The sequence below is a fragment of the Dyadobacter sp. CY261 genome (genome assembly GCF_021440085.1).
Lineage (GTDB): Bacteria > Bacteroidota > Bacteroidia > Cytophagales > Spirosomataceae > Dyadobacter.
The window spans coordinates 115,344-230,686 of record NZ_JAKCPW010000010.1 but is presented as its reverse complement, the minus strand read 5'-3'; the positions used below and the strand labels follow the sequence as shown (position 1 = coordinate 230,686).

General features: G+C 50.2%; 88 protein-coding genes, 1 pseudogene and 1 riboswitch (2 of these 90 cut by a window edge). Of the genes and pseudogenes, 64 read left to right on the top strand and 25 right to left on the bottom strand.

All coding sequences use genetic code 11. The features are described 5' to 3' along the window. Positions 1 to 5: the 5' end (the start) of a homogentisate 1,2-dioxygenase gene (locus LZD49_RS25820; RefSeq protein WP_234670584.1), read on the bottom strand. 1,159 nt of this gene lie to the left of the window's left edge; only the first 5 of its 1,164 coding nucleotides appear in the window; its start codon is at positions 3 to 5; the stop codon falls past the left edge of the window. A gap of 294 nt (positions 6 to 299) precedes the next feature. On the opposite strand from LZD49_RS25820, the gene LZD49_RS25815 reads away from it, so the two are divergent. Then, a complete protein-coding gene (locus LZD49_RS25815) occupies positions 300 to 2,711 on the top strand; it encodes a glycoside hydrolase family 9 protein (protein ID WP_234670583.1) in 2,412 nt (803 codons plus the stop codon). 52 nt (positions 2,712 to 2,763) lie between these two features. Here the strand turns inward: LZD49_RS25815 and LZD49_RS25810 are convergent, their stop codons facing one another. Next, positions 2,764 to 3,660 carry an AraC family transcriptional regulator gene (locus LZD49_RS25810; protein ID WP_234670582.1) on the bottom strand — a complete coding sequence of 299 codons (897 nt, stop codon included), beginning with the start codon at positions 3,658 to 3,660 and terminating at the stop codon, positions 2,764 to 2,766. A gap of 150 nt (positions 3,661 to 3,810) precedes the next feature. On the opposite strand from LZD49_RS25810, the gene LZD49_RS25805 reads away from it, so the two are divergent. The 14 genes from LZD49_RS25805 (at position 3,811) to LZD49_RS25740 (ending at position 21,932) form a co-directional block, all read left to right on the top strand. Next, on the top strand, positions 3,811 to 4,707 hold the full coding sequence (locus tag LZD49_RS25805) for a phytanoyl-CoA dioxygenase family protein (RefSeq protein ID WP_234670581.1): 897 nt from the start codon (positions 3,811 to 3,813) through the stop codon (positions 4,705 to 4,707). A gap of 10 nt (positions 4,708 to 4,717) precedes the next feature. Beyond that, positions 4,718 to 6,115, top strand: coding sequence for a sugar porter family MFS transporter (locus LZD49_RS25800; RefSeq protein WP_234670580.1), 1,398 nt, complete (start codon positions 4,718 to 4,720; stop codon positions 6,113 to 6,115). Positions 6,116 to 6,126: 11 nt separating this feature from the next. Then, positions 6,127 to 6,939, top strand: coding sequence for a sugar phosphate isomerase/epimerase (locus tag LZD49_RS25795; protein WP_234670579.1), 813 nt, complete (start codon positions 6,127 to 6,129; stop codon positions 6,937 to 6,939). 370 nt (positions 6,940 to 7,309) lie between these two features. Beyond that, the gene (locus LZD49_RS25790; protein WP_234670578.1) at positions 7,310 to 7,663 is read left to right on the top strand and encodes a response regulator; all 354 of its coding nucleotides are present in this window, start codon (positions 7,310 to 7,312) and stop codon (positions 7,661 to 7,663) included. 175 nt (positions 7,664 to 7,838) lie between these two features. Further along, positions 7,839 to 9,482: a TldD/PmbA family protein gene (locus LZD49_RS25785; protein ID WP_234670577.1), complete on the top strand. Its 1,644-nt coding sequence runs from the start codon at positions 7,839 to 7,841 to the stop codon at positions 9,480 to 9,482. 142 nt (positions 9,483 to 9,624) lie between these two features. Further along, a complete protein-coding gene (locus LZD49_RS25780) occupies positions 9,625 to 10,941 on the top strand; it encodes a TldD/PmbA family protein (protein ID WP_234670576.1) in 1,317 nt (438 codons plus the stop codon). Positions 10,942 to 11,078: 137 nt separating this feature from the next. After that, positions 11,079 to 12,716, top strand: a complete 1,638-nt coding sequence (locus LZD49_RS25775) for a TldD/PmbA family protein (RefSeq protein WP_234670575.1) — start codon at positions 11,079 to 11,081, stop codon at positions 12,714 to 12,716. A 187-nt stretch (positions 12,717 to 12,903) separates the two neighbouring features. Continuing rightward, complete coding sequence (locus tag LZD49_RS25770) at positions 12,904 to 14,241, top strand: TldD/PmbA family protein (RefSeq protein ID WP_234670574.1); 1,338 nt, start codon at positions 12,904 to 12,906, stop codon at positions 14,239 to 14,241. A 2-nt stretch (positions 14,242 to 14,243) separates the two neighbouring features. Continuing rightward, positions 14,244 to 14,861, top strand: coding sequence for a DUF4159 domain-containing protein (locus LZD49_RS25765; RefSeq protein WP_234670573.1), 618 nt, complete (start codon positions 14,244 to 14,246; stop codon positions 14,859 to 14,861). Between the two features lie 159 nt (positions 14,862 to 15,020). Next, positions 15,021 to 16,007 (top strand): MoxR family ATPase, encoded by a 987-nt coding sequence (locus tag LZD49_RS25760; RefSeq protein WP_234670572.1) that lies wholly within the window; start codon positions 15,021 to 15,023, stop codon positions 16,005 to 16,007. 34 nt (positions 16,008 to 16,041) lie between these two features. Beyond that, positions 16,042 to 16,935, top strand: coding sequence for a DUF58 domain-containing protein (locus tag LZD49_RS25755; RefSeq protein ID WP_234670571.1), 894 nt, complete (start codon positions 16,042 to 16,044; stop codon positions 16,933 to 16,935). Further along, complete coding sequence (locus tag LZD49_RS25750) at positions 16,935 to 18,050, top strand: BatA domain-containing protein (RefSeq protein WP_234670570.1); 1,116 nt, start codon at positions 16,935 to 16,937, stop codon at positions 18,048 to 18,050. The genes LZD49_RS25755 and LZD49_RS25750 overlap by 1 nt, the downstream gene beginning before the upstream one ends. Further along, entirely contained in the window at positions 18,043 to 20,250 is a 2,208-nt protein-coding gene (locus tag LZD49_RS25745; protein WP_234670569.1) for an AtpZ/AtpI family protein, read from the top strand. The genes LZD49_RS25750 and LZD49_RS25745 overlap by 8 nt, the downstream gene beginning before the upstream one ends. Before the next feature lie 35 nt (positions 20,251 to 20,285). Continuing rightward, positions 20,286 to 21,932, top strand: coding sequence for a hypothetical protein (locus tag LZD49_RS25740; RefSeq protein WP_234670568.1), 1,647 nt, complete (start codon positions 20,286 to 20,288; stop codon positions 21,930 to 21,932). A 3-nt stretch (positions 21,933 to 21,935) separates the two neighbouring features. Here the strand turns inward: LZD49_RS25740 and LZD49_RS25735 are convergent, their stop codons facing one another. Genes LZD49_RS25735 through LZD49_RS25720 form a run of 4 tightly spaced genes read right to left on the bottom strand, consistent with a single transcriptional unit; the run spans position 21,936 to position 28,413 of the window. Then, positions 21,936 to 22,751: a tetratricopeptide repeat protein gene (locus LZD49_RS25735; RefSeq protein WP_234670567.1), complete on the bottom strand. Its 816-nt coding sequence runs from the start codon at positions 22,749 to 22,751 to the stop codon at positions 21,936 to 21,938. Between the two features lie 16 nt (positions 22,752 to 22,767). After that, positions 22,768 to 25,380 (bottom strand): FtsX-like permease family protein, encoded by a 2,613-nt coding sequence (locus tag LZD49_RS25730; RefSeq protein ID WP_234670566.1) that lies wholly within the window; start codon positions 25,378 to 25,380, stop codon positions 22,768 to 22,770. 51 nt (positions 25,381 to 25,431) lie between these two features. Further along, positions 25,432 to 28,065: an ABC transporter permease gene (locus LZD49_RS25725; RefSeq protein WP_234670565.1), complete on the bottom strand. Its 2,634-nt coding sequence runs from the start codon at positions 28,063 to 28,065 to the stop codon at positions 25,432 to 25,434. 3 nt (positions 28,066 to 28,068) lie between these two features. Next, positions 28,069 to 28,413 (bottom strand): PadR family transcriptional regulator, encoded by a 345-nt coding sequence (locus LZD49_RS25720; RefSeq protein WP_234670564.1) that lies wholly within the window; start codon positions 28,411 to 28,413, stop codon positions 28,069 to 28,071. Positions 28,414 to 28,604: 191 nt separating this feature from the next. Here LZD49_RS25720 and LZD49_RS25715 point away from each other — a divergent pair, with 191 nt between their 5' ends. The 12 genes from LZD49_RS25715 (at position 28,605) to LZD49_RS25660 (ending at position 41,956) form a co-directional block, all read left to right on the top strand. Continuing rightward, positions 28,605 to 29,123 carry an RNA polymerase sigma factor gene (locus LZD49_RS25715; RefSeq protein WP_234670563.1) on the top strand — a complete coding sequence of 173 codons (519 nt, stop codon included), beginning with the start codon at positions 28,605 to 28,607 and terminating at the stop codon, positions 29,121 to 29,123. Then, a complete protein-coding gene (locus LZD49_RS25710; protein ID WP_234670562.1) occupies positions 29,107 to 29,883 on the top strand; it encodes a HEAT repeat domain-containing protein in 777 nt (258 codons plus the stop codon). The genes LZD49_RS25715 and LZD49_RS25710 overlap by 17 nt, the downstream gene beginning before the upstream one ends. An 85-nt stretch (positions 29,884 to 29,968) precedes the next feature. Further along, positions 29,969 to 30,757 (top strand): DUF4097 family beta strand repeat-containing protein, encoded by a 789-nt coding sequence (locus LZD49_RS25705; protein WP_234670561.1) that lies wholly within the window; start codon positions 29,969 to 29,971, stop codon positions 30,755 to 30,757. A gap of 22 nt (positions 30,758 to 30,779) precedes the next feature. Continuing rightward, complete coding sequence (locus LZD49_RS25700; protein WP_234670560.1) at positions 30,780 to 31,478, top strand: hypothetical protein; 699 nt, start codon at positions 30,780 to 30,782, stop codon at positions 31,476 to 31,478. Between the two features lie 207 nt (positions 31,479 to 31,685). Further along, positions 31,686 to 32,075 (top strand): hypothetical protein, encoded by a 390-nt coding sequence (locus LZD49_RS25695; RefSeq protein WP_234670559.1) that lies wholly within the window; start codon positions 31,686 to 31,688, stop codon positions 32,073 to 32,075. Between the two features lie 361 nt (positions 32,076 to 32,436). Then, on the top strand, positions 32,437 to 32,649 hold the full coding sequence (locus LZD49_RS25690) for a hypothetical protein (RefSeq protein WP_234670558.1): 213 nt from the start codon (positions 32,437 to 32,439) through the stop codon (positions 32,647 to 32,649). A 436-nt stretch (positions 32,650 to 33,085) separates the two neighbouring features. Beyond that, positions 33,086 to 34,399, top strand: a complete 1,314-nt coding sequence (locus LZD49_RS25685) for a HAMP domain-containing sensor histidine kinase (protein WP_234670557.1) — start codon at positions 33,086 to 33,088, stop codon at positions 34,397 to 34,399. A gap of 82 nt (positions 34,400 to 34,481) precedes the next feature. Then, positions 34,482 to 35,132, top strand: a complete 651-nt coding sequence (locus LZD49_RS25680) for a response regulator transcription factor (RefSeq protein WP_234670556.1) — start codon at positions 34,482 to 34,484, stop codon at positions 35,130 to 35,132. Positions 35,133 to 35,603: 471 nt separating this feature from the next. Then, on the top strand, positions 35,604 to 38,573 hold the full coding sequence (locus LZD49_RS25675; protein WP_234670555.1) for a DUF2723 domain-containing protein: 2,970 nt from the start codon (positions 35,604 to 35,606) through the stop codon (positions 38,571 to 38,573). Between the two features lie 55 nt (positions 38,574 to 38,628). Further along, complete coding sequence (locus tag LZD49_RS25670) at positions 38,629 to 38,808, top strand: hypothetical protein (protein ID WP_234670554.1); 180 nt, start codon at positions 38,629 to 38,631, stop codon at positions 38,806 to 38,808. A gap of 172 nt (positions 38,809 to 38,980) precedes the next feature. Next, complete coding sequence (locus LZD49_RS25665) at positions 38,981 to 40,609, top strand: alpha-amylase family protein (protein WP_234670553.1); 1,629 nt, start codon at positions 38,981 to 38,983, stop codon at positions 40,607 to 40,609. 90 nt (positions 40,610 to 40,699) lie between these two features. Further along, positions 40,700 to 41,956 (top strand): ankyrin repeat domain-containing protein, encoded by a 1,257-nt coding sequence (locus LZD49_RS25660; RefSeq protein WP_234670552.1) that lies wholly within the window; start codon positions 40,700 to 40,702, stop codon positions 41,954 to 41,956. Positions 41,957 to 42,024: 68 nt separating this feature from the next. Here LZD49_RS25660 and LZD49_RS25655 read toward each other — a convergent pair whose 3' ends face one another. Beyond that, entirely contained in the window at positions 42,025 to 43,617 is a 1,593-nt protein-coding gene (locus LZD49_RS25655; protein ID WP_234670551.1) for a DUF4394 domain-containing protein, read from the bottom strand. A gap of 411 nt (positions 43,618 to 44,028) precedes the next feature. Here LZD49_RS25655 and LZD49_RS25650 point away from each other — a divergent pair, with 411 nt between their 5' ends. Continuing rightward, entirely contained in the window at positions 44,029 to 44,973 is a 945-nt protein-coding gene (locus tag LZD49_RS25650; protein ID WP_234670550.1) for a hypothetical protein, read from the top strand. On the opposite strand, the gene LZD49_RS25645 is transcribed toward LZD49_RS25650, so the two are convergent. Continuing rightward, positions 44,948 to 45,361, bottom strand: a complete 414-nt coding sequence (locus LZD49_RS25645; protein ID WP_234670549.1) for a helix-turn-helix domain-containing protein — start codon at positions 45,359 to 45,361, stop codon at positions 44,948 to 44,950. The two genes, LZD49_RS25650 and LZD49_RS25645, sit on opposite strands and share 26 nt — an antisense overlap. Before the next feature lie 99 nt (positions 45,362 to 45,460). Here LZD49_RS25645 and LZD49_RS25640 point away from each other — a divergent pair, with 99 nt between their 5' ends. Next, a complete protein-coding gene (locus LZD49_RS25640) occupies positions 45,461 to 45,826 on the top strand; it encodes a DoxX family protein (RefSeq protein WP_234670548.1) in 366 nt (121 codons plus the stop codon). 211 nt (positions 45,827 to 46,037) lie between these two features. On the opposite strand, the gene LZD49_RS25635 is transcribed toward LZD49_RS25640, so the two are convergent. Further along, on the bottom strand, positions 46,038 to 46,814 hold the full coding sequence (locus LZD49_RS25635; RefSeq protein ID WP_234670547.1) for a thioredoxin family protein: 777 nt from the start codon (positions 46,812 to 46,814) through the stop codon (positions 46,038 to 46,040). Between the two features lie 216 nt (positions 46,815 to 47,030). Here LZD49_RS25635 and LZD49_RS25630 point away from each other — a divergent pair, with 216 nt between their 5' ends. Continuing rightward, a complete protein-coding gene (locus LZD49_RS25630) occupies positions 47,031 to 47,717 on the top strand; it encodes a hypothetical protein (RefSeq protein ID WP_234670546.1) in 687 nt (228 codons plus the stop codon). A gap of 257 nt (positions 47,718 to 47,974) precedes the next feature. Next, complete coding sequence (locus tag LZD49_RS25625; RefSeq protein WP_234670545.1) at positions 47,975 to 48,169, top strand: hypothetical protein; 195 nt, start codon at positions 47,975 to 47,977, stop codon at positions 48,167 to 48,169. 36 nt (positions 48,170 to 48,205) lie between these two features. Here LZD49_RS25625 and LZD49_RS25620 read toward each other — a convergent pair whose 3' ends face one another. Next, entirely contained in the window at positions 48,206 to 48,586 is a 381-nt protein-coding gene (locus LZD49_RS25620; protein ID WP_234670544.1) for a hypothetical protein, read from the bottom strand. A gap of 340 nt (positions 48,587 to 48,926) precedes the next feature. On the opposite strand from LZD49_RS25620, the gene LZD49_RS25615 reads away from it, so the two are divergent. The 3 genes from LZD49_RS25615 to LZD49_RS25605 all read left to right on the top strand — a co-directional run bounded on the left by LZD49_RS25615 (position 48,927) and on the right by LZD49_RS25605 (position 53,512). Further along, a complete protein-coding gene (locus tag LZD49_RS25615) occupies positions 48,927 to 49,640 on the top strand; it encodes a hypothetical protein (RefSeq protein ID WP_234670543.1) in 714 nt (237 codons plus the stop codon). Positions 49,641 to 49,743: 103 nt separating this feature from the next. Next, the gene (locus tag LZD49_RS25610) at positions 49,744 to 51,984 is read left to right on the top strand and encodes a M1 family aminopeptidase (protein ID WP_234670542.1); all 2,241 of its coding nucleotides are present in this window, start codon (positions 49,744 to 49,746) and stop codon (positions 51,982 to 51,984) included. A 73-nt stretch (positions 51,985 to 52,057) separates the two neighbouring features. Beyond that, complete coding sequence (locus tag LZD49_RS25605; RefSeq protein WP_234670541.1) at positions 52,058 to 53,512, top strand: TlpA disulfide reductase family protein; 1,455 nt, start codon at positions 52,058 to 52,060, stop codon at positions 53,510 to 53,512. A 2-nt stretch (positions 53,513 to 53,514) separates the two neighbouring features. Here the strand turns inward: LZD49_RS25605 and LZD49_RS25600 are convergent, their stop codons facing one another. The 6 genes from LZD49_RS25600 to cobA form a co-directional block, all read right to left on the bottom strand. Then, the gene (locus LZD49_RS25600) at positions 53,515 to 53,994 is read right to left on the bottom strand and encodes a nitrate reductase associated protein (protein WP_234670540.1); all 480 of its coding nucleotides are present in this window, start codon (positions 53,992 to 53,994) and stop codon (positions 53,515 to 53,517) included. A gap of 2 nt (positions 53,995 to 53,996) precedes the next feature. Next, positions 53,997 to 55,478: a rubredoxin gene (locus tag LZD49_RS25595; protein ID WP_234670539.1), complete on the bottom strand. Its 1,482-nt coding sequence runs from the start codon at positions 55,476 to 55,478 to the stop codon at positions 53,997 to 53,999. A gap of 3 nt (positions 55,479 to 55,481) precedes the next feature. Then, positions 55,482 to 59,024 (bottom strand): nitrate reductase, encoded by a 3,543-nt coding sequence (locus LZD49_RS25590; RefSeq protein WP_234670538.1) that lies wholly within the window; start codon positions 59,022 to 59,024, stop codon positions 55,482 to 55,484. A 100-nt stretch (positions 59,025 to 59,124) separates the two neighbouring features. Next, entirely contained in the window at positions 59,125 to 60,435 is a 1,311-nt protein-coding gene (locus tag LZD49_RS25585) for an MFS transporter (RefSeq protein WP_234670537.1), read from the bottom strand. A 40-nt stretch (positions 60,436 to 60,475) separates the two neighbouring features. Further along, on the bottom strand, positions 60,476 to 61,834 hold the full coding sequence (locus LZD49_RS25580; protein WP_234670536.1) for an alginate export family protein: 1,359 nt from the start codon (positions 61,832 to 61,834) through the stop codon (positions 60,476 to 60,478). Positions 61,835 to 61,866: 32 nt separating this feature from the next. Continuing rightward, positions 61,867 to 62,625 carry a uroporphyrinogen-III C-methyltransferase gene (gene cobA / locus LZD49_RS25575; RefSeq protein WP_234670535.1) on the bottom strand — a complete coding sequence of 253 codons (759 nt, stop codon included), beginning with the start codon at positions 62,623 to 62,625 and terminating at the stop codon, positions 61,867 to 61,869. Between the two features lie 275 nt (positions 62,626 to 62,900). On the opposite strand from cobA, the gene nirB reads away from it, so the two are divergent. The 21 genes from nirB to LZD49_RS25470 all read left to right on the top strand — a co-directional run bounded on the left by nirB (position 62,901) and on the right by LZD49_RS25470 (position 93,698). After that, positions 62,901 to 65,417, top strand: a complete 2,517-nt coding sequence (gene nirB, locus LZD49_RS25570) for a nitrite reductase large subunit NirB (protein WP_234670534.1) — start codon at positions 62,901 to 62,903, stop codon at positions 65,415 to 65,417. Between the two features lie 152 nt (positions 65,418 to 65,569). Next, the gene (nirD, locus tag LZD49_RS25565) at positions 65,570 to 65,911 is read left to right on the top strand and encodes a nitrite reductase small subunit NirD (RefSeq protein WP_234670533.1); all 342 of its coding nucleotides are present in this window, start codon (positions 65,570 to 65,572) and stop codon (positions 65,909 to 65,911) included. An 81-nt stretch (positions 65,912 to 65,992) separates the two neighbouring features. Then, positions 65,993 to 67,423 carry an ATP-binding protein gene (locus LZD49_RS25560; protein WP_234670532.1) on the top strand — a complete coding sequence of 477 codons (1,431 nt, stop codon included), beginning with the start codon at positions 65,993 to 65,995 and terminating at the stop codon, positions 67,421 to 67,423. A gap of 28 nt (positions 67,424 to 67,451) precedes the next feature. Continuing rightward, entirely contained in the window at positions 67,452 to 68,114 is a 663-nt protein-coding gene (locus LZD49_RS25555; protein WP_234670531.1) for a response regulator transcription factor, read from the top strand. A 74-nt stretch (positions 68,115 to 68,188) separates the two neighbouring features. Then, positions 68,189 to 69,097, top strand: a complete 909-nt coding sequence (locus LZD49_RS25550; RefSeq protein WP_234670530.1) for a ThuA domain-containing protein — start codon at positions 68,189 to 68,191, stop codon at positions 69,095 to 69,097. 124 nt (positions 69,098 to 69,221) lie between these two features. After that, entirely contained in the window at positions 69,222 to 69,968 is a 747-nt protein-coding gene (locus tag LZD49_RS25545; protein WP_234670529.1) for a hypothetical protein, read from the top strand. Positions 69,969 to 70,036: 68 nt separating this feature from the next. Continuing rightward, a complete protein-coding gene (locus tag LZD49_RS25540; protein WP_234670528.1) occupies positions 70,037 to 70,279 on the top strand; it encodes a type II toxin-antitoxin system Phd/YefM family antitoxin in 243 nt (80 codons plus the stop codon). Beyond that, positions 70,276 to 70,674, top strand: a complete 399-nt coding sequence (locus LZD49_RS25535) for a type II toxin-antitoxin system VapC family toxin (RefSeq protein ID WP_234670527.1) — start codon at positions 70,276 to 70,278, stop codon at positions 70,672 to 70,674. The genes LZD49_RS25540 and LZD49_RS25535 overlap by 4 nt, the downstream gene beginning before the upstream one ends. A 348-nt stretch (positions 70,675 to 71,022) precedes the next feature. Then, on the top strand, positions 71,023 to 71,955 hold the full coding sequence (locus tag LZD49_RS25530; RefSeq protein WP_234670526.1) for a substrate-binding domain-containing protein: 933 nt from the start codon (positions 71,023 to 71,025) through the stop codon (positions 71,953 to 71,955). Positions 71,956 to 72,016: 61 nt separating this feature from the next. Then, complete coding sequence (locus tag LZD49_RS25525; protein WP_234670525.1) at positions 72,017 to 74,338, top strand: arylsulfatase; 2,322 nt, start codon at positions 72,017 to 72,019, stop codon at positions 74,336 to 74,338. Positions 74,339 to 74,354: 16 nt separating this feature from the next. Then, entirely contained in the window at positions 74,355 to 75,734 is a 1,380-nt protein-coding gene (locus LZD49_RS25520; RefSeq protein WP_234670524.1) for a sulfatase, read from the top strand. 57 nt (positions 75,735 to 75,791) lie between these two features. Beyond that, positions 75,792 to 76,472 carry a hypothetical protein gene (locus tag LZD49_RS25515; protein WP_234670523.1) on the top strand — a complete coding sequence of 227 codons (681 nt, stop codon included), beginning with the start codon at positions 75,792 to 75,794 and terminating at the stop codon, positions 76,470 to 76,472. A 345-nt stretch (positions 76,473 to 76,817) separates the two neighbouring features. After that, the gene (locus LZD49_RS25510) at positions 76,818 to 79,847 is read left to right on the top strand and encodes a TonB-dependent receptor (protein ID WP_234670522.1); all 3,030 of its coding nucleotides are present in this window, start codon (positions 76,818 to 76,820) and stop codon (positions 79,845 to 79,847) included. An 11-nt stretch (positions 79,848 to 79,858) separates the two neighbouring features. Then, positions 79,859 to 81,286 (top strand): RagB/SusD family nutrient uptake outer membrane protein, encoded by a 1,428-nt coding sequence (locus LZD49_RS25505; RefSeq protein WP_234670521.1) that lies wholly within the window; start codon positions 79,859 to 79,861, stop codon positions 81,284 to 81,286. Positions 81,287 to 82,358: 1,072 nt separating this feature from the next. After that, a complete protein-coding gene (locus LZD49_RS25500; protein ID WP_234670520.1) occupies positions 82,359 to 83,834 on the top strand; it encodes a sulfatase in 1,476 nt (491 codons plus the stop codon). 22 nt (positions 83,835 to 83,856) lie between these two features. Beyond that, the gene (locus LZD49_RS25495) at positions 83,857 to 86,196 is read left to right on the top strand and encodes an arylsulfatase (protein ID WP_234670519.1); all 2,340 of its coding nucleotides are present in this window, start codon (positions 83,857 to 83,859) and stop codon (positions 86,194 to 86,196) included. 123 nt (positions 86,197 to 86,319) lie between these two features. Then, complete coding sequence (locus LZD49_RS25490) at positions 86,320 to 87,948, top strand: arylsulfatase (RefSeq protein ID WP_234670518.1); 1,629 nt, start codon at positions 86,320 to 86,322, stop codon at positions 87,946 to 87,948. A gap of 63 nt (positions 87,949 to 88,011) precedes the next feature. Then, the gene (locus tag LZD49_RS25485; RefSeq protein WP_234670517.1) at positions 88,012 to 89,376 is read left to right on the top strand and encodes a sulfatase-like hydrolase/transferase; all 1,365 of its coding nucleotides are present in this window, start codon (positions 88,012 to 88,014) and stop codon (positions 89,374 to 89,376) included. 18 nt (positions 89,377 to 89,394) lie between these two features. Continuing rightward, the gene (locus tag LZD49_RS25480) at positions 89,395 to 90,774 is read left to right on the top strand and encodes a sulfatase (RefSeq protein WP_234670516.1); all 1,380 of its coding nucleotides are present in this window, start codon (positions 89,395 to 89,397) and stop codon (positions 90,772 to 90,774) included. Positions 90,775 to 90,789: 15 nt separating this feature from the next. Continuing rightward, complete coding sequence (locus tag LZD49_RS25475; protein WP_234670515.1) at positions 90,790 to 92,226, top strand: sulfatase; 1,437 nt, start codon at positions 90,790 to 90,792, stop codon at positions 92,224 to 92,226. Further along, positions 92,223 to 93,698 (top strand): sulfatase, encoded by a 1,476-nt coding sequence (locus LZD49_RS25470; protein WP_234670514.1) that lies wholly within the window; start codon positions 92,223 to 92,225, stop codon positions 93,696 to 93,698. The genes LZD49_RS25475 and LZD49_RS25470 overlap by 4 nt, the downstream gene beginning before the upstream one ends. Positions 93,699 to 93,744: 46 nt before the next feature. On the opposite strand, the gene LZD49_RS25465 is transcribed toward LZD49_RS25470, so the two are convergent. Beyond that, positions 93,745 to 98,055, bottom strand: coding sequence for an FG-GAP-like repeat-containing protein (locus tag LZD49_RS25465; protein ID WP_234670513.1), 4,311 nt, complete (start codon positions 98,053 to 98,055; stop codon positions 93,745 to 93,747). A gap of 181 nt (positions 98,056 to 98,236) precedes the next feature. Between LZD49_RS25465 and LZD49_RS25460 the strand changes: the two genes are divergently transcribed. Next, positions 98,237 to 99,643 carry a sulfatase gene (locus LZD49_RS25460; protein ID WP_234670512.1) on the top strand — a complete coding sequence of 469 codons (1,407 nt, stop codon included), beginning with the start codon at positions 98,237 to 98,239 and terminating at the stop codon, positions 99,641 to 99,643. A 72-nt stretch (positions 99,644 to 99,715) separates the two neighbouring features. On the opposite strand, the gene LZD49_RS25455 is transcribed toward LZD49_RS25460, so the two are convergent. The 3 genes from LZD49_RS25455 to LZD49_RS25445 form a co-directional block, all read right to left on the bottom strand. Continuing rightward, positions 99,716 to 100,078 (bottom strand): hypothetical protein, encoded by a 363-nt coding sequence (locus LZD49_RS25455; protein WP_234670511.1) that lies wholly within the window; start codon positions 100,076 to 100,078, stop codon positions 99,716 to 99,718. Next, complete coding sequence (locus tag LZD49_RS25450) at positions 100,057 to 100,476, bottom strand: hypothetical protein (protein WP_234670510.1); 420 nt, start codon at positions 100,474 to 100,476, stop codon at positions 100,057 to 100,059. Before LZD49_RS25450 ends, LZD49_RS25455 begins: the two co-directional genes overlap by 22 nt. Positions 100,477 to 100,613: 137 nt before the next feature. After that, entirely contained in the window at positions 100,614 to 101,696 is a 1,083-nt protein-coding gene (locus tag LZD49_RS25445; RefSeq protein ID WP_234670509.1) for a Fic family protein, read from the bottom strand. A 148-nt stretch (positions 101,697 to 101,844) separates the two neighbouring features. Then, positions 101,845 to 101,938, top strand: a riboswitch (SAM riboswitch). Positions 101,939 to 102,052: 114 nt separating this feature from the next. Here LZD49_RS25445 and LZD49_RS25440 point away from each other — a divergent pair. The 4 genes from LZD49_RS25440 to LZD49_RS25425 all read left to right on the top strand — a co-directional run bounded on the left by LZD49_RS25440 (position 102,053) and on the right by LZD49_RS25425 (position 108,403). Beyond that, positions 102,053 to 103,231, top strand: coding sequence for a cysteine desulfurase family protein (locus LZD49_RS25440; RefSeq protein WP_234670508.1), 1,179 nt, complete (start codon positions 102,053 to 102,055; stop codon positions 103,229 to 103,231). 131 nt (positions 103,232 to 103,362) lie between these two features. Continuing rightward, positions 103,363 to 106,557: a SusC/RagA family TonB-linked outer membrane protein gene (locus tag LZD49_RS25435; RefSeq protein WP_234670507.1), complete on the top strand. Its 3,195-nt coding sequence runs from the start codon at positions 103,363 to 103,365 to the stop codon at positions 106,555 to 106,557. Positions 106,558 to 106,570: 13 nt separating this feature from the next. Next, entirely contained in the window at positions 106,571 to 108,016 is a 1,446-nt protein-coding gene (locus LZD49_RS25430; protein WP_234670506.1) for a SusD/RagB family nutrient-binding outer membrane lipoprotein, read from the top strand. A 132-nt stretch (positions 108,017 to 108,148) separates the two neighbouring features. Beyond that, positions 108,149 to 108,403, top strand: a complete 255-nt coding sequence (locus LZD49_RS25425; RefSeq protein ID WP_234670505.1) for a hypothetical protein — start codon at positions 108,149 to 108,151, stop codon at positions 108,401 to 108,403. 5 nt (positions 108,404 to 108,408) lie between these two features. Here LZD49_RS25425 and LZD49_RS25420 read toward each other — a convergent pair whose 3' ends face one another. From LZD49_RS25420 to LZD49_RS25405, 4 genes are all read right to left on the bottom strand, one after another. Next, entirely contained in the window at positions 108,409 to 108,975 is a 567-nt protein-coding gene (locus tag LZD49_RS25420) for a hypothetical protein (protein ID WP_234670504.1), read from the bottom strand. Positions 108,976 to 109,055: 80 nt separating this feature from the next. Continuing rightward, positions 109,056 to 109,919, bottom strand: a complete 864-nt coding sequence (locus LZD49_RS25415; protein WP_234670503.1) for a chromate resistance protein ChrB domain-containing protein — start codon at positions 109,917 to 109,919, stop codon at positions 109,056 to 109,058. A 91-nt stretch (positions 109,920 to 110,010) separates the two neighbouring features. After that, positions 110,011 to 110,958 (bottom strand): EamA family transporter, encoded by a 948-nt coding sequence (locus tag LZD49_RS25410; RefSeq protein ID WP_234670502.1) that lies wholly within the window; start codon positions 110,956 to 110,958, stop codon positions 110,011 to 110,013. Positions 110,959 to 110,965: 7 nt separating this feature from the next. Continuing rightward, positions 110,966 to 111,445 (bottom strand): Lrp/AsnC family transcriptional regulator, encoded by a 480-nt coding sequence (locus tag LZD49_RS25405; protein ID WP_234670501.1) that lies wholly within the window; start codon positions 111,443 to 111,445, stop codon positions 110,966 to 110,968. Positions 111,446 to 111,656: 211 nt separating this feature from the next. Here LZD49_RS25405 and LZD49_RS25400 point away from each other — a divergent pair, with 211 nt between their 5' ends. Together LZD49_RS25400 and LZD49_RS25395 are read left to right on the top strand one after the other, a co-directional pair. Next, complete coding sequence (locus LZD49_RS25400) at positions 111,657 to 112,766, top strand: glycoside hydrolase family 26 protein (protein WP_234670500.1); 1,110 nt, start codon at positions 111,657 to 111,659, stop codon at positions 112,764 to 112,766. An 89-nt stretch (positions 112,767 to 112,855) separates the two neighbouring features. Further along, the gene (locus LZD49_RS25395) at positions 112,856 to 113,314 is read left to right on the top strand and encodes a hypothetical protein (protein WP_234670499.1); all 459 of its coding nucleotides are present in this window, start codon (positions 112,856 to 112,858) and stop codon (positions 113,312 to 113,314) included. 232 nt (positions 113,315 to 113,546) lie between these two features. Here LZD49_RS25395 and LZD49_RS36145 read toward each other — a convergent pair. Next, positions 113,547 to 113,760: pseudogene (locus tag LZD49_RS36145) on the bottom strand (transposase); the annotation flags it as partial. 398 nt (positions 113,761 to 114,158) lie between these two features. On the opposite strand from LZD49_RS36145, the gene LZD49_RS25385 reads away from it, so the two are divergent. Together LZD49_RS25385 and LZD49_RS25380 are read left to right on the top strand one after the other, a co-directional pair. Next, positions 114,159 to 115,079: a family 2A encapsulin nanocompartment shell protein gene (locus LZD49_RS25385; protein WP_234670497.1), complete on the top strand. Its 921-nt coding sequence runs from the start codon at positions 114,159 to 114,161 to the stop codon at positions 115,077 to 115,079. Then, positions 115,063 to 115,343, top strand: the start of a protein-coding gene (locus LZD49_RS25380) for a family 2A encapsulin nanocompartment cargo protein cysteine desulfurase (protein ID WP_234670496.1). It continues 1,591 nt past the right edge of the window; the window shows 281 of its 1,872 coding nt (coding positions 1-281); it begins with the start codon at positions 115,063 to 115,065; its stop codon lies off the right edge, out of view. Before LZD49_RS25385 ends, LZD49_RS25380 begins: the two co-directional genes overlap by 17 nt.

Genomic DNA, 115,343 nt, shown 5'->3' with positions numbered 1-115,343 from the left:
GGCATATCCTTTTGATAGTAAGTTAGCCAATAGTTGTCAATACAATTATATGAAAAACAAATCAATATTTAAATATATTTTTGCATTATTTTTAAGACAAAAAATGTGTTACGCTTAATAAATTCTAGCAATGATGATTATTTGTTCTAAAAAATATTTAGAATAAATTTGAATCACTTTTCAGTCCCGGCGAGATGCTGCGCCTGAAATCAGACTCCCATCCTATTTAGAAGGCCTTCCTGCCACTCTGTTGTTGCTCGTCGACACAGTAATTTCATTTCACTCAAACACATGCAGCCATGAGGAAACATTACCTCCACTTGTCCGGAAGGGGCATTCTTACATTTATGCTGGCTATTTTGCTGTCGGTGCGGGGAGTCGCACAGATCAGCCAGTTTATCCACGTCGATCAATTTGGCTATGCACCCACGGCTGAGAAGGTCGCAGTTTTGAGCAATCCCGTCCAGGGTTACAATGCGGCATTGAGCTATGCGCCACCTGCGACGCTAGAAGTGCGTAACAGCGTTACCGATGCTGTCGCATTCTCGGGCCCGATTTCGGTTTGGAATAACGGAAACACCCAGGACAACTCGGGCGACCGGGGCTGGTGGTTCGATTTCTCAGTGCTCACGGCCACGGGTAGCTATTATGTATTTGATCCCGTCAATGGCCAGCGGTCTGCGGTTTTTGAAATCACAGCCAATCCGTACGGAAATGTGATGTTGGCGGCTATGAAAATGTTCTATTACAACCGCTGTAATATGGCCAAAGCCATCCCCTATGCCCAGAGCAAATGGACCGACGGCAACAACTTTATGAATCCTTTGCAGGATGCCAATGCCCGGTACGTCTACGAGCAAGGCAATGCCGCGCTCGAAAAGAACCTTACAGGCGGCTGGTTCGATGCCGGGGATTATAACAAATATGTATCCTTCACGCACAGCCCCCTGCACGATCTCCTGTACGCATATGAGGAAAATCCGTCGGTTTTTACGGATAATTTCAATATACCCGAAAGCAAAAACGGCATTCCCGACATTCTGGACGAGGTGAAATGGGAGCTCGACTGGCTTTTTAAAATGACCAATGCCGACGGCAGTACCCACAACAAAATGGGCAGCCGCAATTACAGCGAAAACATTTCCTCCCCACCCAGTGCTAATGTGGACGGCCGCTACTATGGCCCCACCTGCACGTCGGCCTCGGCTACGATCGCCTCGGTATTCTCTCATGCCGCGCTCGTTTATGCAGGCAATCCGCTGCTCGCTGCATACGCCAGCCAGCTGGAAGCCAAAGCGATCAGTTGTTTCAATTATGTGTTGCCGTTTTATAATGGAAACACGCTCCAAACGAATTGTGACGACGGTAGCATTGTTTCCGGCGATGCGGATGTGGGCGTTGGGCCGCAGCGTAATATGATGGTGATCGCCGCGATCTATCTTTTCGAAAAGACGGGTAATGCGGTATATAACCAGTTTGTGGTAAACAACTATGCCGGTACCGATGTCATGAGCTCCGGCTACTGGGGCGTGGACGCCACCGAATTGCAGGATGCATTGCTACGTTATGCGAAATTACCCGGTGCAACGACGGCGGTAGCTACTGCGATCACAAACTCCGCAGGAACAGCTGTAAATGGTAACTGGAACGACTTCTTCGGCTGGACAACCGCCGATTTGTACCGCGCATTTATGCCTGACTGGTCGTACCACTGGGGTAGCAATATGCCGAAGGCAGATTATGCTAATGTAAACCGCACGATGCTTAAAGCCGGGCTGGGGGATGCCAACAGCCTGAGACGTAAGGCGGCCGAGCAAATCCATTACTTTCACGGAGTTAACCCACAGGGAATCGTGTATTTGTCTAATATGTACTCCGCGGGCGGCGACCGTTGCGCGAATGAAATTTACCACACCTGGTTCAATGACGGCACCATATACGACAATGCGCTGACCTCGCCGAACGGGCCGGCGCCGGGTTACGTAGTGGGCGGCCCGAATGCCGACTATACGATCTCCTCGCAGTCACCGCCGTATGGCCAACCCCGCCAGAAGAGCTACCTCGATTTCAATACCGGTTGGCCTACCAACAGTTGGGAGATTACCGAGCCGGCCATTTATTACCAGGCAGCGTACGTCAGGTTGCTTGCCCATTTGACCTTGCCGATCGAAGATCCGTTGCCGGTGGAACTGGCCGATTTTTATCTCAAAGAACTTGATGGCGGGAATGCACAGCTTTATTGGAAAACAGTGTCCGAAATCGATAACGAGCGTTTCGAAATCGAGCGCTCGGTCGATGGGGTTGATTTTCGGATGATAGGAGAAGTAAAAGGTAATCATAACTCGCAGCAGGCCCGTTTTTACACATTTACCGATAATGAGGTCCCGGATGCGACTACTTATTACCGGCTCAAACAGGTGGATATCGACGGCCAGTTCGAATATTCTAAAATCATTGCATTGTACCGCAATGGTGAAGCAGCTTTCCGCCTCGGTCCTAATCCGCTGACTGAGTTTGTCGACCTGCAAATGCCGGCGCACGTCGGTTCCGCAACCGTGAAATTGACCAGCATGTCGGGTGTGGAACTCATGCGGAGCCAGGTAAACCGCAACGGAAGGGTATCCATTTCAAATCTGCCAAAAGGCATTTACATTTTGCAGGTTGAGAAGGGCAAAGAGCGACTTTTTACGCAAAGGATCTTCAAAAACTGATAAACCGGTATTTAATCTGACGACAGCGGCCCTTCGTGCGCCACTGTCGTTTTTATTGTCGTTTCACACCTTGGTCACGCTTGTAATGCGCGGGTGAAATGCCCATTTGCTGTTTAAAAAGTCTCGAAAAATAGAAGGGGTCATCGATCCCGATCGCCGAAGCTACTTCGTTGACGCGCATGGTGCCGAAATGCAGCAGGTGGCAAGCTTTCTGGATTCTCAGATAATTAAAATACTCAATCGGGGCATAACCTGTGTCTTTTTTAAATTTCCTGGAAAAAAATGAAGCTGAAAGATTTACCGAACGGGCAATATTATCCAGCGTAAGGGAATTGGAAAGATTTTCCTGCATATGCCGGATCGCCTTTTCGGTGGGGCCTGCCATCGCTTCGGCCTGCGCCTGCGAGCCAAAATGCTCCGGCGCAATAAACGACGAAAGGTAATGCGGAAGGGCCAGGTTTGCATGCAGCAGGTTCGATGCGCTATACCCTTTCAGCAACGTGTTGGCCATATGCGTAAAAAGGGCATTGCGTTCCTCGGAAAAACCCACCCGAACGGCCCCGGCCGGTTCACCGTCACGATTCATGACGGCAGCTACGGCCTCATCACAATGGCTTCCAGCAAGGTGCATCCAATAAATGCTCCACGGATTTTTCGGGTCGGCACCGTAAGAATGAGGCACATCTGTTGGCAGGATCACGATCTCACCCGTATGTACCTGTGCGATGTTGCCCGTCAGCTCGACCCACCCCTGGCCATCGCTACAATAGAGCAGGATAGCCTGCGAAGTGCCGCTAGGACGTTGGTAGTAATGATGCAGTGCCTTCGGATAGTAGCCCAGCCGGGCAATGAACAGTTGGCTGATCAGCGGCAACTGCTCGCAGTGCGTTGCGGCCACTTTGGGGATTTCGATAATGAGCTCGCCGTCGAAGCCCCTGCTTTTGCGCATATGTGTGTTTTAAGTGATGAATGATAAAGATAAAATAATCCATGTTTTAGACAAAATAGTTCATTCGTTTGTGTCTTGAAATAAATGAATTTTGTAATGTTAAAATACAAATTGCTGCATACGGCATTGACTATCCCTAATCCCACTTTTATGGCAAAGCAACTTTTGACACCCGCTCAGATTCAGCAGTACAACGAGGACGGTTACCTGATCGTCCGCAGATTTTATAATCCGGAAGAGGTGTCGCGCCTCTACCGGATCGCATTGGACGACGCTACAATCAGCAAGCATGCGATCAATGTCAACGACAGCACGGGCAAGCGGAGCAAACTTTCGCTTTGGTACAAGCCTGGCGATGACGTGTATGGGTTGTTAACAAGAGGAAAGACACTAGTTGGCGCCGTAGACCAGTTGCTGGATCGCCAGCCGCTGGACCGCCAGCCGCTGGATCGCCAGCCGCTGGACCGCCAGCCCGGCGATGAGGGACATTCGGTTTGCCATTATCATTCCAAACTCATGCAAAAAGAGCCGCGTGTTGGCGGTGCGTGGGAATGGCATCAGGACTATGGTTATTGGTATAAAAATGAATTCTTGTATCCTGATCAGATGATGTCGGTCATGATCGCGGTAACAGATGCGAACGTCGAGAACGGCTGTTTGCAGGTCATCAAAGGTTCTCACAAAATGGGCCGGGTAGAACATGGCTTTTCCGGTGAGCAAGTGGGTGCTTCGCAGAAATATGTGGATCTGGCTTTGAAAACAATGGAACATGTATTTGTGGAGCTGGAAGCGGGCGATGTACTGTTCTTCCATAGCAACATATTGCACCGGTCGGAAGCCAACGTGTCGGATCGTGCGCGCTGGTCGCTCATTTCCTGCTATAACCGTTCTACCAACATTGGTCATAACGAATCATCATCTTCCTCCGCCAGCATTACGCCCATCGATATCGTTCCCGACGAAGCACTACTGACCTGGGACACTGCAGGGCTAGCCGAAGCGAAAGCGGATTTTTTGAGTAAAGAGGCGGACGTTTCATTAAAATAGCAGTCGCACTATGGCACACATCGCCGGTAATCTTCCCGGTCCGCAGTCTGGCGCAACACCAGGCTGGACACCGGGCCCCGTCCGGATCAATAAAGGCTATGTCTATCTACTGAGCGCCATTGCAGCGCTGGGCGGGATACTGTTTGGGTTCGATCTGGTCATCATTTCCGGGACGGTCGCATTTTTTCAGGCGCATTTCGGACTGAATGAGCTGGAAACAGGTTGGGCAGTCGGATGTATCAATCTTGGCGCGGCGGTCGGTGCGATCATGGGGGGCTGGCTTTGCGAACGGCTCGGCCGCAAAAAATTGCTGATGATCTGTGCCATCCTGTTCGCGGTAACAGGTGGCGGAACCGGCTGGGCAGAGAACTTTCAGATGTTCATCGGGTTTCGAATGCTCAGCGGCGTGGCGGTAGGGGCGGCAGCGCTGGTTTGCCCGATCTACCTGGCCGAGATCTCCCCGGCATCCATGCGCGGGACCACCGTATCATTCTATCAGCTATCGATTGTGGTTGGAATATTACTGGCTTATCTTTCCAATTACCTGTTACTGAATGTGGAAGACAACTGGCGCTGGATGTTTTCGTCCCAGTCGATTCCAGCGTTGCTTTTTTATTTCAGTCTTTTCGCCGCTTCCGAGAGCCCGCGATGGCTGATCCGTTCCGGACGCGAATTTGAAGCACACATCGTGCTGGAACGCGTTGGCGGACTGGACTACGCATTGGCCGAGCAGGAGCAGATCGAACAGAGTTTTGCCGATAAAACCGATTCCAAAGTAAGCGACCTGTTCCGGAAGGATGTCTGGCATATTATGTTCATCGGCATCATGATCGCCGTGTTTTCACAGATCGTAGGGCAGAACTCCATCTTTTCGTACGCGCCAGAGCTGTTTAAAAAGGCGGGCATGGCGCAGGACTCGGCCTTTTTACAGTCCATCATCATCGGGGTCACCAACTTCGTATTTACTTTCATCGCCATCGGCACAATCGACAAATTGGGGCGCAAAAAGCTGTTGCAGTATGGGGCATTTCTGTTGTTTGCTGATGCCTTGGCATTATCCGCTGCGTTTTATATGCAATGGTCGGGCACATGGGTGCTTGTTTTCGTGCTGGGATTTATCGCTGTTTACTCGGCTACATTAGGGCCGGTTACCTGGGTGGCATTATCGGAAATATTCCCAAACCGCATCCGGGGAAACGCCATGGCGTTGGCGACACTTGCATTGTGGATTGCCAATTTCTTTACTACGGCCCTGTTTCCGGTCATGAACCAGTATTTTGGAATGCCTGTCACCTTTTTGATCCACGCGGGCATCTGTTTGAGCTACTTCCTTTTTATCCGTAAACGCGTGCCCGAAACCAAAGGCAGGTCTTTGGAAGAAATTGAAAAATTGTTACAAAAAAGCTGATTACCAATCGAATGACTATCCGATTTTTTGCGCCGGAATGGGGAAACACGCTTCCATTCGATACTTTCTGCAAAAATGTAAAGGCCGCCGGCTATGATGGGGTGGAAATGGCGCTACCCCTCGCTTCCGAAGAGAAACGGGCTATATTGGACACACTGGCGGCACACGATCTGGAATTGATCGGGCAATTCTGGCAGTCCTTTGAAAAGGACATCGATGAACATGCCGCGAACTACGAGAAATACCTCCGGAACCTGATCGATGCGCGACCAGTGCTGATCAACTGCCAGACTGGAAAGGATTATTTTAATGTACTCCAAAATCAGCGGCTGTTTGGATTGGCGGCGCAACTTGCGGCCGAATCGGGCATTCCCATCATCCACGAAACGCACCGGGGCAAAAGCTTTTTTGCCGCTCACGTGACGATGGGCTATCTTCAAGCGAACCCCAATCTGCGCATCGCGCTAGATATCTCGCACTGGTGCAGCGTTCACGAATCGCTCCTCGCCGACCTGCCCGATGAAGTGTCTGTCGCCATTTCCCGCACTGACCACATCCATAGCCGCGTAGGTCATCCCGAAGGCCCGCAGGTAAACGACCCCCGCGCACCGGAATGGGAAGAGGTTTTAAATGCACACCTTGGCTGGTGGGATCGCGTAGTAGCGCATCATCAGCAAAACGGAACTTCGCTTACCATTACCACCGAATTCGGCCCGGCGCCCTACATGCCTGCAATGCCCTACACCCAAATGCCTTTGGTAAGCCAATGGGATGTGAATGTGCACATGATGAACCTGTTGAAGAGCCGTTACCAGGATCGCTAGTTGACGCCACCGTTTTGAGATTTCTGCCTTCTCTCCGGTGTCAGCAGCGGGTCGTTGTCGGAGAGGAGCTCGTCAATGCCATCCAAATTTGTTCCCCCAATTTCAGTCGATGGCGTCGTGAAAAGTAGACGAATAGTTAAGCCGGGCTAAATTTTCCCCCAATTTTTATTAAAGTACACCTTGCCGTTAAATAATTTTTTTGTCGTTAAGTAGCTGATAATGAGTTGATTTGTCGCGTTCGGTATAGAAATAGTATACCTTTGGGAATTTGTAAGGGGTGGGCAGCTGTTCTAGGGGGCCGGAAATGTAGTTCGGGTATTGAGTTAATTCATAAATTTGCTTTGTAGTAACCCCGATCGATCTAATAACTATGAGCATCCTTTATGTTGACCATGAAATCAATAATCTAAATTCCTTTAAAGCGACGTTCCGAAGGGATGCAATGATTTATCTGGCCAAATCAACCGAAGAAGGGTTGAAAATCCTCGACGAACACAAAATCGACGTCATTTTTGCCGACCACCAGATGCCCGAAATGACAGGGCTTGAATTTCTCAAACTGGCTTCCGATCAATACCCTTCCAGTATGCGTGTGCTGCTTACAGGCAACGCCTACACGGATGAGTTTCGTTGGGCAGCAGGCAAGGGCTATTTTCATAGTTATGTCAACAAGCCCTGGGATGAACAGCAACTCCGGAGGTTGATGGTTTCGCATTTGCAATAGATCTTGATGATCCGAATTTTAGGGAGCTTCGGGGACCGGAAAGGTTTCCGAAGCTCTTTTTTATTTAGTAGAAAAAAATTGCCACACCAATATTTGTTGGGGATATATTGATTACATTGGATTTCAAAATCCGGTCATTTCCTTCATCCACTGCCGAAAGGCATCACCTTAACAAATGAAAAGAAGACACTTCATGCAGATGTCGGGCCTGGGGCTTGGAGCAATGATGCTCCCCGAGGTACCGGTTATCGGTAATCCTGTGCGCGAAGAACAGTTGCTGAATCCGTGGCTGGACGCCGCGAGCAAGAAAAAGTTAGCTGAAACCGCGCTGAATGCAGCCCGCGACAAGGGAGCAACGTACACAGATGTGCGTATCGGGCGTTATTTGCAGCAATATTTGTTCACGCGCGAAAAGCAGGTCCAGAATATTGTCAATGCCGAATCTTATGGCATCGGAATCCGCGTCATCGCGAACGGCACCTGGGGTTTTTCCGCTACCAGCGATGTCACGCCCGACGGCATTGCCAAATGCGCCGCCACAGCCGTCGCGATTGCCAAAGCGAATTCGAAATTCCAGAAAGAGCCGGTAGTACTGGCTCCGCAAAAAGGGGTAGGCGACAAGGCCTGGAAGACACCGCTCACCAAGAATGCATTTGAAATTCCGGTGAGGGATAAAATCGACCTGCTCATGAAAGTTAATGGCGCGGCTATGGACAATGGGGCCAGTTTTGTGACTTCCAACCTGTTTTTTGTCAACGAACAAAAATATTTCGCTTCTACCGACGGATCGTTTATCGACCAGGATGTTCACCGGATCTGGCCCACTTTCACAGTAACGGTTACAGATAAGGCATCGGGCAAGTTCAAAACCCGAGACGCGATCAGCTCGCCAATGGGCATGGGTTATGAATATCTTGACGGTCTGGCAGCCGAAAAAATTGCTGGCCCGAATGGATTGGTAGGCTACCGCAATTCATATGACATGGTGGAGGATGCGATTGCGGCCGCCAAACAGGCAAAAGAAAAAGTGACAGCCAAAACGGTGTTGCCGGGCAAATACGATCTCGTACTCGATCCCAACCACCTAGGGCTCACCATTCACGAGTCGGTAGGGCACCCGACAGAGCTCGACCGCGTGCTGGGTTATGAGGCTAATTATGCCGGCACCAGCTTTGCTACGCTCGACAAATGGAAAACGAAGAACTTTAACTACGGCAGCAAACTCGTCAATATCGTCGCCGACAAAACGCGGGCACACACATTGGGTGCCGTCGGATACGACGACGAAGGCGTGCCTTGCAAGGAATGGGATATTATCAGGGACGGTATCCTGGTCAACTACCAGGCGATCCGCGATCAGGTACAGATATTGGGTGAGAAAGAGTCGCACGGTTGCTGCTATGCCGACGATTGGAGCTCGGTGCAGTTTCAGCGCATGCCCAACATCAGCCTTAAACCCGCCACCGAAAAACGCAGCGTGCTCGATATGATCAAGGGGGTTGAAAAAGGCATTTACATTATTGGAAGAGGATCTTACTCGATTGATCAGCAGCGCTACAACTTCCAGTTCGGAGGGCAGGTTTTCTACGAAATCAAAAACGGGGAAATTGCCGGGATGCTTGACGACGTAGCTTACCAGTCGAACACCCAGGAATTCTGGAACTCATGCGTACAGCTTTGTGACAAAGACGATTACCGCACATTCGGGTCGTTTTTCGACGGCAAAGGCCAACCCGCCCAAATCAGCGCCGTATCCCACGGAAGTTCGACGACGAGGTTTAATGGGGTGAATGTGATTAATACGGGGAGGAAGATATGAATGAGTGAATGAATTTTGAATGACCGAATGATTGAATGACCGAATATTGAAATGCACACTAGGCAAAATTGGCCTATTCACTCATTCACTCATTCACTCATTCATTCATTCAAAACCATGACCATCAAAAAGCATCACGTAAATGGCAATCCTTACAAAAGAAGAAGCAAAAAAAATCATAGATAAAGTGCTGGCGTTTTCGAAGGCGGATGAGATCAGCGCTTCGCTGTCCGGGGAGCGGACGGGGAATATCCGTTATGCACGTAATTCGGTGTCGACCAGCGGGGAAACTACCGATCTGTCGCTTTCAGTGACGGCCGTTTACGGCAAGAAATCGGGGACGGCAACCATTAATGAGTTCGACGACGCGTCGCTCGAAAAGACGGTGCGCCGGGCGGAGGAGATCGCAAAGCTGGCACCCGACAATCCGGAATATATGCCGATGCTCGGTCAGCAGTCGTATATTGAAAGCAAAGCATTTATTGAAAATACCGCAGCGATAGATGCTGAATACCGCGCCAAAGCGGCTTTTAGCAGCATAGATCCCTGCGCCAAAAAGAACCTGACGGCCGCGGGTTATATGGAAGATAATAGCGGTTTTTCCGCTCAGGGCAATAGCAAAGGCCTTTTTGGGTATAACAAATCCACTTCCGTAGACTTTTCGGTAACGGTGCGTACTGCCGACGGCACGGGTTCCGGCTATGTGGCGCGGGATTACAACGACGCTTCCAAACTGAGCACGCAAACAGCTACGGAAATTGCGATGCAGAAAGCGTTGGCATCCGTGAACGCGAAGGCATTGGAGCCGGGCAAATACACTGTTATACTCGAACCGACGGCCGCGCACGACCTGGTCCAGAACATGATGAGGAGCATGGATGCCCGTAGCGCCGACGAAGGCCGCAGTTTTCTGGGCAAAAAAGGCGGAGGCACAAGACTGGGCGAAAAGCTGCTCGACGAGCGCGTCACGATCTATTCCGATCCTGCCAATCCCGAAATACCCGGTGCGCCATTCGCTGCGGATGGGCGGCCGCAGGAGAAAGTGACCTGGTTCGAGAAGGGAGTGGTCAAAAACATGTACTATTCGCGATTCTGGGCGGAGAAGAAAGGTGTAAAAGCTATTCCGTCACCAGGCGGCTTCATTTTCGAGGGCGGTAACGATTCCCTAGCCGACCTCATCAAAGGCACCGAAAAGGGCATTCTTGTCACCCGCTTCTGGTACATCCGCAGCGTCGATCCGCAAACGCTACTCTATACCGGCCTCACGCGTGACGGTACTTTTTATATCGAAAACGGACAGATCAAATATCCTGTCAAAAACTTCCGGTTCAATGAAAGCCCTGTGATCATGCTCAATAATGTGGAGGCGATCGGGAAACCGGTGCGCACCAATGGCAGCCTGATCCCGCCATTGAAAATCCGTGATTTTACGTTCACAAGCCTTTCTGACGCGGTTTAGCGGCAACCGTAATCCATTTAAACCGCTATCCTGCCACCCATACCAGGTGAGTTGACCTCAGTGCAGCCATTCATTAACTTATGAATTGCACTTTTTTCAACTCACCCAAACAATTCTATTAGCTAAACATCTACAATTTGAAACGACGAGATTTTATCCAACTGGCCGGGCTGGGAACGGGAGCGTTCATGTTGCCGGGCTTCGCAACAGGCCGTCCGGTGTCACCTGAGGCATTTCTGGTACCGGGCGATGATGTAGTCCTGAAAAAGCGGCTGGCCGATGCCGCCCTGAATGCAGCCAAATCCAAAGGTGCATCTTATGCCGACGTCCGCATTGGCCGCTATCTCAACCAGTATGTGACTACCCGTGAAGACAAGGTCGAAAACATTGTCAACACCGAATCGTACGGTGTAGGCGTGAGGGTCATTGCAAATGGCTGCTGGGGGTTCGCCGCCGTGGTGGATGCCAAAAATGAAGCCCAATTGGCCAAAGCGGCGGAAGAGGCTGTTGCCATTGCTAAAGCCAATTCGAAACTCATGAAGGAACCTGTGCAACTCGCGTCGCAAAAGGGTTTTGGAGAGGTGAGCTGGAAGGCGCCTATTAAGAAAAACGCCTTTGAGGTGCCTATCAAAGAGAAAGTTGACCTGCTGCTGTCGGTGAACGACGCGGCAATGAAAAATGGTGCCAACTATGTGAACTCGATCCTGTTCCAGGTGAATGAACAGAAATATTTTGCGTCAACCGACGGTTCTTACATCGATCAGGACATTCATCGCATCTGGCCGCTTTTCAACGTGACGGCCATCGATCCCAAAACGGGTAAGTTTGAGACGCGCAAGTCGCTCAGCGCACCGATGGGGATGGGTTATGACTATCTGCAATCAAACCCGGCGGACAAAATTACCGGTGTCACAACCCGTTATAACAAAGGCTACGACATGCTCGAAGACGCTACCGCTGCCGCTCAGCAAGCCAAGGAAAAGCTGACGGCCAAATCGGTGGAAGCGGGCAAATATGACTTGATACTCGATCCGTCGCACTTATGGCTCACGATCCATGAGTCGGTAGGCCACCCATTGGAGCTCGACCGTGTGCTGGGCTATGAGGCCAACTTTGCGGGGACGTCGTTTGCGACATTGGATAAATGGCAGTCCAAAAACTTCCAGTACGGCAGCAAGCAGGTCAACCTGGTAGCTGACAAATTGCAGGTAGGGTCGCTCGGTGCCGTGGGTTGGGATGATGAAGGAGTTAATACCAAACAATGGGACCTTGTGAAGGACGGCGTGCTGGTGAACTATCAGGCGATCCGCGACCAGGCGCACATTATCGGAGCGAAAGAATCACACGGCTGCTGCTATGCCGACAGTTGGAGTTCGGTGCAGTTCCAGCGTATGCCGAACGTATCGCTGGCAGCGGGCAAAACGCCATTGTCGGTGGAGGAAATGATCAAGGATGTCAAAAAAGGCATTTACATTATCGGTGACGGTTCGTTTTCGATCGATCAGCAGCGCTATAACTTCCAGTTTGGCGGGCAATTGTATTATGAAATCAAGGATGGCAAGATCGCGGGCATGCTGAAAGACGTGGCTTATCAGTCGAATACGCAGGAATTCTGGAATTCGTGCGTTCAGGTTTGCGACGAGCGCGACTACCGCCTCGGAGGTTCGTTCTTCGATGGTAAGGGGCAGCCAATGCAGGCCAGCGCCGTATCGCACGGCAGCTCCACGGCGAGGTTTAATGGGGTTAATGTGATTAATACAGCGAGGAAAATTTAATGAGTGAATGGGTGAATGAGTGAATTTTGAATGACCGAATGATTGAATGACCGAGTATTGGTCACTTGCTTCATGGATATTTATTATTCGATCATTAACTCATTGAAAATATTCACTCATTCAAAATTCACTCATTTGATCATTCACTCATTTAATCATTCAGTCATTCAATCATTCAAGATTCAACATGGCCATCATACTAACAGAATCAGAAGCAAAGGCATTGTGCCAAAAGGTGCTGAGCTATTCCAAAGCCGATGAATGCGAAGTGAATATCCTGGGCGAGGAGCGGGGCAACCTCCGCTATGCGCGCAACGAAGTATCGACCAGCGGCGCGCTGATCAACCAGAATTTACAGGTGCAATCCGCATTTGGTAAGAAAGTAGGCGTTGCTACGATCGACGAATTCAGCGAAGAATCGTTTGAAAAAGTGGTAAGAAGATCGGAAGAATTGGCGCGCCTGGCTCCCGAAAATCCCGAATATGTAGGTGTACTCGAACCGCAAACTTATTTGAAATCCAATGGTTTTTTCGAATCCACAGCCGGCATTAATCCGGATTACCGCGCTGGGGCCGTTTTGAAAAGCCTAGATTTAACCCGCTCGCAGAACATGACCGCCGCCGGTTTCCTCGAAAACCAAAAAGGCTATTCTGCCATGATGAATTCCAAAGGCCTGTTTGCCTACTATCCCAGTACGAGCGTCAACTTTTCGCTCACAGTGCGTACGCCGGATGGCAAGGGCTCCGGTTATGTGGCAAAGGGGTACAGCGATGTGAACAAACTCGATACGGCCGCAGCTACGAAAACCGCCATTCAAAAATCAAAGGGTTCTGTCGATGCGAAGGCATTGGAACCGGGCAAATACACGGTAATCCTCGAACCGACGGCTGCCGCTGTTTTGCTGGAAAACATATTTTTCAATTTTGATGCAAGAAGTGCCGACGAAGGCCGGTCGTTTCTCAGCAAGGCCGGAGGCAAAAGCAAGCTGAACGAGAAGATCGTCGACGAGCGCGTCCATATTTATTCGGACCCTACACATCCCGATCTACCCTCATCGCCATGGTCGGGCGACGGCCAGGCGGCTAACAAGATCAATTGGATCGAGAATGGCGTCATCAAAAACCTGGTCTATTCCCGTTATTGGGCACAAAAGAACAATGTCAAACCCGTGCCGTTCCCTACAAATGTGATTATGGCCGGTGGGACAGCCAGTATGGAAGAGCTGATCAAATCCACCCAGCGCGGTATTCTCGTTACAAAGCTGTGGTATATCCGGGAAGTCGACCCGCAGACATTGCTGCTGACGGGCCTCACGCGCGACGGTACATTTTTCATTGAAAACGGGGTGATCAAACATCCGATCAAGAACTTCCGTTTTAATGAAAGTCCGGTGATCATGCTCAACAACCTCGAAACACTCGGCAAGCCCGAACGCGTGGTGAGCACCGAAACCAACAGCAACTACCTGATTCCGCCGATGAAGATCAGGGAGTTCACATTCTCATCGTTATCTGACGCCGTTTAGTATTGAAACCTTTTTTCTTCACCAGAATCCAATACACATCCGGTAACTGGGATACCGACCAGCGAATGCCGTCCAATTTGTTGCATTCGCTGGTCGAGTATACGACGATTCCGGTCGATGAGAAGGAGAAAGTGGTTCAGTTGAGCAGTAATGAAATATTTAAAAGCCCGTTCTGCTACCTGAGCGGGCATAAGCTAGTAGAGTTTTCGGCCCAGGAGCGCGACCATTTCAAACGGTATGTGCAAAATGGCGGCTTTGTGTTCGTCGACGATTGCAACCACGATATCGACGGCCTTTTTGCCAAATCGTTCGAGCAGGAAATGGCGCGGACATTCGGCCCCAAGGCTTTGCAGAAAATCCCGAGTAACCATCCTGTCTATCATAGTTTTTTCAAATTCGACGACGGCCCGCCAACCACCTCTTTCGAGCTGAACGGCTGGGGCGACGACCTCGTCCATGATTACCTCAAAGCCATCACCATCAACGGAAAAATCGGCGTCCTGTACAGCAATAAGGATTACGGCTGCGAATGGGACTATGATTTCAGGAACAAGCGCTTCCTGGCAGTTGACAATACGCGGTTTGGGGTGAATATTGTGGTGTATGCGTTGACGGGGTAGGGGCCGCCGCGTGCATCGTGACCATGGCCGATGGACCGCCGACTTTGGGTTTGGTGGAATCTGAGGTCGGAAATTGTGATAGTAATTGTATCAATGTAAAGAATAACTCATCTACGCACGGCGGTCGGTGGTCGGCCGTCGGCGGTCAAAAAATCGAAATTGGAAACCTCAACGACAACATCACACTACCGCGCTCTCGTCGCGAAACTTCCGTTGCTGAAAGCCGAAATCGGCAAGGTAATCGTTGGGCAGCAGGATGCGATTGAAGAGATATTGATTGCATTGCTGGCCTCCGGGCATTGCCTTTTGGAAGGTGTTCCGGGCTTGGCAAAGACTTTAATGGTCAAAACCATGTCCGAAGCCCTGCATATGAGCTTTCGGCGGATCCAGTTCACGCCCGACCTGATGCCGGGCGATATTGTGGGCACCGAGATTTTGGAGGAAGATCATGATACGGGCAAGAAATTCTTCAAGTTCAACCAGGGGCCGATATTTGCCAATGTAGTGCTGGCCGACGAGATCAACCGTACACCGCCCAAAACCCAGGCCGCCTTACTGGAAGCGATGCAGGAGAAAAGTGTCACTTATGGAGGAGAAAGCTATGCATTGCCCAACCCGTTCCTGATCATCGCTACGCAAAACCCGATCGAACAGGCTGGAACATACCCGCTTCCGGAAGCCCAGCTTGACCGGTTTTTGTTGTATATCAAACTGGGTTATCCCAGTGAAGACGAGGAACTGGACGTTTTGCGAACTACCACCGGCACAGCCAGGCCCGAAATCGGGCGCGTATTGTCGGACCAGGACATGGTCGATCTCCAGAAGTTGACGAGGCAGGTGCATATTGCCGATGAGTTGTTGGTTCAAATCAACCAGCTGGTACGCTCGACGCGGCCTGAGAATACCAATTCGGATTTCGTACGCGAATGGTGCGATTGGGGCGCGGGGCCACGTGCAGGGCAGGCACTCGTGCTATGCGCGAAGGCGCGCGCGGTGTTGCATGAGCGGTTCTCGGTCATCCCCGATGACATTCGCACATTGGCATTCCCGGTTTTACGGCATCGCATCGCGATGAATTTTCGGGCCGAGGCGGAAGGGATCACAAGCGATCAGGCGATCGACGAATTATTGGCGGCGTTGCGGTAATTACGTTTAACGCTTGTCTCAAAATCCATCATCGATGCAAAAAACAACCGGACTGCTGGCGGCCAGCCTGATCAAGCTTAAAAACCTGCAACTGACCGGGAAACTGGTCAGTGAAGAGCTGATGCTGGGCATTCATGCCAGTAAGCGCTCCGGGATCGGCGTTGAATTCGAACAATACCGGCATTACGAGCCGGGCGATGATCCTAAACGCATTGACTGGAAGCTTTTTGCACGGACCGACAAACACCTCGTGCGTGAATCTTCGACCGAAAGTGACCGGCAGATCCGTTTTGTCCTCGATTTGTCGGGATCGATGAATTATGCTGAGGATGGTGTTAGCAGGCTACAATATGCGCAAATCCTGTTGGCTTCACTGGCCTATTTATGCTACATTCAGAATGACCAGATGAGCTTGTACGGTTTGAAGGAGGGACGTGTTGAGACAATCAGCGGCACCGGATCGGCGTCATCGGCCAGGCAGGCCTTTCAGAAAATATTGGTAGGGTTGGAAAAGACAACGGCAGCTGGGCCGTGGCAAACTTCCGGGTTGCATAATGCCGAATTCCAGTCTAAAAAAAAGGAGCAACTTATTTTTGTAAGCGACCTGTTGCAAGCGGAGAACGAATGGTTGTCATGGATCCGCTCACTGGCCGGGCCGTATCGGGAGATAGTGATATTTCAAATACTGGGCGATCAGGAGGCGGATTTTGACCTCAAAGGCTTTTACCGGTTCAAGGACCTGGAAAGCGGACGCGAGATCGAACTGGATGCCGATTCGGTGGCACTGCAGTACCGCGCGTCCATGGAAACCTACTTGTCGGATTTGAAAACCGCATTGCAAATCCCACATGTCCGCTTCGTGCGCGCCCGGATGAGCGAGCCGATCGGGATGGTGTTAAAAGCATTTTTAACCAGAAGAAAAGGCTGATGACATTCTTGCAACCATATCTGCTTTGGGCAATGCTGGCCGTGGTAATGCCGGTCGCGATCCATTTCTGGTATCAAAGAAGGGGTAAAACCATCGAATGGGCTGCCATGCGCTGGCTGGGTGAGCAAACGACGCTCCAACACCGCGGTTTCCGGCCGAACGAGATAGGACTGATGCTTTTGCGCTGTCTGCTGGTCGCATTGCTGGCATTGATCGTCAGCAGGCCGATTGTGGCTTGGTTTGAAAATATAACCCGATCGGAAACAATCCATCTGGTGCAACCCGACCGGTTGGTTACCGATAGCTATCGTTTCGAGCTGGAAAATGCTTTGCGCGATGGGGAGCAGGTTTACTGGCTCGGGGTTTCACCGGAAAAAGTAGCCAGTTTGGAGAAAATGCCCACCCTTTCACCAGGGTTGACATATTTGCAAAACAATATCAATGCACTAGCAACTGCTAATGCGCCTGCTTTTAAGCTGTATTTCCGTAATAACCTTAGTTTGGCATCGAGCCCGCGTATTTACATTCCGGGTGATTATCAGCTCTTTTCGGTGACAGATTCCAGTAATAAGGCCATTAACCTTCTTCAAAACAAACCGGCTTATAAGGACATCATTCACGTTTTGCTTGATTACCGTGATGCCGATGAGCGAAAAGCCGTCACCGCAGCACTCAGTGCATTGACCGAAGTTTATGGTTTTGCATTTGAAATAGAAAAGAAAAGCCGCCCTGGAAGGCATTACGACTGGGTTTTTACGAACAATGCGATTGAACACCCGGAACCGGGAACAAGATATATCGTCTCGGGCGCCATGCCTGAGTGGGCCGCTCCCGCATCGGTCATTTCCTTGCCTGATTCATTGCGGTTGGCAGATTCGGAGTTGGTCGAGAGCGGGCGGTTGCCGGAATGGCTCGGCGATTTGCTGGTAAACGACTTAAAATTGAATGCGGGAAACGAGCCGTTAAGCGATAGTCAGTTAAATGCATTGTTTATAAAAGCACCCGCAGCGCAGCAGGAAGCAACGCTTCGGCCCTGGCTGTTGCTGGTCTTTATTTGTCTGATGATCGCCGAACGCTGGCTTGCGCTTCGGAAAACCGTGACTAGCCATGGCTGATTTAAGAAAATTCGTCAAGTCCGTTAATACACATATTCAGTGGATTGCCATTTTGAAATGTTTTTTGTTGGGCTTTGCGTTTGGTTTGTTTGCCGACACTTTTTTGGGGAACGGGCCATGGCTGGGGACATTCATTGGGTTGACTGGCTGGTTGATCGGTATTTGGGTCAATAAGGCACTTGCTGATAAAAAACGTGTTGCAATTGCACTGATCCACAGCCACAACCCCAGCGCTGAGTATAGCCTCGATCTGCTCGATAAGGCCGATTTGAATATCATCGAGCAAATGCAGCTGGAACGGATAGCCGCCCGAAACCTCGCATTTCCACGCCGGGAGATTTACCGGGGTATTTGGAAATATGTGGTTGCGGTGTTGCTGGCGACGGCTGTTAATCATGGTTGGCCGGCATTGACGGGCGAAAACAGGAAGTCCGGGAAAGCGGTATTGTCTCAGCCTGTTTTACCTAAAAACAAACGGCAGTCGGCTCCTCAATATAAATCTGCACGTGTGAAGGTAACTCCGCCAGGCTACACAGGTTTGCCGGTCAGGGAATTCACCGATTTGAATATCAGTTCGATCACCGGTTCGACAGTAGAATGGGCCGTGCGGTTTGACGATCCTGAGAACCTGAGTGTGCACATTGCCAATAGTCGTGGCGAGGAGGTTAATCTGCGAGAATCTCACGGTGTATTTGTATATAAAGGCCACATTACCGGCTCGGGTCTATATTCCATTAAAGGTTTTTGGAAGGATTCGCTGATCTATCAATCCGATTTTTACAAGCTGGAAGCGCTGCCCGATCTCGCGCCCCGTATCGAGCCCGCTTCGAAGGAATTGTACCGCTACCATTTCCTGAAAGATTCTAAAAATATTCGCATTTCGGCCAAAATATCGGATGACTTCCGGGTAAAACAGGCGTTTATTGTGGCCACAGTGGCACGTGGTTCCGGCGAGAATGTCAAATTCAGGGAGATCAAAATGCCGTTGGGCCCCGGTGATTTTAAGGAAGCAGATATTCAGAAAAGCATTGACTTGCATGCATTGAATTTCGCGCCGGGAGACGAGCTGTACTATTATTGGGCCGCAATCGATAATCGACAGCCCGAGCCGAATTTCAGCAAGTCGGATACCTATTTTGTGGTGTATAAAGACACGTCGAAGGTCGAAGAGGCGGAGCTGGCCACCATGGCTGTGAACGTTATGCCGGAGTATTTCCGCAGCCAGCGGCAGATCATCATCGATACCGAAAAGCTGATTGCCAGGAGGAAAAAAATCAAATCCGGCGAGTTCAATGCCACTTCCAACGAAATCGGATTCGATCAAAAAGTGCTGCGGCTACGGTATGGGCAATATTTGGGCGAAGAATTTGAAACCAGTATCGGTGGCAGTGAGAATCCCGCTGGTGCGGATAATGGTAACATCATCGACGCATTTACACACCACTCCGACGGGCAGGGCGAAGGTGCCGAGTCCCGGGTAGGCGAACCCGCGCATGCAGATGAGCACACACATGAGCATAAAGCCGAACCGGCCGGCGAAAAAGATCCCCTGGCGGCGCTGATGGAGCAATACACGCATTCGCACGACGACGCGGAGACGAATACTTTTTACGAACAATCCACACGTAGTCTTTTGAAAATGGCTTTGGAGCAAATGTGGCAGTCGGAGCTACATTTGCGGACTTATGAGCCCGAAAAGGCACTTCCCTTCGAGCACAAAGCATTAGAGTACCTCAAAACAGCCCAGCAAAAGGCACGGACCTACGTAAAAAAGAGTGGCTACGACCCGCCACCGATCAAGGAAAAGGAAAAGCGGCTTACTGGTGAGCTCAAAGACCTGGCGAGTAAGTGGGAGTACGAAAAGCAATTCGACCAAAAACAAACCGCGGAGCTTGCCGCGGTATTGCTGGGCTACCTGGAAAGAGATAAGTTGCCAAAAACGGATGTAGTAAAACTAGCTGCATTAAGCACGGAACTAACCCAGAGGCTGACGGAAAGGGGGCCATTTAACGATGGGTTGCAAAACTGGAACACGATAGCGGCATTGCAGAAACTGGCGATAGGAAGAACCCTTACACAACACGAAACGGCCGCATTGAAGCGTGATCTCCACATTCGCGCCGGTAGTGCATTGAAAAACCGGCCAGGCTGGGCGGGAGAAAAGAAATTGGAAGCCGCTTTCCGCAAAGCCATGCGATAGGCCGATTTAAAAGTATTTAGAGAGAATATAACCGAATGATTCATACCGATTTCAACTGGACAGCACCTTTGAATTTGCTGGTAATGTGTGCCTTGCTCGTGTTGCTGGTTGTGCAATGTGGGTTCGTATACACGCGGCACCGGAATTCGGGGCGGTTTGGTATTAGGTTGATATTGAATGGCTTGCTTTGGCTAAGCATGGTGGCCTGGCTATTGGACCCGACATTCAAATTGGCTGGTAAGTCAAGAATAGGATTGCTGGCTGCTGAAAATGTGCCTGCTGACGTCGTCACCCGGTTTCGCGATAGTCTGGGCGGGGCTGAAATTATATCGACTGGCCGGATTGGCACTTCCGATGTGGACACGCTGGTGGTATTGGGACAGGAATTTGACCAAAAGGTCCTTGCCGCCATCCAGCAGTTGCCCCGCATTCCAGCTTTGCAATGGAATCCTTACTTTGCGCCGGATCAGATGAGCGATTTGCATTGGAAAGGTATTTTAGGAAAGGGAGAATTACAGCGGATCGATGGCCGTATCCAGTCATCGCAGCAACAGATTTTGCAGATTAAATATGCAGGCCGGACGCTCGACAGCGTCATGTTAAATAAGGGCGATAACCGCGTCCGGCTCACATTCCCGGCATTCAGCGAAGGTAGGACCACCACCACATTGCATTTGAACGACCTGGCTATCGATACGCTCCGGTATTTCGCCCGACCGGAAGCAAAACTGACAGTCCGTTTCCTGCTCGATAACCCTGATTTTGAAACGCGTAACCTGGCAAACTGGCTTGGGAGAAATGGCCATTCGGTGAGCTACGATGCCACATTATCCAAAAACATTCAGAGCAGGCTGAATATCAACCGCGCCAAAGAACCTGACTTGATCGTAACTATTCCCGCGAATGCTTCCAATGCGGCTGTTAAAAAGGCGGTCAGTACTGGTAAAAGTGCGCTTTTTGTTCAAATGGGCGGCCCGGTTGGAAACCTGTTCGCTGAGCTAAGGTCTATTAACCAGGCGTTGGGTGCACATTTTCAGGCCATTAAGATTTCCAACGAAGAGTCGGTAGCATTATCGCCGGTGCTGAGCGCTCTGCCGTTTCGGTTCCAAATGCATGGTTACCAAACCCATGCTGTTCATTATCCGTTAGCGGTTGAAAATATAAATGGGAAAGTGGCCGTGAGTCTGTTGAACGAAACCTTTCCCATGCAACTATCCGGCGATAGCATTGCCTATGCGAGCGTATGGAACGAGATCTTCGCCTGGACGCGACCTGCGCGAGGCCTGACACTTTCCGCAGATGCGCCTGTTTTCAAGAACGTGCCTGCGGTAATGCATTTGAACAATTTTCAGCAGATACCACGCTGGCTGGAAATCAGAAGCGATACGGCTTTTACAAAAACCTCCGTTCTGAATGCGCATTCGGCGGAAGTTACTTTTCTGCCGGTCCGGGATGGATGGCAATCACTGAATGACTCGCTTGGAACCGAACTGTACGTACAGGATTATTCTCCATTGAAATATGCCGCGCAAATGCAGCACTTTGTCCGATCTGCCGAGGAAACGGGTGTGAAGACGCTCAGTGGAAATCGGGCAGATGTAACGCGGAAGTTACCCGGCTGGGTTTGGTTTGCATGGCTGATGGTTTGCCTGACAGCCCTGTGGATCGAGCCGAAAGTATGATCATCAACGCTTTTCGATGTCTTCCATCGTAATCTGCCGCGGGAACCGTGCAAAACGCAGATTAGGCTCATTTAATGCATAGCCATCGTGCAGCGCTTGTCTGGCTTTTTCGAAGTAGGCATTCTGGCGTTGATTTCCCGTGACTTTCATGGTCATAGCCATGTAGTAATTAGCCATCGGATGCATTTCGTACAGTTGCAGACATTCCGTAAGCCTTAACTCTGCCTGATCAAACTCATTCATCAGGTAATACAGGATACCAAAATAGAGCAAAGTGTTAAAATGAATGTCGTTGTTACCCTCACCGCGCTTTTGCTGTGCAATGTCTTTCAGAAAATACTTTTCGGCTTCCTGGTAATTTCCTAATTCCATGTGGCTCAATGCGATGAAAAATGAAAATGTATGATCCATCGTGAACGCATTGGGCGTCAGGAGTTCCGCGGCTTCGAGGTCGGCGACGGCCTTTTCGTAGTTCCGGGTGAGCATGCAATGCAGGTAGCCGCGGTAGGCGAGCCAGCGCTCCCGGTCCAGCGCCACGGCGGTGTCGTTATAGGCAATCGCTTTTTCGAAATCACCGATAAACATTTGCCGGATCCCTTTTTCCTGGTATGCCTCGGCAATCTTCGGGCAAATCGCCAGGAGCGAATCGAAAGTCACGTCCCATCGCGGATCGTCGGGACCGAATGTGCGCGCCTTATGGGCATACGTTTGGAACAGGCTATCCTGCGTGCGCTTCGACGAGCAGTCGAAACCAGGCTGCGCCGAGGCGGGGAGGATGCTTGCAAGCAGCAGGAGGAGGGAGAGGATGCGGTGCGGCATGTGTGGTCAGTGGTTGTTATTCCGATTTCAATGACTGCGTGGGGTTGGTCAATGCAGCTCGAAGGGACTGGAAGCTGACCGTCGCAAGGGTGATCACGATCATGGCCAAACCGGCGCCAGCGAAAATCGCAATGCTGATCGAAACGTGGTAAGCAAAATGATCGAGCCAGCTTTTGGTGAGCCACCATGCCAGCGGGCAGGCAATGGCGATGGCCACGATCACAAGCATCAGAAACTCGCGGGAGAGCATGGCTACCACGCTGCCGGTCGTCGCACCAAGTACTTTTCGTACGCCGATTTCTTTTTTGCGGCGTTCGGCGGTGAATGCAGCCAGGCCAAAAAGCCCGAGGCATGAAATAAGAATGGCCAATGCGGCGAAGTAGCGTGCAAGTTGTGCCGCAAGTTGTTCCGAGGCATACTGGACCTGATAATCGCGGTCGAGGAACTGGTAATCGAATGCGTAGCCGGGATTAAAATCGGTATAGAAATCCTGAATCCGGGCTAATGTGGCAGGTTGCTGACCAGGTTGGATTTTGACCGTCGCCAGCATTGTTTCTTCGGGCGAGAAGACGAAAATGAATGGCTTAATGGCCTCGTGCAGAGAATTGAAATGGAAATCCTGTACAACACCGACGATGCGACGCGCCCGACCGCCTATCATAATCTCTTTGCCGATAGGAGCCTTAATGCCCATCTGACGGACAGCCGTTTCATTGAGGACCACCGACGCCGTATCCGATCCGAAATCCTTCGAAAAGCTCCTGCCGGCGACAGTCCGGATGTTCAGCGTTTCGGTGAGACCATAATTGACGGGCATGCGATGAAAGCGTATTTCGTCCTTTTCGTTTTTGCCGTCCCAGCGCACGCCGCTGGATGGCAGGAAAGCAGGCAAGATGATTTTTTGTTGGATACTCGATGCATTCAAGACGCCTGGTAGCGCCCGGAGCCTTTCCAGGAATGCTTCACGTTGCGCAGCAGCGCGGCCCTCCATTTCGAAATACACAATATTATCCTTCTCGTAGCCCGGGTTTTTAGTTTGTACAAAATCGACCTGTTTGTAAAAAACAATGACCGAAATGACGAAAATCACTGAAACCGCAAACTGGAACACGACCAGTCCTTTTCTAACCCACAACTCGCCGATTCCGTGCCTCACGATGCCTTTCAAAGTAAGCGCCGGATTAAAGCGCGACAGGTATAATGCGGGATAACTGCCTGCGAGCATGCCGGTCAATAGCATGATGATGGTTAATGCAGCGATAAATCGCGGGCTGAAATGTAAAGTCAATTCTTTGCCTGTCAATGCATTAAATTGCGGTAATAGCAGCCAAACAATGGAAAGTGCAACGATTAAAGTCAGCATGCTCATCAGCATAGATTCACCCAGAAACTGAAAGATGAGAGTAAGCCGACCCGCACCCAATGCCTTTTTTACACCCACTTCTTTGACCCTTACCGAGGCCTTGGCCGTGGACAGGTTCATGAAATTGATACAGGCGATGAGGAGTACAAACGCCGCAATGGCAGCGAATAGCTTCACATATTCGATCCGTCCGCCCGATTGCACGCCATTTTCGTACTTCCCATATAGGTAACCGTCTGAATATTTGCGGATGAACAAGGTCGAATTGGTGTCGTTGAAGTGCTTTTTGGCGTAATTGGCGAGCTTTTGCTCTAATAAATGCACGTCGGAACCGGGCCTAAGGACGATGTAATTGTGAAACGGGCCGCTGGCGGTATTAGGCATGCCTCCCGGCAGTATGTCGTCCCAGGCACTAAGCGGTATCAGCAGCTCGGATTGTTCGGAAGAATTAGTGGGAATGTCCCTAAATACACCGCTTACCTGGCATTTTTTCGAGAATGCCTGCCATTTCCATTCGACGACTTGATTCATTGCTTTCTCCGACGAGCCGAATAAACGAACTGCCATTTGCTCGGAAATCGCCACTGAGTTCTTGTCGGTCAGGACAGATTTGGGATTGCCTTTTATTAATGGAAAAGAGAATGCCTGGAGATAATCGGCACTGACAAAGTTTCCCGCCGCACTGATTGTTCGGCCTTCCCGAGAGAGGCTGAATTTCTGGAACCAAACCGGAGGTGTAGTGCACACCGCCAATTCGATCTCGGGCATATCACTCGTCAGAACATCCTTTAAAATACCACCGGTACCTTCGGAAGTTACCAGCTTGTCGCCACCTTTTTCGTGGATCATTATCTGGTAAAGACGAGAATCGCTGGCGTGAAACTTGTCGAAAGCCAGTTCGTCGGTCACCCATAAATAGATGAGCAGCGTGCAAACGAGTCCGGTGGATAGCCCAATTACATTCAGCATCGAAAATTGCCTGTCTTTGAGGAAGTGCCGCCAGGCAGAGGTGAAATAGTTTTTCAGCATATCAGGGCTCAGGTTGGATACGGAAGGATAGGTTTCAGGTTTTCTTTTCAAAAAATAGGGAGTCAGATGCCTCACTGCCGCCCATGCGTACTCGCACCTCGCACGTGTAACGCCCGCCTCATGCATTCGGCGTACGAAAATCTCCTCCATGTTTCCCTGAATGTCTTCCAGGAAACGCGGGTTTACAAACTTCTCGAGCAGGTAGTCTGCCCAGCGGGGTGGACGAGGTTGAGGCACGTGGCGGATGTTTAGGGTTGGGTCGGACAGTTTTGATACTCAGCTGCCACATTACTCCGAACGAAGACTGCGTATCGGGTTCATCGTCGCAGCTTTGATCGCCTGGAAGCTTACTGTTAACAGCGTGATCGTTAATGTGCCAAGGCCTGTCAATGCGAATATCCACCAGGAAATCGTGGTATGGTATTCATATTTCTGCAACCAGCCATTCAGGAAGTAATAGGCACCCGGTGTGGCGATCAGGAATGCGATACCGACCAGCAGTACAAATTCCCGCGAGAACAGTCCCCAAACGCTTAGTACCGTTGCGCCGAGCACTTTCCGGACACCGATTTCCTTGGTCCGCTGCTCGGCGATGAAGGATGCTACGCCGAATAACCCGAGGCAACTGATCAGGATTGCGAGAACCGAGAAAAACGTGGTGAGCTTGCCAATACGCTCTTCGTCAGAGAACTTTCGGGCGTGCATCTGGTCTACAAATTCATACTCGAACGGGGAGCCCGGATCATATTTTTCAAAAACATTTTTGATCTTTTCGATGGAGGCCGACGCGCCAGCAGAGGGGTTAATGCGGATATTAACCAGATTTCCCTGCCCCGCCGAGAGACAAAAGAATTGAGGCTTGGCCGGTTCGTAAGGCGAATTGACAACCAGGTCTTTGATGATACCAATAATCTTGTAAGGCTTTTTAAACCAGGTCAGCGGCTCGTCGACGGGGTTTTGTAAGCCCATGAACTTCACTGCTGTCTCATTCACGACCAATCCCACCGAATCGGTCGCGAATTCGCGGGAGAAATCCCGGCCCTGTACAAACTGCCATCCAACCGTTTTTCCATAGTCAAATGAAATTTCGTCGAACGAGAAGTCTACCGATTGTTCAGGGTCTTTTCCTTTCCATTCAAAGCCGCTTGTCGACGACCACGTCTCCGTGGTGGGGCTGCCGGATTCGGCCATCTCGGCAATGGCGCCGCTACTTTTCAACTCATGCCTTGCCGCTTCGAAATGTTTGTGGATTTCGTCGGTCGACATGGAAATGGCAATGAGCCCGTCGCGGCTGTAACCAACTGGTCGGTCTTTGGCAAACTGAATTTGCCTGAATACGACGGCTGTGCCAATGATCAGGATGATAGAGACCGCAAATTGTACCACCACCAACACCTTCCTGGGCACAGCCGCAAGGCGTCCCGCCCGGAAAGTGCCTTTCAGAACCTTAACAGGCTGGAATGATGACAGGTATAGTGCAGGATAGCTGCCCGCGATAATGGCTGTGATTATACTGAAACCAATGCCCGCCAGCCAGAATTCGGTCCTATTCCACGGCATGATGATCTTTTTGTCGGCAACTGCATTAAAAAACGGCAAAAACAGCATCACCAGCAGGATTGACAGGACAAATGCAAAGCCAACGACCAGGAAAGATTCGGTGAAGAACTGGGTGACCAGCTGGTTGCGGACCGACCCTACCGCCTTGCGGATACCCACTTCCTTGGCCCGCTTTTCGGAGCGCGCGGTGCTTAGGTTCATGAAATTGATGCAGGCCAGCAGTAATACGAACACGCCAATTGTGCCAAAAAGCCAAACAAATTCAATGCGGCCGCCAACGCGGCGGCCTCCCTTGAACTCCGAGTAGAGATGCCAGTCGCGCATCGGGTTCAGGAAAACGTCGGGCTTATATTTGAGTTGTTCCTTATTAATATTCCGCTTTTTAATGTCTTTGATACGCGCGGAGGCATGGTCGATATCCGCATTGTCGATCAGCTGGACGTACGTCATGTAAGCATTGGGTCGCCAGGGATCTTCCATGGTTTTAAGCCAAGGATTGGCGACGACCATCAGTTGCCAGGGCATCATAAACGATACTTCGCGGAAGGAGGTGTTGTGGGGTAAATCTTCATAAACGCCTGTTACCTTCACATTCAGCTTGTTATCGACCTTGATCGTTTTGTCGATCGGGTCCGCATCGCCGAAGTAGGCCTTCGCGACCGATTCCGAAAGCATAATGGAGTAGGGATCTTTCAAGCCTGCCCGGGTGCCATTGATCATGCTGAGGCTGAACATTTCGGGCGCGTCCGGCTCAACGAATGACCCGCTTTTGTTGAACTTTTTGTCACCTACCGCCAGGATATGTTTGTTGTTCCAGGACGCCATGACCACATATTTGAAATCGGCTCCATAGTTGCGCCTGATCTCATCCCCAATCGGAAATGGTAGCGAGGTTTGTGTCCCGACCTGCCCGTTAAATGTCTGGTGTTGCCAGACCTGGGCTATGCGGTCGAAGTTTTTAAAATGGCGGTCGAAAGAGAGCTCGTCGTAAATCCATAGGCCGATGAGCATTGCTACGGCCATGCCGAGTGCCAGTCCGGTGATGTTAATGAAGCTGTAAGCTTTTTGTTTGCCGAGCGTACGGAGCGAGATTTTGAGATAGTTTCTGATCATGGCGGGACTGAAAATATAGGTGGGGGAGTAAGCGCGGGGCCTGCGTTTCATAAAATAGGGTCGCAGGTAGCGTGTGGAGGCGAGCAGGTAACGGAGTTGCGCATTGCGTAGGCTGCCATTTTTTACTTGCCGGCCATATATTTCGTGCAGGTCTCCCAGGATATCTTCCAGGAAATGCGGCGCGATGATGATCGTCAGTAACCTGTCGACCCAACGTGGCGGACTATGATGGTGCGGGATTTTTGCCATGGCTTATGAAAAGCTCAGTTTGGGTTGCAGCTTTTCGGCGGGGATGGCCTGCCATAGTTGCTGGCGGATCTCGTTGATTTCCTGTAATGCCCGGTTTCCGTAATTGGTAATGGTAAAAAAACGCTTCCGGCGACCGCCACGCTCGGCCGTAGCGCCGCCCATTTCGGAGGTGAGAAAGCCCTTTTCTTCCAGTCTGTATAAAGTGGCATGAACGGCACTCAACGAAATGGAACGCCCTGTGTACTCCTGCACGCGTTCCCAGATCGTGACACCATAGGCCTCGTCTGTGCAGCCGGCCACGACCAGCAGGACGATTTCTTCAAATTCCCCGAGAAAAGTTCTTTTCATATCTGCACAGGTTATTAGTTATAATAATGCAAAACAAATACTTTGCCAGTTTGGAAAAACTACTCTGGAATCCATAGCAGCGCGTTTTCAGGTGGCGACCGTGTCCGATAGCGGACAAAATTGTTCGGAAATAAAGATTTTTTCGTAAATCCTGTAACGTTTTCGGCAGCCGGTCGTCTATGCTATTGAATATGGATTTAAAAGCCTTCAACCAACGCATTCTTCCCGTTCAGGGACGCCTGTTCCGACTGGCGCAAATGTTTCTTCGCAACCGCGAGGAGGCAGAGGATGCGATTCAGGATGTGTTCCTGAGGCTTTGGACCAACCGGCAGCAGCTGGAAAGCTACCAGAGCGTGGAGGCCCTGGCGGTGCAGATGACCAAGAACCTTTGTCTGGACCGGCTGAAATCGCATGACAAACAAAAAACGAGTCGTGATGCGGATATGGTAACCATGCAGGCAGCGGACGTATCGCCTTACCGGCAAGTGGAGAACAGCGACAGCGCGGGGCTTATGCACCGGCTCATCAGCGAGTTGCCGGAGCAGCAGCGGTTGGTGTTGCATCTGCGTGATGTGGAAGAATATACTTTGGAGGAGATCGAGGAAGTTACTGGCCTGAGTAATGTCAACATTCGGACGATCCTTTCGCGGGCAAGACAAAAGTTGCGCGAGAATTATTTAAAAGCAGAGAATTATGGCACTGGATATTGAGAAGCTATTAGAGAAATATTATGACGGAGAAACGTCGCTGGAGGAGGAACGTGCATTGAAGCAGTTTTTTCAAAGTGGTGGTGTGCCGGAGCATTTGCAAAGCCACGCGGCGCAATTTGGCTATTTTGCCGATGCACGCAAGGAACAGCCTTCGCTGACCTTTAACCACGAACTGGCCTTAATGCTCGATCCGCCGAAGCAAGGCCCTGTGCGGAGGCTGGGAGGCTGGCTGATCCGCATTGCTGCCGGGCTGACGCTCCTCATTATCGGTTTCGGCGCAGGATGGGTGTTCCAGTCGAAGACAGAAAGCGGTAGAAGCCTGATGGCTTTGAGCGGACAGGAACCGACAGAGGTGGCCGAAATGAAGAAAGTGCTCGCATTCGAACAAATGAACAACACTTCGGCCAGCGAGCGTATTCAGGCAGTAAACCATAGTTATGAGATTTCGGAAGTGGATAGCGACATTACGCGGTTGCTGATCAATACTTTGAATTTCGATCCAAACATCAATGTGCGGCTCGCCGCCTGCCAGGCATTGACGCATTTTGCTAATGAAACCGAAGTAAAGGAAGCACTGATCCAGTCATTGGCGATCCAGACAGACCCAAACATTCAGATCTCACTCATAGAATCGCTGGTCGCCATTAAGGAAAAGCGGGCCGTGGAGCAGTTCCGGCAACTCGCCAGAAGCCAGGAAGTCCTGGACGTAGTCCGCCTCAAAGCGACCGAAGGGGCCAATCGCCTGAATGCCGACGTCTAGTCCCCATCCTTGTAGCAGCACATAATTAACTTAACCCAAGTCTTCAGACCTGGGCATAACAACTACCCATATATCAATTAAAACCATGAAAAAAGTACTGTTAATCAGTGCGGGCTTCTTATGGAGCCTGAGCTGCGCGTGTGCTCAAACTTCCGAGTACAAAACCAAACTGGCCAATTCGAAAGATAAAAAGGTTGTGCTGGAGCTGTCATCGAGCAGTGTCAAAATAGAAGGCTACAATGGAGATGAGGTGATCATCCAGGCATCGTCGGGTTTTGAAGCCCCGCCGGAGCGGGCGAAAGGGCTGAAACCATTGTATTATACGGCGGTTGACAACTCGGGTATAGGCCTGGCCGTAACGCCCGATGCCTCTGGGCTGAAAATCGAAAAAGCAACGCGCAAGTCGGTTAAATATACGATCAAGCTGCCACGGCAGGTGTCGGTGAAATTTGTGGAAACCAACTGGCAGGGCGGCTCGGGGCTCTCGGTGTCGAATATGGATGGAGATCTCGAAATCAAAACCAATTCTTCCAATATTATCCTCAATAACATTACCGGTCCGGTGGTAGCGAATACGACGAGCGGCGAGGTTACTGCTACATTTACAAACCTGGCGCAGGGCAAGCCGACCTCAATTTCTTCTATCAGCGGCGAAATTGACATTACCCTGCCCGCCACGGCAAAATCTGACCTCAAACTCCGGTCAATCAACGGTGAGATGTACACCGATTTCGATCTGGGCGTAAAGGGAAGCAAGGAGGGCATGTCCAAGGTAGGCGGCAGTGCCAATGTCGACGGCTCGATCAACGGCGGAGGCGTAGAGATGTCGCTTCACACCATTAGCAGCAATATTTATATCCGTAAGCAGAAATAACACTTAACCTGCATCTATTACCATGAAAAAGATCTTATTGTTAGCCATGCTCGGCATGGCATGCGGCCCCGCTATGGCCCAAAAAATCATCGACAAAAAATTGCCCTACGAATCAGGCAAGACCGTGAACCTCAATCTCCGGTTCGGCGACAGCATCCAGGTCCGTTACTGGGACAAACCGGAAGTCTCGGTGCATATGTCGGTGAAAATCAATCAGAATAAACTCAATGACGCATTTCTCGTTACAAGTAACACCACTGCGGAAGAAATCATCCTCAAAACCGATTTCGACAAGGAAAAACTGAAAGAAGGAAAGGGGGAGGATTGTCCCGGCCAAAAAAGTACCTGGCGAAACGACGACGGGAAAAATAGCTACTACGTGTGCAGTGAGATCAATTACCAGGTCACCCTGCCGCGCAATGCCAAACTGAAACTCGAAACAATTAATGGTAACATCGACATTCAGGGCGCAACCGCCTCCGTCGCTGCGAAGACGATCAGCGGCTACGTAGACATGACCTGGCCGAGATCGAAAGGGGCGAATGTTGCCGTGAAAACCATTACAGGCGAGGTATATTCCGATCTGGACATCGATTTCGGTAACAAAAAGGAAAAGAACCCGATTGTAGGGTACCTGCTCGAAGGGAAATTCAACGGCGGTGGCCCGGACGTGAAGCTCGAATCGATCAGCAACAATGTGTACTTGCGCACGAAGGATTAGTCAAAACTTTGGAATAGTTGTGCAGGGGCGCGGTCAGGTTCTGGCCGCGTCCCTTTGTTTGTTGTACTGGGGCGTGTGGTCAGGATGATACTGGACCTATCCGGAATAGTTAGGCATTACATCCCAGCCATTTGGGGCATTGTATCCTGCCCGACTTACAACTATTTTGACCGAAATTCAGTCTCCGTTTTGTTTAATTCAATGAAAATGAAACAGATCAGACCTATCATCCTCATTGTGATTGCTTTGGCGGGCAGTTGCAAGAAATCCGACAACCCTATTGTACCTGTGGAAGTGTGGTCGGACGGGTGCCTCTCATTAGCTCGTGAAGGCGGCGGCTACCGGCTCGGAGGCATGTGCTGCGCCTATTTGCAAATACCTATTAAAGAGTTCCGTGCGGGCACCACCCGCATTGTCGGAAGCACTTATTCTTCATTTACCGGAGCCGGTTATGCGGATCAAAGCGTATCCGCCACCGTAAAAGTCTCAGAAAGCGGCGACAAAGTCTCCATTACCTACACCGCCGGCATCCAACCTACGATCCATGAACTCACGCCCGGTCCGGCTAAACTGTCTTGTCCCTGCTACTGTGACTAAGAAACCACCAGGCAGTTGGCAATTTCACCGCATCGCCATTCAGAGGTCGGAACGTGATTTTACTTTTCCAATATAACGGGAGTAATGGGAACTTTGACAAGCCATATCGTAACTTGTATAAATCCAAAGTAGCCTGCATTATTGGGTGTTTTGTAGTAAAAAGTTTAGTGGTCAGTGAAAGGTTTTGACAGTCCGAGATCCTCTCCCCACGAAGGCCTTCCTACACCCTCAAATTCAGCATTCTCACCCCAAAAACGAAAACTGATCGGCTCTAATGGACTATACTTGTAAGGTGATATAAAGTCACACTTGATTGAGTATCGGAATAGTTCTTTCTTTGTAAAAACACAAAATCTCCTCCATGAAGACGCAAAGTAAATATTTGGAAGAAATCAAGAGGCTTCTGGCTGACTATCTTCTTGAAATTGAAAAATCGGATTTGAAGCCGCTCTCCGCCCAGGTCTATCAGGTACAGTCAAAAAATTTTGTAAGATGGATTAATGGTGAATTTACGCCGGGCGAAGTGAAAAAATCCAAAAAACAAGCACAGGACAAACTGGGAAAACAGAGCTAGGTACGCACTTTCCCAAATTGTTATTTACTACGTTCCTCCTTTCATCACCATTCAGGTCCCAGCGGCCAAACCATAATAACCTCAAAGCATTTTGAGCGGCGAGAGCAAGGGTAATGCGCCATCGTCTGCTGATTCTACCCCCCGGTTTAGCAATAAGGACAAAAAACACCTTCACGGCAATACCGGAAGGTGTAAGCTATACTCAACGTTTATAACGTACTTCTACGTTCAGGTCCGGTGATCCCGCACTAATCGCACAGCTCCTCACTTGCAGGATTTTACAAATTTAGTATCTCGGCGAAAAAGCGATTGTAGCACGCTATTGTTTTATTTGTAGCAATATCTCTACATTATCTGTTGCGTTTTTTAGGTAGATTTGGCTCTTATCGCTTCGTCTGACCCCGGGCGTGAACAGCGATCTGGAAAACTTGATTACATGATCCGAACGATTCTGGAATGGCCTGTGCGAAAGCAGTTGGAAGGTGAACCGAATATTCTCAACCGGGCCCGCATCAAGGTACTATCGTACGCACTCTACCTGAGAATATTTACCACGACTTTAGTACTCATATTTTACCTGGCCGAGAATTATCGCCTGCAAGCGGTGAGGGTGGCCATCTTGCTAGGCATTGCCGCCATCTTTTATATTGCACTGACGCTCGGTTTTGAGTGGCGCAAAGCAATCCATACGGCAGTATTGATTTTTATGAGCATTATCTGGACTAACCTGTTTGTTTTTCAAAACGGTTTTGACCTGGTTACGCTCCAATATGTCGTCATTATCAGCATATGTGCATTCTATGGGCTTGGAAATCAGTGGGGTATTGTTTATTCCACCGTCGCGGTTCTCCCGTTCGTTCTTTATGTGCTGCTGGGGCATCACCTCGGCACGAATATTCCCTGGGGGCCAAATGGATCGGGACGTATCACGATTGTGATCCTGCTGTTCCACAATTTCATTTTCCTGGTCCTGATCAATTACTACTTTTTTAGCTCGTTCTACGATACGATCAGCGATCTTGATGCCCGAAGCGGAGAACTTCGGGCCAGTCTGGCATACCTGGAAGATTCCAGGGAAAAGCTGGAACTGGAATACATCCATCAGAAACATCTGATCGCCAGCATATCCCATGACATTAAAAGTCCGCTGCGGTTCCTGATGACGACCACGGGCCGACTCTCCCGGAACCATCCCGACCTGCCTACGGTGAGGGCTATCAGCCAATCGAGCTACCGGCTTTATCACTTCATGAAGAATCTACTGGAATACACCGAGTTCCGGTACAAAAATTCCAGCGTTCAGTTCACTTATCTTGACCTTAACGAGATGGTTGAACAGAAATTCGCGATTTTTACGCAGGATGCGGAGGTGAATGCCAACCGATTCGTCAATAGCATCCCACCTGGTGTGATCATTAAAAACAACCAGCAATTGGTCGGCATTATTCTGCACAATCTGATCGACAATGCAAATAAGGCGACCAATGACGGCATCATAAACGTTACTTACCAGGATTTCAGGGATGAACTGCATCTGATCGTCAACGACACCGGTCCGGGTATGGACAGCAGTGTAAGCGGTTGGATCAATAGCGACGCGCGAGATCTGCCGGTTTCCGGAAATGTGGCCCAGAACTTCGGAATGGGCCTGTTAATCGTGAAGGAGATCAGCACGCTTATCCGCGCCAGGCTATTTGCAACGCCAAACGAACCTTCGGGAACTTCGGTTCATATAATTTTTTCAAAATAAATTTACATGTAGCCAATTTTCTACATAATATTTGATTTATATTAAACTACTTTTAAAACTGATTTGAAGTAAAGGCATTTGAATGAAAACAGTTTTGCTAGTAGAAGACCATTCCATTGTGAGAATGGGTGTAAAGTTGCTAATTGAGGATTTTTTACCCTCGGTAACGGTCATTGAGGCCGCTACTTTTAGCGAAACTCTCAAGCTTCTGCAATCAAGATTCTTCGATCTCGTTATCCTGGATATCAAGATACCGGGCGGTGAGACATTTAATATGATCAGTAGAATCCGCGAAATCCAGAACAAGGTGAAAATTCTGATATTTTCATCACAGGATGAAGCTTTGTATGCAATTCATTACGTAAAAGCAGGTGCTAACGGCTTTTTGCCGAAAGATACTCCAAATGACGAGCTTGAAAAGGCGATTACCTCGGTGCTGGCTGGGGGAACGTATATCAGCAATGTGATCCAGGATCGGCTCGTTAATAATACACTGCTCGAACGGGAAAGCAAAGAAAGCCCGCTCGAGATCCTTTCAAATCGTGAGCTGGAAATCATGGATATGCTGCTCATTGGTAAGTGGACTAAAGACATTGCAATTGACCTCAATATCAAGGAAAGTACCGTGTCGACCTACAAGGCGCGGATCTTCGAAAAGCTGGAAGTAACAAATATCCTCGAACTGTTCAAAAAGGTAGAAATCTACAAACGGAGAACAGATGGGTCTAGCTGATTAAAGAGTTAGCTAAAATTGTACGATAGAAATGTAGTATTGCTACTAGGTGTCGTAGATATATTCGGAAACTCCTATTTTATTCAGTCTATTTCATATTTTGCTTTCATTTTTTATCTTTGCTAATATAAACTACGACCTCCGATTGTTGCGGGCGTTATCTTATCGTAATGTTGTTTGAAGAATGGAAAGATCGGTAAAACTCTCAAAATCTGCTCAACTGCCATTTCTGGGTGGCGTAATGATTACCGTCGTGACAGGGGCAATACTGTGGACTTCTCTATTGTATGCCGTCGCCCTGCTTTTTTAACAGGGGCCTGCCAGTTTCCGTATCAACTTCGTTGAGATCGTGTTAAATTAAGTTAAAGCCTCATTATCAGGGTGTTTAATTAACTTTTTTTAAGACTATCCTGTTATGTGCCCGGTGTCGTGTTGAATAGTTTTGGTATTTCATCCAAAACACCTTCAAACATGATATCCTTAAAAAAATGGAATGATCTGGCTGCGTGGGCGGTATTCGCCATCAGCCTGATTACCTATGTCCTCACCATGGAGCGCACTGCGAGCTTCTGGGATTGTGGAGAGTTTATTGCCTGTGCTTTCAAATTGCAAGTTCCCCATCCGCCTGGTGCGCCGCTTTTTCTGCTGGTAGGGCGGCTTTTCTCCATGCTGGCCATGGGCGATCTCATGAAGGTGGCTTATTGGGTTAATATGGTCTCGGTGCTGAGCAGTGCATTTACTATTTTCTTTTTGTTTAAAACCATCAGTCTGCTGGCATGGAAGCTGGTTGGGAAAAAGCCAGGGGATGGTAATCTGGCTGATGCCTTACTGATAAACGGAGCGGCCGCCGTGGGGGCATTGGCCTACGCGTGGTCCGACTCCTTTTGGTTTTCGGCGGTCGAAGCGGAAGTTTATGGCTTATCATCTTTTTTTACTGCGATTGTCGTGTGGGCGGTTTTTAAATGGGAGACGATCGAGGACCCGGCTGCCGGCAACCGCTGGCTCATCCTGACCGCCTATCTCGTGGGCCTTTCTATCGGTGTTCATTTATTGAACCTGCTTACGATTCCTGCATTGGCGCTGGTCTATTACTTTAAAAAATACCCCAAACCTGGCTTTTTTGGAGCTTCGGTTGCGTTCCTTTCCGGGTTAATGGTGCTTGGTATCATCAATGCAGGCATTATTCCGGGACTGCCGGCACTGGCCGGGAAATTCGAGATTTTTTTTGTGAATTCGCTCGGGCTACCCTACAACACAGGTATCATTTGCTTCACATTCCTTTTTCTGGGTGGCCTCGTTTGGGGGATCTGGTATTCGCACCGTACCCACCGGGTTTTGCTGAATACCGGATTGCTTTCGCTTGCGTTTATACTGGTGGGTTATGTCTCGTACGCACTCGTGCTCGTGCGCTCGGGCTATAATACGCCTATTAATGAGAACAATCCCAGCGATGTGCTCCGGTTTGTGTACTATCTAAAAAGGGAGCAATATGAAAGCCGGCCGCTGCTGTATGGGCCATCTTTTGTTTCCAGGCCTGTCAGTCAGAAACGCGGCGCGCCGATTTATGCGAAAAAGGACGGAAAATATGTGTTGATCGACTACAAGCCGATTTACGAATATGAGGCAGCGAGTAATATGTTGCTTCCGAGGATGTACAGTTCGCAACCTGGCCACCCCAAATTGTACCAGCAAATGACCGGACTGGCGGAAGGTGAAAAACCCACTATGCGGCATAACCTATCCTACCTTTTCTCACATCAGATGGGGCATATGTACTGGCGCTACTTTTTGTGGAACTTCGTAGGCCGCGAAAGCGATCAGGAGGGTGCGGGTATATTATTGCCCTGGCAAACCGCGAACTCGTTTCCCAAAAGTATCAGCCATAACCGCGGTCACAACAACTTTTTGATGCTCCCATTCCTCCTTGGCATTGCCGGTATTATATATATGTACTACTACCGGCGAAAAGACTTGCTGATATTGAGCCTGCTGTTTGCCCTGACAGGCGTTGCGCTGGTTGTCTACCTGAATTCTCCCCCCACGGAGCCCCGAGAGCGCGATTACATTTACGTTGGTTCATTTTACATATTTTGTATCTGGATCGGCTTTGGTGTAATGGCGGTAGCGAGGTTTCTCGAAAACGTGGTTCGCAAGCCGGCCTTACGTGCAAGTATTGCCGGTGTGGCTTGCTTTTCGGTACCGGCAGTAATGGTGGCCAGTGGGTGGGATAACCACGACCGGTCGGACAGGTACCATTCTGTGGATTTCGCCCGTAATCTGCTCAATTCCTGCGCGCCGAATGCGATCCTGTTTACCGGCGGCGATAATGATACCTTTCCTTTATGGTATGTGCAGGAGGTTGAAGGTTTTCGTACCGATGTCCGGGTGTGCGTGCAGACTTTCCTGGGAACCGATTGGTATATCGAGCAATTAAAAAGGAAAATCAACCGGTCGGATGCATTGCCATTGTCACTGGATTCGGGGAATTACCAGTTAGGAAAAAATGAATACCTGCCTTTCTACGAAATTGCCTCTGTCAAAAGCGGCATTAATTTAAAGGAATACCTGGAACTGATCCACCAGGATAACAAGGCGATCCAGGTACCGCTCACCAGCGGGGATATGACAGCTATTCTGCCGTCGTCGACATTGTTTTTACCGGTCGATACCCGCGAGGTGAAAAAGATGAATATCGTGAAAAATGAACTGCTGCCGTATCTGAGCGACTCGATGAACTGGAATATTGGCCAGACGGATCTCCTGAAAGGCGACCTCGTCATGCTGGACATTATTTCAAGCAATAACTGGAAACGGCCGGTATACTTTTCCTCGACAATGGGTTCATCCCACAATCTTGGCTTGCAGGAATATCTGCAGCTCGAGGGATACGCCTACCGTTTACTTCCCGTGCGCGTACCGGGTGCTTCGGATGGTTACGTCAACTCGGATATCATGTACGATAATATGATGAACAAAATGTATTGGCGTGAAATGAACAATCCGAAAACCTATTATGACGATGCCTACCGCGGTTCGCCGGTAATTACGGCCAGGTTGTCGTTTCTACGGCTGGCACAGCAGCTCATCGCCGAAAAGAAGATCGGTAAGGCACGAAAAGTGGTGGACAGGGCAATGGCGGTAATGCCCGACGATACCATTCCCTATGACCAGATCTCAGCCGGTTTTGTCGGAGCGCTCTTCGATGTGGGAGAGCATAAGAAGGCGCTGGATTCAGCCCGCATCATGGCTATTCGTTCCGACGAAAACCTGTCCTGGATCAAAGAAAAGAATGGCCGCCGCAACCGCGACGTGAATACTGACCTTTTTATCCTGCAAAGTATCGTAAGGGAATGCCGGAGGGCGAAGCAGGACAGAGAGGCCGACCGTTTTGAGGCTATTTTCAATAAACATCTGCTGGCTTTCAATATTTACGGCGGGTAAGAATTCTCCGGGCAAGGTTTTTGATCCATATTTAGAATATACCAGATACAGATTTATGGAAGAAAAAGCCTTGCCCGAAAACGGTTCGCTAGTCAGGTTCATGCGGCACGACGATGATGAATGGAGAGATGGCGAATACGATGCCGAGAACAACATGTTCATAGAAATTTACTCGACGGAGTTGACAACCCATAATTGGACAGATATTCGCCAATGGGAGCTTTTGGATGAGTAGGATAAGTCTTGTTTACCTTCACTCATGGGATGTTCGCCCGTAAGGGCGCTGGTCACCGCTCCCGACGGTTCCTTTAATTCGCAAAAGCACTTTGTGGTAGACCGCTGAAAATTGTTCCGTCCCGGGGTGGCATCTCTTTTTAGATTGCTCATGTATTATCAACCTGGGAATTATGTTGGAAGAACTTTGGTATAAGAATGCCGTCATTTACAGCCTCGACCTGGAAACTTTTATGGATGGGAACAATGACGGGACTGGTGATTTTGAAGGCCTTTGCAACCGGCTCGACTATTTGCACGCGTTGGGTCTCGACACGATCTGGCTGGCACCGTTCCAGCCTACACCGAATCGTGACAATGGCTATGATATCAGCGATTTTTATGGTGTCGACCCGCGCCATGGTTCAAGCGGGGACTTCGTGAATTTCATTCATAAAGCCCGAAACCTGGGCATCAAGGTTATTATTGATCTCGTTGTGAACCATACTTCCGACGAGCATCGATGGTTTAAAGAATCGAGAAGCTCAAAAGACAATCCAAAACGAAACTGGTACGTTTGGTCCGACAAGCGGCCAAAAGGATGGAACAAGGGTATGGTTTTCCCCGGCGTGCAAAAAGCTACCTGGACCCGCGACAAGAAGAGCGGATCTTTTTATTTTCACAGGTTTTATGAATTTCAGCCCGATCTGAACACCGATAACCCCGAAGTGCGGGAGGAAATCAACCGGATCATGGGTTACTGGCTCGAACTGGGCATTGCGGGCTTCCGGGTCGATGCCGTCCCGTTTATTCTGGAATCCCCGGACGCTAATGCCAAAACCAGCTCCCCCCATTTTGAATACCTGAGAGAAATGCGGCGTTTCCTGCAATGGCGACGCGGCGACGCCGTATTGCTGGGTGAAGCCAATGTACTTCCGGAAGAAAGTAAGCAATATTTTGGCGAAGATGGAGAGGGTATTCATCTGATGTTCAACTTCTTTGTTAATCAATACACATTTTATGCGCTTGCCACGGCAGACACGGAGCCGCTGGTAAAAGCATTGGAAGCGACGCGTCAAAATACACCCGGAAGCCAGTGGGCGTTTTTTCTTCGCAATCATGACGAGTTGGACCTCGACCGACTGACCCCGGAAGAGAAGCAGGTTGTTTTCGACCGGTTCGGGCCGGAGAAGAACATGCAGCTGTACGACCGTGGTATCCGTCGGCGGCTTTCTCCTATGCTGGGTAACAGACAGCAGACGGAACTGGCTTACAGCCTGATGTTTTCGTTCCCAGGGACACCAGTGATCCGCTACGGCGACGAGATCAATATGGGTGACAACCTGGAACTTAAAGAGCGGGACGCGGTGCGCACCCCCATGCAATGGAATGGCGAAGAACAAGCCGGTTTTTCACGCGCATCCAAGCTTGTTCACCCCGTGATCGATGAAGGTTATTATGCTTATGAGCATGTTAATGTAGAAAATCAGCGTCGCGACCCCGGCTCATTGCTCAATTGGATGACGACCCTGATCCGGCTTAGAAAAGAATGTCCTGAGATTGGGTATGGCGACTGGGAAATTCTGCAAACAGGCTATCGGGAAATATTGGGTATGCGTTATAGCTGGAAAGGCAAAGTGTTGCTTATATGGCACAATTTCAGTGAAAAGTCACTCGAACTCGTCGTTCCGGAACGCCAGGTAGGGACGGGCAGGCTGATTGATCTGATGAACAACATCGAGAGTGTGCTTGATCACAAGGGTCGCCACACAATTACCCTCGAAGCCTACGGTTACAGATGGTTCAAGGCTCAGATTTCGTAAACAGTCGGACACGTATAATAAGCGGTTATTGTATTTTATATGAAAAACATACTAATTGTTTCATATTTCAGCTGCAATCGAACCTAACCTATGAACACTACCGATATACTCCCTCTCACATCCGACCCAACGCCGGAATATTATGAGGAACGGGCCGCTACGCTCGCCGACACAAGCCGGTCGGTCCACAGCGATCTCGCCAAACATATTCGTACATACCACCCTGAGCCTTTCAGTATTACCAATTTGAATCGACCGAATACCAATTTTGGGCTCGACGATGCCAGGGCGGTAGTAGCAAGAGAGCACGGTTTCACAGACTGGCCTGCATTGCTGCAACATATTGCGGTCCTGCACGAGACCAGCTCGGTTGTGTCACAATTTGAGCGGGCAGTAGAGGCGGTTGTGCAGGGTGACATTCCTACATTGGAGCAGTTATTGGAAAGAAATCCTATGCTCGTGCATGAGCGTTCGTCGCGCGGTCATAGGGCCACATTGTTGCATTATGTAGCGGCTAACGGTGTTGAAAACTTCCGTCAGGCTACACCGGATAATGCGCTGGACGTAGCCGAGATGTTGTTATCGGCTGGTGCGAAGGCCGATGCGTTGGCAGATACCTATGATACCAAATGGGGAACTACGCTGGAATTGCTCGTGTCGAGCTCGCATCCGGCAAAGGCCGGAGTGCAAACAGCCCTGGCAGAAAAGCTGATCGATTACGGAGCGGCCATCGACGGCGTCCGTGACGACTGTGCTCCCCTTGTAACAGCAATCTATTTCCACTATCCCGAAAGCGCGGAAGTGTTGGTTAAAAGAGGCGCAAGGATAGATAATGTAGTTACGACTGGTGCGATGGGAAAAACGAAACAGTTGGCGGGTTATCTGAATGAGGGCGGTAAGCTCCGCAGGGGGGCACCATTGGTCAAGGTGGAATGGCTGAAAGTTGCTCCAACGCCTGAGGCGAATCTGGCGCTGGCGTTTGTTTGGGCCGCGATGCTCAACCGCGTCGAAACGGTCCGTTTTCTACTAGAAAGAGGGATAAGCCCCTCCTCCCGTGATCATCGTGACTGGACGGCGCTGCATTGGGCGGGGTATTTTGCTTATCCGGAAATAGTTGAACTGCTATTGGCATACAAAGCCCCGCTGGAAGCTCGTAACGAATTTGGCGGGACCGTCCTGGATCAGACCTTGTGGGCCACCGCTCATGAAGATGTGCGGCCGCATCACCTGGAAATAGTTCAGAAGCTGGTAGATGCGGGGGCTAAAATACATACCTGGTGGTTGCTTGAAGACCTGCATCCGCCTTTAAAAGAGAATGTGGCCAGGATTTTGCAGGAAAGAGTTTAACCTGAATACAGCTAAAAAAAGAGTCAGTCCGGGCTTACCGGACTGACTCTTTTACATCTTCATTACTCTTACAGGCCGAATCCAAGCGCCAGTCCTTTCACAGGGCCGCTGAATGCAAACTTCGGTAAGGTAGTTCCGGACGGCAAGTCGATTGTATAAAAGCTGGTGGTGCCTCCCACTGTGATGATCGCATAACCTTTTCCGGAGATATTTCCGATGTCAAATCCAAGGTTTGGGCTGACATCAATACCCAGCGATTTCGGATCCATTACGATACCGTCGTTGGGCGGCGTTTGTTTGTATAGCATATCTGATTGACTGTCGATATCGAACAGGGTGGTGTTGGCCGCAATCACGCCAGGGTAACTATTGGTGTAAGCCACTGCGGTAACGAACGGGGTAGGGCCTCCCATGCCTATTTTCAGCGCGCCGTCCACGAGTGTTACTCCGTCTGTCACGTTGATACGCAGGTTTTGCCCGTTATCGCTCACAACACGCAGGCGATCTGCGGCCGGATTGAAATCAACGCCGAAATAGGCTCCGCTCAATGTCACCGGTGTGCCGTTACCGAGTTTCAGTGTCGCGAGTTCGCTTACCGCGCCGGAGCCGAGGTCGATACCGTACACTTTGCTATCGCTGCCCAATGCGTACAGGCGGCCATTTGCCGGACGGATGTCGATACCCTGCAACACCACGCCGATAGGAGGAACAAGCGTTTTAGTGCCGTACTCGGTTCCTGTTTCAGGATTGAAAATTTTAAGGGCTCCGGCGTCGGTCAATGCATAAGCGACGGGAAGCGGAGGAATGGCGATCCCGATGACATTGACACCCGCTGGAAACTCGCCGAGTTTTTGAAGCTTTCCGGTACCCAGATCGACAAAGTCGAGTTCCCATTTATCACCAAATTTGACGGAGACAATCGGATGTACGTCGGAGGGGTTCACATCAGGAGAGATATCGAAGCCACCTACTTCCTGAACGTCAAGTCCAAGTGCTCCCACGGGGATGAGACCTCCCGGATTGGGCGGGTTTTGTATGTATAGCATGTCGGTTGCAGCGTCGATGTCATATAGTGTCGTTCCTGATCCCGACGGGGCGGCGGTAACGCCTGCACGGCTGTTGGTGTAAGCCACAGCGCCGATCATTGGATTGGAATAGCCGTTCAGAGGAGCATCGCCAGGCACTATTGCTCCGGTTTCGGGGTGTAGTCTCAGGTTTTGGGCGGTCGTTGTTACTACGCGGATGCGGTCGACGGTGGGGTTGAAGTCAAAGCCGATGCTTCCGTTCAGGGTAGTGGCAATCGGTGTTAAGCCGATGCGCGTTGCTTTGCCCTCCTGATCGCCCGTTTTGACATTGACCTGATAAAGGTTGTTCTGTGAACCGATGGCGTAAAGTTGGCCTGTGGCAGGGCGGAAATCGATTGCTTTCAGCATCTCGCCCTGTTCAAGACCCGTTATAGCAAACGAGCGCAAGGGATTGCCGGTATTCCGTATGTTGATCTCGTGTAGCCGGTTGTCGTCCGACAATGCGTAAAAAATCCTATCCGGAAGCGACTGTTCCGCAGGCGGTACACGGTGATCTTCACACGAAAAGATCGATAAACAGACAAGGATGGTGAGCGCGGCCGCTAACGGTCTCGGGAATAAGTCGAGTAATTTCATAGAATCCTATTGAGTTATGTAGTTTGACACAGGCACATACGTCATTAAGGATCCTTTGGATTGCTTATCGTATTAAATTTTAATTTTGTTTTAATTCAAATTTAATATTGATTTTTAACTAACTAAAAAAAGTGCTCTTGCCCGCATTGCGAAAGCATGCCTTGTACCAGTCGAAAAGCAATACCTGCCGATGGTTTATTTACATCAAGAGAAGTAACCATAGCATCACATTCTATTAATAATCAGTTACTTGATTTGTACTTTCGGGGTATCTTCCTAGTTATGGTAAGATGCTGCGATTAATTTGAATTTTCCGGTTAAAATAGAGATAAGCTTAGTCTAGCACTGGATACCTTGTTTCGGATAGTATATATTGGCAACAGTTTTCTCAGCGTCATTCAACTTTTGCACATGCTAACATTGTCACCGTCGACGGTTAAAATAATTCTTGCGGCAATTGCAGTGGCCGCTTCGGCGATTGTGTCTCATGCCCAGGGCACCAACGTTTATAATACCTACGAATTGGTGCAGGATGGTGTTAATAATAGCTACGCGCCGCCTGTGCCTAAAGGGCCGACCTCCATCCCTCAGACCATGACCTTTTTTTACAACAAAAATGGAAGCGCGGATGAAGGGATCTATTTTCAGAAACTGCCATCGGACCTGTCCGTGACGTTCAGTTTTGACGACCAATCGTACATCAATGTTCCACAGCATGTCACGGGAATGACCTTTGGTGCGGCCTCGGGAGCGAGCAGTACACAAGTTAAAGCGGCATCAGTGGTTAACACCAATTACTACTATGCGGATACGGCCCGGACGATTTTCACGGCTCATCCAACAGGTCCCGCCGGCAGAGGGATCAACCTGTTTATGAATGCCGGATTGCAGATATTTGTTTCTGCCAAACCGCTGCTCGCGGCCAACGCCGCCAGAACAGACACCAGTCGTTACTATTATGGGAAATTGCGGGTGCAATTTAGTCGGCCGGTTAATGATCCGGTACTTTCATTCATCGGCCTGGGGGCTACTACAAATTTTGGTAACAAGCGTCTCGGATTTGCTACCGAGCTCGAATTGCAGACACCCTCATTGAAATTGACAAAACTTTCGGGCAGCGAGGAAATGCAAATCGACATGGCCCAGACAAAAATTCTTCATTCAAAAACACCGATTAGCGGTAATTGTGACAGCGGCGCCGCATGTGGGAGCGTCCTGATCAAAGGATCGAAGATCACCACACTTGTATTCGGTATTTATCTGCGACCAGATGGTGGCCCTGGTTTGTGGGGGACCGAAAAGGTGAGTAATTCGGGTGATATGTGGCATATCACAGTATCGCTGCCAGAGCAGTAGTAGCGGAAGCTTCCTCCGATTTCACTTCATGCATAATGCGTTGACGGTGCATTTCGCCCCATTCAATCAGTGACTCTATAACCGGTGAAAGTGTATCGGAATAAGGAGTCAGCTCATATTCAATGGAAACCGGGAAGTCGGTGAAAACCTTCCGGGTTACAAAGCCGTTGATTTCCAGCTCTTTCAGCTCATTGGATAAAACCCTTGCGGATATTCCCTGAATAGCCCGCTGAAGCTCGTTGAAACGCTTGTGTCCGTCCGACAGTGCGATGATGATGCGCAACCTCCATTTACCTCCGATTACATATAATGCATCTCCTGCGGCATTCAGCTTGTTAGAGCACTGCGCGGTGGTAGGTCGTGGTCCGGTGTGATGAGTGAATGACATTTTGTTATGTGCTAACCAAAAGGTTATTACTAACCTTTTGTATATTACTATCAATTGTATAGTAAAGATAGATAGTTTTGACAAAAAATCAAAATATCTATGAAAGCAAAGAAGATCGCTACAATCGCTGTTACTGCCCTTGCCTCGTTGCTGGTGGTGTTCAGTGGCATTATGAAATTAACCCAAAGCCCTGAAATTGTGACAACGCTAACAAAAGTAGGAGTGGGAGATTACCTGCTGCCGCTTGGGCTTATGGAAATCGGGTTTACTGCCTTGTTTATTTTTCCCAAGACGATGAAAATCGGCTTCATTCTGCTCACATGCTATTTCGCAGGAGCGTTGGCCACGGAACTTTCGCATCAAACCGCGTTCAATGCCGTCCTGCCCATGGCGCTCATCTGGATCGCCGCATTCCTCCGCGATCCGACGATTTTTTTACCGGGAAAGTCGCCGGTGGCTAGTTGATTGTGGTACTTGAGCGTGCGATAGATCCTTTTCTCAGAAGGTATGTATGGCGGGCTGCTGATTCATAATCGTTTACTTAACCGAAATCCGTTTCATAGAATCTCTGGTATGGTGCATTAGGGAAAAGGCTTTTCAAAGCGCTCCTGTCCATTTCAGGAGCGCTTTGAAAAGCCGGACCTTTGCATATCTGCATATTCGCGGGAGGCTGCTGCTAATGGCTGCAACACCCCGAATCACCTTTGAAATCTTCATATTTATCGTGGTGGCGCATCCAGTCCATGGTGCCATCCTCATTTCTTCCTTTCGGTGTCAGATCGAGAAAGTTATGTGTTCCTATGAGAATGTCCCCGCCTCGGGCATAGCTGGAATAAGTGTGGAAAATGTTTCCGGTCCGGTCCTTGAAGAATACACTGGTTCCCGGCGATTCCGTGCCTTCGTCGTGTTTGGAATATTCGAAATTATAGTAAACCGTGCCATTCTTTAACTGCTCATCGGTAAAGGAAACGCAGTAATCGTAATTAAAATCACTTCCGTACGACGATACCCAGTTGAAATTCCATCCCATCCGTTTTTTAAACGCCAGGAGTTTTTCCAATGGTGCCCGGGACACTACAACTACCGAAACGTCATGGTGTTTCAGATGAAGATTTGGACCATCGATATGGTCGGCCATAAAAGAACAGCCGGGGCAGCCTTCCTCCCAGTCGGGCGCAAACATGAAATGGTAAATCAGGAGCTGGCTCTTACCGTTAAAGAGGTCGGATAGCCAAAGTTTTCCCTCAGTTCCCTCGAAAATGTAAGATTTGTCGACCTTAACCCAGGGAAGCTCCCTGCGTTGGCGGCTTAGCTCGTCGTTAAGCCTGGTAAGCTCCTTCTCCTTTTTCAGCAGCTCCTTCCGTGTTTTTACCCATTCCTCCCGAGGAACCACACGATGTGTTGCCAGGCTTTTTTCCAAGCGGTCGGCCATGGTGTCCAATTGCTTTTCCATTCGTATCCGGATTTTGTTTCATACAAAACTCATCAATTAATTACGCATTAAGCGTGTGTGAAAACGTCGATTTAAGGGGGTGTTTGAGACAAAGTTGAAACCAGTGTGGGGCGGCTGCCGATTTAATATTGGTTCCGGCCAGGCGCTGCTGGTATGATTCTTTTCAGCATAAGTCCACATAAATTGGAATGTCATCAAACTAAACATATGACTGTTATGAAAGCTTTAAGATTGAATATCATTGCATTGACTGTTTTAGGAGCAACTGTTGCATACGGGCAAACGACAACTCCTTCCAGCACGCCATCGAGCAGTTCGTCGTCCAGCAGTTCGCCGTCGAGCACAACTCAGCCGGGTACTGTACAGCCTTCGACCTACCCCGGCAAAACGACTCAGCCTAAAACGGTTCCCGGGGGCACCGTACAGCCATCAGATCTCCCAGGGTCATCGAGGCCGGGTAGTACTGTCACGCAGCCATCGTCTACGACAACGCCTAGTTCGACCACGCCTAGTACAACCACCCCTAGCACGACAACGCCTAGCACGACCACGCAGCCGTCGACAGTGCCTTCAAGCACGGTTCCAAGTAGTACAACTACACCTAGTAGCACTATACCTAGTACAACTACACCTAGTAGCACTACATCGCCAAGCTCGACCACGCAACCTTCAACGGTAAATCCAACCGACCCAACCGGTGTTCAGAGAAATACGACTCCGGGTAGCCTGCAACAAAGTACTAAGCCAAATAACGGCAACGTTCCGCGGAGCACTACTCCGGGTACATCCACTAATCCGTCGCAAGTGCCTCAAAGCACAACGATTCCATCATCAACCGTACCTGGTAGCGCAACAACGCCTGGTACGACGGGGGGAACAGGGACTAGTATTCCGAGAAAGTAATTTGTTCAGAATTATAATGCAGCTAAATGCCGGGTGTCGTCTGACGCGCGGCATTTTAGTTTTGTATTCTGCCTGGGGATATTCTTTAGATATTAAAGATGTCACGCAGAGTATCTTGAATGCGGGTGTCAAATAACCGTCGAAATGATTTTTGCTAGGCAAGCGTGGCAGTATTTACAAAAATGCCGACCGGAAATGTAGGTATGGCACAATTTTAAAACCATTTTCCACACCATCTTATACAACATAAATAACACATGCCAAATATAACAAACCAAGACAAAGAAGGCCGACTGGAACCGGGAGTGGTTCTGTCGATATCCGGGGCGGAATCCGAGAATGAGGCTATACTTGCGATTGAAAATTATTTGAGGGCCAACCAGAAAGAGCATCTGGAACTGGCAGTGAGTCAAAATTCGGAGAATGGTTCATATGAAATCCGGCTTGGATAATCGGGACTCAATAGGGCGGAAGCCGGGCATTAAATATTAAGGTTTCGGACTGTCCCGGAATGCTGATTCGGTCTGCTCCTTTTCCTCGTTCATGGCATCAAATTCGGCCAGAGGGTCGAACCAGTTGTTACCGGCTATATCCGCTATCGCAATCACACGGCCGTTTCGAATTTCTACCAGCACTTTGGAACTTTTCAACTCTTCCCAGTTAGCGACGTTACAAACCTGCATACACCTGTATAAAAACCTTCCCAAATAGGGTGCATCCGACGATTCCCCCCCGTGCATGCCGGAAACAAAGAGCCCTTGGCCGCCAAACGTATATTTCACCCCTTTCAAATTTAGCTCAAGATCAGCCGTGACATACAATTGCCGGTGAATGTAAATATGAACCGCTTTGATTGTTCCGATTTCCATTTAAATGCTCATTGATGTACTACGTATAGCGCAACAAAACTGTGCCGATGCGAGATTTCTCATAACTAACGACGTAAACTGGCGTAGATCTGCCGTTTGAACGGCAATATATACGTATCGGTTTAAATTTGTAGTATTATATTGATAAAAAATGTAGAATCATACTGATTTTTGCATATTCTATTGTAGAAAATATCGGCACTTTGTGCGTCACAAATGTATAGGTTAAGAAATTTAATCAACTATTTATAAAAATCGTTGACCGGAAGGAGTATACCGGACGCTTTTTAACATCTTTACTTACAGATTGTTGGCTGATAAATGTGTTCCGATAACCGCTATGAAGATACTGCTCTTGGTCTACTCTGTTTTTTGTCATATCGTTCTTTTGAACGACCCTCTAAACGTTGCGGGGGGTACAGCTTGGTCTCAAAGCGATACTTTGCGTACCAAACCGGACATTATCTACCTGTTTCCCGCATTCGTCAAAGGAACCGTTTACTTTCGCAACGGTACCAAACGGGAGGCCCTGCTAAACTATCATCGCATTCGTAGTCAGGTCCGGTTTCTAAGCCCAAAGGCCGACACGCTGGTTTTTACGGGGAAATATCTCATCGATCACGTCGAAATGTCCGGACGTACTTTTCTGCTTTCGGAAGAACGTTCCGATATGGAGGTCATCAGTACGGCGGGCGCAGTGATGCTGGCGGCGCAAACACAGCCGGAGCCGATAGATTCAGGAAAGAGTCACTCGGGGCAGCAATTCTCGGCCTCGGCTAGCAATACAGGTCCGGGATTACTGGTCAATTACCACCGCGGAGGTCTTGAGTGGCAAAACAATTCAAATGGGCAAAGCTGGGGCCTGACCACCGCTTATTTTCTGATTGATCACAACAAAGTCATACATCCTACGTCACGACGCGCATTTTTGACGGTTTATGGACGTCACAAGCGTCAGGTCACACGTTATATCCGCGAAAATCGCCCGGATTTCGCCAGTGTCGATGACCTGCAAAGGTTGCTGGCTTTCTGCGCCGGTCTGACCGCTTTATAATCAGGATTTACCTGTTGCACATTAGAGGCGAAAATCCGCAAAAATTCTTTGCGATTGGCTAAGTTAGCGTATTGACAGTGATGGATTTATGCTGACTGGCACTATGCGTACACTAGCTTTCCTGTTCCTTTTTCTTGCTTACGGGCGCACATTTGCCCAGGACATCGTTTCGGATGTAACATCGAATGATATTGCGGCAATGGAAAGTCGTAGCGCAGGGCTGCGACTGAGGCCTTCTGCTTTGAAGGTCCTGGCGTCCAACAACTTTGATGTCAAATATTACCGCTGCCAATGGGAAGTAGATCCTGCTGTGAATTACATTAAAGGGGTGGTAACGCCTCATTTTGTGATGACTAGTGCGGGGAATACCATCACGCTCGATCTTGCAAATGCACTGACGGTGTCTTCTGTACAGCAACATGGAAGCAATGTTGCCTTCACACACGCGGGTGATGCACTAACCATTACATTACAAGGTCCTCTTTCGACGGGTGTGAAAGATTCCATCACGATCAGCTACGAGGGAACACCGCCCGCCACAAACGGCACATTTGTAAGTACTACGCACGGATCCCCTGCTAAACCCGTCATGTGGACGTTAAGCGAACCCTATGGAAGTCGCGACTGGTGGCCATGCAAAAATGGTTTGGACGACAAGGCCGATTCCGTTGATATTTACATTACACATCCCTCTGCTTATAAAGCTGCTTCAAACGGTTTACTCAAAAGTGAAACAGCACTCGCAGGTTCCAAGATACGAACACATTGGAAACACCGCTATGCAATTGCCAGCTATCTGGTGGCCTTTGCGGTCACTAACTACAACGTGCTCAATAATAGCGTTATGATTGGTGGTACTTCGGTGCCTTTCGTAACCTATTGTTACCCGGAAAGCCAGTTTAATTTTCAGGGTGGCGTTCAGAATGCGCTCAATGCGATGGTGCAATTCAGCAACCTGTTTGGCGACTATCCCTTTAAGAACGAAAAATATGGACATGTGCAATTTGGGTGGGGCGGGGGAATGGAGCACCAAACCTGCTCGTTTATGGTGAATATGGCCGAAACGCTGATCGCCCACGAGCTCGCGCATCAGTGGTTTGGCAACAAGGTCACCTGCGGAAGCTGGCAGGATATTTGGCTCAACGAGGGCTTTGCGACACACCTGGCCAGTATTTATATGGAGGCAAAATACCCTGCAAACACCCAAACGCGAAGGGTAATTGAAATTAACAACATTACATCAGTTGCCGACGGCTCGGTGTGGGTTGATAATGTGAATGATGTGAACCGGATTTTCAGCAACCGGCTTACTTATCTCAAAGGTTCGCACTTGCTTTATATGTTGCGGTGGATTTTGGGTGACGCCACTTTTTTTACCGCTGTTAACAACTACCTGAGCGATCCCGCCCTCGCTTATGGCTATGCCACAACTTCACAACTCAAAAGTCATCTCGAAAATGCCAGTGGGAAGGACCTCACATACTTTTTCAACCAGTGGTTCACTGGTCAGGGGCATCCGTCGTATCAGGTGGAATGGTACCCGACGACCAGTTCGGTGCAAGTGAAGTTGAGCCAGACGCAGTCACACGCTTCGGTAGGCTTTTTTCAGTTGCCGGTCCCCTTGCTGTTCCGCAACACTTCAACCAACCAGCAGAAACTGGTCATTTTTAATAACACGACGAATGGACAGGTGTTTTTCGATAACCTTGGTTTTGAAGCTAATGAAGTAATTTTTGATCCGGATGCATGGCTTATAACAGCCAATAACACGCTAACGAAAATTTCGGGACCATTGCCTGTAACATTCAGCCAATTTGAGGTTGAATGCAATCGGGGAAGTGCGCGGCTCAGCTGGCAGACTTCAGAGGAGGTGAATGCGGATTATTTTGAAATACTGGCAAGTAAAGATGCCCGGCAATGGGAACCGCTGGGCACTGTACGCGCGCAAGGTAATTCGAAGGTGACCAACGATTATACTGTTAATGTTGAAGCTTCCCGAGGCTATCGTTACTATCGTATTAAAGAATATGATGTGGATGGACAAACCCAGCAGACAAGGATTGTGACAGCAACGTGTAGCAATGAGGGTGAGGGTATTACATTATTTCCCAATCCCGTTCACTCATCATTACGGATAGAGACATTTGATCAAAAAAGCCTTGCTGAGCCGGTTTCCATTCAAAGTATTTCTGGTAAAATGTTTCCGGTAAAAGAAAATTATGGTGCAGGTACCGGTAGGCAGAAATCCATCGATGTGTCGGATTTGCCTGTTGGATTGTATATACTTGCTATTCGGCAAGGTGGCGGTAATGAATTAAAATATGTTAAATTTTTAAAAGAGTAACTTTGCTTTCCACAAAAGATTAATTCCTGGCGTAATTAGATCTGGACGATCTTTCTTAACAAATTCTATTCTTATGCGCCAATCATTTTTCCTGTCACTGTTTTTGATCATTATTCTAATTGAAAATGCTGGTTGTGATCGTAGGGGAGCTAAGATAACCACCATTGCTATTCATTTTCCAAAAGCGGCGAACGACACGGTTAAAATTGCGACCGCGAATATGGTCGACTTGGATGTTGTAGAGTTAGGGAAAGTTAAATTGGATAGCAATGGGAACGGGGCACTTGAATTTGCATTAGAGACTCCTTTATTTGCGTTTTCCAATAGTAAGCACATGGTAGGAGGGTTTTATATTGTGCCGGGAAGTAAGGTAACCCTTGTGCAATCACAAGACACTACCAGTCAATTAGCGGACTATGAAGGGGATGGGGCCATATTTAATCGATATCTCAGGGCGGCGAACGACATTCGTAATGGATTAGAAAAGTGGAAGGGTAAACATGCGATCGAATTGGAAGCGGGCGACTTTATAAACGCACGGGATTCGTTGCAAAAGGCCTATGACCAATTAGAATCAAAGATGAAAACCGAAAAGGATATTTCAGAAGAAATGAGAAATCTCCTGGCCCTTCGGAACCGGATGAGTGTTCTTTTCTATCAATATAACTTTGCAATTGGCAGGGATTCTGCGAACACACCTGCGTCGGTTCGGGAAGCTGTAAAGCATATGCCGGTGGATACGATCGCATTGAAAACCCGGATGTATGACTATGGGTTAATTGCCTCATACTTTTTTCAACATGAAATTATAAATGAGATATCTGTTGAAAATGAAGAGATGGATGGAGATTCGCTGGCTGCCATTTTTCCGCAGTTGGCCGACGAGAAAATAAAGCAGAAAAAATACCCAAAGCTGATTGAAGATTATCTGAGAACTAAAAGTGCTGACTACCAGATCAGAATGGATGGCCTTAGTCCGAATATCGGGAAGTTAGTTTCTAAACTGGAAAAGGAAGTTGTTGCTGATGAATTTAAAAGTACTATTCGCGCCGATGTTGCGCGATGGGAGAAAATAGGGCCAGGCAAATTGGCCCCTGATTTTTCGGGAACTACGCCCGGTGGTAAAAAAATATCTTTGTCGGAATTAAGGGGAAAAGTTGTATATGTTGATATATGGGCCACCTGGTGCGGACCTTGCCTGGAAGAATTCCCATATTCCAAAAAAATTGAAACCGGTTTTAAAGACAATGACAAAATCGCGTTTCTGTACGTGTCCGTTGATCGTGATACACTTGCCTGGAAGAAGATGGTAGCCAGTGGCAAGGTGCCCCCGGGTATTCATATTCAGGACAACGCCGAACCGCCTGGGTCCATTTGGAACCTTTACCACGTTTGGGGAGTGCCCCGCTATCTGTTGATAGATGCCGCCGGCAGAATGGTAGCGACGCACGCGGAACGCCCGTCTTCCGGAAAGTTGACGGCCGAGCTGCGAAAGCTGCTTTCAACCAAGGAATTGGCTAACAATTAGCATTAACCTGCGATAGCCAACCCAAATTCCGCCATTGCCCTCGGAAAATTCCGTCCTTCGTGCCCCGACCGGCTGAGTTTGACCAATGCAAAGCGTTCCAGCACATCAAGCTGCCTCCATTGACCGATGGAAATGACCGGTAAGTCCCATTCCTGTACTTTTTCGCGTACTTCCATAGGAACTTGCGGTTGTACCCACGAAGGATCCAGGGTTTTGAGCAGGCTGGGTATAGTGCTCGTGTATTTCCAGACAAGCCCGTTGACCAACGCCGCATATGCATCGATCTCTTCGACCTTGTGGCACGAATGTTCGGCCAGCAGGTCTTTTTCGTAATAATCGAATTTGGCCCAGTCGGAGAGTTGCAACTTCACGCGACAGGTATCAAGCTTGTACCGTACGATCATCGGAATGCATCGGAGGCTGTCGACAAAATCGCTTTCAAATGCGAAAAAGCGGGTTGTGATGGTAGGCGTGGGAGTCATAATCAGACAGGTTCTGGATGTGATCGGGTGAATTCTACGGCGACGAAACTAGCTTTGCCAGTGTCGCAGGTAGAACAGCAATAGTCAGCCGGAAGGTCTTTGAAAGCCGTCCCGGGTGCAATATCGCCGAGGATGTCGCCATACTCGGAATCGTAAATCGTCAGGCAATCGGGGCATTGGTGCGCGATCTCCGCCGGTTTGAAGATGGTTTTGGCCTCATCGGGCTCGGATAGCATAGTTTTCAGCGTTTCCCTCGATCGCTGATTATTAAACCGCCTGCAAAGGCGCTCCAATTGGGCAGGCAAATGTATTTTGAACAAACCCTTTTCAAACAATACTTGCGTGCGGCTGTTGGGGTTGAAATTCTCGGTATAATAAAGATCATAAACGCTGAAAAGCGGCAACTGACCTATGCGAAGTAAAGGTCGTTTGCGGATCAGGATGGAGCCGAAAACCTCAGATTTCGGTCGCGTTTGAATACCGAAACACAGGCCGAAGGTGCGCGTGTCGTTTTGGGAAAAATATCGGATCAGTTCTTTTTTGAGTTTCGCACCGTCGGCATTATGGTCTTCGGTTTGCCAGGCGAGTTCATTGGCAGCGTGTCGGACATTGATGTTGTGTTTCCCCAAAACATTGCTCCATGCTTCGCGGTACTGGTCCTCAATCCCTTTGATTACCAGTGACTTCCATGGGGTAGCGCAAATTTCCCCCACGCGGGTTTTGAGGCATAATGCACACACATCAAGCAGGAATTCGATTGGAAATTCTTCGTCGCGGCGGTATAGCCCAAGCCAGGTGCGTGATTCGTAACGGTTGAATCCCTCATAATAGGGCAGGGAGAAAGAGGGAAGCTCAAGCTCATGCTGCGCCGACTGAGACACGTAGCGAATGCGCTCTTTGACAGCCGATTTCAAGGAATGTTCCTCATTAATGCCCTCGTTCAACATACATTCTTCCAGTACTTTCGACAGCCGACCGATCTCATTGGTATAAATCAGTTCATCCCATTTAAAAACCGAGTTGGTTTGCTTCAGACGCACATATAAATACCAGAAATGAGGTTCCGACGAAGAGATATAATTGAGGTTGCCGGTGAAAAACGGGGTGAAGCTTTGGTTAGAATCCGAAATATTGATTTTCAGGCCGGGCTCGAAACCAGCCTCAAAATCGAAACTGTCGAGCACGGAATGGTACTCGCTCGCATTCAGCCATTGTCCTGTCCGGAAGACCTCTTCGCCACAGTAAGAACTCACGATATTAGGCTGGCGGTCGGTATTGACCTCGTAAAAAATCCCCAGATTTTTGAAGTCCTTTTCCAAAAAACGCATATCCTCGTAATGCACTGTCATCAGCAACTGTTGCCTCGATCCGAAGCGCACATTGCGAACATTCGCATTCCTTGCGGCCGAAAGAATGTCTTTCAGGTACCCCGGCGAAGCAATCCCGCCTGGCAGGTTGATCTTGATGTGATAATAGTCGCGCATGTTTCAGGTCGTTACCAGGTTTGCTTCCGTTATTTTTTCCAAAATCGAACGCACTTCCGGCCGGCATGAGCCACATCCGGTTCCCGCACCCGTCGTCTGGCAGAGTTTCTGAAAATCATTGCAACCGCCCCTAATCGCTTTTTCCAGATTTCCCTGGCCTACATTGTTGCACGAACAAACGAGTTTCCCTTCCAAAGGTTCGGCTTTCTGGCTTGCGCGCAGGAGCTGCAACCGTTTTTCGGAAAGTTCCACGCCGTGGGCGATCAGGTCCCGGAATTCCATAAACTCGTTCTTGTCGCCAATCAGGATCGCACCTACGAGCTTATCACGGTACACGATGCATTTTTTGTAGTAATGCTTTGATTTATCAATAAATACGATTTGTTCGTATGCCGGATCGTTGGCCGGTGCATCTGTTATGCCGATGCTGCAAAGTTGCAAACCCTCCATTTTCAGGATGTTCATCGAGGTGCTGCCTTTGTACGGCTGTGCAATGTCGCCAGCCAGGTAGTTGGCGATCACTTCGGCCTGTTGCTCGGCGGCAAGGGTAATGCCCCACATCTGCCCGTTCCATTCGGCAATCTCGCCTGCCGTGTAAATATCCGGGTCGGAGGTTTGCATGTAGTCGTTCACCACCACGCCGCGCTTGCATTCGAGACCGGCTTGTTGCGCCAGCTCGATGGTCGGGACAGTGCCGATGGCCAATACAACCACCTGGCAATCAATTTTTCGCCCGGATTTAAGCCGGATTCCTTCCACGGTATCCGAACCCGTGTAGGTCGCCACCTCATCATTGAAATAACATTCGATACCGCGGTCGAGCAGCTCCTGGTAAAGCAACTCACTTGCAAGCGGATCCAGCTGCCGTTCCATAAAGCGGCCGCTACGTTGGATCACGGTCACTTTCACATCCATTTCGCGAAACGAAGCCGCGAGCTCCAATCCGAGAATACCGCCGCCAACGATAACCGCGTGCGGGTCGGGCTGTTTCAGGAAAGGCAGGAGGGAATCCGCATCGAGGCGTGAGCGCATGTTAAATATCCCCGGCAGGTTTGGTACTCCCTTGGGCATAAATGCCTTGCTGCCCATTCCCAGAATGAGCTTGTCGTAATGATGTTCCGTCCCATTGCTGTCGATCACTGCCTTGTGCTTGCGGTCAATATGCACGATGCTCACGCCTTTGTGCACGGTAATGTGGTTTTCGGCAAACTGGTCCTCGCGCAGCTTCACAAGCTGTTCCCACGTTTGCGACCCGCTGATGTAGTCGGGCAGCATCACCCGGTTATAGAACGGATATATTTCTTTGGAAAAAACATGGATCTCGTCGTTCGCATTCAGGGGGCGGTAGCTATTGATAAAGCCCAATCCCGCCGACCCTGCGCCGATGATGATGATTTTTTCAAATGGTTTTTTGTAAACACTAACTTGTACTGCCGAAAATTTGAAATCCGGCTCTTTGGATTTCGGATCTACCAGCGAACTGGTGAGGTTATTGGCCCGGCCCAGGTTGCTGCCCAGAATTTTACCCCAATGCATCGGCAAAAAGCAAAGCCCTCTCCGGACATCCTCGGTAATCTGCGCCTTCACGCGCACTTCCCCACGGCGGCTTTTGATCTCGACAAGGCTGCCTTCCTGAATATGTCGCTCGCGCGCATCGTCCGGATGAATTTGGAGGAAAGGCTGGGGGATATGTTTGTTCAATTTCGCGACGCGGCCGGTTTTGGTCATCGTGTGCCACTGGTCACGGATCCTTCCACTGGTTAAAACCAGGGGGAATTGATCGTCGGTGGGTTCGGAGTGGTTTTCGTCCGGGACCGGATGTATTTGCGCTCTTTTGTTTTTAGTGTAAAATTGGTGATCGGTGAAAAGGCGTTTTGCGCCGGGTTGGCGGATGTCTGCTGACCGCTCGGCGTCCAACGAGGATAGCGGCCACTGAACGCTGCGTTTCTCTTTCAGCAATTTGTGGCTGACGCCGGTCACATCGATGGTCGTTCCCGCAGTTGCTCTGACGTATTCGTCGTACACCTCGGAAGTGTTTTTGTAGTTAAATGCTTCTTCAAAACCCATTTTCCGGGCAAACCGCCATAGGATTTCCGAATCGGGCAATGCTTCGCCCGGGGCGTCGATGGCTTTGGGAAGGTAGGTAATGCGTCGTTCGGCGTTGGTCATCGTGCCATCTTTTTCGAGCCAGGCGGCGGCAGGCAGCACCACGTCGGCAAAGTGGACGGTGTCGGCGCGGTTGGAAACGTCCTGCACTACGACAAAACGCGACTTTTTGAACGCATTTTCCACCGCGTTCATATCCGGCATGCTCACCATCGGGTTAGTATTGATGATCCAGATCGCTTTCAGGCGGTCGTCTGCCAGGGCTTCGAACATTTCGGTGGCGGTAAGGCCCGGCTTGTCGGCAATGCGAACGGGCGTCTTCCAAAGCTGCTCCATTTCTTCCCGATGCGCTGCATTCACTACTTCGCGGTGACCGGGCAGGATATTCGCCAGGCCGCCCGTTTCGCGCCCGCCCATGGCATTAGGCTGGCCGGTGAGCGAGAATGGCCCATTGCCGGGCTTCCCGATTTTGCCGGTTATCAAATGCAGGTTGATGAGCGACAGGTTTTTATTTACACCAATGACCGACTGGTTGAGGCCCATGGTCCAAAAGGAAAGAAAACCTTTCGAACGGCCGATCCATTCGGCTGCCAAGGCAATATCGGCGGAAGCGACACCGCAAATTTCGGCCGCTTCCGCCAATGTGCGCTGCATCACTTGTAGCCGGAATAAATCAAAACCATCGGTATGGTCAGCGATAAACCGCTCATCGAGATCATCGTTTTCGATCAGCAACCGGCCAATCGCATTGTTGAGGACGATGTCGGTGCCCGGACGGATCTGCAAATGCAAGTCGGACGAGCGTGCGGTGTCGGTTACCCGTGGGTCTACGCAAATGATCTTCGTGCCGGGATTTGCCGTTTTGTGCGCTTCCACGCGCCGCCAGATAATAGGATGGCACCAGGCCGGATTCGCGCCGGTCACATACATGACATCGGCCGCCTCGATGTCGTCATAGCAAACCGGTACGCTATCCTCACCCAGTGACAGCTTGTATCCAACCACCGCGGAGCTCATGCACAGGCGGGAGTTGGTATCAATATTATTGGAGCCAATGAAGCCTTTGATCAGCTTGTTGACCAGGTAGTATTCTTCCGTCAGGCACTGGCCGGAGACATAAAATGCGACCGAATCGGGCCCGAATTTTTTAATTAATGTTTTAAAAACAGCAGCAGTTCGTTCCAAAGCCTCGTCCCACGTCGCTCGCTGCAAGGGGATCGAACGGTTCAAACGCATTTGCGGGTATAGCAACCGGTCCGACTGGTCCATAACCGTATAATGCAGGTTCATGCCTTTGGAACAAAGCATTCCCTTATTCGAAGGATGTTCTTTGTCACCTTCCAGACTTAGCTGGCCATTACTTTCCTTCGTCACCACGACCCCGCAGCCTACGCCGCAGTAACAGCAGGTGGATTTATAGGATGTTGGGGTGGGTTTCATTGTTGATTTAAAATGCTTTGATTGATCTTTCTTTTTCCTTTCACACTATCCGTCCATTCTTCTTATGGACTCTTTTCTAGGAATTATTCTATGGATCTTTTTATGCTTCTATTGGTTCCAGTTTGCTGGTCTCTGCTGTGATTGCCTGTGTTTTTTCGAAATTGATCAGTGCCACTATTGCAGCAACACAAGCAATAGCCACTCCGATGTACATAAATGCCTGCGAATAGGTGATTGAGCTCGATTTAAACAAAAATCCAGCGAGCACCGCACCTACATTACCACCCGCACCCACAATCCCGCTGACCGAACCAATCGCTTTTTGATTGATAAAAGGAACAATCGCATAAGTAGCGCCATTGGCCATCTTCAAAAACATCGCGAAGCAGAGCATCGTAATCACAGCGCCTACGATGCTGCCGCTTTGCGCGAACAATGCGATGCCGATGCCTTCCAGAACGAGCAGTAATGCCAGCAGGCGACCTTTGCCCAGCATTCCATATTTGTAACCTACCTTGTCGGCCACGATCCCGCCAACTGCCCGGGCGAATATGTTCATAAAACCGAATGTACCAGCCAGGATTCCCGCCGTTGCCAGTGAGGTATCGAAGTTTTCGAAGAAATACAATGCGGCTACGTTGTCAAAAGTGATTTCTATTCCAAAACAGGCCCCATAGGCGAGAAACAACCCCCATGTGCGCGGGTCTTTCATAGCAATGCCCAAGGTGCCTTTCGCCTTAACAGCTTTTGGATTAGCGATTGCAAGGTCTTCAAAGTTGCCGGCAGGCGTGTCTTTGGTGAAAAAGTAGTAAACGAATGAGAATAGAAACAGCGCTGCGCCGGGAATGATCATGGCGATCCGCCAGGCTGATTCGGGCAGATAACCGGCGCCGACGAACCCGGCGAAGATCAATGGCATAACCATGTTGGTGATCCCGCCGCCGAGGTTACCCCAGCCGCCAGCCACCGCATTGGCCGTTCCGACGATCTTCTTGTCGAACATGACGGAGGTGTGATACTGGGTGACAACAAATGATGCGCCGATCACGCCGATCGCGAGGCGGAAGAGCAGAAAACCTTCGTAGGAATGCACGAGGCCAACGCTCATCACCGGAATGGAGCAGATCGCCAGCAATGCCGTATAAGTTTTACGCGGTCCCCACGTGTCGCAAAGCTTTCCGATGGCGATACGTGCCACGACCGTTGCTGCTACGGAAGCGATGATGATGTTGCCGATTTGTCCTTTGGTGAGGCCGAGGTCCGTTTTAATGACCGTCATCAGCGGGGCCAGGCCAAACCATCCGAAGAAACAAAGGAAGAACGCCATCCACGTCAGATGGAAGGTGCGCATTTGCACGCCCTTGAAATTGAGTACGTTGAGCTTTTCAAGCGGCTTATTGGTCGTTTCCATAGTAATAAGAGTTTTGAAATTGATGGTTAGAACAGAATGCTTATTTCAAAAAATCGGGTTTGATATTGATCATCAGATAAGCCCAGTTTGACATTTTCTGCGGGTTTTTGACACCCTTCACCTGAGCCAGGCTATTGGTGGAAAGGAATGTGCAGTAACCGCCCTGGAAGCTGATCGTCTTGGTCAGGTTGTAGTTGGCAATGATGTCGAGCTCTTCGCCGAAGCTGGACGACAGTTTCTGGTTGTCTGACACCCGTACTTGCGCTGCGCTCGAAAAATGGTGCAGGTCGGTGTTGATCGACAGCTTTTCGGACGCTTTAATGGTGGTATTGATATAAACATCCGAAAGCCCGCCTTTGCCGAAACCATTGGCTGCGTAGAAGTAATCCATTTGTCCCCAAAACTTGTGTGGCGTGCCGTAAAGCGGGTCAAATGTGTGGTTTTTGCGCGAGCCGGAAGTCGTGCCCGAGGTGTAGTCAAAGCCGGGGCCAATGGAAAATGCCGGGCTCATCGCATACAACCCCCGGACAGAATACATATAGGCGCTCAGCGACGCACCGTCTTTGTCTTTGCCGGTTTGGTAAAAAGCATTGGCTGTGAGCGACCAGTTTTTACCGATTTTAGTCTGCCAATAAGGTCCGATCGTTACCCTGCTCCGGACGCCGTTAGCCAGTTTCTTCACACCCGCTGTGTCCAGTGTGTATTTTTGAAAATCATCCTTTATCACCAGGAATGAAGCATTTCCCTGTCTTAGTTTTTTGCCGAGATACAGGAATTGCAGCGACTTATACATCGTCCCGATCCCATTTGTACCGGCCGTGTAGCCTACGGGTACGCCATCGTACAAGGTGCCCGTTTTGAGCTCACGGTTTTGGTTATACGCAAAACCCAGATGCGCGGTAAATCCATTATTCCCGTATTTGATTAACGCCGCGTCATGGCGTCTGGCCTGTTGCAGCCAGTCGAGGTTGCCGAGCAAGCGGCTGTCGTCGTAGAGCAGTTCCTGGCGTCCGATTTTCAATGCGAATTCTTTTCCTAGCTTGGTTTGGTTGGTATCCAGCAGGCTTATTTCGCCCCATGCTTCATGCAGCATCAGGCCGTTCAGTGACGAATTGGTGATGCGGTTGTTGGTCGAAGCGTCCTGGCCCCAGACCCGCACATCCTGCACAGCAACGAAAAACTGCGTCCGATAACCCTTATAACCCGCGTTGAGCCGGGTGCGCTGGGAGGTGAAGAAGGCAGGCTTTTCGCCTTTCGAAAGCATTGTGCCTTGTCCGTCGAGCAGTTCCGTCCGGGTCCGTAATTGTCCCGAAAGGCTAAACTGGGCCATTGTTCGTGTCGGGGCCAGCAGGCTGGTACTAGTAATGGCCAGCAAAAGAAGGTAAACAGCTTTTCTCATCGTGATTATGTTTAGGTTGGAGTGAAAGCTTTTCAAAAAGCCATTTGCATGTGTTGCAGGTATTCCAATGCATAGGCAGGGCTAAGGGCCACTACTTCGCCCATTACCATAATGGCCGGGGTGGTGATACCACTTTCGCGTACCATCCGTGGCATTTCCCAAACCTGTCCTACCACGCTTTTTTCATCGGGCCGGGTGCCGTTCTGGATTACCGCCATAGGCAAATGGCCGCGTCCGAAGTGTTTGTATAATGCGCAAATCTCTTCCAGTTTATTCAATCCCATCAGAACAATCACCGTCGCTTTCGACTGCGCAGCCAGCCTGATATCGTCCGAAAGCTCGCCATGTTGTGTGGTGCCGGTAATGACCCAGAAGCTTTCGCTCACACCGCGGCGCGTTACGGGGATGGCGAGGGAAGCGGGGACGGCTGTGCTGCTGGTAATGCCGGGTACCATTTCGCAGGGGATGTCGTGATCGAGCGCGTATTCCATCTCCTCATGCCCGCGACCGAAAACGAACGGGTCGCCGCCTTTGAGCCGCACCACGTGACCGCGTTTGCGGGCAAGGCGGACGATAAGGCCATTGATCTCGTCCTGTGAGAAAGAAGGCTGACCCACTTTTTTGCCTACATACATTTTCAATGCATGTGCCGGTGCGAATTCCAGAAACGCGGCATTCGCAAGTTCGTCATACAGCACCACATCGGCATTTTGAAGCGCCCGCATTCCTTTCAATGTGATCAATTCGCTATCTCCAGGGCCGGCCCCTACCAGTGTCAGTTTCGCTTCCATCTCTTATATATAATAGAGTGAATATTAGAAATGTACTATATATAGTATTTTGTAACTATAACATTTATTGGTTCAAATTTACTAGTCAAATTTTATAAAACAATCATTTTGCCAAAAATTATGTTTGTTTTTAACCATAAATACGAATATTAAATTAGGAATTAACTAAAACACGATTTACTTTTGACTTATCGAAAAAACGATAACACACTCAAAAAATTGAAATAGTACAACAAAATAATTCTGTTTTCACAAATTAATAGTTATTATTTACTATGAAAACCGTATCAGACACCCGGATCGTAGTTGTAGGCAATGGAATGGTGGGCTACAAATTCTGTGAAAAGCTCCTGTCCAGAAAAAAAGACGGACAACAATTCGCTATTACAGTCTTTGGAGAAGAGCCGCGTGCAGCCTATGACAGAGTACATTTGAGTGAATTTTTCGCAGGCAAGTCGGCGGACGACCTTTCCATGGCCGGAGCAGGGTGGTATGCAGAAAATGGCATACGACTATTCTTGTCCGATCCGGTGGTGGATATCGACCGGGAGGAAAAACTGGTACGTTCGCACCATGGACATATAGTATATTATGACTATTTGGTAATGGCGACCGGTTCGGGCGCATTTGTTCCCTCCATTCCTGGTGTAGAAAAAGACGGGGTATTTGTGTACCGCACGATCGAGGACCTGGAATTGATCCAGTCGTATGCCAAAAAAGCCAGAAAAGGTGCCGTGCTCGGTGGCGGGTTGTTGGGATTGGAAGCGGCAAAAGCGCTGCTCGACCTGGGTTTGGAGGAAGCGCACGTGGTGGAATTCGCCCCGCGCCTCATGCCCAGGCAGATCGACGACGCGGGTTCGCGGATGCTGCAAAGCCAGCTGGAATCGCTCGGGCTACAAATCCATTTGTCCAAAAGCACACAGGAAATCAAAGGTGGGGATTGTATTGAAGGAATGCAATTCGGGGATAACACATTCCTGGACGTGGATATGCTCGTCATTTCCGCCGGGATCCGTCCGCGGGATGAAATCGCTAAAATCGCCGGCCTCGAAACGCACCCGAGAGGGGGTATCGTCGTCAATAACCAATTGCAAACCTCCGATCCGTTCATCTTCGCGATCGGTGAATGTGCCTTGGCGCATCATATGATTTACGGTCTCATTGCGCCGGGCTATGAAATGGCCGACGTCGTTGCCACCATGCTAACAGGTGGCGAAAAGGAGTTTCTGCCCTACGACATGTCGACGAAACTAAAACTGATCGGCACCGACGTGGCCAGTTTTGGCGACCCATTCGTGGAAGAGCCGGCCTGCAAAACCATCCGCTACGAAAACAAGGCGAAAGGTGTCTATAAGCGCATTAACGTAAGTGCCGATGGCAAAACTTTGCTTGGCGGTATCCTCGTCGGCGAGGCGGAGCAGTACAATATGCTGCTGCAAACCTGCAAGGCCAAAACCATTCTGCCGCCTGATTCCGAAGATCTCATCCTCGGCTCCCGTGGCGGCGAAGAAGCGGGTGCGGGTGTGATGAGCTTGCCCGACGATGCACTCATTTGTTCGTGCGAGGCGGTCACCAAAGGCATGATTTGCCATGAAGTGGGCGAAAACGGCCACACGACCATTGACGCACTCAAAAAATGCTGCAAGGCTGGGACAGGCTGCGGGGGGTGTATTCCGATGGTGAAAGATCTCATCGGCGGCGTGTTGAAGGAAAAAGGGGTTTACGTACGCAATGTAGTCTGCGAGCATTTCGATTATTCGCGCCAGGAACTGCTGGATCTCGTGAAAATGAATGGCTTGAAAACGTACGGTGCCGTGCTCGATCACCATGGTAAAGGCGATGGCTGTGAAGTTTGCAAACCGCTGGTAGCCTCACTGCTGGCAAGTCTTTGGAATGAAAATATACTCACCAAAGACCTTGCCGTGGCGCAGGATTCGAACGACCGGTATTTGGCTAACATCCAGAAAGGCGGGACCTATTCCGTCGTGCCGCGGATTCCCGGCGGTGAGATTACTCCCGAGAAGCTGATCGTGATCGGTCAGGTTGCGCAGAAATATAATTTGTATACCAAAATCACCGGCGGCCAGCGCATCGACTTGTTTGGTGCCCACCTCGGCGACCTGCCGGATATTTGGGAGGAGTTGATCGACGCCGGTTTCGAAAGCGGTCATGCTTATGGAAAGTCATTGAGAACGGTAAAAAGCTGCGTAGGTTCTACCTGGTGCCGTTTTGGGGTGCAGGATTCGGTATCGTTCGCCATTGAAGTGGAAGATCGCTACAAAGGCCTGCGCTCGCCGCATAAGCTGAAATCCGCAGTATCGGGTTGCGTGCGGGAATGCGCCGAGGCGCAAAGCAAGGATTTTGGCATTATCGCCACCGAAAAAGGCTGGAACCTGTTTGTATGCGGTAATGGCGGCTCCAAGCCCCAGCACGCACAATTGCTCGCCACCGACGTAGACAAAGAAACCTGCCTGCGACTCATCGACCGCTTTTTAATGTTTTACATTAAAACCGCCGACCCGCTCACCCGCACCGCCACATGGCTGAACAAAATGGAAGGCGGCATGAACTACCTCAAAGCAGTGGTCGTAGACGACGTGCTCGGCATCGGCGCAGAACTCGAACGCGATATGCAAAACCTTATCGACGTCTACAAATGCGAATGGCGCGAAGTGGTCGAAAGCCCCGAGCTCCGCAAACGTTTCACCCATTTCGTCAACACGCCGATCAAGGACCCAACCATCACATTCGAAGGCATGCGAGAACAAAAACGGGCCACGGAATGGGCATAATCGCGATCCGGCAATGCCGCGGCGGCGATTCACTCATTCCCCGTTCCACGGCGGCTCATTCATTATTCCCCGTTCCACGGCGACTCATTCACTGATTCATTCATTCATTCACTCATTCACTCATTCCCCGTCCCACGGCGGCTCATTCAAAAATGGAAACAATCAACAAAGTAACCTGGCACATGGCGTGTTCCGTCGACGATATCCCCGAAAATGGCGGCGGTTGTGCATTCATCAGCGGGAAACAAATCGCGATCTTCAACTTTGCCAGAAGAGGCGAATGGTATGCCACCGACAACCAATGCCCGCACCGCCAGCAGATGGCCATTGCGCGTGGAATGATCGGCAGCCAGAACGAAGAACCGAAAGTAGCTTGTCCTTTTCATAAAAAAACCTTTTCATTGCAAACCGGACAGTGCCTGAACGACGACGAGTACCGGATCAACACTTTCCCCGTGATGGTGAAAGAGAACCGCGTTTACGTGGCCCTGTAAAGTGGTTGCGGGCAAAGTTCCCGCCGCCATCCGGTTACCGACCGATCATTAACGAGGGGTTTTAGCGCCTGCGCTTAGCAAATGGAAAGACTAGACAAGCGCGTGGCGGGCAGCCTGACGCGGTTTTACGTGGTGGCATTGTGTGTGGTGGCTTTGCTCACCATGAGCGGGCTGTTCCTGATCAGGCGCACGATCCGGAACCTCAACCACGATAGTCGCGTGGTAAATGTGGCCGGGCGTCAGCGAATGCTCAGCCAGCGGCTTACTAAATTGGCCATCCTCAGGATCAACGGACTAGCGCACAAAGACTCGGTCGATTTTGATTCGCTGCTGCAACTTTGGAAGAATAGCAACGAAAACCTGGTGTCGAGAAAATTGCAGGTGGGGCAGGGGGTTGTAACATGGAAAAGCCCGCCGCTGGACACGATGTTCCGCGAACTCGCCCCCATTTTCAACCGCATTTACACCAATTTACGGATCATTCACCACGACAGCTCCGGCATTTCGGAAAAGCAGCAGGCATTGGCCGAAGTGCTGGAAAGCGAACCGGAATTCCTGCACCGGATGGACCGTATTGTGTTCCAGTTCGATAAGGAAAGCTACGAAAGGCTTGAAAACCTAGAACGCATCGAATGGATCCTCGATCTGATGACGATCCTCGTGCTGATTGCCGAAGGATTGCTGATTTTCAGGCCCGTCGTGAATACAACCCGACGTGTGGTGCGCATGCTGACCGAATCGGAGGACGCATTGCAGCTCTCTAATCAGAAGTTGAAAGAAGCGAATAGCCAGCTCGTGGAAACGCAGCGGGAATTGCTGCGCCTGGAAGAGGAAAAATATGAAATGCAGCTGGCCGAAGACCGCGTCCGGGCAGGAGCGCTGATCGAGGGGCAGGAGGAAGAGCGGAAGCGGTTTGCATTGGAATTACACGATGGCATCGGTCAGATGCTCACCGGCTTGAAGCTGCATGCGGAAAAGTTGAAAGCAGTGCAGTTTCATGACGAAAAAAACCAGAAACGCTTCGATCAGCTGGTGGTGTTTATTCAGGACATTATCCAGACAACCAGACAGATATCATTCAATCTCATGCCGTCCGTCCTCAGCGATTTCGGGCTGGCGTCGGCGTTGAAGCTGCTATGCCAGCAAACAGCTGAAGTGTCGGGGATCAGGATTCTGTTTGAAGGCGAAACGGGTGCTCGCATTCCAATGGCCCGGCCGATGGAGATCGGATTGTACCGTATTGCGCAGGAAGCATTGAACAATGCCGTCAAACACGCCAATGCGGATCAGATCAAGATTAAATTGGAACAAAGTAAGAATCGCATTGTTTTGGAAATCGCCGATGACGGAAAAGGATTTTTAATTAGTAATTTGAAGTCAGAAGAAGGCCAGTTCCTGACCCGCAACGGGATGGAAAATATAAGGACCCGTACCCAGCTTTTGAATGGTCAAATAGAGATCATTTCCAAGGTGGATAGCGGTACGAAATTGGTCGTTCAGGTTGATTTATGATGACTTATTGCTGATTATCTTACCGCGTATGCCCATTCGGATTTTAGTTGTAGATGACCATTCGGTAGTGAGGCAGGGTATTATCACTCTGCTTGAAGACGAAGATGACTTGCTGATTGTAGGCGAGGCTTCGGACGGTGATGAAGTGTGGGATATGGTTGATAATCTAAAACCGAATGTGATTCTGCTGGACCTCACAATGCCGCGCATGCCGGGGCTGGATGTGATCAAACAGATTGTACCAGTATTCCCCGCAGTGAAAATTCTGGTATTCAGCATGCACAACAATACCGATTATGTGTTGTCATCGGCATTGAGCGGCGCTTCGGGTTACCTGGAAAAGGACACCAGCCGTGACGAAATGCTTAAAGCCATCAGGGCTATTGCCAAAGGTGAGTTATATTTTCCGCCTTACGCATCGTCGGTAATCATCAAAGACCTGCTCAAACAACTCGCTCGTGTGCCCGATACGCGTCCGGTGGAAGATACGGCGCAGGAGAAATCTATCTGGAAAATCATCACGCCCCGTGAGCAGCAAATCCTCAAATGCCTTACCGAAGGCATGAGCAGCAAGGATATCGCCGAGAAGTTCGATATCAGTTCCAACACCGTCGCCAATCAGCGCGCCAGCATTATGAAAAAGGCCAATGTAAAAAACACCGCCGAGCTGATTAGCCTGGCGATGAAGTAGCTTATTGGTCTGATTTTTATACCGCCCAGTCCTGTTTACCGGCCTCAATGGAGGCCGGTAGTTAAATCTGGGAGATGATGGACAGGATATTCACCTTTATATTATGCCTTACGCTCTGTTCCGCCGCATTAGCGCAGGACAACTCTGCCGCAAAAGGTTCTCAAAAAAATAAGAAGATCGTCTTTATCGCCGGGCCCGATAGCCATGGCAAAGGCGAGCATGAGCACAATGGCGGCTGCACCCTGCTAGCCAAAGCATTGAATGACAGCATGCCTGTTGCCAATGCCGTGGTAGTACATAATGGCTGGCCACAGGACGAATCGGTGCTTGACGATGCGGATGCTATCGTTTTTTACCTCGATGGTGGCGGTAACGACCATCTGACTTTCGTTCATGCAGCCAAAATGGATAAGCTGGCGGCCAAAGGTGTGGGCTTTGTTTATCTTCATTTAGCCCTCGAAGTGGCAGCTGGTGCACCTGGCGATCGGTTTTTGAAATGGATAGGAGGGTATTTTGAGACCAACTGGTCGGTGAACCCAGTTTGGGAGGCCCATTTCGCGGCCTTTCCCGATCATCCCGTCGCACGTGGTGTGAAGCCGTTCAATATTACTGATGAATGGTATTATCACATGCGTTTTCCAGCCGGTATGAAAGGCGTAACCCCCATTTTGCAATCGCTCCCACCAGAATCGACTCTTGACAAGCCCGATGGCACCCATTCCAATAACCAGGCAGTGCGGGAAGCGGTGATTACCAGAAAGGAAATGCAAACACTCGCCTGGACGTTCGAACGGCCAGACAGTGGCCGAGGATTTGGCTTTACGGGTGGACATATGCATAAGAACTGGCAGAACGACAACTTTCGGAAGCTCGTACTAAATGCCATAGCTTGGGTCGCAAAGATCGATATTCCCGCCGACGGCTTGCCCTCGGCAACACCTACCGATAGTGAGTTGAATGCGCTGACGAAGCGCGTAAACTGAGCATCCTGCATTAAATTTCTTTAATCCCTAAATTAGTTAGGCCGGTTTTGCGTTAATAAATGCGATAACCCTGCCGGTCCTGCCACGCGATAGACGAAACAGGTACCGTTTTGTTAATATCAAGATGAAATACGGTTTCCGGAAACCGCGTAAGCGCCCTAACAACTTCATTGTTCTGCTACTGATAGCCCTGCTAGCCGCCGGAATGCGTCCGGCATTTGCGCAAACTGACTCGACCGTCAAAGTCCAGATCGCCAAGGCCAGGTTATTCTTCAACTTCGATACGCGGGGCACGTTTATTCAAAGCAAGCATATCAATATTTTTGGCGTCAATGCGGGCGTTACTTTCGGCGAAAAGCGAAACCGCATTACGGCGGGCTATTATTGGCTGGGCTACGGTGCCGCCCGAAGGCTTGTCAACTGGCGGAGGATACTTTCCAACACACTGAATCTCTCTTACTACACTGCCACCGACGTCCGTTTCATGAATTTCGCATACTGGCACACCGCGATCCGCAACAAGCGCTGGGTACTTTCCACACCATTGGAAGTCGGGATCGGCAACGAAAGCACCCGGTTCCGTGACCTGTTCGACGGCATCACTTCCGGCTCGCGGAAGGACTACTTTATCCCTCTGCAAGTAGGAGTATATGGCGAATACCGCGCATTGCGCTGGGCCGGTTTCAATACCCAGGTCGGTTATCGGAACGCCCTCTCCTCAGGCGAACTCCGAAAGCGTTTCAGCGGGTTCTATTATAGCTATGGTGTGAACTTGTACCCGGAGACTATCTGGCAGGATTTCCGGAAATGGCGCAAAAGAAAGTCCAAACCCCAGACGCTTGATAATGCAGCCCGGCCGGTCGGGAGTTAAGGCAAGTCAGCGCTAGCAGTTGTGCAGGCAATATTGTAATTTGTGTCAAACATCAAAGAGCTTACAATATGTTGACCATCAGCGCGGATCAAATCGAGGCAAATGCTCCGGCAGTACTTTTAGAACTGGCAAAAGGAGAAAGGGTAGGAGTCACTTTTGGGGAAGGGAAGACGGTTCAGGCGTACCTCGTTCCCGGAGATCTGGTCCCAAGAAGCAACGGGCCAAGGAAACTGGGAATTCTCGAAGGGAAAGTGACGGTAACTTTTGCAGACGATTTCAAAATGACGGAGGAAGAATTTCTTGGCTTATGACCTACCTGCTTGATACGCACACACTCATCTGGACACTTACAAAATCAGTCAAACTCTCGGACAATGTACGAAGCATATTGCAAGACAGAAGTAACGAGATCGTTGTCAGCGCACTGAGTTTTTGGGAAATTGCAATCAAGCGTTCTGTTCAAAAACTTGATTTGGAAGGAGGTACCCCGGAAGATTTTGTACTAGCAACCTTAGAAGCTGACTTCCGGATATTGCCACTGTCCATTGATCACTGCTCCTCCTGCTACAAACTTTTGGCGACGCACCATAAGGACCCGTTCGATCGTATGTTAATCTGGCAGGCACTTCACCAGGAATGTTCTCTCATTAGTATAGACAGAGACATTCGTAAATACGTCTCCGAAGGCTTGCGAGTCGTTTGGTAATCCCTTCATTATCTCAAATTTCGACGAATTTCAACCCAACCCCTTGCGATTTTAATTTCTTTAAACTTACTTTGTCTATCAGTTTAGTAGATTTTGTTTGTTAGCCACCAGCAAACGGGATCGTCAACACAATCTTTTTCTAATATGAAATCGATGGATCTTTATTCTTCGCACGTGACCATTGTGCCTTTGGTGGGCTCTCTCCGTTTGTTTTCTGCATCTGCGCCCTGTTGCTGTTGTTGAGTGTTCCTGATGGCAGCGGCTGTCGCTGCATATGATTTTCACCCTGTTACAAATTATTATTAATGCTGTGGGTTGCTGATCCGCGGTTCCAATCACATGAACATCATGAAAAATATTAAGACCATCTTTCTTGCAGCAGGCCTCGCCCTGACCGCTTTCCCCCATGCATTTGCACAAGAGACGAATGAAAACAAAGTGATTATCACCGGCGTGCGCTTCGCTTATCCGCTGGTTGAAAAATGGATCAAGGAATACACCGCGGCCAACCCGAAGGCGCAGATCGTGATCGAAACGCGCACCATCACCGACCCCGCGAAATACGACCTGCTCATCGAAGCCTACAATCAGGATAAGGAGGTGAAGGAGACCCGCGAATACATTTCGATCGGTCGCTATGCATTGCTGCCGGTGGCCAATGCAAAATCTGCCTTTGCGAAGGAATATGCCGATAAAGGTTTGAATGAGAAGTCTTACAAGCAAATTTTCTTCCACGATATTTATGCCGAAAAGGATAAAGGACTGACCACGCCATACACGGTTTATACCCGCCTCCAAAAGGCCGGCGCGCCGCTAACTTTTGCCAAATATTTCGGTTATGAGCAGCAGAATATCAAGGGGAAAGCCATTGCCGGAGCGGACGAGCACCTGATCAAAGCGCTTTTGAAAGATGAAACAGGCATTACCTACACAACGCCCGGATTGGCATACGATCTCCAAACGCGTAAACCACTTGACGGACTGACCATCATCCCGGTGGACACGGATGGTAACGGCCGCGTTTCGAAAGAAGAGAAAGCGCTGGAAAACCTGGATCAGGTGATAACGACGCTGGAAACGGAAAAACTTAAAAATGTACCGATAGAAAACCTGCATTTTTCTATCGATAAACATAATTCAAACCCTGAGGCAAAGAAATTCCTGCTTTGGGTGGCTGCTAATGCGGACAAAGACCTGCACCAGTTTGGTTACCTGAAAGCGGATGCAAAACGTCTGGCTGAAGAAAAAGAGAAACTGGAAAGATTTCAGGCTGTAAAATAAGGTTCACCTGAGTCGGGCACAGCGGAAGTTGTGCCTGCTTCTTTTACTTCCATTCCATTTTATGAAGAAACAACTACTCTCCGCCCTGACCAGGCAGCGGCTGGGCATGCTTTTGCTTGGCGCTGCCGTTTTCAACCAGGCATTTGCCCAGCACGACCCCGTTCAGCCGTTCGGCGGAAAGATCGGGAAAACGATCGAAGAAACGGAGCAATGGTGGCAGGAGCAACCCAAAGCACCAAAAGGCGCACCGAATGTCGTCTGGATTCTGCTGGACGACGTCGGTTTTGGAGCCACTTCGGCATTCGGCGGGCTGATTGAAACGCCTAATTTTGAAAAATTGGGAAAGAACGGCCTGCGTTATACCAACTTCCACACGACAGGCATATGCAGTCCCACGCGTGCATCGCTGCTGACGGGCAGGAATCCGCACAGCGTAGCCATGGGGCACCACGCCGAGCTGGGCATTGGCGCGCCGGGTTATAACGGCAACATTCCGTTCGAGGCGGGAACGGTGGCAGAAATTTTCAAAGAAAACGGCTACAATACATTTGCGTTGGGTAAATGGCACGGCAACCAGCCGCGCGACCTCACGATTGCCGGTCCGTATAACCGCTACCCGACGGGCCGTGGTTTCGAGCATTTCTATGGTTTTCTGGGCGGTGCTACCGATCAGTGGCACCCGCAGCTGGTGGAGGAAACTTCGCCCATCGACATTGAGCCGAATACCAGGCATTTGAACCAGCTGTTGTCCGACAAGGCCATTTCCTACATCGCCAACCAGAAATCGGCAGATCCTGAAAAGCCGTTTTTCCTCTACCTCGCTACCGGTGCGGCACATGCTCCGCACCACGTCGCCCGCGAATGGAGCGACAAGTACAAGGGCAAGTTCGACGGCGGCTGGGACCAATACCGTGAGAAAGTTTTCGAACGGCAGCTGGAAGGCGGACTCGTACCCAAAGGGACGAAATTGCCACCGCGTCAAACGGGTATCAAGCCCTGGGACTCGCTTTCACCCGATGAAAAGAAGATTTATGCAAGGTTCATGGAGGTTTATGCAGGCTTCCTTTCTTACACCGACTATGAAGTGGGCAGGGTAGTGGATTATCTCCAACAGATAGGTCAGCTTGATAATACGGCGATTTTTCTCGTGGTGGGCGATAATGGCGGCAGCAAGGAAGGTACCTACACCGGCACTGCGGGTACGGCCGAAAAGTCGTCCGGGGACGATATCAAATTCCTGCTATCCCAATACGATAAGCTCGGTACCGAATATAGTTATCCCAATTATCCATTGGGCTGGTCGCAGGCTACCAACACGCCATTCCGCTATTGGAAAAGCGATGTGAATGCGGAAGGAGCTTCCCACACGACGCTGATCGTGCATTATCCCAAAGGCATTTCCGAAAAAGGCGGGCTTCGTTCGCAGTATGCGCATGTGATCGATATTTTGCCTACCACCATTGAACTGACCGGCGTGAAAGTGCCGACGGAAATCAATGGCTACAAACAATGGCCGTTTCATGGCACATCGCTGGCCTATTCGTTCAATGATGCGCAGGTGGCGTCGCGGCACACGCAGCAATATTACGAGCTGCACGGCGGTCGCGCTATGTACAAGGATGGCTGGAAAGCCAGTGTTTACCATCCGCGCAACACTTTTGGCGAGCAGACGAACGACATTAACTTCATCGCCGATTTCAAGCGCGACAAATGGGAGCTCTACAACATCAATGAAGACTGGAACGAGATCACCGACCTGGCCGCGAAGCATCCGGAGAAGCTGGAAGCGTTGAAAAAGCTGTTTGACGAAGAGGCAGAAAAATACAATGTGTATCCGCTGAAAAACTTCCGGGCCGGCCTTGCACCGCCCCCGATCCGTTCCAAAACGGTGATTTACGAAGGTACGACGATTAAAACGCGGGTATATATCGGCAAAGGCCCGGTGGATATAACAGCCAAGATTGAGGCTGGAAAGAATGCGGAAGGCGTCATTTTCGCCAACGGCGGTCTGCTGGGCGGAAGCAGCCTTTTTATCAAACAAAACAAATTGCATTACCTGCTGAACGACGGCCTGAAACCGGTTTTGCTCACGTCGATCAAAGCATTGAAGGACGGTGGGAATGACATTCGGATCGAATTTTCGGCCGACAAGGTAACCTTGCTCGTGAATGGCGAAAAGGCGGCCGAACAGGCCGGATTGAGCGCGACGAAATACCTGGCGTCCGCGTCCTCCGATGGTTTTAGCGTTGGAAAAGACTTGAATTCGCCTGTTACGAAAGATTACCCCGGTACCTTTGCATTCACCGGCAAAGTGAAACAGCTGGTGATCGACCAGCACGAGGAGAACCAGGGGAAAGTGGGTTTATTACAAAAAGAGAAATAATCTAAAATACCGCTCGATGAAAAGAATTTTAATGGGCGTGTCCCTGTTGCTGGCCACCTGGACGATTCAGGCGCAAACCCCGCGAAAGCCCAATATCGTGGTGATCCTGGCCGACGACCTTGGCTACGGTGACATCGGAACTTTCGGCGCTACTGACATTCGCACGCCGAATATTGACGGACTGGCGACGAACGGGATCAAACTGACCTCATTTTACTCGACTTCGCCCGTTTGCAGTCCTACCCGCGCCGCACTCATCACGGGCCGTTACCCGCGCAGGATGGGGATCGATCACGTGTTTTTCCCGGAAAGTTTCACGGGTATTCCCGCCGAAGAGGTCACCATTGCGGAGGCTTTGAAAGGCAACGGTTACCGCACGGCGATTTTTGGCAAATGGCACCTCGGCCATCACCGGCAATTCCTGCCCCTGCAAAATGGATTCGATGAATATTACGGCATTCCGTACAGCAACGACATGATGGGCGTGGCCTACCTGCGCGGCAACGACGTCGATAGCCTGAAAGTGAATCAGAAATACATTACGCAGACTTATACCAAAGAGGCAGTCCGCTTTATCGACCAGAACAAGGACAAGCCGTTTTTTCTCTACATTACCCACAATATGCCCCACGTGCCGATTTACGCCTCGCCGAAATTCGAAGGCAAATCGAAACGCGGCTTGTACGGTGACGTGATAGAAGAGCTGGATTGGAGCGTCGGGGAAGTGGTGAAGGCTTTGAAAAAGAATGGTTTGGAACAAAATACGCTGGTCGTATTCACGAGCGATAATGGACCGTGGCTGATTTTCGATGTCGAAGGCGGGTCCGCCGGGCCATTGCGGCAAGGCAAGGGCACTACTTTCGAAGGCGGCCAGCGCGTGCCCACGGTCGCTTACTGGCCGGGCAAGATCAAGCCAGGGACGGTTTACGACGATCTGGCCTCACACCTGGACTTGTATCCGACGATTATCAGCCTCACCGGCAGCCAGAAAACGCAAACGAAGAAACCACTCGATGGAGAGGACATCAGTCCGGTGCTGTTCGGGACGGGCAAGCGGAAGGGCGACGAGTTTGCCTATTATTCCAATGGAATTATCGAAGCCTACCGCAAAGGCGACTGGAAGATCCGCCTGCCTCAGGCGGATGTGAAAACAGGCAATGTGACGATAGTTCCCGCCGCGGATACATTGCTTTTTAACCTCAAAACAGACATTGGTGAGCAAAATAACCTTTTGAAATCCAACCCGGAAAAAGCGAAGGAACTGCTCGCTTTCCTGGAAGTGTATAAAAAGAAAATCGGACCCACACCGCCTGCTCAGGTGCAGCGAATGCTTTCCGACGATAGCCACATTAAGAAAAGAGCAGAGCGAGCAGCCGGAAAAAATACCGGTAAATAAGTAGTTTTGGGATGGTTACGAATTTAGTAACCATCCCTACTCATCCATTTACAAGCCATGAAAAAAATAGTAACCACTGTAATCGGGCTTTCTCTCGCCCTTCCTCTGTTCTCCAATGCAGCGTTCGCGCAGGGCATTTCATTGACACCGGCTTCCTTGACGCCCTATCAGGTGACGGTAGCCGCCGCGGATTACAAAGGCAAATCAGGCATTGCGTTAACAATGCCCACGCCGCCGAAAAATGAAAAGACATTTGCCGTTTTAAAGGAAGTCGATTTTCATAACGGCACGATCGAAGCCACCATTTCCGGCCAGCCGCAGGCCAATGCGGGCGAAGGTGCCCGTGGGTTTGTCGGCATTGCATTCCGCGTGGCGGCGGATACTTCGAAAATGGAGCTACTGTACATAAGGCCCACCAATGGCCGCGCCAACGACCAGGTGCGCCGGAACCACTCCACGCAATATGTGTCTCAGCCCGGCTATCCCTGGGAAAAGCTTCGCAAGGAAACACCCGAGAAATACGAGGCCTATGCCGATATGGTGCCTGCCGAATGGACGAAAATAAAAATAGAAGTGAAGGATGAAACGGCGAAATTGTATGTCAATGGCGCTGCACAACCGACCTTAATCGTGAACGACCTCAAACAAGGCAAAGACCTCCGTGGGAACGTGGCGCTGTGGATTGGGCCGGGAACGCTTGGGCATTTCACCGATGTCAAAGTAACGAAAGTCGACTAATTGTATCCTGCTCATTGATAAACCTTAAAAAATCCCAATAATGTACGGCTATGCTTGCATTATTGGGATTGTTAAATTTACTTTGCCCACCGAATTTATAGATTAAGTATTTTATTGAAAACCTGTCGACCGGAAATAACCACCATTTCCAGACGGTACTTTTACAAAGGCCTGTAATGCTTAAAAACAGGGTCAGGGTTTCACGTATGCGCCATGTTGCGTATATGCTATAAGGTTCATGAGTCGGTGTGCTGTTCAGGCATTTCCGGTATTCCTGTGTATTGATTTTTGCAATTGCCTAAGCCCATTTCAGTTAAAATTCATTAAACCCACAAAATTCAGTTAATGAGAAAGTACGTTTACTTGGTTCTGTTCCTGACAGGCTTTTTTACTAATTCCTATGCCCAGGAAAACGTCACTGGCGTGGTGAAGGACGCTTCCGGGCAAACTATCCCCGGTGCAACGGTCGTGTTGAAGGGAACTGCGCGCTATGCCGCCACCGACCTGGACGGAAAGTTTTCCATTGCCGCACCCGACGATTTCCCGTTTACCTTACAAGTCAACCTCACCGGCTACCAGCAGCAGGAAGTCGACATTTATGAACTCAGCGGCGAGCCTGCCGAAATCGTACTCAAAACAGCCAACGTGCTCGACGAGGTGGTCGTCATCGGCTATGGTACCCAGAAAAAAGGCGACATTACCGGCTCGGTTTCGTCGGTGCCGCAACTGGCCCTGAAACAGCCTATTAGTTCATTCGACCGCGCACTGCAAGGCGCTGCGGCGGGTGTGCAGGTAACGCAAACGTCGGGGCAGCCTGGCGCGGCTGTGAGTATTCGGATTCGTGGGGGCAACTCCATCACGGGCGGTAACGAGCCATTGTACGTGATTGACGGTTTTCCGGTTTACAACAGCAATGCCGATGCGAGCGCAGGCGTAACAGCCGGGCCAAGCATCAATGCGCTTTCCAGCCTTAACCCCAGTGACATTGAATCGATTGAAGTGCTGAAAGACGCTTCCGCGACGGCCATTTACGGTTCGCGCGGTGCAAACGGGGTGGTGATCATCACCACTAAAAAAGGAAAGGCAGGCCAGAATACATTGACTTACGACGCCTATTACGGCACCCAGAAAGTCCTGAAAAAAGTAGACGTTTTGACCAACGCAAAGGATTGGGCACTGCTCAAAAACGACGCCCGCGTCAATTCCGGAAAAGCACCGTACTACACACAAGACCAGCTGAATGCACTGGGCGAGGGCACGGACTGGCAAAGCGAGGCATTCCGCTCGGCACCGATCCAGAACCATCAGCTGTCGCTCACGGGTGGCGACGACCGCACGCGCTATTCGATTTCAGGGAATTATTTCAAACAGGACGGCGTGTTGCGTAACACGGATTTTGAAAGATACTCCGGCCGGATCAATCTCGACCGCGACTTTTCTTCCAGATTCAAAGTAGGCGTGAACCTGACAGCCAGCAAAATCACGGCGCAGGTGGCCAACAACGGCGTTGTGAATGCATTGCTCTCCATGCCGCCGACCGTGAATGTGTATGATGCCAATGGAAAATACACCTATCAAAGCGAGTTTGAAACCCCGCTCGGTAACCCCATTGCGACTTTGGAAAAAGAGGTGAACCAAACCCAAACCTACCGCGTGCTCGGGAATGTGTACGGCGAATACACCTTTTTCGACGGACTCGTCGGCAAGGTTTCGTTCGGAGCAGATGTGATCAACAACAAGCAGAACCGCTACGTGCCGTCCGACATTTACCAGGGAGCGAATTCCAACCCGACGGGTAAAGCGTCTGTGGGGACGAAATTTTCCTCCACATGGCTGAATGAGAATACATTGAGTTATTCTAAAACGATTCGTGAAAACCATTCGCTGAATGTCGTGATAGGGTACACCCAGCAGGCATTCGAAACCGAAAGCGCCATTGCCGGTTCGGAAGCATTCGTAACGGACCAGTTGGAATACAATGACCTCGGAAGCGGCTCGGTATACAGCCAGCCATCGTCGGGCTCGTCGGCGTGGGCGCTGAACTCCTGGCTGGGCCGGATCAACTATTCGATCGATCAGAAATACATTTTCACCATTAGCGGCCGTGCGGATGGCTCGTCGCGTTTTGGTAAGGACAAAAAGTGGGGTTACTTCCCATCTGCGGCTTTTGCGTGGAATATTTCGAAGGAAAATTTCCTGTCCAACTACAAAACGATCAGTAACCTGAAATTGCGCCTGAGCGCCGGGGTAACGGGTAACCAGGAGATCGGGCAGTATCTTTCACTGGCTACATTGGGCTCTAACACCTACTTCTTCGGGGGACAAACCTACATTGGTTTCGCCCCAAACCGGATTTCCAACCCGGATCTTGGCTGGGAAACTACCGCGCAGTACGACGGCGGGATCGACCTTTCGCTGTACAAAAACCGCATCAATATCGTGTTTGATGCCTATTACAAAAAAACCACAAACCTGCTCCTGAACGTCCCGATCCCCTACACGACCGGCCAGACGACGGCATTGCAGAACTATGGCTCAGTTGAAAACAAGGGAATTGAACTTGGCATTAATACCGAAAACTTCACGGGCGCATTCAACTGGAATACCAACTTTGTATTCTCCGTGAACCGCAACAAGGTGCTCACCCTCGGCGACGGTGCCGACTACATCATTTCCGGTGCTAACATCGCCCAGGTAGGCCAGCCGCTGGGGTCATTTTATGGTTACCAAACCAATGGCTTGTTCCAGACCGGCGACGACATTGCCAAACTTCCGACCATTAACCCCGCCACAACCAAGCCCGGCGACCGGCGCTATGTAGATGTCAACGGCGACGGCAAAATCACCCAGACCGACGACCGCACGCTCATTGGAAACGCGCAGCCGAAGTTCCAGGGCGGAATCACCAACACATTGTCCTATCTGAATTTTGACCTGAGCTTTTTCTTCCAGGGCACTTACGGCAACAAGCTTTTTAACCAAAACAAACAGCAGCTTGAACTCCTTACCGGGCAGCAAAATGCTTCTGTGACCGCATTGGAGCGGTGGACGCCCACTAACCCGACCAATGTGATCCAGCGCGCATTCGAGGACCCAGCACCCGTAAACACGAGCCGCTACGTGGAAGATGCTTCATTTCTCCGCCTGAAAAACGTGACGCTGGGCTATAACCTGCCTAAGGCCATTGCCTCCAAGATCCACGCCAGCCAGATCAAATTGTATGTTTCGGCAGCAAACCTGCTCACCTGGACGAAGTACACGGGTTTCGATCCCGAGGTAAGCCGCAATGAGCAAAGTACGCTCGGCCAGGGGATCGATTACAGCGTGTATCCCGGCAGTAAGTCGTTTTTGGGTGGTCTAAGTATTTCATTTTAAGCATTCTGGCAATGAAAAAGATATTTCTGTTCTTCCTCGGTATTTTCAGTTTCACCGCCTGCACGGACCTGAATGAAAATCCCACCTCCCTCATTACAACCGAACAATTTTATAAAACCGAAAGCGATGCGCTCGCGGCCGTAACCTCCGTGTACAATGCTGCACTGAACAACGGCGGGCTTACGATGTACAACCGCTTGTTCCACCTCGCATTCGAAATCATGTCCGACGACGCCATTGCTGGTCTGCGCGTGACGAATGCGGATGTGCGTACCATTTCCGTGCTGGCCCATTCAACGACCAATGACCGCGTCGACGAACTCTGGCGGGAAAGTTACGTCGCCATTAACCGCGCCAATATCGCCATTGCCCGCATTCCGGGGATCGAAATGGACGCTACTTTGCGGACGAGACTGGTGAATGAAGCCAAATTTTTGCGCGGATTATTGTATTTCAACCTGGTAAGGCTTTGGGGCGACGTTCCGCTGCTTCTGGAAGAAAACGGATCGTTGGGTAAGGACGCCATTCAGGTGGCGCGGACACCTAAGGAGGAGGTTTACAAACAAATCATCCAGGATTTGACCGACGCCGAGGCATTGCCCAATGCATACACTGGTGCAAATGCCGGTCGCGCAACAGGTGGTGCCGCGAAATCCATTTTGGCGAAGGTGTACCTCACGCGTCAGGAATGGAGCAAAGCGGCTGCAAAAAGCCTGGAAGTGATCAACGGGCCTTATGGTTATGATTTGTTCGAAAATTTTGCGGATGTTTTCAATGTGGCTACCAAGAATGGCAAAGAGCATATTTTCTCGGTTCAATGTAAATCCAACGTCAATGGGCAGGGCAACCGTCTGGCCTCGTCGGCGACGCCGGTAGGGATACCCGGCGTGGCTTCGGCAGGTACGGACGAGCCTCAACCCGATGCGTACAAGTTGTACAGCGAAAAGGACAAACGCCGCGATGTCACCTTCTTTACCTCGCTCGTAAGTCCGACCACCGGCAAGGAAATCACATTTCCGCCGCGTTTTTTTAAATATTTCGATCCGGCGCAGATCGTGAACCCGACCGAATCCGCGAAGAACATTCCGGTGATCCGTTTCGCGGAGATATTGCTGATTTACGCCGAAGCCGTGAATGAAAGCACAGGTCCATCGGCCGATGCCTTCGCTGCCGTGAACCGCGTTCGCAAACGTGCCGGGCTGGATGCATTGGCCGGTTTGAACAAAGACCAGTTCCGCGAAGCCATTTATAAGGAGCGTCGTTTAGAGCTGATGTTCGAATTCCAGCGCTGGTTCGATCTCGTGCGCACCAAAAGAATGATCACCGCATTGCACGCCGCGGGCAAAACGAATGCAGCCGAAAAGCATTACCTGCATCCGATCCCCCAACGCGAAATGGATTTGAACCCGAAACTGGTGCAAAACCCGGGTTGGGAATGACATCGAGCATGCACGTCGCACCCCGTCTTCGGCTACGCTCAGACTGACAACCGCACACTTTTTAGTCCGCGCGCAGCCGAAGACAGTCGCCCAATGTCAGTCTGAGCGCAGCGAAGACAGTTGCCGAATGTCAGTTTGAGCGCAGCCGAAGACACAGCCGGAATGTCCGTCTGAGCGCAGCCGAAGACAGTCGCCCAATGTCAGTCTGAGCGCAGCCGAAGACAGTCGCCCAATGTCAGTCTGAGCGCAGCCGAAGACAGTCCGTACCACAACGATGTGCGTGCCCTTCGACTGGGCTCAGGGTGACATATAGTGTAGCGTCGATCGCTGGGGCAGCCCGTCCGTTCAGGGTGATGCACTATGCAAAGTGTCAGTCTGAGCGCAGTGGAATGTCAGTCTGAGCGCAGCCGGGATGTCAGTCTGAGCGCAGCCGAAGACAGTCCGTACCACAACGATGTGCGTGCCCTTCGACTGCGCTCAGGGTGACATATAGTGTAGCATCGCTCGCTGGGGCAGCCCGTCCGTTCAGGGTGATGCACTATGCAAAATGTCAGTCTGAGCGCAGTGGTATGTCAGTCTGAGCGCAGCCGGGATGTCAGTCTGAGCGCAGCCGGAATGTCAGTCTGAGCGCAGCCGAAGACAGTCCGTACCACAACGACGTGCATGCCCTTCGACTGCGCTCAGGGTGACATATAGTGTAACATCGATCGCTGGGGCAGCCCGTCCGTTCAGGGTGATGCACTATGCAAAATGTCAGTGCGAGCGCAGTGGAAATGTCAGTCTGAGCGCAGCCGGAATGTCAGTCTGAGCGCAGCCGAAGACAGTCCGTACCACAACGACGTGCATGCCCTTCGACTGCGCTCAGGGTGACATATAGTGTAGCATCGATCGCTGGGGCAGCCCGTCCGTTCAGGGTGATGCACTATGCAAAATGTCAGTCTGAGCGCAGCCGAAGCCAGTCGCCCAATGTCAGTCTGAGCGCAGCCGAAGACAGCCGCCGAATGTCAGTCTGAGCGCAGCCGAAGACAGCGCAGCCGAAGACCCGCAACCACGTAAATACCGCAAGAAGCCAATGTATATCGTAAAAAGAATTCTTTTCAGTTTTTTGATTCTGCTGGTGGTCGCCAGCCAGGCAGCCTTTGCCCAGCGAAAAGACAAACCCAATATTCTGTTTATCCTGGTCGACGACTGGGGATGGACGGATTTGACTGCCAATGGAAGTAAATATTACGAAACGCCGAATATCGACCGGCTGCGTAATGAAGGCATGTGGTTTTCGCAAGCCTATTCCGTCGGGCCGAACTGTGCCCCAAGCCGCGCCTCGCTGATGACGGGCAAGTACACGCCTCGCCACGGCATTTACACCGTCGGGAATGCAGACCGGGGCGAATCGGTGGAACGTAAATTGATCCCCATAGAAAACAATACGGTGCTGAACCCCTCATTTGTAACGGTTGCTGAGGAACTCAAAAATGCCGGTTATCGCACAGGGCTGATCGGGAAATGGCAGTTGGGCGGCAAAGGCAAGGGTGCTGACGCGCACGCACAGGGTTTTGACCACGTGATTGGCGGCACAGGCGGCACGAGCGCTTATTTTTACCCTTATAATAAAGATGGCAAAGCATCGCCGCATGAGGACATTACCTCCGGCCAGGAAGGCGAATACATCACCGACCGGCTTACAGACGAGGCTTTGAAGTTCCTGGACGGAAATCGTGAAAATCCGTTTTTTCTCTACTTGTCGTACTTCGCCGTGCACACGCCCATTGAGGCCAAGGCGGATATTATTCAAAAATACAAAGGGAAAAAGGGAGATCCATACCACAATAATCCGGTGTACGCGGCCATGATCGAGAGCGCCGACCAGGGAATCGGCCGCGTGCTGAAACAGCTCGATGCACTGAAACTGACCGAAAATACTTTGGTCGTTTTCTTCTCGGACAATGGCGGGATGGGCGCGGTAACAGCCCAGCATCCGTTGCGGGGCTCGAAGGGAATGCTTTACGAAGGAGGCGTCCGCGTGCCTCTGATCGTGAAATGGCCGGGCAAAACGAAGGCCGGTTCGCACACCGACAGTCCGGTGATCGGCGTCGATTTTTACCCGACACTACTGGAAGTGGCCAACATTCAAAAGCCGCTGAATGCCGAGGTCGACGGACAGAGCTTTGTGCCATTGCTGCTGCAAAAGCCGGCTGCCCAGCGCGACATTTTCTGGCATTTCCCGGCCTACCTCGAAGCCTACAAAGGCGATAAGCGGAATAAGGACGCCTTCCGGACGAGGCCGACGAGCACCATTCGCTCCGGTGATTTCAAACTCCATCAGTTTTACGAAGACGGGCGGATCGAACTATACAACATCCGCGCAGACATCGGTGAAACGAAAGATTTAGCTAAATCGAACCCGGCCAAAGCCAAAGAATTGAAAGACAAGCTGGAAGCGTGGAAGCAAAAGACCAATGCGCCGGTGCCAACCAAACTCAACCCGGAATATGCGCCGGGAACTGCCGTGAAATCAAGTGGCGCCAAGGCGGCCAATACCGAGGAATAGAAACTTTTGAAACCCAAAAACCATGAAGAAATTGTTCAAAATCAGCTCGGTATTGCTGGCCGGGAGTCTGGCAGCGCAGCCGATTCTGGCCCAGCACAGCCCGCAGCAACCCTGGAATGGCAAGGCCGGTAAAACCTTGCAGGAATCGACGCCGTTTCATATCGAATACAACAAAAAAGCGGCGAAAGGTGCGCCTAATGTCGTGTGGATACTGATCGATGACGCCGGCTTCGGGGCGACTACCGCATTCGGCGGATTGGTGGAAACGCCTAATATTGAAAAGTTAGCCAATAATGGTTTGCGGTTTACCAACTTCCACACGACGGCCATTTGCTCGCCTACGCGCGCGGCCTTGCTTACCGGCAGGAACCATCATTCGGCGCATGTGGGTTTGCTGACACCCGCCGCCATTGATTTTCCGGGTTATGACACTTACATTCCCTTTGAAAAGGGAACGGCGGCCGAAGTACTCCGCGAAAACGGGTATGCGACATTTGCATTGGGTAAATGGCACCTGACGCCCGTCACCGAAAACTCGCAGGCCGGGCCATTCAACCGCTGGCCGACGGGTCGGGGCTTCGACCATTATTACGGCTTCCTCCCCGGCGCGACCGACCAGTGGCATCCTGAGCTTTGGGAAGATGTAACGAAGCTCGATATTGAGCCGAATAACAAGCATTTGAACGAACTGCTGGCCGATAAAGCGATCAAATACATTGCCAACCAGAAGTCGGTGGATGCTGAAAAGCCATTCTTTCTGTACCTGGCAACCGGCGCGACGCATTCGCCGCATCAGGTAGCGAAGGAGTGGATCGATCAGTACAAGGGCAAGTTCGATATGGGCTGGGACAAGTACCGTGAAATTGTCATTGAAAAGCAGAAAAAGCTGGGTATTATCCCTCAAAACGCCGTTTTACCGGAACGTAACCCGGGCGTAAAGGAATGGGCAGCGCTTTCGGAAAAGGAAAAGAAGGCATATGCGCATTTCATGGAGGTTTACGCGGCATTTTACACGTACACCGATTACGAAATCGGCCGGATCGTGAACTACCTCGACCAGATCGACCAGCTGGATAATACCGTGATCGCCGTCATCCTGGGCGACAATGGGGCGAGCAAAGGCGGCACCCAGCATGGCACGATCAATCCGCAGATCAACCGGTTGGAAGGCGAACAGCGCATAGACGCGATCCTGAATGCCCGCGACCTGATCGGGACCGACGAGTCGAGCACCGATTACCCGATTGGCTGGGCTGCCGCGGCCAACACACCATTCCGCTACTGGAAAGGCGACGCTAATACCGAGGGCGGCACGCGCAACCCGATGATTTTGTACTATCCCAAAGGCATTAAGGAAAAAGGAGGCATCCGCAATCAGTACGGGCATGTGAACGACATTTTGCCTACGACGCTCGAACTCGTGAAAGGGGAAGCGCCCAAGCAGATCAACGGTTACAAACAGGAACCGTTTGAAGGAACGAGCCTCGCCTACGCGATCGACCAGCCGAATGCGGCCTCGCGGCACACGGTTCAGTATTATGAGATCGCCGGGGCATTGTCTGTTTACAAAGATGGTTGGAAGGCTTCGAGAGGCCATTCGGTCTGGGAGGGCTTCGATGCGGGAACCAAAGCGGACCCGTCGGGCAAATCGGTGGATTTCAGCAAGGATGTGTGGGAGTTGTATAACCTGAATGAAGATTTCAACGAACGCAACAACCTGGCCGCCAAGAATCCCGCGAAACTGAAAGAGTTGCAGGCGGTTTTCGATCAGGAAGCGAAGAAATACAATGTATATCCATTAAAGGATTTTACGGCGCACGATATGCCTGCCGGTCGGACGGTGTATGGCAAAATGCCTGAAATCACGCTATTCCCGGGAGTCGATAACCTCGTGGGCGTGAGCAGCCCGCTTTACGATGGCCGCTCATTCACCGTCGATGCCGAGGCCGATATTGCCAACGGCAAGGAGGAAGGCGTGTTATTCGCGGTGGGGGGCGAGAAGAGCGGCATCAGTCTGTTCGTGAAAGATGGCAAACTGCATTATGCCCACAAAACTGCCCGTGACAATTACCACATCGCTTCGGTGGGTAACATTCCGAACGGCAGGGTGCATTTCAAACTGGTTTATGAGTACGCAGGTGCTTCCGAAGCAGGCAAGTCGGTAGGGAAGGAGACGGTTTATATCAATGAAGAAAAGGTCGGTGAGCGCAACTTCGCCGCCACCCAAGCGCAGGTGCAAGGGCCACGGCAAATCGACGGGACGGATGTTGGCCGCGATCAGAAATTCGCCGTTTCGGACCTTTACAAGGCACCGTTTGCATTTACTGGCAAATTGAAAAAGGTGGTTATTAAGTATCCATAGCGTGTGGCAGTCCGAGCGCAGTCGAAGACAGTCAGTAATGTGACATCGTACATGCCCTTCCGCGTCCGGTGCGATCAGGGTGACATAATGGAGTTTAAATCATGGTTTTAAATAAGTTGAAATATGTACAGACTACAATTCGCCGGCTTGCTTTTTCTTGCGATCCCATTCGCAGCACACGTTGCATTTGCCCAGAAGAAACCCAATGTGATCGTCATCCTCGCCGACGACCTCGGTTATGCGGACCTGGGTTGCTACGGAAGTGAAATACCGACGCCAAATCTGGACAAACTGGCTCAGAACGGTGTACGGCTAACTAATTTTTACAATACAGCCCGCTGCTGTCCCACCCGTGCGGCATTACTCACGGGCGTGTACAGCCATCAGGCCGGGATCGGGCATATGATGGACGACAAGGGCGCCGACCATCCGGCTTACCGCGGTCAGCTCAACCACAACAGCGTAACCATCGCCGAAGTGATGAAAAGCGCCGGTTATTTCACGGCGATGACGGGCAAATGGCATGTGGGCCACCAGCATGGCGTGTACCCAACCAACCGTGGGTTCGAACGCTCGCTGCATGCGGCTGCGGGAGGTTTTTATTACCCAACGGGCAACAATGCAAAGTTGTTTTTGAATGGACAAGAAATCCCGAATGACTCCGACAAGCTGCCGAAGGATTGGTATTCTACCGATCTCTGGACGGACTACGGTCTGCGGTTTATCGACGAGGCGGCCGCTGCGAAAAAGCCGTTTATGCTTTATCTGGCCCATAATGCACCGCATTTTCCTTTGCAGGCACCCGAAGAAGATGTTGCAAAATTCCGTGGCAAGTATTTGAAAGGCTGGGAAAAACTGCGTCAGGAACGGTATGAAAAGCAAGTCAAACTTGGCCTGGTAGATCCGTCCTGGAAGCTGCCGCCTATTAATCCGAATGTCAGGAAATGGGACAGCCTGAGCGATGCCGAAAAAAAGCAATATGACGATATGATGGCGATTTACGCCGCCGTGATCTACCGTTTGGACAAAAGCATCGGTGACCTGGTGGCCGGTTTGAAAAAGCGCGGCGTGTTTGACGACACCGTCATTCTTTTCGTATCCGACAATGGCGGTAATGCCGAGCCGGGGATCGAAGGTCGCTATGAAGGCGACCAGCCGGGCAATGCCAAATCGACCGTATTTATTGGTCAGGGCTGGGCAGAGGCGGCCTGCACGCCGTTTTGGGCTTACAAGCACCACACGCATGAAGGGGGTATCTCTTCGCCGGGCATTATCTCCTGGCCTGCGGGGATTCCGGCTTCCCGCAACGGCAAATTCGAACGCCAGCCTGCGCATATTATCGACATTATGGCCACGCTCGTGGATTTGGGTAATGCCCAATACCCCGCAACCTTTGAAGGCAACAAAATACATCCGCTGGAAGGCGCAAGCCTGAAACCGGCATTCACCGGCAAGTCTATCAACCGCAAAAACCCGATTTTCTGGGAGCATGAAGGCAACCGCGCCCTGCGCGACGGCAAATGGAAGCTCGTGGCCGAGAAAACGGAGAAATGGCAATTGTACGATGTGGAAAAGGACCGCACGGAACTGAACGACCAATTCGATAAGCAGCCCGAACTCGCCAAAAAACTCGTGGCCAAATACGAAGAATGGTACAAGCGGGTAGGAGCCGAAGAATATGACAAGACCTTTAAATGGTTTTATGATTATGATAAAGCCAAGCAAGGAGCAAGCGTGGAAGGCGGGAAATAGGGCCGACTCCGGGGATGTCTCTTTTTTATGACAAAAGCACCTCAACCAAACCTGACATTTAACATGACCCTTAAAAATTACTTCGCCCTGTTGCTGACCGTGCTTGCGCTCGCACCGGCTTGGGCGCAGAAGCAAACACCGAACATTGTCCTGATTCTCGCCGATGATATGGGCAAGGAATGCATTGGCACCTACGGCAGTACTTACAAAACCCCGAATATCGACAAGCTTGCGAAAGAGGGATTGAAATTCAATTACGGCTTTTCGCAGCCGCTTTGCACGCCGTCGCGGGTGCAGATCATGACCGGGAAGTACAACTACAAGAACTACTCCGAGTTCGGATTTTTGAACCAGGACCAAAAGACCTTCGCGCATCTGGCTAAGGAGGCCGGTTACACCACCGCCATCGCCGGTAAATGGCAACTTGGCGCGAACCAGAAATTGCCGAAGCATTTCGGGTTCGACCAGTATTGCCTCTGGCAGCTGAGCAAGCCCCGCCGCGAAGGCGAGCGCTATGCAAAACCGCTCATCGACCGGGACGGCGAGATCCTGAAAACGGACGCCGACGACTACGGCCCGGATATTTTTGTGGATTACATGCTCGATTTTATCGAGAAAAATAAGGACCGCAAGTTCCTGGCCTATTATCCGATGGCGCTCGTGCACGATCCCTTCCTGCCTACGCCTGACAGCAAAAGCTGGAAATCAGACGTGGAAGGCCGGTTTAAAAAGGATACGGCCAATTTCAGGGATATGGTTTCTTATTTGGATAAGAATGTGGGCAAGATCGTGCAAAAGCTCAAAGATTTAGGCCTTTATGAAAACACCATCATCATTTTCACGGGCGACAATGGCACGGGCAGGGCTATTGCCACACAACTGAAAGATGGTTCGAAACTGCAAGGCGGTAAAGGGCTGACGATCGATCGCGGCCACCATGTGCCATTGATCGTCAACTGGGGAACGGGGCGATACAAAACCCACGAGACGAACGACCTCGTCGATTTTACGGATATTCTCCCGACCATTGCGCAGGCGGCCAATGCAAAAGTGCCTGCCGAATGGAACACGGATGGGACGAGCATTTTACCGCAGATCAAAGGCGAAAAAGGTACGCCCCGCAAGTGGATCTTCTCGCATTACCAGCCGATCCATTCCGAAGGTGCCAACAAGGAATCGGCGCGGTTTTTCAGGGACCGCCATTACAAGCTTTATTCCGACGGGCGCTTTTACGATTTGCAAAAGGATATTGAAGAAAAACATCCGCTAGCTTTGGGTAACGCAGGTGCGGAAGGCGAGAAAATCAGGAAGGTATTCCAGGCGGAAATGGACAAGCTACCCGCCTGGAAATTTGGTGATCCGGGCGTAGCAAAAGTGGTTTTGCCCGGTCTGGAACCCGATCCCGCATTTGCGGAAAAAGGGGAATAACGCATTAATATCAACAGGATGATCAAAAAATACCAACGCATCGCCTCCCTGCTGGCACTCATGCTGCTACCCGGCCTTGATGCATCAGCGCAAAAAGAAAAATACAATGTCCTCTTCATCGCCGTCGACGACATGAATGACTGGATCGGGCCGTTTGGCGGGTATCCCGGCATTAAAACGCCTAATATCGATAAGCTGGCGAAAAAAGGGGTGATTTTCAAACGTGCCTATTGCTCAGCGCCTGCCTGTAACCCCTCCCGGGCGAGCCTGCTGACGGGCGTTCGGCCGTCGAGTTCGGGCGTTTATCATAACAATCAGCCCTGGCGGCCGGTTTTGCAGGATGCCGTGACGCTCCCCCAGTATTTTACCGCCAATGGTTACGAGGTGAAGGGCGCGGGCAAGATCTTCCATAATGCATTCAACGACAACGCGTCATGGCCTTCGTATTTCGATGTGCCCAAGTCGCCGGAGCCTCCCAAAGCCCCTGTGAATGGTTTTGCGCATTTCGATTGGAGCCCTGTCCATGTGGAGGATAAGGATATGGGTGATTTCAAGGTCGTCAATCAAGGAGTCAGCTTTTTGGCAGACAAGCATGAAAAGCCGTTTTTCCTGGCTATTGGTTTTACGCGCCCGCACTTGCCGTGGTATGTGCCTCAAAAGTATTTTGACCAATACCCTTTATCTTCCATCAAACTTCCCAAAACCATTGCCAACGATTTGGAGGATGTGCCCGATGCCGGCGTGAAGATCGCCAAGCCGAAGGGCGACCATAAGTTCATTGTCGAGCATAAGCAATGGGAAAAGGCGGTGCAGGGTTATCTGGCGAGCATTACGTTTGCCGATGGGCAGATTGGCCGCTTGCTGGATGCGTTGGAAAAAAGTGCTTACGCCAAGAACACGATCATCGTATTCTTCGGCGATCACGGCTGGCATTTGGGTGAGAAGGAGCATTGGCGGAAATTTGCTTTATGGGAAGAGGCGTCGCGTGTGCCGTTTATCGTGTATGCACCCGGCTTGTCGAAAGCCAATGGCGTTTCGGAGCGGACCGTCAACCTGATGGACATTTACCCGACCTTGACGGAACTGTGTCAACTGCCTGCTAAAAAAGGAGTGGAGGGCAATAGCATTGTGCCGCTCTTGAAAAATCCTGCGGTCGCCTGGAACCACCCGTCAGTAACGACGCACGGCTTTGGAAACCACGCGGTCCGGTCTGAAAAATACCGCTACATTCGCTATAACGACGGTTCGGAAGAGCTTTACGACCACGATGGCGATCCGCAGGAATGGAAAAATCTGGCCAAGGACGCGAAGTATGCTTCGGTAAAAACAGAACTGGCGAAGTCGTTGCCGAAGATCAATGCAAAAGATGCACCCACGGTGAAAGAGGGTAAGGAATAAATTTAACCTGTTGTAATGATGAAAAAATACGCATTACTGGCGCTCGCGGCGCTGTCGCTGACACCTTTTGCTGATTCACCGGCTTGGGCTGGTGAGGAGGGCGAGAAAGCGAAACCGAAGTATAATGTCCTTTTTATCGCAGTCGATGACCTTAACAACGACCTCGGGACTTACGGCAACACCTTTGTAAAATCCCCGAATATCGACCGGCTGGCCAAAAGGGGCGTCCGGTTCGACAAGGCTTATACGCAATTCCCGCTATGCAGCCCGAGCCGCTCGTCGCTGCTGACGGGCCAGCGGCCTGATGTGACGAAGATTTATGAGTTGCAGACGCATTTCCGCAAAAACCTACCGGATATCGTTACACTTCCTCAGCTCTTTAAGAACAACGATTATTACAGCGCGCGGGTAGGCAAAATCTTCCACTATGGTGTGCCCGGACAGATCGGAACGGACGGGCTCGATGATCCGGATTCGTGGAATTATCGTGTAAACCCAAAAGGCCGCGACAAAACGGAGGAGCCATTGATCAAAAACCTCACACCGGACCGTGCGCTTGGAAGTGCATTGGCATGGCGCGCGACAGAAGGAACCGACGACGAGCAAACCGACGGCATGATTGCTAATGAGGCCATTAAGATTATGACCGAAAAGAAGAATGAGCCCTTTTTCCTCGCCGTAGGCTTTTTCAGGCCGCATACGCCTTATGTTGCACCTCAGAAATACTTCGATTTATACCCGGTAGATAAAGTGCCGCTGCCGAAAGAAATCCCGAACGATCTCGACGACGTTCCGGAAGCTGCATTGTTTACCAAGCCGCCGCACTGGGGCCTCGACGAAGCCAAACGCCGCGAAGCATTGCGGGCCTATTATGCAACCATTTCGTTTATGGACGCGCAGGTAGGGAAGCTCATAGATGCCGTAGAAAAGCTCAAACTAGCCGAAAAAACAATCATCGTGCTTTGGAGCGACCATGGCTACAATGTAGGCCAGCACGGGCAGTGGATGAAACAGAGCCTTTTTGAAAACTCGGCCCGCGTGCCCCTCATCATCTCGGTGCCCGGCGGCACCAAAGGCAAGGCATCCGGCCGTACGGTGGAGCTGGTGGACATTTACCCCACATTGGCGGAGCTTTGCGGCCTCGATCCGAAACAAAATTTGCAGGGTAAAAGCCTTACCCCACTGCTCAAAAACCCGACCGCCGTTTGGGATAAACCCGCTTACACGCAGGTGAGGAGAGGACAAATCTTCGGGCGCAGCGTGCGTACCGAGCGCTTCCGCTATACCGAATGGGATGGAGGCAAGGCCGGCGTCGAGTTGTACGACCACCAGAAAGACCCGAACGAGTTTACGAACCTGGCAAAGGATAATAACTTTATAATCACAGTGAATGAACTGACGACGCTGTTGAAAAAAGGGTATCCGGAAGCCGAACAGCAGAATGGCAAATGATTTTTCGATATGAAAATGGAATCCGGTTGTCGGCGGCGGGCATTGTGCTCGCGCTGGCAACCGGTTTTGCGTGGAAAGGCGACAGGAATGCCCCACCGGCGCCGAAACCGAATATCATCATCGTTATCGCCGATCAGTGGAACGCACAGTCGTTTGGCTATGCCGGTAATGCCGATGTAAAAACGCCGAATTTGGACAAACTGGCGCAAAGCAGCGTTGTTTTCACGACTGCTGTGTCGGTAATGCCGGTGTGCAGTCCTGCCCGTGCGAGCCTGCTCACGGGTCAGTATCCGCTGACGCACGGCGTTTTTTACAACGATCGCCCGCTGCGCAACGAAGCGCTCACTTTGGCGGAGATTTACAAGAAAGCCGGCTATGCAACGGGCTACATTGGTAAATGGCATGTGAATGGGCAGCCGAATGATGAAAAGCAGTTTGCAGCCCGCAACCGCCCCGTTCCCCGCGACCGTCGGCAGGGTTTCGATTACTGGAAAGCACGCGAGGTGACGAACGATTACAATAGTTCTTTCTATTTCGACGAGAATGACGTCCGCCACGAATGGAATGGTTACGACGCTTTTCCGCAAACCGACAGTGCCATCGGTTTCATCGACCGGAACAAGAACAACCCGTTCCTGCTCGTACTTTCATGGGGCCCGCCGCATGACCCTTACCAGACCGCGCCCGAGGCTTATCGCAAAATGTACGATCCCGTAAAGCTAAAACTGCGGCCTAATGTGCCTGACTCACTTCAAGCCAAAGCCCGGAAGGATTTGGCTGGTTATTACGCGCACTGTACGGCATTGGATAAATCGTTTGGTGACCTGCTCACGGCATTGAAACAGGCTGGTGTGGAAGAAAATACGGTATTGGTTTTTACTTCCGACCATGGGGATATGCTTTATTCTCAGGGAAAAGTCAGGAAGCAGAAACCCTGGGACGAATCAATTTTGGTGCCGCTCGTGGTGCATTATCCGGCAGGACTGGGCAAGGGAAAACGGGAACTGTCGGTGCCGCTTTCGAACGTAGATATTCTTCCTACCTTATTGGGAATCAGTAAAATAAAAATCCCGGCTGGCGTTGAGGGCCACAACTTTGCAGGCTTATTGACTGGAAAGCAAAAACCGACTGGCGAAGAAGCTGCGTTGATCCAGGTGCCGGTTCCGTTTCATGAGAACAATTTTCTGAATGGCGGGAAAGAATACCGCGGTGTACGTACGAAACAATACACTTATGTGAGAGATTTGAAAGGGCCTTGGCTTTTGTATGATAACGCCATAGATCCTTATCAATTGAAAAACCTGATCGGCTCCCCGGCCTATGCAACGGTGCAGGCCAAACTTGAAAAAACGCTCCGGGCCAAACTGGCCGAGGCCAAAGACGGTTTCCTGACTGCCGACGAGTATATGCGGCAATGGAATTATCGTTACGACGGCAAAGACAGTTTGAGATTGGGTAGTGCAGACAAATAAACAATGAGCCTTGCTATCTGATGATGCAAGGCCCATTGTTTACAGTTTACTGTTTCACAATCTGGAAGGATTCTCCATTTACTTTTATGAGATAAATTCCTGCGGAAAGCTTGCCGATATCTACCTTACTGATGCCATTTGCATTCTTAAGAGTTACAACTTCTTGTCCGTTTACAGAATATATCTGCACTTCCCGAATAACCTCTTCGCTGTTCAGATGCAATACATCGCTTGTAGGGTTTGGATAAATTCTTGTAGCAATTTTTTTCGCAAGTGTGATCGTCTCAATGTGACTAAACGCGAAGGTATCGTCCAGATCTACCATTTTCAGACGATAGTACCGCTTGGCGGTGCTGCATTGAGTTGTATCTAAATATGAGTAGGTGTGAAGCTGTTTCGCGTTTTCGTGAGATTTCTGAACTCCGATCGTTCCCCAAGCCTTGCCGTCCGTACTTCTTTGTATTTCGAACCGGTCGCTGTTAATCTCTTCGGATGTCGACCATTCCAGCAAAGCATTTCCTTCGGCGGGCCTTGCCTTGAAAGCGACTAACGTGACCGGTAGCGATGGGCCATTCAGGATCGTATATGACGATTGCGTGTAAACAGGCAAGAATCTCCATGGACCATAAACCTGGCCGGTAAGGGCCTTAGTGAGGCGGAATTTAGGCCTTGTCCTGATTTTTGTATCGAAGCCGGCTTTATTGATCAGCAATTTCAGTTCGGTGCCAGGTCCTGAAACAGCAGAATATTGAGCTTGTTGTCCCGAAAAGTTGGTACTGTTGGTCAATGTTCCTGCGCTGAAAAAGGCGACGCCTTGCTTTTTTGTTTCCCAAACGAGCCGCGCGCTGTTCCTGCCGAGGAATGATCGCACATTCAGGCCTGCACCGAAGTCGTTCTTTTGAATTTGAGTATAATCAATGTTAGTGCTCAGGTTGGTATTGTATACCCTTAAATTATTACGAAGGATATTTCCTCCCAAATTACCCTGGTACACAAAGGCGGCTCCTCCGTCGATCGAGTTATTAAAGATGCCACTGACTTCCAGGTTGTAATTGATAAGTCCGACAACGATATCGCTGTACCCATCGCCATTGACATCCCCCGCACCGGAGACTGATATACCCATCCGTGCGTCTGCAAAATCGCTGTCAACCATAGCCGGGTTCAATGTAACAGTGCCGTTAGGCGAACCATCGTAGACAAAGGCGGCCCCTTCGTTCAGTTTGCCATTGTCATGATCCGGCGCACCAATGACGATGTCACTGTATCCGTCGCCGTTCAAGTCACCTGCGCTGGAAACTGCGGCACCGAAATGCGCGTCGGCCTGCAAACCTTTAAGGCGGAGATGACCTACCTTTTGCGGTCCCTGGCTGGATCCGTAGAACACAAATGCGGCTCCTTCACTGGCTGGCAGCTTGTTGTGGAACAGCGGAGCTCCAACGATAACGTCACTAAATCCATCGCCATTAACATCGCCCGCACTCGACACAGAGAAGCCCATCATCGCACCGGCGTCATCTGATTCGACCATGTACCATTTCTGGTTGTCAACGCCTTTATCATCCCCATAAAACACAAACGCCGCACCTTCGTTCGCCTGTCCATTGCTTTGCTTAATCGCACCCGCGATCACATCGTTATACCCATCTCCATTCACATCGCCTGCTGATGCCACGGAATAGCCCAGCTGAGATTCTGTCTGGGTTCCTTCCAGTTTCGTAGAGAAGTTAGTGACGCCAAGTGTGCTTCCATGGTGCACAAATGCCGCACCACAGTTGTTGCAACCAACTTTATCATAGGATGGGGCACCTATGATCACATCCCGTATACCATCGCCATTCACATCACCGGCACCTGCGACCGAGAAACCGAAGTATTGGTTTGTTTGCGTACCGTCGAGTTTCAGATTCCAGACAACGGTGACGCCAAATTGCGAACCGTGGTAAACAAAAACGGCTCCGTTGTCAGTGGTCGCGCCATCATAATAAGGCGCGCCTACGATGAGATCTCCAAATCCGTCACCGTTAACATCGCCAGCCGCTGCAACGGACGCGCCATAAGCGGCACCTGCCTGCCCGACCTGTAATTTTTGAGGTGCTACCGGCGGTAAGCCAGCCGTTGAACCATAGAATATGAACACTGCGCCCGCCGGCCCGGCCCCATTGTCGTATTGCGGAGCCCCGACGGCCACATCGCTGAATCCGTCGCCATTGAGATCACCCGCACTGGTAACCGAATAACCAAATTGCGCGCCTTCCTGGCTGGTACCCAGCTTGACGGTGGGGAGGTTAGCGATACCCGAAGCGGAGCCATGAAATACAAATGCTGATCCATTGTCCACATTGGTGCCGGAATCGTAAAGGTTTGCTCCAACAATCACATCGCTGTAACCATCACCGTTAACATCCCCGGCACTGGCCACGGAAATCCCCGTTTGCGCCTCGGCTTGTTCTGATTCCAGGATCGATACGTAAGTACCGAAGCCTGCGGGTGCTCCATGGAATACAAATGCCGCACCTTCTTTACTTAATGGGTTTGCATATAAGGGTGCTCCCGTAATTATGTCTGCAAACCCGTCTCCATTTACATCGCCCGCACTACCAACGGATGTGCCTAATCTCGCTTCAGGTTGATTGGCTTCAAGCGTGTCTTTGGGTGTGCCACTGACACCGCCATTGGCAATTCCCTGGTATACAAATACTACTCCCTCATCATGCTCGCCATTATCGAACAGCGGCGTACCAGCGGCCACGTCGCTGAGTCCGTCACCATTGTAATCACCAGCGGATGCTACGGAAGTGCCCAGCAGGGCGTTAGTCTGGTTACTTTCCAATGTAGAAATAGGTGCAGGGTTGATTCCCATTGACGTACCAAGGTATACGAATGCGGCTCCTTCATTGGACTCAAAGTTGTCAAATAACGGAGCTCCGGCAATGACATCGCTATGACCATCGCCATTCACATCCCCGGCTCCGGCTACTGAGGTGCCGAGCGCCGCAAACTGCTGGTTGCTTTCTAATATCTGTGGTGGCGAGACCAGCCCGTCTGGTGAACCGCGATAGATGAACACAGCACCTTCTCGGGTTTCTGTATTTGAATACCCGGGTAATCCTACGATGATGTCACTGTAACCATCATCATCGATGTCTCCGGCCAAGGCCACACTTTCGCCCATTCTGCTGTCGGCCACGTCACTTTCGAGTGTGTCGGAAGGGGTGTCAGAGACACCGGAAGGCGATCCATAGTAAATGAAAATTGCTCCCTCGGACCGTTGGCCGTTTGCATACTCGGGTGCGCTTACAACCAGATCCCCCAATCCATCCCCATTAATATCGCCGGCAGTGGACGCTGAGTAAGCAAAAAGTATATCGGAAACCTTTCCTTCTAATTTAGCTGGGGTCGACGTTTCCACACCTGCGGAAGATCCATAGTAAACGAATGCAGCCCCCTGGTCTTTGATGCCGTTATCATAGCCGGTTACGCCTACCACGATATCGCTGTGTCCGTCACCATTAAGGTCACCGGCCGATTGCACTGAAAATCCCATGTTATCACGAGAGAAATCACCATAAAGCTGCGTGTTGGCATTGCTGGGATTGCCATGTAAGACGATCGGGTCGACAGTAACCGGATATACCGCATCTTCTGTAGCGACATTTAGGGCAATTTCCTGACCATTCAATGACATAGAGGAAACCAATGGTTTTCCATTTGCGTCCCAGCATTTAAGATCGCTGTAACTGAGCCATTGTTGCTGTGATTTGCCATCGCCATAATACATTTTCAGTCCGCCATTTTCGGTTGCGGCAATGGACATTCCTTCGGCTTTCAGTTTTACCGCTATCTGCCTGGTGTTTGCAGGAGCACTTTCAATGATGAAATTCTGACGCAGGCCCTTAGGATTATTGATAAACTCTTCGGTAAACCCGCTGTGCTTGATCAGCAGATGGTTTTTGTCGATGACCGAAGTAGCATTCTTATCAGGCTGGTGGATGAGTTGCCCATCAGCAAAAATACCCGCCGTAGCGAGCGACAACCGGAACAAGTCTCCGTCAATCCGATTTTGAATGGTTAGCAAACCGGGTTTAAAGGAACTTCTAAAGTTATGTGTACGGTTCGGAGCTTGTAAAGCCCCGGTAGTTTTATCGGCGCTGATGTTGTACTCCGACTGCGCAATTGTTTCAAAAAGAGCCTGATCGCTGTTGGACGCAGTGGAGGAAGAGACATGTTTAGCATTTTGGTCGGGTGACAGTTTTGCAATCCTGCCAGACAACACACAAGTTACAAAGTAGAGCAGCATGGCGAGCATGGAGCAGCCTGACCATGTCAGAAGCGGACGATAATAGATTCTTCCCATAAGTGATGTGTACATTTAGGTAACGACTAGTTGCTTTGATTTGGACTTTTAAATTATCACCCCCCCAAGTAGCTATATGAAAAGAATTAGCTTTGTGTCGATTGCGATGATTACGCGGTAATTCAGCAATAAGCGGAAAGCAGAAAGTCTAAATGATGGATTCGAGGATTTAATCAGGCATATGTGGCTATTTGAACTAAAACAGCGCGCTATTTTAAACGGCATCATCTATTTTCTAGGGATATTTACCTTATGCAGCGCGATTGCCGCCGGACAAGTCCCCAAGCGACCTAATATCATCTTCCTTCTCACCGACGACCACCGGTGGGACGCACTGGGCGTAATGGGAAATAAGATCATTCACACACCGCACCTGGATGCGTTGGCACAGCGGGGAATCTTATTTGAAAACGCCCATGTCACCACAGCCATTTGTATGGTGAGTCGCGCCAGTCTCCTGAGTGGTCAATACATGTCCAGGCACGGGATCAACGATTTTAATGTGGATTTCAAACCCGCTGCTCTGGCAAATACCTATCCGGCATTGCTGAAAAAAGCTGGTTATAAGATCGGTTTTATAGGAAAATTTGGTGTTGGGGTTAAAAATCAGCCCGATACACTTTTTGATTACTGGGCTGCAAAGAAGGAAGGTCAGCCACCTTATGAACTTGTCAATCAAAGCGGGCAGGTCATTCACCACACCGACAGTGTGGCAAAAGATATAACGCAATTCCTCGGCCGTTTTGCAGGCAAAGAGACGCCTTTTTGCCTTTCTGTAAGTTTCAAAGCACCTCACGAACTCGATGGGAACCCGCCTCAATATCCTGTTCAGGAGCGTTTCAAGTCTTTGTATGAAGATGTAAAAATTCCGGATCCCATGACGGCGGCACCTCAGTATTGGGATAGCCTTCCTGCCTTTTTCCGGACGGCTCAAAACATCGGTCGCGATCGCTGGAAGCCGCTTCTTTCCACTCCGGAGCTACGGCAGCAAACCACGCGCGATTATTACCGCCTTATTTCCGGCGTCGATGAAGTGGTGGGGAACCTGATAGCACAACTCAAAGACTTGCAAATAGACCAGAACACCATCATTATTTTTATGGGAGACAATGGATTTTCGCTTGGGGAGCACGGGTTGCAAGGAAAATGGTTCGGTTATGAAGAGTCGATCCGGGTGCCGCTGATCATTTCCGGCGGGGCGTTGCCGAAACGTCTCCAAAGCAGTGTATCGTCGCAACTTGCATTGAATATCGATATTGCGCCGACCATTCTTTCTCTCGCAGGCTTACCTGTGCCGGCAACTATGCAGGGTTACGACCTGATCTCGGCAGAGCAAAGGAAACTTCCAGTCCGCAAAGATTTCTTTTATGAACATACCTATCTGGGCAGTCCGCGCTTACCGAAGGTTGAAGGTGTTGTGAGCAAGGATTTGAAATACATGCTTTACATCGAGCATGCATACGAGGAGCTTTACGATACTTCGAAGGATCCGCATGAGACGGTGAATTTGGTAAAGCGGCCTTCCGAGAAGGCTAAGTTGGAAAAGCTGCGGAACCGTTATGAAGAGTTAAAAAAAGAGGTTAAGTAAGCGAGGGTAAGATTACCTGCGTTTTTAAAACCAGGTCGAAAAGTCTGAAAAATGCTCTCGTTCATACAAGTCTTATTCGACTTGATACAGTTGGGGCAGTTTTCGTTGAATGCCGACATACCCTTCGTATGGGTAATCTTCAAAATCGTTGTATTTACGGTCATCGAGAACCTCCAAGTTATCGAAAACCCGAACCCGTTCTATCATTCCGCGCTCGTTGATTGCAAGTTTTGACCAAAGAAGTTTTATGATGATCTCCATTTTATCATATTTATGTATTCCCGAGAGGGATGGGGCACTTACACCTAGGACAAATCGGCCTTTCATCATTCCATGATGGGCGGGGGCGAGTCCGATCGCGTTTACAATCAAACCATCTTTCCTTGCCTCTTGAAACACTTTGGTAAGCGTCGCTACCAATTCTTTTGCAGCCATTGTATTATAATTTTTATTGAAAATACGAAAAGTTTTGCCTTCTCTGCCTGACATGCCACTTCATATCTGCGTTGCTCAGACCAGTCCGATACTACGGACCAACATATTTGAAAAGCATCATCAGCCCGACATTTCGTTTCGAGTTCGTTAGCTATTCCAGCTAGAATTATGAGATCCGATAGGTCGTGAATCATGAAAGACTTGGCGATATGCCTAGGCACTTCCTCTTTCTCAAACATTTCAACGGTGAGTTTTTTGCAAACGACGGCTTTAAGGGCCAACTCGATCGCATACCCTCCAATATAGTACGCTCCACCAACATGGTCGTTTGCGATGAGGCATTCGGCTTCCTGCAATCGTTCGAGCGCCAATGCTTTTAATATGGATGCCGTTGCCAAAGCCCTGGATATTTTTTAGAATGCACGAATCAGTGATTTGGCTGCAAACTAAGCTTTGTCTTGGTCGGAAGAAGAAATAGATGATCAAAGTGGCCACGTCGATGTGCGACCGGTAGTAAGCACTAGCAGAGGTAAACTTAATTTTTCAGGGCATTCATAAGACGGAAGTTGAGATAAAGCTTTTCTTTTCCAACCGTCACACTTTGGAGGAAATTGTGCTCTTCCAAACTTTTCAAATAGTTTCCGACCGTTTTGATATTCCCCAATCCAGCTGCTTCAAGCACGCTTCTTTTGGTGTAGGGCAACCGGAAAAGTACTTCCAGCAAGTCTTTGGAGTAGATTTTCGGCAACCTTTTCTGAATTTCTTCGCCTGTTTCTTTCATTAATGCGGCTATTTGTTCGATCCTCGTGCGGCTGTCGTGTGAGGTGATTTCTATCATATCGAGCATGTACAGAATCCAGCTTTCCCAGTCGCCTTTTTCAGTGACATTTCGAAGATTGAGATAATAGGCGGTTCTGTTTTTTAGAATATAACTGCTCAGGTACAATGTCGGCATGTCCAGCAACCCGCATTGTTTCAGGTACAGCAGAAGTATAATCCTGCCAGTCCGCCCGTTGCCGTCAAAAAATGGGTGAATGGCCTCGAATTGGTAATGGATCATCGCCAGCTTGATCAGCGGGTCGAGGTGGTCGTCGATATTGATGAAGTTTTCGAGCGCCGCCAGCTTTTCTCTGATTAATTCTTCACTATCCGGTGGCGTGTAGATCACTTGACCGGTTGCCGGGTTTTTGAGTTGAGTGTCCGGGATGTTCCGAATGCCCGATTGATTTTCCTTAATGATCTGCATAATGGCAGTGAAAAGGTTGGTCGTCAGTACCGGCCTTTTCCGGATTTCCTGGAATCCGTACCATAATGCGTCCATATAATGGATTACTTCCTTTGTGGGCGCGTCTTCAAAACTCTTTTTTACAATGGATGCCTGGAAAAGCACATCCTGGGTGGTAATGATGTTTTCAATCGCCGAACTGGCCTGCGCTTCCTGCAAATTGATGGTGTCGATAAAGAGCAGCAGGTTAGGCAGGTTGGTGATCGCCCCTTTCAGTTCCGACAACGCCCGGCTGGCTGATATGACTTTTTTGAGAATAGCTTTTGTCTCTATATCGCCTTTTGGAGGCAAATCAGGCAGATTATTGTACGGTTTTGCAGGATTGTATTTCATAAAGCAATGAGGGCGTTTGTTACCTGCGTTTCAAAGACGAGAGTAAAAATATCAAAAAAACGCCCTCGTTCAAATTTCGAAGGTAAAAAACGTCCTCGTTTTTTGCATTCTTAAAATCTTTTATCAATCTTTGTCTATCGAATTAGTAGATTTATCGAGAACGAAGGGAGAGGTTAGGCTCTAAGATCTTCTGGCAACCTGTGACTCGTCAAGGTGCCCCAACCTAATTCTATTGATAAATCTAAGAATCCAACCACAGTGGTAACCCGGTATTGCACAATGCATCCCTGCGTTCTCAGGCCATGGAAGACTTGTGCGGTGCCATCGACAAACTTGACCAAATAAACCAGCGGCACATGGAAATTTATCTGGATAATGCAGCTACGACAGCATTGGGCCCGGAAGTGATCGAGGCGATTCTGCCTTTTCTGACTACACATTATGCTAATCCTTCTTCTGCACACGGCGCCGGAAGAAAAGTAAAAGAGGCTGTCGACAATGCGCGCCGCACAGTAGCTGGCCTGCTGGGTGCTTCGCCGGAGGAGATTTACTTTACAGCCGGTGCTACCGAAGGCATTAATCAGGCACTGACCGGCGCTATTCAGGCGTACGAACTCAACCACGTCATCACAAGCCGTATTGAACACAAGGCGGTGCTGCAAACGCTGAATCACCACGAAAAAGAGGGCGATATTGAAACGAGTTTTGTAAAACTCGACGAGCGCGGAAATGTCGATCTCTATCACCTCGAAAACCTCCTGCGTGCCAACCCACGTACGCTAATTGCGCTCATGCACGGCAACAACGAGATCGGGAACCTCACCGACATTCATGCGATCAGTGTGCTGGCACAGCGCTACAATGCCATATTTTTTACAGATACCACCCAGACGATCGGCAAAGTCAGGATCGATTTGCAGGCGGGCGACATCGATTTCCTGGTAGGCTCCGCGCACAAGTTTCACGGGCCCAAGGGTGCAGGATTTATTTATATCAATAAAAAACACCACCTGAAACCGCTGATTTACGGAGGAGGGCAGGAGCGCGGCCAACGGGGCGGGACTGAGAATATCGTGGGGATCGTAGGCTTGGCAAAAGCGCTGGAAGTATCGTACCGGACGCTGGAAGCGAGCCACTCGAAGGTCAGTAAACTGAAACAATACCTGATTTCCAAGCTGGCGATCAGCGGTATCGAGGGCATTTGTTACAATGGCGAAAGTAAATCGATCGAAAACAGCGTCGCAAATGTGTTGAATGTGTCATTTCCCTGTCTAAGCACGGGAAGTATCGTCACCAAACTGGATCAGATCGGTATTGCGGTTTCGGGCGGAAGCGCTTGCTCTGGCGGAGGTGCATCGCATGTGATACAGGCGCTTGCGTGCGAGGCGGATAAAGAGAATGTAAGGTTCTCATTCAGCAAATTCAACACATTTGAAGAGCTCGACCAGGTGGTCGACGCCATCGTCAGGATCTATGAGTCCGACCCTACAATTGCTACCACCAAAGCGTGGAAAAGCATTGCTAGTTGGGCGTAACCTGCCGGACATTTGCATTGATGTCACAATGTGTTCTGTTGTATTAAATTGTATATTAAATCTATAAAATAAGTATAGTAAAAAACTGAATCACAAACACTTAAATAGTCCCCTAACTTCAAATTCACATCATGAGAAGAAATTTAGTATTGATTTTCCTCCTGTTCAGTGCCACCTGGCTGCAACCGGTGCGGGCACAAACGATCCAGGTTACCGGCAAGGTAACCTCCACCAAAGGCGAAACGCTGCCCGGCGTGACGGTTCTCATCAAAGGCACTTCCAAAGGTGCCACTACGAACGGCGAAGGCGTTTACGCCATCGATGCAGACGCCGGTTCCACATTGAAATTCTCGTTTATCGGTTTGAAATCCATTGAACTACCCGTCCCCCGCGACGGTAAGCTCGACGTGCAGCTTGAAAGTGAAGAGACGATTTTACAGGAAGTAGTCGTTACCGCTTTGGGTATCGCCAAGGAAAAGAAATCGCTGGGTTATGCCGTGCAGGAACTGCAAACCAAAGATGTGGCCGAGGCGCGCGAGGGTAACCTGGTGAATGCATTATCGGGCAAGATCGCGGGCGTGAACATTACCAATAGCCAGGGCGGGATGGGCTCGTCGCGGATCGTGATCCGGGGCGAAACGTCGATAGCGGGTAATAATCAGCCACTGTTTGTCGTGGATGGTATCCCGGTCGATAACTCGCAGCTGGGTGCCGGCGCGAACGGCTCGCGCGACTTTGCAAATGCCATCGCCGACATTAACCCGAACGACATCGAGTCGATCAGCGTCTTGAAAGGTCCCAATGCAGCTGCACTATATGGTTCACGCGCTTCCAACGGGGTCATTTTGATCAAAACCAAAAGCGGAAAAGGCGCGCAGCGCGGCCTGGGCGTGAATGTAAACTTCGGTTATTCGTCGGAAAAACTGCTGGTACTGCCTGAATATCAGAATGTATTTGGTCAGGGAACGGGCGGGGCATTCTCTTATGTCAACGGAAAAGGCGGTGGTGTGAACGACGCTACCGATGAAAGCTGGGGGCCAAGAATGGACGGCCGACTGATCCCTCAATTTTTCTCGAACGGCCAGCCTGCACCTTTCGTTGCGCATCCTGATAATGTGAAAAACTTCTTCGAAACGGGTCACACGCGCACGGCGGGTATCTCTGTCGCCGGTTCAAACGATAAACTGGATTACCGGTTTTCATTCAACAACAGCAAGCAAACCGGCGTGATCCCCAATACGGATATTTCCAAAAATACCTTCGGGGTAAATACCACCTACCGGTTGAACGACAAGCTGACCTTATCGACCAGCGCAAACTTTGCTAGAAACAGCTCCGATAACCTCCCCGGAACGTCAGGCCGCGGAAGCAGCGTGATGCTGCAATTCCTGTGGTTTGGCCGCCAGGTGGATACCGAGTTGTTGAAAGACTACAACAAAGGCGGTTTTGATTACAACTGGAACCACAGCTATTATAGCAATCCTTACCTGTTGCAATACGAAAATACTGCTCAGCAGCGCCGCGACCGCTTTTTTGGCAATGTGAATTTGAACTACAAAATTACCGACTGGCTCACTGCCAATGTGCGAACGGGTAATGATTACTATAATGACAAACGCAAGTTCAAAGTCGCTTACGGCACCAACGGAACACCCTACGGCTCCTACACCGAGGATAGCTACGTTGTAAATGAGAACAATACCGATTTTAACTTCAATTTCCACAAGAATGTAACGCCGGATTTCGAAGTCGACTGGCTTGTTGGTGGTAACCTCCGCAGCAATTTCAACGAGCAAAACTACCAGCAGGCTCCCCGCCTTGCAGTAGCGGACCTTTACACGCTGAATAACTCGCGTGACCCGCTGGTGTCGTACAATGTGCTTCGTAAGCAAAAGGTTTACAGTGCATTCAGTTCGGCGCAGGTCGGTTTTCGCAACTATTTGTTCCTGAACCTCACGGCGCGGAACGACTGGTCGTCGACCTTGCCTACCGGCAACAATTCCTATTTCTATCCTTCGGTGAATGCGAGTTTTGTGCTGACCGATGCATTCAATATCAAAAGCAATGTACTTACCTATGCCAAACTGCGTGGTGGATGGGCAGAGGTGGGTAAAGACACGGATCCTTACCAGCTCGTAAACACCTACCCATTCAACCAGCCATTCGGCGCTGCGCCTTTGCTGACTGTTTCGGACGTATTGCTGAGCGAAAATTTGAAGCCGGAAATCACGCAGTCGACGGAGATCGGTGCGGATGTGGCATTGTTCCGTAACCGCGTGAGATTGGATGTGAGTTATTATAATACAGACAGTTATAACCAGATCCTACGTGCGGATGTAAGCCCATCGACGGGTTACAAGCAAAAACTCCTGAATGCGGGCCATATCAACAACCGCGGTATCGAAGCCATGCTGAATGTGAAGCCGATCGAAACAGAATCGGGCTTTAAATGGGATATCGGGATCAATTTCTCAAGAAACCGCAGCAAGGTGGTGGAACTGGATGACGAGGGCTTCCTGAACGACTACAAACTCGGTACCAACGGTGTGACGGTTTACGCGAGCAAGGGTCTCGGTTACGGTGCGATATTCGGTTCGGCATTCGCTCGTAATGAGGCGGGAGAGCAGATCATCGGTGTCAACGGGCTCCCTACCAGAGATCCGAGTCAGCAAGTGCTGGGACATTACACGCCTAAATGGATGGGTGGAGTGAGTAACTCTTTCACATTTAAAGGGTTCAACCTGAGCGTGCTGATCGATACCAAACAAGGCGGCTCGATTTACTCCGCTACCAATGCCACCGGCCGCTATACCGGCGTGTTGAAATCGACCTTGCAGGGCCGCGATGCCGACCATGGTGGTTTGACCTACTATTACCCGGGCAACAACAAGGCTGGTGTGGCCGTACAAGTTGCAAATGCGACGGCCGCTCCCACAGGTGCGGTTGTATATGACGATGGTATCATTGCCCGGGGCGTGGCCACGGACGGAAGGCCAAACTCCGTAATTGTCCCTGCAGAGCGCTACTACAAAGCGGTTTACAGCAACAGCGCTGGTATTAACGAAGCGAGCGTGTTCGACGCTTCATTCATCAAACTGCGCGAGGTGAAGCTGGGTTATGTGGTTCCGCAATCCTTTATTTCGAAATACAAACTGCAAAGCCTCGTGTTCGCGCTGTATGGACGTAACCTGGCGTTCCTGCAAAAGAAAGCGGACAATATCGATCCTGAAACGGCATTCAATACCGGCAATACCGGCCAGGGACTGGAATCGTTGCAGCTGCCGACGACCGCTTCTTATGGATTCAACATTTCAATAGGCTTTTAATTGACCCAACTACATGCGTACCAACCATATTATCACCAAAGGATTTGTGATCGCTGCCGCCAGCCTGCTATTGACGGCTTGCCAGGATCAGCTGGAAGAAACCAATACTAACCCGAATGAGGCCATCAAAGCCCAGCCGGAGTATTTGCTGGCCAATGCGATCAAGTCAAATGCGGACCTGACGCTCGGCTCCGATGCTTCGATGGAAACAACGACTTTGTTTATCCAGCATTGGGCTAAAATCCAGTATACCGATCCGGATAAATACACCGTAAGCATTGCCAACGTCCAAAACGTTTGGACGAACCTCTATTCGCAGGGACTGACCGACTTTGCGACGATTATCAAAATCGGGGAGGAGACAGGCAATACCAACTATCAGGCCGTGGGTCTGATTCTGAAATCGTGGTCGTTCCAGTTGCTGACAGACCTGTACGGCGACATTCCATACAGCCAGGCGCTGAAACTGGAAGAAACACTGACGCCGAAGTACGACGCACAGCGCGATGTGTATCTGGGTCTTTTGAATGACCTGAAGAGAGCGACGGAGTTGATCAATGCCACAGGTTCACCCATTAGCGGGGACCTGATTTACAATGGTAACCTGACGAAGTGGAAGAAATTCGCAAACTCCCTGCGCCTTCGCATTGCCTTGCGTATCGCGGATAAGGAGCCTGCAACGGCCAAGGCAGTAGTAGCGGAGCTGGCGGCAGACAAAAGTGCCCTCATTGCTTCTAATGACGAGATCGCGCAGCTCATTTACCTGTCATCGCCGAATCAGAACCCCGTATCGCGTGACCGTGAAACGCGGGACGATTACCGCGTCAGCAAATCGGTTGTGGATAAATTGCAGGAGTTAAAAGATCCGAGACTGGCTGTGTTTGCCAACAAAACCGTGGATGCAACGCCTACCGGCTACATTGGGGTAACGAACGGCCTTCCTGCCGATTCAGCGGCTAAATTAGGTTTTACCAAAACATCGAAGCTGGGCGACTATTTTACCGCCGCCGCATCGCCAGCCGTATTCGTAAGCTATTCGGAGGTTTTGTTCAACCTGGCCGAAGCTGCGCAGCGCGGATTTATTACGGAAAGTGCTCCGGAGCTTTACAAAGCGGCTATTACTGCGTCTTTGCAACAGTTTAAAGTGGGCAATGCTGACATTGCCGCTTACCTGGCGCAGCCATCGGTAACCTATAATGCGGCTAACTTCAAAAAATCGATTGGTGAACAGAAATGGCTGGCGTTGTTCAGCCAGGGGCTCGAAGCGTTTGCAGAATGGCGCAGGCTGGATTATCCGCAGCTGAAACCGGCCTATGCAGGTGTTTTGAACGGAAAATTGCCCGTCCGCCTTACCTATCCGACCGGCGAGCAAGCCCTCAATGCAGCCAATTATAAAGCGGCCGTAGCATCGCAGGGAGAAGACAGGCTGACGACCAAACTTTGGTTCGACGCATTCTAATTTTAACAAAATTTAATATGAAAAGCTGGCACCAAACGGGGCCGGGGAGCGTAAGGGTAATATAGACCGCCGACGATCGGTTGTCGGCGGTCAAAGAAAATTCTCAATAAACACTTAAACATCAACATAACAATGAGCAAAACGTTTTTCCTCCGGATCATTTACCGGAATGCCGCCAACCTGCACAAAATCACTTCGAGTGTGGAGTCTGTAAAGGGAGCGAAGATCAAGCATCTTAATTTTATCAGCAAAGGCAAAAGCTTCGTGGGCGTAATCGCATTCGAGGCATCGCAACTGATTGATTTTGAAAAAATTATGACGCTGATCCGCCGTAACCGCGACATTTCGGAAGTTGAACGGATCATGGACGGCTCGTTGTGTTGTTGATCGTATCAGAATGTAATTCCAAACTGAAATCCTATTGTAACGGACGCCGGGTGCCCATTCCCGAAGCGGAATGGTACCGGTACCGCGACAAAATACCCGCTGTTTTTATTCTTCTTCACGATTTTATTCAAAACCGGCGTAAAGCCGTACCTTCCGGCCGTCTCGAATGCGACACGGCCTGCGAAGGTCAGCCCGGGTGCTAATGTTACAAGAATGCCTGGGTGGAATAGGAAATTGGCCATCTTGCTGGTTCCTTTCTCAGCCCTGATCAACGGCACAAACTCCGCCGAAAACCCGATTTTTGGACTTTTCCAGATGTTAATGCCAGTCGGCAGGCCCACTACATAATAGCTGTCGAAATTGGTGGTCGTGCCTTCGTCGCTGAACGTGACGATGGGATGAAGGATACCTACATAGCCCGCAATGCGCGGATAAACAGGCGCGGGAGCAGACTGGACTGCCAGGGCTTGCTGAGGTTGAGCCTGTTGTTGCTGTGCCATCGCCATGCGGCCCGACAAGCCGGTGGTTATGCAAATCAAAAAAAGGAGTTTTCCTGGTAAAGAACGAAGCATGGTTTTGAAATTAGAATTGCGCGACAACCGCTATTGGAGTGCAATTCTATGAACCAATCACCAAGCAGGATAGAATGGTTTTAACGTTTTGTATTTCCTTTACCTTTTCGGAAAGTTTTTCTGTATTCCGAAGGCGTTTGGCCGGTATGGGCCTTAAAAACGCGGTTGAAATGGCTTTGGTCTGAAAATCCGGTCAGGTAAGCAATTTCAGCCAGCGTATCCTCCGAAAATTCCAGCAATTGAATGGCCTTCTCGATCCGCTGCTTTCGAATGTATTCGCCAAACGAAAGGTCATCGAAATACCTCGAGAATTCCCGGGACAAATAGGCCGGGTTCACATCCAGTTCTTCGGAGGCAATTTTAAGGTTCAGGTTCAGATTCGTATCAATGTGGTCCTGGATCATGTTTTTGAGGTCTTTCGTCCAGGCAGGCACCTTGGGCTTTTTCTCGTCTTTGCGCGCGATGTAGGTTTTGTAAATCTGCAAAAGCAAATGCTCCGTTGGACTTTGCGTGTGTTTCACCTTGCGCAAATGCGTCGCCCAGCTATACAATGCATCGTAAATGAGCATTCCTTTTTTCAGCAACTCGTGATCGTTTGGGGTGTTGTAAGCAAGCCCGGCCGAAATGGCCCACAGTCCCGAAGATTGCAATGCAAGCGCATGATCGTCCGTATCCGCCCCGCGCACAATGGGTGCCAGTACTTGCAGCGCCGGGTCTTTCAATTCGTATTTTTTAATAAAATAATCGAAGGTGCACTGATCTTCATAGTGCGTAAACTCAACGCCCGGAATGTCGAAAGGCGTAGCGTCAAGCCGGGCCGCCTCGTTCAGCACTTCGTTTTCCGGAACATAAATGATCTCCGCATTCGGATCGATGAAGCGCAGGATAAGCCACGGACAGGCAATGCGATCGATTTTGGGCCGCTCGCGGGTGATCCATTTCATGGGTGTTAGTCAATGTTATGGACCAAAGATAGCGATGCAGCCCCGAAAGTAACATATCGGTGCACACACAGGAGGCTCGCTGGGGCCGGCGTCAGTAAGTCGCCGCAACCGGTTTCGGTTTTCTGTACTTGTGCAGGTTAATCAAAAGAACACTTGCGAGAATCACGATTAACCCCGAAATCTGTAATGGCGTAATCGATTCGTGGGCAAAGAAAATGCCAAGCAAAACGGCTACAACCGGGTTCACATAGGCATACGTGCTCACTTTCGTAGCGGGTTGCACTTTCAACAACCATACATAAGCGCTGAAAGCGGCGATCGAGCCGAAGACAATGAGGTAACCGACTGCCAACCAGGCGTCCGTCGGAATAGCCGAAGGGTTGATGGCGGCCCATTCACCTGAAAACAAAGCGCCCGGAATGAATGCGATGCCTGCTGCCAGCATTTGCCAGGTCGAGTTAACAGTGGCGGAGTTGGAAACGGAGTTGTATTTGGAATACAAAGAACCGCCTGCCCACGCCATGGAGCCCAGCACGACCAGCACCATCGCAAACAGGTCGCGACCGCTGTTCAGCGACGACATGGTAGCCACTATTTTTTCATAAAACAACAATATTACGCCTGCAAAACCGACCACCAGGCCCAGAATTGTAGATTTGTTGCTTAGATTCTCCGACCATTTAGGTTTATCCAAAAGTACAAACCACAGCGGCGCGGACGATATCATAATGGCGACCATCGCGCTCGGCAGGAATTGCTCGACCCAAATGACGACGCCGTTGCCGATGAACAGCAGCAACAGTCCCGTGATCAGGGCAGGTTTCATGATCTTCCAGGAAAATACCTGTTCACCTTGCATCAGGCTCCACGCAAGCATCAGCAAGCCGGCAATAATGAAACGAAATGCACCCAGGAAGAATGGCGGAAAGCCTTCCAGTGCTCTCTGGATAAAGAAATAAGTGGATCCCCAAACGATGTAAACGGTGGCGAAGGCGAGCGCCACCATGAGGGTTGAAGGCGTTTTTGTTGATGTTTGCATGGCGGTTTCATTTAACGGGTATGACTAATTGTTGCTCTTCTTTGACCGTTTCAAGAACGATCGTTGTGCGTGTGGATGTGATATTTTGTATTTTGCTGAACTTGTTGCGCATCAGTTCCATCAATGACGCCGAATCGGCCGTGCGGACTTTCACCATATAGCAATCTTCCCCTGCAATGTGGTGCACCTCCTGCACTTCCGGTATTTTGGCGAGTTCCTTGGCGGTGTTGTTGCTACCCATTCCCTCCGAAGATTTCATGGCGATAAACGCAAGAAGCGTTTGCCCGAGCGCCACGGGGTTAATGCGCGTCGTGTATTTGACGATGACTTGTTTCTGTTCGAGTTTTTTGACCCGTTCCAGTACTGCCGACGGCGCCATTTCCAGCTCGCGGGCAAGATCCGCATTGGTCATACGGGCGTTTTCCTGCATAAGGCGCAGGATGCTGAGGTCTGTTTTGTCGAGAATGATCTCGGATGTATTCGTCATTCTGTAAAGTTGGTGTTATTTAGAATAATATTCAATATAATGGTCAACTATTTGAATATAGTTCACTTAATACAATGAAATAGTCGTTAAGGTTCGTGTCAATGGATGAATTTTCGAATTTTCTTCGGACTGCATTTGGATAACTAATTCATCAGGCTGATCCGATTATTTTACATATTTGCGGTACCTCAAATCCTGAACCAAATTTTCAATGAAAACTCTTATGCTGAGTGCATTAGCTGCATGGTTTTGCATCGGTGCCACTACTGCGCAGATCGACCCGAATGCAACCCGCGAGACGGCGGCGCTATACCGCAATCTCAAAAGGCTTTCGGAAGAACACATTCTGTTCGGCCATCAGCACGCCACCGAGTACGGGCACGGCTGGACTGGTGACAAGGAGCGGTCGGATGTGAAATCGGTAACCGGTTCGCATCCGGCGGTGGTAGGAGTCGATTTCATGGGCCTTTCGGGGCGCCCGGCCGGGGAAATAGCCAAAACAAGCGAGGCATTACGGAAAAATGTCGTGGATACTTACAATCGCGGAGGCATTACCACGGTGGCCTGGCATTTTTCCAATCCGGCGTCGGAGGGAGGCTTTTATTGGAAAGATGATGTATCGAAACCTGCTATGGCGCTGATCAAACCCGGTGGCTCGCACCATGAGCAGTATAAGCAGATATTGAAAACGATAGCCGACTTCGCACTGTCTGCCAAAGGAAAAGACGGCACATTGGCCCCGATGATTTTCAGGCCGTTCCACGAATTTGATGGCGACTGGTTTTGGTGGGGCAAAGGGCATACCTCGCGCGAGGATTTTATCACCGTGTGGCGGTTTACGGTCACCTATCTGCGGGACGAGCTTGGTGTCCACAATTTTATTTACGCCTTTTCCCCTGATAACAAATTTAACGCTGAGCCCGAATTCCTCGAACGTTATCCTGGCAATGAATGGGTAGATATGGTAGGAATGGACAATTACGGTGACTTCGGCCGCGACGGCAAATACAATCTGGAAGCTGGTTTGAAGAAACTTAAAATTGTATCCGATTATGCTCAAAAGGCAGGGAAGCTGGCAGCATTCACCGAAACCGGTCTTGAAACAATCCCTAACCCCACCTGGTGGACCGAAACGTTGCTCAAAACATTAAAGGCTCAGAAATTACAACTAGCCTATGTGCTCGTCTGGCGCAACGATACCAAAAGTCCAACCCATTACTACGCACCCTTCCCCGGTCAGGTAAGCGAGGCTGATTTTGTCAAGTTCTACCATGATCCTTATACGCTATTTGAGAAGGATTTGAAGGAGGTTTACAAATAAGCCGTTTGATAAACGAGCGGTTGCCGTTTGGTGGATGCTTCGGAAATGGTTGACTTGGGATGCTATAATTGCGGAAAAACAAGACAATTATGGTAAACAATCACAAACACATCAGCTTTGCCCGCCAATTTTCATTTTTAATCCTCCTGTTGGTTTTTGTCGTTATGCTTTCGTGCAACAAGCACACGCATGATGTCAAGCCAGAAGAGAAAATCTTCCCTGAAATTCACACTGGCGTGGCTACTTTCCATGCACTTGGCGGAGTGATTGAGACTTTCAACATCCATATTGAAAAGATGGGGAATGTGCCAATCGAGGAGTACGGAGTTGTGTACGCATTTCTGCCAGAAACTACTTTGGTAGACCTTGTCGTAGATGGCCCATATCCTGCAGCGAGGTTCAAAGAAGTGGCCAAACAGGGGTCAAACACCGAGACATTCAAGATCGGATTTCCCAGCGGTACACATGCATTGTCCTACCGGGCCTATGTAAAACTGGAAGGCGGCGAGGTGCGCTATGCCGACAACAGTTTTAATAAAACGTACTAGTCATGCACTGCACGCTCCTGAAATTTCCTGCTGACCAAATGGTAATTAAATAACTCCACCAGATCAATCAACACGGTGTTCGGGTCGTTGGCGTTTAGGTAGGTCCGTACCTTCCGGACGAAATCGTAAAGCGGCTCGTAGTATTTGTGGCCGGTTTCTTCCTGGAAATCCTGGATCGTGAAGGCGTTGCCTTTTTTCAGGATCATGTATACGGCAATGAAAAAGTAGGAGATAGGCAGCTTGCTACCTTCCAGCACGGTTCCGCTCTGCAAAGTGGTGCGGAACCTGCATTGCTTGCATTGAAACTGCTGCTTGGGCGCTAGCCAGTAGTGATGGGTGCCGCCGCATTTCTTGCAGACTATCCCTCTCCGTAACCTGAAATCTTTGAATGCCTCGGTGGCTATGGTTTCGTTCTTATATATGTCGATCAAATTGCCCGCTTGCATATTAAATAATAGATAGAGACATCCAAATCTAAGAAAAAAATAGATATAATATTAAGTCTATCGAATTTATATAGAATATTTTTAGTGGTAAACTTCCAAATGAACCAACCCATGAATTCTATTAAAACCATAGGGAAATGCGCCAAATTTTCGACGGTAATCGGCCCCATTCTACAATAACATATTTGGTATTTTGAAAATGAAAGCACTATATTGGTATAATCTATGGCTGCTGGCCGGATTGGGAAACGGGATTGCAAATGGCTGGTGGCAGACTGTGTGGTTCTTTAAATGCCTGATTTTAAGTTCACGTATGTTTGTGATCGTTAATCCGGCCGCGCCTCTAGAATCTCATTCGGCGCAATGCAGCGCGTTTCTCAATAATAATCAAATACAGAATGGCCAATTTAAACCAAAATCAAACTGCCTTGGGTGACGTAGCAGCACGGCAGTTGGCGATCGCGACGCGGACAGTCCCTCAGTTCGAGGCGATCACCCCGCGTTGGCTTACGCATTTGCTGAACTGGATCCCCGTGGAATCCGGCGTCTACCGTCTCAACAAAGTAAAAGACGGAAGCACAGCAGAGGTAGATTGCTCCCGACGCGACGAACGCGAGCTTCCGCATACGTTCATCGATTACGTGGAAAACCCGCGCGAGTATAACCTGACGGCGGTGCAAACGGTGCTCGATGTGCATACCCGCGTCTCGGACCTGTATAGCAAGCCCTATAACCAGATCAGCGAGCAGCTGCGCCTGACGATCGAAAGCATTAAGGAACGTCAGGAAAGCGAATTGATCAATAACCAGGAATATGGACTGCTTGCAAGCATTGCCGACAAGCAGAGAATTTCAACACGCCTCGGACCACCAACGCCAGACGATTTCGACGAGCTTTTGACGAAAGTTTGGAAAGAGCCCGGTTTTTTCCTCTTGCATCCACAAGCCATCGCCGCATTCGGCCGCGAGTGTACGCGCAAAGGCGTTCCACCACCGACCATCTCGCTTTTCGGTTCCCAATTCATTACATGGCGCGGTATCCCGCTGATCCCTTCTGATAAAGTACCGGTCGAAAACGGCAAAACAAAAATCCTCCTCCTCCGCACGGGCGAAAGCCGCCAGGGCGTGGTTGGGCTGTACCAACCGGGCTTGCCGGGTGAGCAGTCGCCAGGACTTTCCGTTCGGTTTATGGGTATCAATGACAAAGCGATCGCCTCTTACCTCGTTTCGCTTTATTGCTCACTGGCGGTGCTGGTCGATGATGCGATTGCAGTGTTGGAGAATGTAGAAATCGGTAACTACCATGAGTACAAATATTGACGGATTGCCAGGCGGCCTTCCAGGAGGCCTTCCAGGAGGCCTCCCAGACGGCTTGCCTGATGCCGATGCGCTCGGAAGGCTCGCTAACGAGCTTTTCAAGGCATTGCCTGGCGAAATGCCGTCGCCGGTATTTTCGCCACGGCTGGAAGACCATCCGAGGGCACAGAAAATGATGGGTATCATTCGGAACGGGTTCGAGCCGACCCATTCGGCATCGCATCAGGATTTTAACCTGAACGAACCGCCGACGAGCCTGCCCGATCC

What these genes read in the sequence shown, in the direction of transcription:
- LZD49_RS25815 (WP_234670583.1), top strand. Translation starts at nt 300, where the DNA reads ATGAGGAAACATTACCTCCACTTGTCCGGAAGGGGCATTCTTACATTT.
- LZD49_RS25810 (WP_234670582.1), bottom strand. Translation starts at nt 3,660, where the DNA reads ATGCGCAAAAGCAGGGGCTTCGACGGCGAGCTCATTATCGAAATCCCC.
- LZD49_RS25805 (WP_234670581.1), top strand. Translation starts at nt 3,811, where the DNA reads ATGGCAAAGCAACTTTTGACACCCGCTCAGATTCAGCAGTACAACGAG.
- LZD49_RS25800 (WP_234670580.1), top strand. Translation starts at nt 4,718, where the DNA reads ATGGCACACATCGCCGGTAATCTTCCCGGTCCGCAGTCTGGCGCAACA.
- LZD49_RS25795 (WP_234670579.1), top strand. Translation starts at nt 6,127, where the DNA reads ATGACTATCCGATTTTTTGCGCCGGAATGGGGAAACACGCTTCCATTC.
- LZD49_RS25790 (WP_234670578.1), top strand. Translation starts at nt 7,310, where the DNA reads ATGAGCATCCTTTATGTTGACCATGAAATCAATAATCTAAATTCCTTT.
- LZD49_RS25785 (WP_234670577.1), top strand. Translation starts at nt 7,839, where the DNA reads ATGAAAAGAAGACACTTCATGCAGATGTCGGGCCTGGGGCTTGGAGCA.
- LZD49_RS25780 (WP_234670576.1), top strand. Translation starts at nt 9,625, where the DNA reads ATGGCAATCCTTACAAAAGAAGAAGCAAAAAAAATCATAGATAAAGTG.
- LZD49_RS25770 (WP_234670574.1), top strand. Translation starts at nt 12,904, where the DNA reads ATGGCCATCATACTAACAGAATCAGAAGCAAAGGCATTGTGCCAAAAG.
- LZD49_RS25755 (WP_234670571.1), top strand. Translation starts at nt 16,042, where the DNA reads ATGCAAAAAACAACCGGACTGCTGGCGGCCAGCCTGATCAAGCTTAAA.
- LZD49_RS25750 (WP_234670570.1), top strand. Translation starts at nt 16,935, where the DNA reads ATGACATTCTTGCAACCATATCTGCTTTGGGCAATGCTGGCCGTGGTA.
- LZD49_RS25745 (WP_234670569.1), top strand. Translation starts at nt 18,043, where the DNA reads ATGGCTGATTTAAGAAAATTCGTCAAGTCCGTTAATACACATATTCAG.
- LZD49_RS25740 (WP_234670568.1), top strand. Translation starts at nt 20,286, where the DNA reads ATGATTCATACCGATTTCAACTGGACAGCACCTTTGAATTTGCTGGTA.
- LZD49_RS25735 (WP_234670567.1), bottom strand. Translation starts at nt 22,751, where the DNA reads ATGCCGCACCGCATCCTCTCCCTCCTCCTGCTGCTTGCAAGCATCCTC.
- LZD49_RS25725 (WP_234670565.1), bottom strand. Translation starts at nt 28,065, where the DNA reads ATGGCAAAAATCCCGCACCATCATAGTCCGCCACGTTGGGTCGACAGG.
- LZD49_RS25720 (WP_234670564.1), bottom strand. Translation starts at nt 28,413, where the DNA reads ATGAAAAGAACTTTTCTCGGGGAATTTGAAGAAATCGTCCTGCTGGTC.
- LZD49_RS25715 (WP_234670563.1), top strand. Translation starts at nt 28,605, where the DNA reads ATGGATTTAAAAGCCTTCAACCAACGCATTCTTCCCGTTCAGGGACGC.
- LZD49_RS25710 (WP_234670562.1), top strand. Translation starts at nt 29,107, where the DNA reads ATGGCACTGGATATTGAGAAGCTATTAGAGAAATATTATGACGGAGAA.
- LZD49_RS25705 (WP_234670561.1), top strand. Translation starts at nt 29,969, where the DNA reads ATGAAAAAAGTACTGTTAATCAGTGCGGGCTTCTTATGGAGCCTGAGC.
- LZD49_RS25700 (WP_234670560.1), top strand. Translation starts at nt 30,780, where the DNA reads ATGAAAAAGATCTTATTGTTAGCCATGCTCGGCATGGCATGCGGCCCC.
- LZD49_RS25695 (WP_234670559.1), top strand. Translation starts at nt 31,686, where the DNA reads ATGAAACAGATCAGACCTATCATCCTCATTGTGATTGCTTTGGCGGGC.
- LZD49_RS25690 (WP_234670558.1), top strand. Translation starts at nt 32,437, where the DNA reads ATGAAGACGCAAAGTAAATATTTGGAAGAAATCAAGAGGCTTCTGGCT.
- LZD49_RS25685 (WP_234670557.1), top strand. Translation starts at nt 33,086, where the DNA reads ATGATCCGAACGATTCTGGAATGGCCTGTGCGAAAGCAGTTGGAAGGT.
- LZD49_RS25680 (WP_234670556.1), top strand. Translation starts at nt 34,482, where the DNA reads ATGAAAACAGTTTTGCTAGTAGAAGACCATTCCATTGTGAGAATGGGT.
- LZD49_RS25675 (WP_234670555.1), top strand. Translation starts at nt 35,604, where the DNA reads ATGATATCCTTAAAAAAATGGAATGATCTGGCTGCGTGGGCGGTATTC.
- LZD49_RS25670 (WP_234670554.1), top strand. Translation starts at nt 38,629, where the DNA reads ATGGAAGAAAAAGCCTTGCCCGAAAACGGTTCGCTAGTCAGGTTCATG.
- LZD49_RS25665 (WP_234670553.1), top strand. Translation starts at nt 38,981, where the DNA reads ATGTTGGAAGAACTTTGGTATAAGAATGCCGTCATTTACAGCCTCGAC.
- LZD49_RS25660 (WP_234670552.1), top strand. Translation starts at nt 40,700, where the DNA reads ATGAACACTACCGATATACTCCCTCTCACATCCGACCCAACGCCGGAA.
- LZD49_RS25655 (WP_234670551.1), bottom strand. Translation starts at nt 43,617, where the DNA reads ATGAAATTACTCGACTTATTCCCGAGACCGTTAGCGGCCGCGCTCACC.
- LZD49_RS25650 (WP_234670550.1), top strand. Translation starts at nt 44,029, where the DNA reads ATGCTAACATTGTCACCGTCGACGGTTAAAATAATTCTTGCGGCAATT.
- LZD49_RS25645 (WP_234670549.1), bottom strand. Translation starts at nt 45,361, where the DNA reads ATGTCATTCACTCATCACACCGGACCACGACCTACCACCGCGCAGTGC.
- LZD49_RS25640 (WP_234670548.1), top strand. Translation starts at nt 45,461, where the DNA reads ATGAAAGCAAAGAAGATCGCTACAATCGCTGTTACTGCCCTTGCCTCG.
- LZD49_RS25635 (WP_234670547.1), bottom strand. Translation starts at nt 46,814, where the DNA reads ATGGAAAAGCAATTGGACACCATGGCCGACCGCTTGGAAAAAAGCCTG.
- LZD49_RS25630 (WP_234670546.1), top strand. Translation starts at nt 47,031, where the DNA reads ATGAAAGCTTTAAGATTGAATATCATTGCATTGACTGTTTTAGGAGCA.
- LZD49_RS25625 (WP_234670545.1), top strand. Translation starts at nt 47,975, where the DNA reads ATGCCAAATATAACAAACCAAGACAAAGAAGGCCGACTGGAACCGGGA.
- LZD49_RS25620 (WP_234670544.1), bottom strand. Translation starts at nt 48,586, where the DNA reads ATGGAAATCGGAACAATCAAAGCGGTTCATATTTACATTCACCGGCAA.
- LZD49_RS25615 (WP_234670543.1), top strand. Translation starts at nt 48,927, where the DNA reads ATGAAGATACTGCTCTTGGTCTACTCTGTTTTTTGTCATATCGTTCTT.
- LZD49_RS25610 (WP_234670542.1), top strand. Translation starts at nt 49,744, where the DNA reads ATGCGTACACTAGCTTTCCTGTTCCTTTTTCTTGCTTACGGGCGCACA.
- LZD49_RS25605 (WP_234670541.1), top strand. Translation starts at nt 52,058, where the DNA reads ATGCGCCAATCATTTTTCCTGTCACTGTTTTTGATCATTATTCTAATT.
- LZD49_RS25600 (WP_234670540.1), bottom strand. Translation starts at nt 53,994, where the DNA reads ATGACTCCCACGCCTACCATCACAACCCGCTTTTTCGCATTTGAAAGC.
- LZD49_RS25595 (WP_234670539.1), bottom strand. Translation starts at nt 55,478, where the DNA reads ATGCGCGACTATTATCACATCAAGATCAACCTGCCAGGCGGGATTGCT.
- LZD49_RS25590 (WP_234670538.1), bottom strand. Translation starts at nt 59,024, where the DNA reads ATGAAACCCACCCCAACATCCTATAAATCCACCTGCTGTTACTGCGGC.
- LZD49_RS25585 (WP_234670537.1), bottom strand. Translation starts at nt 60,435, where the DNA reads ATGGAAACGACCAATAAGCCGCTTGAAAAGCTCAACGTACTCAATTTC.
- LZD49_RS25580 (WP_234670536.1), bottom strand. Translation starts at nt 61,834, where the DNA reads ATGAGAAAAGCTGTTTACCTTCTTTTGCTGGCCATTACTAGTACCAGC.
- cobA (WP_234670535.1), bottom strand. Translation starts at nt 62,625, where the DNA reads ATGGAAGCGAAACTGACACTGGTAGGGGCCGGCCCTGGAGATAGCGAA.
- nirB (WP_234670534.1), top strand. Translation starts at nt 62,901, where the DNA reads ATGAAAACCGTATCAGACACCCGGATCGTAGTTGTAGGCAATGGAATG.
- nirD (WP_234670533.1), top strand. Translation starts at nt 65,570, where the DNA reads ATGGAAACAATCAACAAAGTAACCTGGCACATGGCGTGTTCCGTCGAC.
- LZD49_RS25560 (WP_234670532.1), top strand. Translation starts at nt 65,993, where the DNA reads ATGGAAAGACTAGACAAGCGCGTGGCGGGCAGCCTGACGCGGTTTTAC.
- LZD49_RS25555 (WP_234670531.1), top strand. Translation starts at nt 67,452, where the DNA reads ATGCCCATTCGGATTTTAGTTGTAGATGACCATTCGGTAGTGAGGCAG.
- LZD49_RS25550 (WP_234670530.1), top strand. Translation starts at nt 68,189, where the DNA reads ATGATGGACAGGATATTCACCTTTATATTATGCCTTACGCTCTGTTCC.
- LZD49_RS25545 (WP_234670529.1), top strand. Translation starts at nt 69,222, where the DNA reads ATGAAATACGGTTTCCGGAAACCGCGTAAGCGCCCTAACAACTTCATT.
- LZD49_RS25540 (WP_234670528.1), top strand. Translation starts at nt 70,037, where the DNA reads ATGTTGACCATCAGCGCGGATCAAATCGAGGCAAATGCTCCGGCAGTA.
- LZD49_RS25535 (WP_234670527.1), top strand. Translation starts at nt 70,276, where the DNA reads ATGACCTACCTGCTTGATACGCACACACTCATCTGGACACTTACAAAA.
- LZD49_RS25530 (WP_234670526.1), top strand. Translation starts at nt 71,023, where the DNA reads ATGAAAAATATTAAGACCATCTTTCTTGCAGCAGGCCTCGCCCTGACC.
- LZD49_RS25525 (WP_234670525.1), top strand. Translation starts at nt 72,017, where the DNA reads ATGAAGAAACAACTACTCTCCGCCCTGACCAGGCAGCGGCTGGGCATG.
- LZD49_RS25520 (WP_234670524.1), top strand. Translation starts at nt 74,355, where the DNA reads ATGAAAAGAATTTTAATGGGCGTGTCCCTGTTGCTGGCCACCTGGACG.
- LZD49_RS25515 (WP_234670523.1), top strand. Translation starts at nt 75,792, where the DNA reads ATGAAAAAAATAGTAACCACTGTAATCGGGCTTTCTCTCGCCCTTCCT.
- LZD49_RS25510 (WP_234670522.1), top strand. Translation starts at nt 76,818, where the DNA reads ATGAGAAAGTACGTTTACTTGGTTCTGTTCCTGACAGGCTTTTTTACT.
- LZD49_RS25505 (WP_234670521.1), top strand. Translation starts at nt 79,859, where the DNA reads ATGAAAAAGATATTTCTGTTCTTCCTCGGTATTTTCAGTTTCACCGCC.
- LZD49_RS25500 (WP_234670520.1), top strand. Translation starts at nt 82,359, where the DNA reads ATGTATATCGTAAAAAGAATTCTTTTCAGTTTTTTGATTCTGCTGGTG.
- LZD49_RS25495 (WP_234670519.1), top strand. Translation starts at nt 83,857, where the DNA reads ATGAAGAAATTGTTCAAAATCAGCTCGGTATTGCTGGCCGGGAGTCTG.
- LZD49_RS25490 (WP_234670518.1), top strand. Translation starts at nt 86,320, where the DNA reads ATGTACAGACTACAATTCGCCGGCTTGCTTTTTCTTGCGATCCCATTC.
- LZD49_RS25485 (WP_234670517.1), top strand. Translation starts at nt 88,012, where the DNA reads ATGACCCTTAAAAATTACTTCGCCCTGTTGCTGACCGTGCTTGCGCTC.
- LZD49_RS25480 (WP_234670516.1), top strand. Translation starts at nt 89,395, where the DNA reads ATGATCAAAAAATACCAACGCATCGCCTCCCTGCTGGCACTCATGCTG.
- LZD49_RS25475 (WP_234670515.1), top strand. Translation starts at nt 90,790, where the DNA reads ATGATGAAAAAATACGCATTACTGGCGCTCGCGGCGCTGTCGCTGACA.
- LZD49_RS25470 (WP_234670514.1), top strand. Translation starts at nt 92,223, where the DNA reads ATGATTTTTCGATATGAAAATGGAATCCGGTTGTCGGCGGCGGGCATT.
- LZD49_RS25465 (WP_234670513.1), bottom strand. Translation starts at nt 98,055, where the DNA reads ATGGGAAGAATCTATTATCGTCCGCTTCTGACATGGTCAGGCTGCTCC.
- LZD49_RS25460 (WP_234670512.1), top strand. Translation starts at nt 98,237, where the DNA reads ATGTGGCTATTTGAACTAAAACAGCGCGCTATTTTAAACGGCATCATC.
- LZD49_RS25455 (WP_234670511.1), bottom strand. Translation starts at nt 100,078, where the DNA reads ATGGCTGCAAAAGAATTGGTAGCGACGCTTACCAAAGTGTTTCAAGAG.
- LZD49_RS25445 (WP_234670509.1), bottom strand. Translation starts at nt 101,696, where the DNA reads ATGAAATACAATCCTGCAAAACCGTACAATAATCTGCCTGATTTGCCT.
- LZD49_RS25440 (WP_234670508.1), top strand. Translation starts at nt 102,053, where the DNA reads ATGGAAATTTATCTGGATAATGCAGCTACGACAGCATTGGGCCCGGAA.
- LZD49_RS25435 (WP_234670507.1), top strand. Translation starts at nt 103,363, where the DNA reads ATGAGAAGAAATTTAGTATTGATTTTCCTCCTGTTCAGTGCCACCTGG.
- LZD49_RS25430 (WP_234670506.1), top strand. Translation starts at nt 106,571, where the DNA reads ATGCGTACCAACCATATTATCACCAAAGGATTTGTGATCGCTGCCGCC.
- LZD49_RS25425 (WP_234670505.1), top strand. Translation starts at nt 108,149, where the DNA reads ATGAGCAAAACGTTTTTCCTCCGGATCATTTACCGGAATGCCGCCAAC.
- LZD49_RS25420 (WP_234670504.1), bottom strand. Translation starts at nt 108,975, where the DNA reads ATGCTTCGTTCTTTACCAGGAAAACTCCTTTTTTTGATTTGCATAACC.
- LZD49_RS25415 (WP_234670503.1), bottom strand. Translation starts at nt 109,919, where the DNA reads ATGAAATGGATCACCCGCGAGCGGCCCAAAATCGATCGCATTGCCTGT.
- LZD49_RS25410 (WP_234670502.1), bottom strand. Translation starts at nt 110,958, where the DNA reads ATGCAAACATCAACAAAAACGCCTTCAACCCTCATGGTGGCGCTCGCC.
- LZD49_RS25405 (WP_234670501.1), bottom strand. Translation starts at nt 111,445, where the DNA reads ATGACGAATACATCCGAGATCATTCTCGACAAAACAGACCTCAGCATC.
- LZD49_RS25400 (WP_234670500.1), top strand. Translation starts at nt 111,657, where the DNA reads ATGAAAACTCTTATGCTGAGTGCATTAGCTGCATGGTTTTGCATCGGT.
- LZD49_RS25395 (WP_234670499.1), top strand. Translation starts at nt 112,856, where the DNA reads ATGGTAAACAATCACAAACACATCAGCTTTGCCCGCCAATTTTCATTT.
- LZD49_RS25385 (WP_234670497.1), top strand. Translation starts at nt 114,159, where the DNA reads ATGGCCAATTTAAACCAAAATCAAACTGCCTTGGGTGACGTAGCAGCA.